At 55.0% G+C, this 115,343-nt stretch carries 103 protein-coding genes, 2 tRNA genes and 2 pseudogenes (1 of these 107 only partly in view); 42 read left to right on the top strand and 65 right to left on the bottom strand.

The window, feature by feature from the left end; genetic code table 11:
- Positions 1-49 precede the first annotated feature (49 nt).
- On the bottom strand, positions 50-1,117 hold the full coding sequence (zapE, locus tag TA5113_RS01400) for a cell division protein ZapE (protein ID WP_058313717.1): 1,068 nt from the start codon (positions 1,115-1,117) through the stop codon (positions 50-52).
- Between the two features lie 117 nt (positions 1,118-1,234).
- On the opposite strand from zapE, the gene TA5113_RS01405 reads away from it, so the two are divergent.
- Positions 1,235-1,861 (top strand): glutathione S-transferase family protein, encoded by a 627-nt coding sequence (locus TA5113_RS01405; RefSeq protein WP_058313718.1) that lies wholly within the window; start codon positions 1,235-1,237, stop codon positions 1,859-1,861.
- Between the two features lie 123 nt (positions 1,862-1,984).
- Positions 1,985-3,226 carry an MFS transporter gene (locus TA5113_RS01410; protein WP_058313719.1) on the top strand — a complete coding sequence of 414 codons (1,242 nt, stop codon included), beginning with the start codon at positions 1,985-1,987 and terminating at the stop codon, positions 3,224-3,226.
- Here TA5113_RS01410 and TA5113_RS01415 read toward each other — a convergent pair.
- The 5 genes from TA5113_RS01415 to TA5113_RS01435 form a co-directional block, all read right to left on the bottom strand.
- A complete protein-coding gene (locus tag TA5113_RS01415; protein WP_058313720.1) occupies positions 3,223-4,137 on the bottom strand; it encodes an ornithine cyclodeaminase family protein in 915 nt (304 codons plus the stop codon). The two genes, TA5113_RS01410 and TA5113_RS01415, sit on opposite strands and share 4 nt — an antisense overlap.
- Positions 4,134-4,754 carry an HAD family hydrolase gene (locus tag TA5113_RS01420; RefSeq protein WP_058313721.1) on the bottom strand — a complete coding sequence of 207 codons (621 nt, stop codon included), beginning with the start codon at positions 4,752-4,754 and terminating at the stop codon, positions 4,134-4,136. The genes TA5113_RS01415 and TA5113_RS01420 overlap by 4 nt, the downstream gene beginning before the upstream one ends.
- A 14-nt stretch (positions 4,755-4,768) precedes the next feature.
- Positions 4,769-5,221, bottom strand: coding sequence for a YaiI/YqxD family protein (locus TA5113_RS01425; protein WP_058313722.1), 453 nt, complete (start codon positions 5,219-5,221; stop codon positions 4,769-4,771).
- The gene (sthA, locus tag TA5113_RS01430; RefSeq protein WP_058313723.1) at positions 5,218-6,690 is read right to left on the bottom strand and encodes a Si-specific NAD(P)(+) transhydrogenase; all 1,473 of its coding nucleotides are present in this window, start codon (positions 6,688-6,690) and stop codon (positions 5,218-5,220) included. The genes TA5113_RS01425 and sthA overlap by 4 nt, the downstream gene beginning before the upstream one ends.
- A 137-nt stretch (positions 6,691-6,827) precedes the next feature.
- Positions 6,828-7,757, bottom strand: a complete 930-nt coding sequence (locus TA5113_RS01435) for an AEC family transporter (protein ID WP_058313724.1) — start codon at positions 7,755-7,757, stop codon at positions 6,828-6,830.
- Between the two features lie 186 nt (positions 7,758-7,943).
- Here TA5113_RS01435 and TA5113_RS01440 point away from each other — a divergent pair, with 186 nt between their 5' ends.
- Positions 7,944-8,570: a TetR/AcrR family transcriptional regulator gene (locus tag TA5113_RS01440; protein WP_058313725.1), complete on the top strand. Its 627-nt coding sequence runs from the start codon at positions 7,944-7,946 to the stop codon at positions 8,568-8,570.
- A gap of 62 nt (positions 8,571-8,632) precedes the next feature.
- On the opposite strand, the gene TA5113_RS01445 is transcribed toward TA5113_RS01440, so the two are convergent.
- A complete protein-coding gene (locus TA5113_RS01445; RefSeq protein WP_058313726.1) occupies positions 8,633-9,763 on the bottom strand; it encodes an S-(hydroxymethyl)glutathione dehydrogenase/class III alcohol dehydrogenase in 1,131 nt (376 codons plus the stop codon).
- Between the two features lie 120 nt (positions 9,764-9,883).
- Here TA5113_RS01445 and TA5113_RS01450 point away from each other — a divergent pair, with 120 nt between their 5' ends.
- Positions 9,884-10,120, top strand: coding sequence for a hypothetical protein (locus TA5113_RS01450; protein WP_058313727.1), 237 nt, complete (start codon positions 9,884-9,886; stop codon positions 10,118-10,120).
- Between the two features lie 226 nt (positions 10,121-10,346).
- On the top strand, positions 10,347-10,694 hold the full coding sequence (locus tag TA5113_RS01455) for a DUF2794 domain-containing protein (RefSeq protein WP_106387443.1): 348 nt from the start codon (positions 10,347-10,349) through the stop codon (positions 10,692-10,694).
- Here the strand turns inward: TA5113_RS01455 and TA5113_RS01460 are convergent.
- From TA5113_RS01460 to TA5113_RS01470, 3 genes are all read right to left on the bottom strand, one after another.
- Positions 10,686-11,534 (bottom strand): C40 family peptidase, encoded by an 849-nt coding sequence (locus tag TA5113_RS01460; protein ID WP_058313729.1) that lies wholly within the window; start codon positions 11,532-11,534, stop codon positions 10,686-10,688. The genes TA5113_RS01455 and TA5113_RS01460 overlap by 9 nt on opposite strands.
- Positions 11,531-12,922 carry a leucyl aminopeptidase family protein gene (locus TA5113_RS01465; protein ID WP_058313730.1) on the bottom strand — a complete coding sequence of 464 codons (1,392 nt, stop codon included), beginning with the start codon at positions 12,920-12,922 and terminating at the stop codon, positions 11,531-11,533. The genes TA5113_RS01460 and TA5113_RS01465 overlap by 4 nt, the downstream gene beginning before the upstream one ends.
- A gap of 66 nt (positions 12,923-12,988) precedes the next feature.
- A complete protein-coding gene (locus TA5113_RS01470; RefSeq protein WP_131726392.1) occupies positions 12,989-13,525 on the bottom strand; it encodes a hypothetical protein in 537 nt (178 codons plus the stop codon).
- A 26-nt stretch (positions 13,526-13,551) separates the two neighbouring features.
- Between TA5113_RS01470 and TA5113_RS01475 the strand changes: the two genes are divergently transcribed.
- On the top strand, positions 13,552-14,697 hold the full coding sequence (locus TA5113_RS01475) for an amidohydrolase (RefSeq protein ID WP_058313732.1): 1,146 nt from the start codon (positions 13,552-13,554) through the stop codon (positions 14,695-14,697).
- 52 nt (positions 14,698-14,749) lie between these two features.
- Here TA5113_RS01475 and TA5113_RS01480 read toward each other — a convergent pair whose 3' ends face one another.
- From TA5113_RS01480 to TA5113_RS01495, 3 genes are all read right to left on the bottom strand, one after another.
- The gene (locus TA5113_RS01480) at positions 14,750-15,772 is read right to left on the bottom strand and encodes an aspartate-semialdehyde dehydrogenase (RefSeq protein WP_058313733.1); all 1,023 of its coding nucleotides are present in this window, start codon (positions 15,770-15,772) and stop codon (positions 14,750-14,752) included.
- 252 nt (positions 15,773-16,024) lie between these two features.
- On the bottom strand, positions 16,025-16,834 hold the full coding sequence (locus tag TA5113_RS01490) for a division plane positioning ATPase MipZ (protein WP_058313735.1): 810 nt from the start codon (positions 16,832-16,834) through the stop codon (positions 16,025-16,027).
- Between the two features lie 124 nt (positions 16,835-16,958).
- Positions 16,959-17,516: a pseudouridine synthase gene (locus TA5113_RS01495; protein ID WP_058313736.1), complete on the bottom strand. Its 558-nt coding sequence runs from the start codon at positions 17,514-17,516 to the stop codon at positions 16,959-16,961.
- A gap of 81 nt (positions 17,517-17,597) precedes the next feature.
- Here TA5113_RS01495 and TA5113_RS01500 point away from each other — a divergent pair, with 81 nt between their 5' ends.
- On the top strand, positions 17,598-18,737 hold the full coding sequence (locus tag TA5113_RS01500; protein WP_058313737.1) for a trans-sulfuration enzyme family protein: 1,140 nt from the start codon (positions 17,598-17,600) through the stop codon (positions 18,735-18,737).
- A gap of 12 nt (positions 18,738-18,749) precedes the next feature.
- On the opposite strand, the gene TA5113_RS01505 is transcribed toward TA5113_RS01500, so the two are convergent.
- Both TA5113_RS01505 and TA5113_RS01510 read right to left on the bottom strand, forming a co-directional pair.
- The gene (locus tag TA5113_RS01505; RefSeq protein ID WP_245627100.1) at positions 18,750-19,409 is read right to left on the bottom strand and encodes an SGNH/GDSL hydrolase family protein; all 660 of its coding nucleotides are present in this window, start codon (positions 19,407-19,409) and stop codon (positions 18,750-18,752) included.
- 63 nt (positions 19,410-19,472) lie between these two features.
- On the bottom strand, positions 19,473-19,985 hold the full coding sequence (locus TA5113_RS01510) for a helix-turn-helix domain-containing protein (protein WP_245627101.1): 513 nt from the start codon (positions 19,983-19,985) through the stop codon (positions 19,473-19,475).
- Between the two features lie 77 nt (positions 19,986-20,062).
- Between TA5113_RS01510 and TA5113_RS01515 the strand changes: the two genes are divergently transcribed.
- A complete protein-coding gene (locus TA5113_RS01515) occupies positions 20,063-21,223 on the top strand; it encodes a benzoate/H(+) symporter BenE family transporter (RefSeq protein ID WP_082625775.1) in 1,161 nt (386 codons plus the stop codon).
- A gap of 509 nt (positions 21,224-21,732) precedes the next feature.
- Here TA5113_RS01515 and TA5113_RS01525 read toward each other — a convergent pair.
- From TA5113_RS01525 to TA5113_RS01590, 14 genes are all read right to left on the bottom strand, one after another.
- On the bottom strand, positions 21,733-22,143 hold the full coding sequence (locus TA5113_RS01525; RefSeq protein ID WP_058313742.1) for a universal stress protein: 411 nt from the start codon (positions 22,141-22,143) through the stop codon (positions 21,733-21,735).
- Positions 22,144-22,191: 48 nt separating this feature from the next.
- A complete protein-coding gene (locus TA5113_RS01530) occupies positions 22,192-23,973 on the bottom strand; it encodes a thiamine pyrophosphate-binding protein (protein ID WP_058313743.1) in 1,782 nt (593 codons plus the stop codon).
- Positions 23,973-25,382 (bottom strand): aldehyde dehydrogenase family protein, encoded by a 1,410-nt coding sequence (locus tag TA5113_RS01535; protein ID WP_058316583.1) that lies wholly within the window; start codon positions 25,380-25,382, stop codon positions 23,973-23,975. Before TA5113_RS01535 ends, TA5113_RS01530 begins: the two co-directional genes overlap by 1 nt.
- On the bottom strand, positions 25,363-26,277 hold the full coding sequence (locus TA5113_RS01540; RefSeq protein WP_058313744.1) for a sugar phosphate isomerase/epimerase family protein: 915 nt from the start codon (positions 26,275-26,277) through the stop codon (positions 25,363-25,365). Before TA5113_RS01540 ends, TA5113_RS01535 begins: the two co-directional genes overlap by 20 nt.
- 98 nt (positions 26,278-26,375) lie before the next feature.
- Positions 26,376-27,566, bottom strand: a complete 1,191-nt coding sequence (locus tag TA5113_RS01545) for a Gfo/Idh/MocA family protein (RefSeq protein WP_058313745.1) — start codon at positions 27,564-27,566, stop codon at positions 26,376-26,378.
- Entirely contained in the window at positions 27,559-28,233 is a 675-nt protein-coding gene (locus tag TA5113_RS01550) for a hypothetical protein (protein WP_058313746.1), read from the bottom strand. Before TA5113_RS01550 ends, TA5113_RS01545 begins: the two co-directional genes overlap by 8 nt.
- A complete protein-coding gene (locus TA5113_RS01555; protein WP_058313747.1) occupies positions 28,223-29,419 on the bottom strand; it encodes a Gfo/Idh/MocA family protein in 1,197 nt (398 codons plus the stop codon). Before TA5113_RS01555 ends, TA5113_RS01550 begins: the two co-directional genes overlap by 11 nt.
- Positions 29,409-30,233, bottom strand: coding sequence for a citryl-CoA lyase (locus TA5113_RS01560; RefSeq protein WP_058313748.1), 825 nt, complete (start codon positions 30,231-30,233; stop codon positions 29,409-29,411). Before TA5113_RS01560 ends, TA5113_RS01555 begins: the two co-directional genes overlap by 11 nt.
- The gene (locus tag TA5113_RS01565) at positions 30,230-31,087 is read right to left on the bottom strand and encodes a shikimate dehydrogenase (protein WP_058313749.1); all 858 of its coding nucleotides are present in this window, start codon (positions 31,085-31,087) and stop codon (positions 30,230-30,232) included. Before TA5113_RS01565 ends, TA5113_RS01560 begins: the two co-directional genes overlap by 4 nt.
- The gene (locus TA5113_RS01570; protein WP_058313750.1) at positions 31,084-32,967 is read right to left on the bottom strand and encodes a bifunctional sugar phosphate isomerase/epimerase/4-hydroxyphenylpyruvate dioxygenase family protein; all 1,884 of its coding nucleotides are present in this window, start codon (positions 32,965-32,967) and stop codon (positions 31,084-31,086) included. Before TA5113_RS01570 ends, TA5113_RS01565 begins: the two co-directional genes overlap by 4 nt.
- 5 nt (positions 32,968-32,972) lie before the next feature.
- Positions 32,973-34,268: a TRAP transporter large permease gene (locus TA5113_RS01575; RefSeq protein WP_058313751.1), complete on the bottom strand. Its 1,296-nt coding sequence runs from the start codon at positions 34,266-34,268 to the stop codon at positions 32,973-32,975.
- Positions 34,265-34,828, bottom strand: coding sequence for a TRAP transporter small permease (locus TA5113_RS01580; RefSeq protein ID WP_058313752.1), 564 nt, complete (start codon positions 34,826-34,828; stop codon positions 34,265-34,267). The genes TA5113_RS01575 and TA5113_RS01580 overlap by 4 nt, the downstream gene beginning before the upstream one ends.
- Positions 34,829-34,856: 28 nt before the next feature.
- The gene (dctP, locus tag TA5113_RS01585) at positions 34,857-35,864 is read right to left on the bottom strand and encodes a TRAP transporter substrate-binding protein DctP (protein WP_058313753.1); all 1,008 of its coding nucleotides are present in this window, start codon (positions 35,862-35,864) and stop codon (positions 34,857-34,859) included.
- Positions 35,865-35,959: 95 nt separating this feature from the next.
- Positions 35,960-37,048, bottom strand: coding sequence for a Gfo/Idh/MocA family protein (locus tag TA5113_RS01590; RefSeq protein WP_058313754.1), 1,089 nt, complete (start codon positions 37,046-37,048; stop codon positions 35,960-35,962).
- A 207-nt stretch (positions 37,049-37,255) separates the two neighbouring features.
- Between TA5113_RS01590 and TA5113_RS01595 the strand changes: the two genes are divergently transcribed.
- On the top strand, positions 37,256-37,909 hold the full coding sequence (locus tag TA5113_RS01595) for a GntR family transcriptional regulator (RefSeq protein ID WP_058313798.1): 654 nt from the start codon (positions 37,256-37,258) through the stop codon (positions 37,907-37,909).
- Positions 37,910-38,243: 334 nt separating this feature from the next.
- Here the strand turns inward: TA5113_RS01595 and TA5113_RS01600 are convergent, their stop codons facing one another.
- Positions 38,244-39,278 carry an IS110 family RNA-guided transposase gene (locus TA5113_RS01600; RefSeq protein ID WP_058313755.1) on the bottom strand — a complete coding sequence of 345 codons (1,035 nt, stop codon included), beginning with the start codon at positions 39,276-39,278 and terminating at the stop codon, positions 38,244-38,246.
- Positions 39,279-39,576: 298 nt separating this feature from the next.
- On the opposite strand from TA5113_RS01600, the gene TA5113_RS01605 reads away from it, so the two are divergent.
- Entirely contained in the window at positions 39,577-41,460 is a 1,884-nt protein-coding gene (locus TA5113_RS01605; RefSeq protein ID WP_220387186.1) for a DUF2075 domain-containing protein, read from the top strand.
- On the opposite strand, the gene TA5113_RS01610 is transcribed toward TA5113_RS01605, so the two are convergent.
- From TA5113_RS01610 to TA5113_RS01630, 5 genes are all read right to left on the bottom strand, one after another.
- The gene (locus TA5113_RS01610; RefSeq protein ID WP_058313485.1) at positions 41,438-41,740 is read right to left on the bottom strand and encodes a hypothetical protein; all 303 of its coding nucleotides are present in this window, start codon (positions 41,738-41,740) and stop codon (positions 41,438-41,440) included. The two genes, TA5113_RS01605 and TA5113_RS01610, sit on opposite strands and share 23 nt — an antisense overlap.
- Positions 41,741-41,769: 29 nt before the next feature.
- A complete protein-coding gene (locus TA5113_RS01615) occupies positions 41,770-43,326 on the bottom strand; it encodes a relaxase family protein (RefSeq protein WP_058313486.1) in 1,557 nt (518 codons plus the stop codon).
- Entirely contained in the window at positions 43,323-43,796 is a 474-nt protein-coding gene (locus TA5113_RS17120) for a plasmid mobilization protein (RefSeq protein WP_245627097.1), read from the bottom strand. Before TA5113_RS17120 ends, TA5113_RS01615 begins: the two co-directional genes overlap by 4 nt.
- Positions 43,793-44,650, bottom strand: a complete 858-nt coding sequence (locus tag TA5113_RS01625) for a hypothetical protein (protein WP_058313487.1) — start codon at positions 44,648-44,650, stop codon at positions 43,793-43,795. Before TA5113_RS01625 ends, TA5113_RS17120 begins: the two co-directional genes overlap by 4 nt.
- Positions 44,651-44,805: 155 nt before the next feature.
- Positions 44,806-44,882: transfer RNA gene (locus TA5113_RS01630), tRNA-Arg, on the bottom strand.
- A 220-nt stretch (positions 44,883-45,102) separates the two neighbouring features.
- On the opposite strand from TA5113_RS01630, the gene TA5113_RS01635 reads away from it, so the two are divergent.
- The 3 genes from TA5113_RS01635 to TA5113_RS01645 all read left to right on the top strand — a co-directional run bounded on the left by TA5113_RS01635 (position 45,103) and on the right by TA5113_RS01645 (position 47,229).
- Complete coding sequence (locus TA5113_RS01635) at positions 45,103-45,342, top strand: hypothetical protein (protein ID WP_058316584.1); 240 nt, start codon at positions 45,103-45,105, stop codon at positions 45,340-45,342.
- A gap of 118 nt (positions 45,343-45,460) precedes the next feature.
- On the top strand, positions 45,461-46,564 hold the full coding sequence (aroC, locus tag TA5113_RS01640; protein WP_058313489.1) for a chorismate synthase: 1,104 nt from the start codon (positions 45,461-45,463) through the stop codon (positions 46,562-46,564).
- Positions 46,564-47,229, top strand: coding sequence for an HD domain-containing protein (locus tag TA5113_RS01645; RefSeq protein ID WP_058313490.1), 666 nt, complete (start codon positions 46,564-46,566; stop codon positions 47,227-47,229). The genes aroC and TA5113_RS01645 overlap by 1 nt, the downstream gene beginning before the upstream one ends.
- Positions 47,230-47,232: 3 nt before the next feature.
- Here TA5113_RS01645 and TA5113_RS01650 read toward each other — a convergent pair whose 3' ends face one another.
- Complete coding sequence (locus TA5113_RS01650) at positions 47,233-48,735, bottom strand: malonate--CoA ligase (protein ID WP_058313491.1); 1,503 nt, start codon at positions 48,733-48,735, stop codon at positions 47,233-47,235.
- Positions 48,736-48,848: 113 nt separating this feature from the next.
- Between TA5113_RS01650 and TA5113_RS01655 the strand changes: the two genes are divergently transcribed.
- Positions 48,849-49,772 (top strand): DMT family transporter, encoded by a 924-nt coding sequence (locus TA5113_RS01655; protein WP_058313492.1) that lies wholly within the window; start codon positions 48,849-48,851, stop codon positions 49,770-49,772.
- A gap of 59 nt (positions 49,773-49,831) precedes the next feature.
- Here TA5113_RS01655 and TA5113_RS01660 read toward each other — a convergent pair whose 3' ends face one another.
- Positions 49,832-50,701, bottom strand: coding sequence for a branched-chain amino acid aminotransferase (locus TA5113_RS01660; protein ID WP_058313493.1), 870 nt, complete (start codon positions 50,699-50,701; stop codon positions 49,832-49,834).
- A 167-nt stretch (positions 50,702-50,868) separates the two neighbouring features.
- On the opposite strand from TA5113_RS01660, the gene TA5113_RS01665 reads away from it, so the two are divergent.
- Genes TA5113_RS01665 through dxs form a run of 6 tightly spaced genes read left to right on the top strand, consistent with a single transcriptional unit; the run spans position 50,869 to position 56,059 of the window.
- Complete coding sequence (locus TA5113_RS01665; RefSeq protein WP_058313494.1) at positions 50,869-51,363, top strand: MarR family winged helix-turn-helix transcriptional regulator; 495 nt, start codon at positions 50,869-50,871, stop codon at positions 51,361-51,363.
- Positions 51,360-52,061: a response regulator gene (locus tag TA5113_RS01670; RefSeq protein ID WP_058313495.1), complete on the top strand. Its 702-nt coding sequence runs from the start codon at positions 51,360-51,362 to the stop codon at positions 52,059-52,061. Before TA5113_RS01665 ends, TA5113_RS01670 begins: the two co-directional genes overlap by 4 nt.
- Before the next feature lie 13 nt (positions 52,062-52,074).
- A complete protein-coding gene (locus tag TA5113_RS01675) occupies positions 52,075-53,004 on the top strand; it encodes a histone deacetylase family protein (protein WP_058313496.1) in 930 nt (309 codons plus the stop codon).
- Positions 53,001-53,243 carry an exodeoxyribonuclease VII small subunit gene (locus tag TA5113_RS01680; protein ID WP_058313497.1) on the top strand — a complete coding sequence of 81 codons (243 nt, stop codon included), beginning with the start codon at positions 53,001-53,003 and terminating at the stop codon, positions 53,241-53,243. Before TA5113_RS01675 ends, TA5113_RS01680 begins: the two co-directional genes overlap by 4 nt.
- 4 nt (positions 53,244-53,247) lie before the next feature.
- Complete coding sequence (locus TA5113_RS01685) at positions 53,248-54,117, top strand: polyprenyl synthetase family protein (protein WP_058313498.1); 870 nt, start codon at positions 53,248-53,250, stop codon at positions 54,115-54,117.
- Positions 54,118-54,130: 13 nt separating this feature from the next.
- A complete protein-coding gene (dxs, locus tag TA5113_RS01690) occupies positions 54,131-56,059 on the top strand; it encodes a 1-deoxy-D-xylulose-5-phosphate synthase (protein ID WP_058313499.1) in 1,929 nt (642 codons plus the stop codon).
- A 1-nt stretch (position 56,060) separates the two neighbouring features.
- On the opposite strand, the gene TA5113_RS01695 is transcribed toward dxs, so the two are convergent.
- Genes TA5113_RS01695 through TA5113_RS01710 form a run of 4 tightly spaced genes read right to left on the bottom strand, consistent with a single transcriptional unit; the run spans position 56,061 to position 58,324 of the window.
- Entirely contained in the window at positions 56,061-56,915 is an 855-nt protein-coding gene (locus TA5113_RS01695; protein ID WP_058313500.1) for an SDR family oxidoreductase, read from the bottom strand.
- Between the two features lie 45 nt (positions 56,916-56,960).
- A complete protein-coding gene (locus TA5113_RS01700) occupies positions 56,961-57,392 on the bottom strand; it encodes a DUF1810 domain-containing protein (protein WP_058313501.1) in 432 nt (143 codons plus the stop codon).
- A 21-nt stretch (positions 57,393-57,413) separates the two neighbouring features.
- Entirely contained in the window at positions 57,414-57,701 is a 288-nt protein-coding gene (locus tag TA5113_RS01705; protein ID WP_058313502.1) for an Rdx family protein, read from the bottom strand.
- 2 nt (positions 57,702-57,703) lie between these two features.
- A complete protein-coding gene (locus tag TA5113_RS01710) occupies positions 57,704-58,324 on the bottom strand; it encodes a LysE family translocator (protein ID WP_058313503.1) in 621 nt (206 codons plus the stop codon).
- 202 nt (positions 58,325-58,526) lie between these two features.
- On the opposite strand from TA5113_RS01710, the gene ade reads away from it, so the two are divergent.
- The 8 genes from ade to msrA all read left to right on the top strand — a co-directional run bounded on the left by ade (position 58,527) and on the right by msrA (position 65,377).
- On the top strand, positions 58,527-60,335 hold the full coding sequence (ade, locus tag TA5113_RS01720; protein ID WP_058313504.1) for an adenine deaminase: 1,809 nt from the start codon (positions 58,527-58,529) through the stop codon (positions 60,333-60,335).
- Positions 60,332-61,810 carry an AMP nucleosidase gene (locus TA5113_RS01725; RefSeq protein WP_058313505.1) on the top strand — a complete coding sequence of 493 codons (1,479 nt, stop codon included), beginning with the start codon at positions 60,332-60,334 and terminating at the stop codon, positions 61,808-61,810. The genes ade and TA5113_RS01725 overlap by 4 nt, the downstream gene beginning before the upstream one ends.
- A gap of 142 nt (positions 61,811-61,952) precedes the next feature.
- Positions 61,953-62,240: an HU family DNA-binding protein gene (locus tag TA5113_RS01730; RefSeq protein WP_058313506.1), complete on the top strand. Its 288-nt coding sequence runs from the start codon at positions 61,953-61,955 to the stop codon at positions 62,238-62,240.
- A gap of 156 nt (positions 62,241-62,396) precedes the next feature.
- Entirely contained in the window at positions 62,397-63,110 is a 714-nt protein-coding gene (locus TA5113_RS01735) for a cytochrome c biogenesis CcdA family protein (protein ID WP_058313507.1), read from the top strand.
- Positions 63,111-63,121: 11 nt separating this feature from the next.
- Positions 63,122-63,535, top strand: coding sequence for a thioredoxin family protein (locus TA5113_RS01740; RefSeq protein ID WP_058313508.1), 414 nt, complete (start codon positions 63,122-63,124; stop codon positions 63,533-63,535).
- A 61-nt stretch (positions 63,536-63,596) separates the two neighbouring features.
- The gene (locus tag TA5113_RS01745) at positions 63,597-64,349 is read left to right on the top strand and encodes an SDR family NAD(P)-dependent oxidoreductase (protein WP_058313509.1); all 753 of its coding nucleotides are present in this window, start codon (positions 63,597-63,599) and stop codon (positions 64,347-64,349) included.
- Between the two features lie 84 nt (positions 64,350-64,433).
- A complete protein-coding gene (gene msrB / locus TA5113_RS01750) occupies positions 64,434-64,877 on the top strand; it encodes a peptide-methionine (R)-S-oxide reductase MsrB (protein ID WP_058313776.1) in 444 nt (147 codons plus the stop codon).
- A complete protein-coding gene (gene msrA, locus TA5113_RS01755) occupies positions 64,874-65,377 on the top strand; it encodes a peptide-methionine (S)-S-oxide reductase MsrA (RefSeq protein WP_058313510.1) in 504 nt (167 codons plus the stop codon). The genes msrB and msrA overlap by 4 nt, the downstream gene beginning before the upstream one ends.
- Before the next feature lie 66 nt (positions 65,378-65,443).
- Here msrA and queG read toward each other — a convergent pair whose 3' ends face one another.
- From queG to TA5113_RS01785, 6 genes are all read right to left on the bottom strand, one after another.
- Entirely contained in the window at positions 65,444-66,562 is a 1,119-nt protein-coding gene (gene queG / locus TA5113_RS01760; protein WP_082625765.1) for a tRNA epoxyqueuosine(34) reductase QueG, read from the bottom strand.
- Complete coding sequence (gene fzlA, locus TA5113_RS01765) at positions 66,563-67,228, bottom strand: FtsZ-binding protein FzlA (RefSeq protein WP_058313511.1); 666 nt, start codon at positions 67,226-67,228, stop codon at positions 66,563-66,565.
- 90 nt (positions 67,229-67,318) lie between these two features.
- On the bottom strand, positions 67,319-68,056 hold the full coding sequence (gene mtgA, locus TA5113_RS01770; protein ID WP_058313512.1) for a monofunctional biosynthetic peptidoglycan transglycosylase: 738 nt from the start codon (positions 68,054-68,056) through the stop codon (positions 67,319-67,321).
- A 75-nt stretch (positions 68,057-68,131) separates the two neighbouring features.
- A complete protein-coding gene (locus tag TA5113_RS01775) occupies positions 68,132-68,503 on the bottom strand; it encodes a DUF4189 domain-containing protein (RefSeq protein ID WP_058313513.1) in 372 nt (123 codons plus the stop codon).
- 121 nt (positions 68,504-68,624) lie between these two features.
- Complete coding sequence (gene gltB / locus TA5113_RS01780) at positions 68,625-73,163, bottom strand: glutamate synthase large subunit (RefSeq protein ID WP_058313514.1); 4,539 nt, start codon at positions 73,161-73,163, stop codon at positions 68,625-68,627.
- Positions 73,164-73,247: 84 nt separating this feature from the next.
- A complete protein-coding gene (locus TA5113_RS01785) occupies positions 73,248-74,681 on the bottom strand; it encodes an NAD(P)-dependent oxidoreductase (RefSeq protein WP_058313515.1) in 1,434 nt (477 codons plus the stop codon).
- A 218-nt stretch (positions 74,682-74,899) separates the two neighbouring features.
- Here TA5113_RS01785 and TA5113_RS01790 point away from each other — a divergent pair, with 218 nt between their 5' ends.
- The gene (locus tag TA5113_RS01790) at positions 74,900-75,703 is read left to right on the top strand and encodes an undecaprenyl-diphosphate phosphatase (protein WP_058313516.1); all 804 of its coding nucleotides are present in this window, start codon (positions 74,900-74,902) and stop codon (positions 75,701-75,703) included.
- On the opposite strand, the gene TA5113_RS01795 is transcribed toward TA5113_RS01790, so the two are convergent.
- Positions 75,700-76,680, bottom strand: coding sequence for a complex I NDUFA9 subunit family protein (locus TA5113_RS01795; protein WP_058313517.1), 981 nt, complete (start codon positions 76,678-76,680; stop codon positions 75,700-75,702). The two genes, TA5113_RS01790 and TA5113_RS01795, sit on opposite strands and share 4 nt — an antisense overlap.
- A gap of 195 nt (positions 76,681-76,875) precedes the next feature.
- On the opposite strand from TA5113_RS01795, the gene TA5113_RS01800 reads away from it, so the two are divergent.
- Positions 76,876-76,962 (top strand) — tRNA-Leu (locus TA5113_RS01800).
- Between the two features lie 100 nt (positions 76,963-77,062).
- Entirely contained in the window at positions 77,063-78,001 is a 939-nt protein-coding gene (locus TA5113_RS01805; protein ID WP_058316586.1) for an asparaginase, read from the top strand.
- Here the strand turns inward: TA5113_RS01805 and TA5113_RS01810 are convergent.
- The 3 genes from TA5113_RS01810 to TA5113_RS01820 form a co-directional block, all read right to left on the bottom strand.
- On the bottom strand, positions 77,998-79,512 hold the full coding sequence (locus TA5113_RS01810; protein WP_058316587.1) for a tripartite tricarboxylate transporter permease: 1,515 nt from the start codon (positions 79,510-79,512) through the stop codon (positions 77,998-78,000). The two genes, TA5113_RS01805 and TA5113_RS01810, sit on opposite strands and share 4 nt — an antisense overlap.
- A gap of 1 nt (position 79,513) precedes the next feature.
- On the bottom strand, positions 79,514-79,996 hold the full coding sequence (locus TA5113_RS01815; RefSeq protein WP_058313520.1) for a tripartite tricarboxylate transporter TctB family protein: 483 nt from the start codon (positions 79,994-79,996) through the stop codon (positions 79,514-79,516).
- Positions 79,997-80,061: 65 nt separating this feature from the next.
- On the bottom strand, positions 80,062-81,045 hold the full coding sequence (locus TA5113_RS01820) for a Bug family tripartite tricarboxylate transporter substrate binding protein (RefSeq protein WP_058313521.1): 984 nt from the start codon (positions 81,043-81,045) through the stop codon (positions 80,062-80,064).
- A 106-nt stretch (positions 81,046-81,151) separates the two neighbouring features.
- On the opposite strand from TA5113_RS01820, the gene TA5113_RS01825 reads away from it, so the two are divergent.
- Genes TA5113_RS01825 through TA5113_RS01835 form a run of 3 tightly spaced genes read left to right on the top strand, consistent with a single transcriptional unit; the run spans position 81,152 to position 84,166 of the window.
- A complete protein-coding gene (locus TA5113_RS01825) occupies positions 81,152-81,817 on the top strand; it encodes a response regulator transcription factor (protein ID WP_058313522.1) in 666 nt (221 codons plus the stop codon).
- Positions 81,810-83,177, top strand: coding sequence for a sensor histidine kinase (locus TA5113_RS01830; protein ID WP_058313523.1), 1,368 nt, complete (start codon positions 81,810-81,812; stop codon positions 83,175-83,177). The genes TA5113_RS01825 and TA5113_RS01830 overlap by 8 nt, the downstream gene beginning before the upstream one ends.
- Positions 83,156-84,166 (top strand): ABC transporter substrate-binding protein, encoded by a 1,011-nt coding sequence (locus TA5113_RS01835; protein WP_058313524.1) that lies wholly within the window; start codon positions 83,156-83,158, stop codon positions 84,164-84,166. Before TA5113_RS01830 ends, TA5113_RS01835 begins: the two co-directional genes overlap by 22 nt.
- 23 nt (positions 84,167-84,189) lie before the next feature.
- On the opposite strand, the gene TA5113_RS01840 is transcribed toward TA5113_RS01835, so the two are convergent.
- The 8 genes and pseudogenes from TA5113_RS01840 to TA5113_RS01875 all read right to left on the bottom strand — a co-directional run bounded on the left by TA5113_RS01840 (position 84,190) and on the right by TA5113_RS01875 (position 94,958).
- Positions 84,190-86,805 (bottom strand): nitrate reductase, encoded by a 2,616-nt coding sequence (locus tag TA5113_RS01840; RefSeq protein ID WP_058313525.1) that lies wholly within the window; start codon positions 86,803-86,805, stop codon positions 84,190-84,192.
- Between the two features lie 102 nt (positions 86,806-86,907).
- Positions 86,908-88,137: pseudogene (locus TA5113_RS01845) on the bottom strand (NAD(P)/FAD-dependent oxidoreductase); the annotation flags it as partial.
- Positions 88,138-88,235: 98 nt separating this feature from the next.
- Positions 88,236-88,652, bottom strand: coding sequence for a globin family protein (locus tag TA5113_RS01850; RefSeq protein ID WP_058313526.1), 417 nt, complete (start codon positions 88,650-88,652; stop codon positions 88,236-88,238).
- 5 nt (positions 88,653-88,657) lie between these two features.
- Positions 88,658-90,337 (bottom strand): ABC transporter ATP-binding protein, encoded by a 1,680-nt coding sequence (locus TA5113_RS01855; RefSeq protein ID WP_058313527.1) that lies wholly within the window; start codon positions 90,335-90,337, stop codon positions 88,658-88,660.
- Positions 90,338-90,345: 8 nt separating this feature from the next.
- Complete coding sequence (locus TA5113_RS01860) at positions 90,346-91,428, bottom strand: ABC transporter permease (RefSeq protein WP_058313528.1); 1,083 nt, start codon at positions 91,426-91,428, stop codon at positions 90,346-90,348.
- Between the two features lie 149 nt (positions 91,429-91,577).
- A complete protein-coding gene (locus TA5113_RS01865; protein ID WP_058313529.1) occupies positions 91,578-92,942 on the bottom strand; it encodes a CmpA/NrtA family ABC transporter substrate-binding protein in 1,365 nt (454 codons plus the stop codon).
- Between the two features lie 265 nt (positions 92,943-93,207).
- Entirely contained in the window at positions 93,208-94,377 is a 1,170-nt protein-coding gene (locus tag TA5113_RS01870; RefSeq protein ID WP_058316588.1) for an ABC transporter substrate-binding protein, read from the bottom strand.
- The gene (locus TA5113_RS01875) at positions 94,374-94,958 is read right to left on the bottom strand and encodes an ANTAR domain-containing response regulator (protein WP_058313531.1); all 585 of its coding nucleotides are present in this window, start codon (positions 94,956-94,958) and stop codon (positions 94,374-94,376) included. Before TA5113_RS01875 ends, TA5113_RS01870 begins: the two co-directional genes overlap by 4 nt.
- A gap of 389 nt (positions 94,959-95,347) precedes the next feature.
- Here TA5113_RS01875 and TA5113_RS01880 point away from each other — a divergent pair, with 389 nt between their 5' ends.
- The 3 genes from TA5113_RS01880 to TA5113_RS01890 all read left to right on the top strand — a co-directional run bounded on the left by TA5113_RS01880 (position 95,348) and on the right by TA5113_RS01890 (position 100,455).
- Positions 95,348-97,591, top strand: a complete 2,244-nt coding sequence (locus tag TA5113_RS01880) for a M10 family metallopeptidase C-terminal domain-containing protein (RefSeq protein WP_058313532.1) — start codon at positions 95,348-95,350, stop codon at positions 97,589-97,591.
- A gap of 109 nt (positions 97,592-97,700) precedes the next feature.
- On the top strand, positions 97,701-100,016 hold the full coding sequence (locus TA5113_RS01885; protein WP_058316589.1) for a calcium-binding protein: 2,316 nt from the start codon (positions 97,701-97,703) through the stop codon (positions 100,014-100,016).
- Positions 99,994-100,455 carry a calcium-binding protein gene (locus tag TA5113_RS01890; RefSeq protein WP_058316590.1) on the top strand — a complete coding sequence of 154 codons (462 nt, stop codon included), beginning with the start codon at positions 99,994-99,996 and terminating at the stop codon, positions 100,453-100,455. The genes TA5113_RS01885 and TA5113_RS01890 overlap by 23 nt, the downstream gene beginning before the upstream one ends.
- Positions 100,456-100,535: 80 nt before the next feature.
- Here TA5113_RS01890 and TA5113_RS01895 read toward each other — a convergent pair whose 3' ends face one another.
- Entirely contained in the window at positions 100,536-101,273 is a 738-nt protein-coding gene (locus TA5113_RS01895) for a hypothetical protein (protein WP_058313534.1), read from the bottom strand.
- A 142-nt stretch (positions 101,274-101,415) separates the two neighbouring features.
- On the opposite strand from TA5113_RS01895, the gene TA5113_RS01900 reads away from it, so the two are divergent.
- Positions 101,416-106,971: a glycosyltransferase gene (locus TA5113_RS01900; protein WP_058313535.1), complete on the top strand. Its 5,556-nt coding sequence runs from the start codon at positions 101,416-101,418 to the stop codon at positions 106,969-106,971.
- On the opposite strand, the gene TA5113_RS01905 is transcribed toward TA5113_RS01900, so the two are convergent.
- The 5 genes from TA5113_RS01905 to TA5113_RS01925 all read right to left on the bottom strand — a co-directional run bounded on the left by TA5113_RS01905 (position 106,953) and on the right by TA5113_RS01925 (position 112,925).
- On the bottom strand, positions 106,953-108,446 hold the full coding sequence (locus TA5113_RS01905; protein WP_058313536.1) for a glycosyltransferase: 1,494 nt from the start codon (positions 108,444-108,446) through the stop codon (positions 106,953-106,955). The genes TA5113_RS01900 and TA5113_RS01905 overlap by 19 nt on opposite strands.
- The gene (locus TA5113_RS01910) at positions 108,440-109,225 is read right to left on the bottom strand and encodes a sulfotransferase family protein (RefSeq protein ID WP_058313537.1); all 786 of its coding nucleotides are present in this window, start codon (positions 109,223-109,225) and stop codon (positions 108,440-108,442) included. The genes TA5113_RS01905 and TA5113_RS01910 overlap by 7 nt, the downstream gene beginning before the upstream one ends.
- A 127-nt stretch (positions 109,226-109,352) precedes the next feature.
- The gene (locus tag TA5113_RS01915) at positions 109,353-110,825 is read right to left on the bottom strand and encodes a heme biosynthesis protein HemY (RefSeq protein ID WP_058313538.1); all 1,473 of its coding nucleotides are present in this window, start codon (positions 110,823-110,825) and stop codon (positions 109,353-109,355) included.
- A 10-nt stretch (positions 110,826-110,835) separates the two neighbouring features.
- Positions 110,836-112,158, bottom strand: a complete 1,323-nt coding sequence (locus tag TA5113_RS01920) for a hypothetical protein (RefSeq protein ID WP_131726390.1) — start codon at positions 112,156-112,158, stop codon at positions 110,836-110,838.
- A 71-nt stretch (positions 112,159-112,229) separates the two neighbouring features.
- Positions 112,230-112,925: a uroporphyrinogen-III synthase gene (locus TA5113_RS01925; protein ID WP_165589371.1), complete on the bottom strand. Its 696-nt coding sequence runs from the start codon at positions 112,923-112,925 to the stop codon at positions 112,230-112,232.
- Between the two features lie 68 nt (positions 112,926-112,993).
- Here TA5113_RS01925 and tsaD point away from each other — a divergent pair, with 68 nt between their 5' ends.
- From tsaD to TA5113_RS01945, 4 genes and pseudogenes are all read left to right on the top strand, one after another.
- Positions 112,994-114,106: a tRNA (adenosine(37)-N6)-threonylcarbamoyltransferase complex transferase subunit TsaD gene (tsaD, locus tag TA5113_RS01930; protein ID WP_058313778.1), complete on the top strand. Its 1,113-nt coding sequence runs from the start codon at positions 112,994-112,996 to the stop codon at positions 114,104-114,106.
- Positions 114,103-115,062: pseudogene (locus TA5113_RS01935) on the top strand (NAD(P)H-dependent glycerol-3-phosphate dehydrogenase). Before tsaD ends, TA5113_RS01935 begins: the two are co-directional and overlap by 4 nt.
- A 2-nt stretch (positions 115,063-115,064) precedes the next feature.
- Positions 115,065-115,337 carry a YciI family protein gene (locus TA5113_RS01940; RefSeq protein ID WP_058313542.1) on the top strand — a complete coding sequence of 91 codons (273 nt, stop codon included), beginning with the start codon at positions 115,065-115,067 and terminating at the stop codon, positions 115,335-115,337.
- A protein-coding gene (locus TA5113_RS01945; RefSeq protein WP_058313543.1) for an EVE domain-containing protein crosses the window boundary here: on the top strand, positions 115,337-115,343 show its 5' end (the start). 413 nt of this gene lie beyond the right edge of the window; 7 of the gene's 420 nt are visible here — the first part of the coding sequence; the start codon lies at positions 115,337-115,339; the stop codon falls past the right edge of the window. Before TA5113_RS01940 ends, TA5113_RS01945 begins: the two co-directional genes overlap by 1 nt.

The following is a 115,343-nucleotide window of genomic DNA, read 5'->3' on the forward strand; positions in this document are numbered from 1 at the left end:
GGGATGCCAACGGGCGTCCCCTGATTCGTTTGGAAATCCGTGATTTGACTTAGGAGTCCTTGCCCCAATCCGCATCCTGCATTTCGCGAAGACGGCTTGCAGTACGTTCGAACTCAAAAATGCCTTCGCCTTCAAGATAAAGCATCTCTGGCTCGGCCGCCGCCGAGCAGATCAGGCGCACTTTTGCTTCATACAGCGCATCGATCAGGGTTACGAAACGTTTGGCTTCGTTAAAGTTATTCCGGCTGAGCGTCGGGATGTCTTCGAGGACCAGCACTTTCAATGCATCAGAAATAGCAAGGTAGTCGCCAGCGCCGAGAAGCTTGCCGCAAAGGTCGAAGAACGTCGCGCGACCGACGCCGTTGCGAAACGCGGGGATTTCTACTTCGCGGCCCTTAACTGTGAGGAATAACGGACTAGCACCACCGCCACTGAGGTCATCAAAAATAGCGCGCATCTGAGCGCGCGCTTCGCTGCCCGCTTGAACAAAATAGACTTGGCTGCCGGACAATCGATTTTGGCGATAGTCGGTCTCTGATGCCATCTCATACACAACCATCTGCTCTTTGAGCACATCGATGAAGGGCAGGAAAAGCTGGCGGTTTAGTCCGTTTTTATAAAGATCATCGGGGACGCGGTTTGACGTGGTTACGACAGTCACACCAGCATCAAAAAGCATCTCGAATAGACGCCCAACAATCATCGCATCCGTAATGTCGGTGATCTGCATTTCGTCGAAGGCCAGCATCCGCACGTCGTCTGCGACTTTTGCAGCAACCGGGGCGAGCGCGTCCTCTACGCCTTCTTTGCGCGCCTCGTGCATGCCTGCGTGGATTTCCTGCATAAATGCGTGAAAGTGGACGCGTCGCGCGGGGACATCAGCCGCTTCTACAAACAAGTCCATCAACATAGACTTGCCGCGGCCCACGCCACCCCAAAGATAAAGGCCCTTTACAGGTTCGGGTTTGGCCTTTTTGAACCAACCTTTTTTCTCGGGTGGTTTCGCAAGCCCGGCGCGCACGCGTTCGAATTCTGGCAACACGGCCTCTTGCGCCGGGTCTGGGGTCAATTCGCCTGCCGCGACGCGGGCAGCATAGATATCTTGGATTGTCGTCATGAAATCTGCATAGCGGTTGGCGCAGGGTGTGAAAAGGGAGCGCGGGTGCTTGACCGAAAAAAGCAGAAGCCAAGCCGCTTGGATACTGGCATTGTGTGCGCGGAACGGAGGGGCGACATGATCACGCTTTACACTTGGGATACGCCGAACGGTCGCAAGATTTCGATTGCGCTTGAAGAGATGGGCTTGGCTTACCAGGTGAAGCCAATTGATATCGGCGCCAATGCGCAGTTTGCACCTGACTTTCTTGCGCTGAATCCAAATCATAAAATCCCGGTATTGGTTGATGATGGGACGGTGGTGAATGAGAGCGGAGCAATCTTGCTCTATCTTGCTGAAAAAACCGGCCAGTTTGCGCCAGATCGCTCTGATCCTGACTATTGGGAGATGATGCGGTGGCTGATGTGGCAGATGGGCGGGCAGGGACCGATGCTGGGCCAAGCCCATCACTTTCTGAAATTCAACCCCGGCAAGGCCCCTTATGCGGAAGAGCGATTTGGGAAAGAAGCGCAGCGGCTCTATGGAGTATTGGATCAACACCTAACCGGTCGAGAATTCATTTTGAACGATCTATCGATTTGTGAATTCGCCATTTGGCCCTGGGTGTCGCGGTTTGAGTTCCAGCAGATCGACTTGTTCGATTATCCTGCGGTGCGGGATTGGTATGAACGGCTCGCGGATCGCCCTGCTTTCCAAAGAGGCTACAGTGTGCCGTCAGATGTTGGCGCAATACCCCGTTCGTGACAGAATTCTTGTTAGGGCAGAGAAGTTGACGTATCACAGATTGTGATAGACTTCTCACAATTGCTGAATTGACCTGAAGAGTTTCAAAGACCAATCTTTGCGACTTGAGATAAGGAGACAAAAATGCAGGAACGTACCCCCCTGATGACACCGGTTTTGATCGCTGGCTGCATAATCATTTTGGTCTCTTTCTCGATCCGCGCAAGTTTCGGCGTTTTCCAAATCCCCATTGCAGAAGAGTTTGGTTGGCTTCGGTCTGAGTTCTCTCTCGCAATTGCGATCCAAAACCTCGCTTGGGGCATCGGGCAGCCGATTTTTGGCGCGATTGCAGAGCGTATTGGAGATCGCAAAGCGATCTTTATGGGCGCATTGGTTTACGCAGCGGGTTTGGTTCTGTCGTCCTTCGCAGTCTCTCCACAAGCGCACCAGATGTATGAGGTGCTGGTTGGCTTCGGCGTTGCTGGGACTGGCTTTGGTGTCATCCTTGCGGTTGTGGGTCGGGCGAGCTCTGACGAAAATCGCTCCATGTCATTGGCGATTGCAACGGCTGCAGGCAGTGCGGGACAGGTGTTTGGTGCACCGGTCGCTGAATGGATGCTGGGTTTCATGACTTGGCAGACCACGTTCCTCATTTTTGCGGTCGCCATTCTCGGGGTTCTGTTGACCTTGCCGATGATGCGCGCCCCGGCAGCGACCAAGGCTGAGCTCGAAGAAAGCATGGGCACTATCTTGACCCGGGCCTTCAAGGACCCGTCCTATACGCTCATTTTCCTCGGGTTCTTCAGCTGCGGTTATCAGCTTGCCTTCGTGACCGCCCACTTCCCGGCCTTTATCACAGAGGTTTGTGCCGCCATTGATCCAAGCGGCATGCTTGCTGCGGTGGGCATAAGCACAACGTCACAGCTTGGCGCATGGGCGATTGCGTTGATCGGCGCGGCCAATATCGCGGGTACGCTCTATGCGGGTTACCTCGGCAAGCGCTATTCCAAGAAGTACCTGCTGGCAGGGATCTATGCCGGTCGTACAATTGCCGCGGCAGCATTCATCTTGTTGCCAATGACCCCGACCACCGTGATTATTTTCTCCATCGTCATGGGCTCTTTGTGGCTTGCTACGGTTCCGCTCACGTCAGGCCTTGTCGCGCACCTTTATGGTCTGCGCTATATGGGCACGCTTTACGGCATCGTCTTCTTCAGTCACCAATTGGGAAGCTTCTTGGGAGTCTGGCTGGGCGGCCGTATGTATGACGCCTATGGCAGCTATGACGCGGTCTGGTGGATCGGTGTGGGTGTTGGCGCATTCAGTGCCATCGTGCACTTGCCGATTAAAGAGAACCGCCCACCAGCCTCTGCGATGGCCGCTTAGTTTGCGGCCTTCCACCGGTCTAGAATGTATCGGCTGGTCATGAGATCCAAATGCGCGCCGCCACCATTTTTGAACAAGGTGATCTCGTCCAGAGATGCCCTCTTGAACCGATCCAGATGGTAATAATCCGCTGCAATGTCGTCGCGGCTTAACGCGCCACTCTCGAGTGGCGCGATCAGTTCGCCAATGTGTTCAGCGGTCGTGTCAAAGCTATCAACAAAGACAGTGGCGCGCCGCATCGCTTCGTCGTCCACCTCTCGCATATCAGGGCGGTATGCACCTATGAGGTCGATGTGTATGCCGGGTTGGAGCCACTCACCGCGGATCACAGGCGCGGTGCTCATCGTTGCGCTTGTGACGATATCGGCGGACCGAACTGCCATCTCTAAGTCATTGGCGGCTGACGTATTTGGAAACTCAGCAGCCAGTTCCTCGGCCTTCCGCGCCGTACGGTTCCAAATTTTGAACTCCGCAGTCGGAAAAGCAGCGCCGTAGGCCTCTCGGAGGCTGCGCGCAACCGCACCAGCACCAACGATTAAGATGGAATTGCTGTCAGGGCGCGCGAGACGTCTTGCTGCAAGAAGGCTATCGGCGGCGGTTTTCATTTTGGTGACGAGATGGAAATCAACCAGGGCCTCGAGTTCACCGGTCTGGTCATCAAACAGGGTCACCGCACCATTCACCACAGGCGCGTTTCGCGTTGTGTTCCCCGGAAAAATAGTCGCGGATTTTACCGCAATCCCCAGTCCATCGATCCAAGCTTGGCGCTGCAACAGTGTGTCTGCACCGCGATAAAGAAAGCTGTCTGAAATCTGCGCTTTCGCGAGACGATGGCCTTCAGCCAATGCATCGGTCAGCTCAAGCCAATCGAGATGCTTCGCGCCTTCCTCAAATCCGATGTGCAGCGTCATGCAGCCTCTTCTTTGGTTAATAGCCCCTCTGCGACCAGCCGATCAGCCCAGCCTTGAGGACCTTCAAACAAGTGGGTCTTCCAACCGCGCGCTTGAGCAGTGACAAGGTTTTCTTCCCGGTCATCTGTGAAAATAAGGCGGTCAGGTTCGATCTGGCAATCTTCTTCCACCATCTCATAGATCCGGTTGAAGGGTTTCACATGCCCCATGCGGCCAGACACATACTCTCGGTCAAACTCCCCCAAAACAGGGTAGACTTTGACCGCTGGCGGCCAGTTCTCAACACCGAAATTGGATAGCGCAAAGACTGGAACGCCTTTGGTGCGAAGGGCGCGCAGCAACCGCCATGAATGATCAATCGCCGGACTTGCCATATCAAACCAATTGTCATGCCACATACGGATTTCATCGCCCCATTCTGGGTGCTCTTCGGCGAAATCATAGATGCGGTCTTTGAACGGCGCGCCAAGATCGATGTCATTGTTCATGTCATGCAGATCAAGTGCTGCAAACATCGCTTTGCGACGTTCTTCTCCGATCAATCTGTCATAGGCACGCTCAGGCTGCCATTCGATCAGTACGTTGCCGACGTCAAAAATAACGGCTTCAATGGGCATGTGAAATCCTGTTGTTAAAGAGATTTTGCAGCGCGAAGATCACGTTCGAGCGCATCTAAAAAGCGGCTGCGGTCAGCCTTAGAGAATGCTTTGCCACCGCCTTGCCGAAACGGATCCGCAGAACGCAGGTCGCTCATCAGATCTCGCACGGCCAGGGCTTGGCCGATATTACGCTCGTTGAGCGTTTCGCCGTTGTGTTTGAGCACCTTTGCCCCAGCTTCCACGCATTTCGCAGCAAGTGGGATGTCACCGGTAATCACCACATCACCGGTCTTTGCCCGGTCGGCGATCCACATGTCAGCCACGTCGGGGCCTTCCGGGACAATCACGTTTTCAATGAGCGGATTTTGCGAAGGGCGTAGCCCCCCATTGCTAACCACGTAGACTTTGATCTTGTGACGCGTCGCCACCCGCTCGACTTCTGCCTTCACCGGGCAAGCGTCCGCGTCTACATAGATCTCTGTCACGACTTGCCTTCAGCTTTCAGGCGTTTTTGGGTCGCTTTCTTTTCCTTGGCGCGTTCTTCTTTTTTGACTTTGAACTCGTCAGGGATCGGCATGCGGTTGAAGGCGTCGAGCCCCGCAACACGGTAAGCTTCTGCCAAGGTCGGATAGTTGAAGGTATTCTCAACGAAATAGTCGACGGTGCCTTTTAGGTTCATCACCGCCTGGGCAATGTGAATCAGTTCGGTAGCGCCTTCGCCAACAATCTGCACGCCAAGCAAGCGGCGTGTTTTGAGCGAAAGCAGCATTTTCAGCATGCCGTGCTCGAGCCCCATGATATGTCCGCGAGAGGTTTCCCTGAACCGCGCAACACCGACTTCATAAGCGATCCCGCGTTCCTGCAACTCTTCCTCGGACATGCCACAGGTGGAGATTTCAGGCACCGAATAGATCCCGTATGGGAACCAAGGGCTTTCAGGCAGCGTCGGGGTTTCCAGCGCGTGACATGCGGCGACTCGGCCCTGTTGCACAGAGGTGGACGCAAGGCTGGGGTGCCCAATGACGTCGCCTGCTGCGTAGATGTGGGGCACATCAGTCTGATAGCTCTTACGGTCCACCGCGACGCGTCCACGGTGATCTGTCTCCAAACCGACCGCCTTCAAGTTCAGGCGCTCGGTCGCACCCATGCGTCCCGCTGCAAACAGCAACATTTCAGCCCGAACGTGGCGACCGTTCTCCAAAGTGACTTCAACCATGTCGTCATGCTCTTCGATCTTCTCGATTGCAGATCCCAAACGCAGATCAACCCCGTTTTCGCGGATCTGGTGGGTGAAGTCTTCGATCAGACGTTTGTCGATGAAGTCGAGGAAGCTGTCGCGTGGTTCGATGAGCGTGACTTGAATGTCCAGAGCGGAGAACATGGTGGCATATTCCACCCCGATGACGCCGGCACCCACCACAACAAGTGAGCGTGGGATCTTCGCCATGTCCAAGAATTCATCACTGTCCAGGATATTGGTGCCATTGAACGGTACGTTGTCGGGGCGATAGGTCTTTGTACCGGTGGCGATCAAGAAGTTGTCTGCTGTCAACACGGTGGTTTCACCGGCTTCGGTTGCGACTTCGACCTCTTTGGGGCCGATGAACTTCGCGAACCCATTCAGCGTTTCAACGTGGTTGCGGTTGAACTGATGTTCCAGCACGTCAACTTCGTGGTCCAAAGTCATATGCAAGCGCGCCTTGAGGTCGTCTGCTTTGATTTCGTCTTTCACGCGGTAGGATCGGCCATAGAAGCTACGCTCGCGCCATCCAGAAAGGTTGAGAACAGTTTCCCGCAAAGTTTTGGACGGGATCGTGCCTGTGTGCACCGATACACCGCCCAAACGATCCCGGCGATCAATCACCAGAACTTTGCGTTTCAACTTGCCCGCTTGAATGGCTGCAGCGCGACCGGCGGGTCCGGACCCGATCACGATCAAATCATAGTGGCTCATGGTTCACTCCGCATGACAGGATGCCGCGTTTTTGTCGGTCTATCCGTATGATGTTGCTGCATGGCTATAGCATCAACATGCTGAACGGCAAGCGATGCGCGGCAGGAGTTAACCAATTTACGGCTAAGATCCCAGATTTACAGCAAAGCCACCCAACCAACGGTCGCTGAAAAGGTTACAATCGAGATGGCTGTGGAGATCAGGATCGAAGCAGACACACGCTGTGGTGCGACCCCATAATGTTGCGCGAGCATGAAAACATTGCCTGCGACAGGAAGTGCGGAACAGGCGATGATGACACCCGCTTCAAAGGTCGCAACGTTAAAGAGCAGCAAAGCGAACCCAGCGACGGCCAAGGGATGCAAAACCAACTTACAGAAACTCAGCCATCCGGCGACGGACATTCGTTCGGCGGATTTGCTTGCGAGGGAAGCGCCTATCGCAAAAAGCGCACCGGGAGTAGCGGCCGCGCCGAGGGTGACGAGGAAGCTGTTCAGAACTTCCGGCATTGGCCAATCCAAAGATGACCAAATAAGACCGAGCGAAATTGAAACGATCATCGGGTTTTTGATCAGTCCAACGCCAACAGTTTTAAAGATCGCAAATGACATGCGCCCATCGCGCGCACCGTTGATCAAAATCACAATGAGTGAAGAGAAGACGATCAGGTCGACGGCAAGGATGAGCATGACTGGACCGATGGATTCTGGTCCCATCAAAACCGCCATCATTGGAATGCCGAGAAACCCGGTATTGCCAATCACAGCACATTGCGCTTCGACGGCAGCGACCTCCACACTTTGTTTGCGCAGGAACGACACAAAGGTTGCAACGATATAAATTGCCGTGGTGCCTGCGAGGTAAGCATAGATGATGTTCCAGTCTAAAACCTCGCCCAATGAAAGGTTCGCCGCAAAGCGGAACAACATTGCAGACAGTGCGAAGAAAAAGACAAACTTGGTCAAATAAGCGGTGGCCGCTTCTGGAAAAAAACCAGAGCGACCGGCCAAATATCCAATCCCGATGATTGCAAAGAACGGGAGCGTTTGCAGAAATACGTCGATCATGCGCAATTGGTAACATGGGCTGACCAAATCGCAAGGCGGATCGTCGTGTCCCGTGGTTTTACGGGCAAGCGTTCATGACATTGGGGCAGCCAACTCAGTGCGTTCAAAGTCGTACTCTTTTGGTTAGGTTGGCATAACTGAACTAATCAGTTTATATTTGAGCCTTTAGGTATTTACAGGACAAACATGAACCCTCAGGTCTCCGTTCTTCGAAAAGGTCGTAAATTGGATCAGGTTCTCGCCGGCGCGCGAGAGATTTTCCTTAGGGACGGCTTTGAAGGGGCAAGCGTTGACGATATCGCCCGAGCGGCCGGAGTGTCTAAGGCGACTCTGTACAGCTATTTTTCTGACAAGCGGCAGCTGTTTCAAGAGGTTGTGCAGGCGGAATGTCAGCGCATGTCGACCGAGATCGTTTCAAAGATTGATGACACGATGCCGATCCGCGAAGCTTTGTCCGCAGCGGCGTACGGACTTACCAAGTTCCTTGTCTCTGATTTCTCCCAACGCATTTTTAGAATCTGCGTTGCGGAACGTGACCGGTTTCCAGAGCTGGGGCAGGCCTATTATGCTGCGGGTCCGGGCAATGGGCATCAGCAGCTGGTTGAACACTTAGCGGCAAGTGTTGCATGCGGAGAGCTTGAGATCGCGGATGTTGATATGGCCGCGTACCAGTTTTCAGAGCTGTGTAAGGCGCGCAATTTCAGCTTGGCGTGTTTTGGCGTGAAAACCGAATTTGGTGAAAGTGAAATTCAGGACGTCGCCGAAGCCGCTGTTGATATGTTCATGAAGAGCTACGCGCCCAAGCAAGCCTAAACAACGAAAAGCCCCGCCAAATGCGGGGCTTTTGTGTGCATCTTAACCTTTGGGTTGACCCTTTAGGTGAACTCCACGACGGCGCGGATGGATTTGCCTTGATGCATCAGCTCAAAGCCCTCATTGATCTCATCTAGTGACAGCTTGTGGGTGATCATTGGATCAATCTCGATTTTGCCGTCCATGTACCAGTCGACAAATTTTGGCACATCGGTGCGCCCCTTAGCGCCGCCAAAGGCGGTGCCTTTCCAGACCCGACCGGTCACCAATTGGAAGGGACGCGTGGAGATTTCCGCTCCCGCAGGCGCAACACCGATGATCACGGATACACCCCAGCCACGATGGCTGCATTCCAATGCGTCACGCATCACCTGAACGTTGCCCGTGGCGTCAAATGAATAGTCGACGCCCCCGAACTGGTCTTGATCGGTCTTCGTGATTTCAATGATTGCTTCAGTGACATTGTCGACTTTGCTTGGGTTGACGAAATGAGTCATGCCGAACTCACGTGCCATTTCAGCTTTGTCATCGTTGAGGTCGACGCCAATGATCGTGTCAGCACCCGCCATGCGCAGGCCTTGGATGACGTTTAGCCCGATCCCACCCAAGCCAAACACGGCCGCAGATGACCCGATTTCAACACCAGCTGTGTTGATCACGGCACCGATCCCCGTCGTCACGCCGCAACCGATATAGCAAATTTTATCGAAAGGCGCGTCCTCGCGTACTTTCGCCAAGGCGATTTCCGGCAGCACGGTGTGGTTCGCGAAGGTCGAACACCCCATGTAGTGATAGATCGGAGTCCCATCGAGCATGGAGAACCGCGTTGTGCCATCAGGCATCAGGCCTTGGCCCTGAGTGCCCCGGATCGATGTGCACAGATTGGTTTTTCCAGATAGGCAAGAGTGACACTCGCGGCACTCGGGTGTGTAGAGCGGGATCACATGATCGCCGGGTTTCAAGGTTGTCACCCCTTCGCCCACCTCCAGAACAACGCCCGCGCCCTCATGGCCCAAAATGGAAGGGAACAACCCTTCTGGGTCCGCCCCTGAACGCGTGAACTCATCTGTGTGGCATATGCCTGTCGCCTTGATTTCTATAAGAACCTCGCCGGCTTTGGGGCCATCCAAGTTCACTTCCATAATTTCCAAGGGTTTGCCTGCCTCAAGGGCGACGGCGGCACGGGTGCGCATTAGGGTTCCTCCGGGTTGGCTTCTTAGCTGACGAAGATCATAAGCTGACGAATGGCAAATCTCCAAATCCGACCTATATGGGGATTTGTGCGCCAAGGGCTTGATCAACGGGAAAAAACAATGTTGCAAGACAAAACTGCAGATCTCATCTCTCAGAAACAGAAAAAGCTGCTGGAGCGTTTGGTGGGAGAGCTCAGTAAAACCAGCCCAGACCTTTACTACCAATCCACAAGCCAAATCGCCCGACAGATTCGGCAATACATCGTTAATGGTGCGGGGCTCAATCAGGATGAACGTGAGCTGATGACATCGCTAGAACAGCGTGACATCGAAGTTTTGCTAAGCCTGCATAGCTAGGCAATCATAGCAAATGAATGTTGAAAAAGAGCCCCCGACGACACAACTGGGTGGGGGCAAGAAAAGAGTGCGTCGCCGGGGTAGCGGTATGTTCGCTATGATGTCTTTATCGCCTGCTCATTAGGCGGATTCGCGGAGGGTAAAGGGCGATTTGCTGATGAATCTTGGGCAAAATAGAGGCAGGGTTGATTTCCATTAAAATCAAGGCGAACCTGTTTTTATGAATATGTCTCCTATGACGCCCTTTCCAGGGAACCCTTCCGCGCCGCAACAGGTGGCCTTTCATCGTACCGAATTGAACGTCATCTTGTCGCTTTATGGGCGCATGGTCGCCGCTGGCGAGTGGCGAGACTACGGTATCTCCCATTTGAAAGATGTGGCCGTGTTTTCGATCTTTCGCCGCACAGCGGAGCATCCCATCTATCGTATTGAGAAATGCCCGAAGCTGCGCAATCGGCAAGGCCTGTATTCAGTGATCGGGATGGATGGACAGATCCTTAAGCGCGGACATGACTTGAAGACAGTGCTGCGCGTTTTGGAACGCAAGTTAATCCGGGCTGTCGACTTAGATTAACTGCGCGTTTGGCAGTAGGACCCGTTTGCGGGACGTTACCGGACCGTCCCCCTGACGCTCGATCCGTGCGATGGCGTCGTTCGTGTTTTCAAAACTAACTGCCATGTGATGGGCGTTTGCGTGGATGAGGCGGGTCTCGTCCACAATCATTGCCACGTGACCTTTCCAGAACAGCAAGTCATTGCGCTTGAGCTCCGCGTCTGCGGGCAATTCATAGCCGAGCATGTCTTCCTGCAGATCACTATCCCCAGCGCAGGCGACGCCGCATTCCGTGAATGCCGCTTGCACGAGCCCAGAGCAATCTATCCCAAACCGGCTGTTCCCGCCCCACAGGTAAGGGGTGTCTAGGAATGTCTTGGCGACGGAGACCGGGTCAGAAGGATGTTCCCCCACCGGCGAGCAATGCACCATCGGTACATAGCCTTCCGCAATTTTCAGGAACCCGTTTTCGTTTTCCATGCCATGCAAAAGACAACCATGGCTCAGGCGCATCCGGTCACGTGACTTGAAGTCGGCTTGCTCGTAAACGTGGGTGGCCGCCGCGGAGATCCGGTGCGTCGCCTCTGGGCTATGAGCAAGAGAGGATTTGGGCACATAGCCCACGTAACCATCTTTGTCCGACCGCACAAAGGCCCAGCCTTCATGGGTTTCATAGAGCCCAACGGTTTCGCCAAAAAGGAGCTGACGATCTCGGTGCCCTTCCGGGGCATTCATCAAATCGACCAGCGGCCAATTCACGGCATAGGGTTCAGGATCCACATAAGAGACCCCAGGCCATTCCGACTCGAGCGACGGATCGGCGACGCGTTTGTTTGCGGGGGTCAGTCTGCGATCTTTCATAGGTCGAGTATCTCAGGCAAAGCTTCTAGGATTGCACGGGCTCCCATGCCGACGCCGCCTTTGGGCCGTGCGGGTTTTGCAGAAGGGTTCCAGCCGTAAATATCAAAATGGGTGTACCTGCCTTCGGTCGCAAAACGACGCAGGAAAAGTGCGGCAGTGATGGACCCCGCAAACCCTCCGGCGGGTGCATTGTCTAGGTCCGCAATACCGGGTTCGACCATAGGCTCATAAGGGTCCCAGAAGGGCATACGCCAAAGAGGGTCGGCGACTTTGCTGCCCGCTTGGAACAGGGCCTCTGCGATATTGTCATCCTCTGCGTAGTAGGGGGAAAGGTCCGGGCCAACGGCAATACGCGCCGCACCCGTCAGCGTTGCCATTGAGATGATTTGATCCGGGTCGTCTTCGCTGGCGAGCGCAAGGGCGTCGGCCAAAACGAGGCGGCCTTCGGCGTCGGTGTTATTGATCTCGACCGTTAGGCCCTTGCGAGAGGTGAGAATGTCCCCCGGGCGGAATGCGTTAGCACTGACTGCGTTTTCAACCGCTGGAATAAGGACGCGAAGCTGCAGGGGAAGCTTCAAGGCCATGATCATATGAGCGAGCCCCAACACCGTTGCCGCGCCGCCCATGTCTTTTTTCATAAGGCCCATTGAGCTGCCGGGTTTAAGGTTTAAGCCTCCGGTGTCAAAGCACACGCCTTTGCCGACCAAAGTCAGTTTTGGGCCGGTACCTCCCCAACGCATATCCAGCAATCGCGGAGCGCGATCTGAGGCGCGACCAACAGTGTGAATAAGCGGGAAGTTCTCTTTCAGTAGGTCGTCGCCTCGTATCACCGAAAGTTGGGCTGAATGGGCGTCGGCAAGTTTTGACGTCGCCGCTTCCAATTCGTCCGGCCCCATATCATTGGCCGGGATGTTAATCAGATCCCGCGTCAATGCTTCGCCCGCGGCAATCGCCTCGATCTTTTCCGCATCGATACCATCGGGGCAAACCAGTTTGGCCTCATGCCCAGCGCCGGACTTATAGCGATCAAAGCGATAGGCAGACAGTAACCAGCCAAGGGCCTCCACTTCTGCGTCAAATCCATCAGGATTTTGGGCAATGGTGTAAGTGCCCTCGGACAATTTTGGGGCCGCAGCCGCCAAGGCAAAACGTCCGCGTTTACGGTCTTTTTCCGAGCCGAAACCAACGACCGCTGCTGTTTTCGATCCCTTGTCACCGGGGATGATCGATACTGCTCCGAGGCCCGGTTTGAAGCCAGTCGCTTTCAACCAGTTCTGTGTGGTCTCACTTTGTTCAACCAACCATGCGTCGAAACCGTCTGTGTCGACGATAAAAAGCGGTAGGTTGTCTGGGTCGTCTGAGGCGACTTTGGCAAAGGTTAGGGCCATGTTGCTCTTCTTTTGGTTGTGCGTCTTTCCCTCAGCCTATCCACAATGATTGACGCTGCAACCCTTTTATCCAGACACGTTCTGTAGATCCCAATAATCTGACAGTGACCGGTCCCCGATGCGCGTTAGCCGGCAAAAGGTTGCTGCGGTTGCCGGAACATTCTTTGTGTCGATGGTTTCAACCACCATCCTACAAACCCGCGTCAGGGTAGCCATGCCAATTTGATCGCCAATCGCGCCCATAGATCTCACGGTTTTTCGCAAGTCCTTCCATTCCTGCGCGCCAAACTGCTTTTCACCAGCAGATAGACGAATGGCCACTTCCTCCATTGCCTTTGCGATGACCTTTTCTGCGTCCTTAGATCCCAAAAGCTTTTCCAGCTCGGAAATTTTATCATGGTCCAAAAACACGGGTTCGTCCGTGTGTAAAATGCTCACTTGCTTCATGCCTGCCACCAAAGTTCCTAGCGTCCCCACGCATGGCGACGCTATGTGCTCAGTCCTTGGGAAAGTGTTGACGGCGAAGGGCGATTTACTTCGAAACTTAGGAAAAAGCTGTGAATATTCAGGCGGGCGCTTTTTCTTTTTGATGCCGCGTGCCATGGTTTTGTGCCACGAGGAGGTGTTGCGTGCTCACAGAAACCGATCTCAAAGATCTCACGAAATTTCGCCGTTCTTTGCACCGAAACCCCGAAGTCTCCGGTCAAGAATCGCGAACTGCATGGACCGTGAAAACTGCGCTTGATGAATTGTCACCGGCGACTGTGCTTACAGGTCTGGGCGGGCACGGCGTTGCGGCGGTGTTTGACAGTGGCCAGCCCGGAGAAACGGTGATGTTCCGGGCCGAACTCGATGCTTTGCCAATCGAGGAGATATCCAATGTTCCTTGGTCCTCAGAAGTCCCAGGAAAAGGACACCTCTGCGGTCACGATGGCCATATGACAATGTTGTTTGGGCTTGGCCGCTTGCTCTCGCGCAAGCCGCCCGCAAAAGGTCGCGTGGTCTTGCTATTTCAACCGGCCGAGGAAGATGGCAGCGGAGCGCGCGCTGTCACCGCTGATCCGAGATTTAAACAAATTGCCCCTGATTGGGCATTCGCGATCCATAACCTGCCGGGGCTTCCATTGGGTTTTGTCGGGACCCAAGCCGGGCTGATCAATTGTGCGTCCAAAGGGCTTTCGATCAATCTCGCAGGAAAAACGGCCCATGCGGCGGAGCCCTCCAAAGGGCGCTCACCGGCTATCGCGGTGGCGGAACTCATTCCTGTCCTAACGGCGCTGGGCAAAGATGGCCCTCTCAATGATGAATTCGGACTCCTCACCATCACACACGCGTCTATCGGAGAGCCAACATTTGGCATCGCGCCGGGAGAGGCGACGATCTATGCGACGCTCCGAACGACCCGTGATGACGCGATGGAAGATCTTGATCGAGATGTTCGGGCTGCGGTGATGAGCAGCGCCGAGAGACACGGCTTGTCAGTCAGTTTCCAAGAGCGCGACGTTTTTGCTGCGTCCATCAACGATGTTGATGCGGTCAAAGTCGCTGGGGCGGCAATGGACAGCTTGGGTATTCCCCACGGGACGCGCGGTGTGCCAATGCGCGCGTCCGAGGACTTTGGAGTGTTCGGTTGGAATTCTAAAGCAGCGATGCTGTGTCTGGGTTCGGGAGAAAGCCATCCAGCGCTTCACAATCCCGATTACGATTTTCCAGATGAGTTGATCCCGATAGGGGTATCGATTTTTGAGCGTATTGCTCGGGACCTTCTCGGCTAACAAAAAAGCCCCACCAATTGGCGGGGCTTTCCAGAAATCAATTGGCTAAAGCTTAGCCCTTTTTCAGAACCTCACGGCCCAACAGTTCCGCAATTTGAACCGCGTTCAACGCAGCACCCTTGCGCAGGTTGTCAGAAACGCACCACAGGTTGATGCCGTTATCGATGGTGCTGTCTTGGCGCACGCGGCTGATAAAGGTTGCGAAGTCGCCAACGCATTCTTTCGGGGTCACGTAGCCGCCGTCTTCGCGCTTGTCGATCACCATGATGCCTGGGCTTTCACGCAGGATGTCACGGGCTTCGTCTTCGTCCAAAAAGTCTTCGAACTCGATGTTGATGGATTCAGAGTGGCCTACAAAAACAGGCACACGCACACAAGTCGCGGTGACTTTGATCGCCGGATCAACGATCTTCTTGGTTTCCGCAACCATCTTCCACTCTTCTTTGGTGGAGCCGTCTTCCATGAAGACGTCGATATGCGGGATCACGTTGAACGCGATCTCTTTGGTGTAGACCTTGGCAGGTACGTCCACAGTCGGGTTGTAAACCGCTTTGGTCTGTTCCCACAGCTCTTCCATCGCGTCTTTGCCGGAGCCAGAAACGGATTGATAAGTGGACACCACCACGCGTTTGATTTTTGCACGGTCATGCAGCGGCTTCAGAGCCACAACCATCTGCGCAGTTGAGCAGTTTGGGTTGGCAATGATGTTCTTCTGAGAATAGCCGTGAACCGCCTCTGGGTTACACTCGGGCACGATCAGAGGGACCTCTGGATCGTAGCGATAGAGCGAGCTATTGTCGATCACGACACAGCCGGCCGCAGCCGCTTTTGGGGCGTATTCTTTCGTTGCAGTGGAACCCACCGCAAACAGGGCCATATCCCAACCGGTGAAGTCGAAGGTGTCCAGGTCTTCGGTCTTCAGGGTTTTATCGCCAAAAGAAACTTCGGTTCCCAAGGAACGACGGCTCGCCAGAACCGCAATCTCATCAATAGGGAACTGGCGTTCAGCCAGGATGTTTAGCATTTCGCGGCCCACATTACCTGTGGCGCCTACGACAACGACGCGATAGCCCATTGTATTTCTCCATTTTTCGGACGGGTCCTATTAGCGCTGTTTCGTCTTGGGAAAAAGGCCAAGTGCGACGCTTTCTTGTGATTTGGTGCATTCAGAAAGGCGATTTGTGGCCTTTGAGAAGCGATTTGTGCACCCTAACGGATGGTTTTCCGCGATAACCGAAATATCCAAAGAAAAAAGGCCCGCGAGTGTTTCGCGGGCTTTTTTCGTCAATTACGGAAAGCTGGTGATTCTTGGTGGCGTCTGCCGCCCCTAGAAGTCGACCTTTACATCCGGAAGATCCAGCGCTTTGATCAGATCACGCAGCTCTTGGCGCGCCGCGACGTTGGAGATGTTGAGTTGCTTCACGCCAATGTCTTTCAGGTCCAAAAGTGTCAGGCCGCGCGGGAACAGTTCCCGGAAAATCACCCGCTCGTTAAAACCCGGCGCGGTCCGGAAGCCGATGCGTTTGGCCAACCGGTCCAGCGCTTTTCCCATCTTCTCTTTGTTGACCATGTTCTGCGCGCCCAAACGGTTGCGTACCACGATCCAATCAATGGGTTTCAGGCCGGCTTGCGCGCGCAATTGGCGCGCGTTCCAAACCATCTCAGAATAGACCGACGGGCCAAGGATTTTCTCTCCATTGTCATCCACGTGCGCCAACAGATCGAAGTCGACAAAGCTGTCGTTGAGTGGTGTGATCAATGTATCTGCTAGAGAATGGGCAACTTGGCTCAAACGTGTATGACTGCCGGGGCAGTCGATCAGGATAAAGTCCGTTTGCGGCTCCAACTCAGCGACCGCTGCAGACAGGCGAAGGTCGTAGATATTCTCACCTTCCTGTACCGTGGCGGGATCGATATCCGGGAGCGGATGATAGAAAGGGCTCGGCAGTTCAAGGCCTGCTTTTTCGCAGAAGGATTTCCGTTTTTCGACGTAGCTACCAAAAGTGCGTTGCCGCAAGTCGAGGTCCAAGCCGCCGACGCGATATCCCATCCGGGCCAACGCAGTTGCCACATGCATGGATACCGTCGATTTTCCGGCGCCGCCTTTTTCGTTCCCCACGACAATAATATGTGCCATGTGCCCGTCCCCATTCGCTTTGTATCTATGGTCGCAGCACTGATCAGCGACCCGCATTGCGTATACTATATGTTGTGTCGCCCTTTAGGGGAAGCGCGATGGGTGTGGTTATCCACAGGTTTTGTTAGCGCTGTGTCGTTTCGATCCAACTGCCATTCTCGATACCGTCAATGGTCCAGGCGCCGATGCGGTAGCGGATCAGGCGCAACGTCGGATGGCCTACCGCAGCTGTCATACGGCGCACCTGACGGTTGCGACCCTCGGTAATGGTCAGCTTGATCCAACTATCGGCGACGTTTTTGCGGTATCGGATGGGAGGCGTGCGTGGCCAAAGTATCAATGGCTCGTCCATCCGTTCGGCTTTGGCGGGACGGGTCATCCCGTCTTTGAGTTTCACCCCATTGCGAAGTTGTTCAAGTGCCTCGTCAGATGGAACGCCTTCCACCTGTGCCCAATAGCATTTGGACATCTTGTTCTTTGGATTGGCGATGCGGTTTTGCAATTTGCCGTCATCGGTGAGCAGCAACAACCCTTCGCTGTCGCGATCCAAACGCCCAGCCGCGTAGACCCCCGGCACGTCGATGAACTCTGACAACGTGCGGCGCGTGCTACCTTCCGTGCCTTTGTCGGTGAATTGCGACAGCACATCGAACGGCTTGTTAAATAAGATGACCCGAGACATGCGAGCGCTTTACACGCTCAACCGACGTTTGGCTATTGCGGCCACGGAAATTCCCATTCAACGTGGCGCAGGAAGGAGCGCATGATGAAAAAAGATGTGAAGCCCGCCACATTGCTGGCCCATGCCGGTGGCGCGAATGACCCTCAAACCGGCGGGATTGTTCCGCCCATCATGCCTGCCACCACGTTTTCGCGTGGAGAGGATTATGCACTTCATAACCCCGACAATACCTATCAACGGCCCCATAGCGAGACGGTGCGCCTTGCAGAGAATGTGATCCGTGAACTGGAAGGTGCGGCAGACACGCTTCTTTTTCCCTCTGGGATGGCGGCGACAGCGGCGGCGTTTCGGTGGTTGCCAAATGGAGCGCATGTGGTCCTGCAAGACGGCATTTATTGGGGGAGCACCAAGTGGATCAAAGAGTTCTGTGCGCGTCGCGGAATGCGCTTGAGCTTGGTGGACCCAACCGATTTGCATGCGTTGGAAACGGTATGCGCAGATGGTGCAGATCTGGTGTTTGTGGAAACTCCCTCTAATCCGCTTCTGAAAGTCGTCGATATTGCGAGCGTGGCTCGGATTGCAACTGCGGCGGGCGCTGTTTCCGTGATCGATGGCACGGCGGCCTCTCCAGCCTTATCGCAGCCGCTGAAACTTGGTGCCGACATCGTCATGCATTCGGCGACCAAATCTCTCAACGGGCACTCAGATGTCTTAGGTGGCGTGTTGTCCTGCCGAGAAGAGACCGAAGTTTGGGACGTAATTCGCACCGACCGCGCCGATGCAGGGGCGATCATGGGGCCCTTTGAGGCGTGGCTTTTGTTGCGCGGGATGCGAACGCTTGCGTTGCGGGCGGAGCGTATGAGCGACAACGCCTTGGCTTTGGCGACTTACTTAAAAGATCATCCGGCCGTTGAAGGCGTCCTTTATCCCGGTCTTGACGATCATCCGGGTCACGATCTGGCCGCAGCGCAGATGTCCGGCGGATATGGCAGTTTGCTTTCGGTGCTGATCAAGGGGGACATGGATCGCGCTCTAGAAGTGGCAGGGCGGTTGCAAGTCTTTATCCGCGCGACCTCTCTTGGAGGCGTGGAAAGCTTGGTAGAGCACCGCTACTCTCTTGAGCCCCACACCGGGCTGCCGAAGAATCTGCTGCGGATCTCTGCAGGGATCGAAGATGTGGGGGACTTGATCGAGGACTTTGCACAAGCCCTCGGCCAATAGGCTTCCCAAAAATTAGCGGATTGGATCCACTTTGCGGATGTAATTTGTCACCCTCTTTCCAATCTCGGCACTGCCTTTTAGCGAAGGGTGGATCATATCCAAGCCATGGAAAGAGCGGTCACCGTGCGGCACAAGATCGGCAATCGAAACAAAATGCACCCCATAGGTCGATTTTGCCATCTGTGACAGGCGTTTTTCTAGCTCGTCGCCTTCGTCCTTGCAGCTCTCGATAGGGGAGCCAACGCCAGGGCTGCGCAAATAGCCAACCCAAAGCACTTGCGCGCCGGTGCCGCGCAGGCGGGACACGAGGCTTGGGATTTTACCAACCTTGCCGTCGTCAGAGATCAGCTTTTCCATCTTGTTATCACAGCCGTGACAACCACAGCCAAGCCACAGATCATTGCCGCCGCCATTGACGACAACCCAATCCCACGCGCCTCCGCGGAACTGCTTAGCAATGTTAAGCCCCATTGCGCCGGTAATTGGCAGTGCATAGGACATGCTGGCACCAAGCATGGAATGGTCTTGAATGGGTTCGTTCAAGGAACGCGCCACATAGTTGGACACGGCGCGACCGGATACCTTATGGGCGGCCATCATGGAATCGCCCATGGCCAGAATGCGCGGCCCTTGCGTAACCTCGGGGGAGCCTGCGGGGGCAACGCAGCTCATCAATATTGCGCCCGATAACAGGGGCACTAGGAACTTCTTACTCATAATTGTCTCAGCTTTTAGTCAGCCTGGGTAGTGAATTGTGTTGTGGATATGCACTGGAAATACGCCGAGATTGCGGTAGGCGTGGGGCTGGTCCGCGTCAAATCTAAGGGAATTTCCTTGCGAAACCGGATGCCAAGACCCGTCAAAATACATCTCAAAATCACCATCTACTGCGAAGACATCTTCGACAACACCTGTCCGGTGCGCCGCAGATTCATGGGTGAGACCGGGCGCAAGGCCGACGACAAACGTCTCTGATCGCAGCTTTGGATCATAGGGAAACAAGGTCTTAACAGAAATGCTGTCAGCGAAATGGACGCCCTGTTGCGGAGGCTCAGTGATAAGGGCGGACAGAGGCAGTTTTAAACCTTTGGAGAGTTTCCACAGTGTCGCGATGGTGGGGCTACTCTCACCGCGCTCAATCTGACCGAGCATGGCTTTGCTGACGCCTGTTAATTCCTGAACGGCGGATAGGCTAAGACCCGCAGCGGATCGCAGAGCTTTCAGATTAATTTGGATATCTCGGTCCATCATTGCCGCCTTCTGTTTTGTGCGTTATAACGCACGACGGTGATTTCCGCCACTGAATTACGTAAAGGGATCGACCCGTGTTTGGTTTGAAACTCTCGCATATAACCTCCGGGATGCTGCCGGTTTTGGTTGGTTACACCGGTAGTATCGCTGTGATCTTCGCGGCAATTGAGGCCTTGGACGCGACGCAAGCGCAGGCCAATAGTTGGCTTTGGGCGCTGGGCGTGGGTATGGGGCTCAGCGGTCTAGTCCTTGCGCTGATCTACCGGATGCCAATTCTCACCGCCTGGTCCACCCCCGGCGCTGCGCTGATTGCTGTTTCGGGCGAAGGTATTCCGATGGAGCAAGCCATCGGGGCGTTTGTGTTCTGCGGCCTGCTCTTTTTGATCACGGGCGTGACGGGCATCTTTGCAAAGCTCACCCGGTTAATCCCACCCGCTCTTGCAAGCGCGATGTTGGCGGGCATTTTGTTTCGCTTTGGACTGGGCGCTTTCGAGGCGCTGGAACAAGCGCCGGTCCTGGTTCTTCTGATGTTGGCAACATGGCTCGCCGGCCGTTTATGGTTTCCTCAATTGGCGATTGCGGCAGTTCTCTTGGTCGGAGCAGGGTTTTGCGCCCTAACCGGCTTCTACAATGAAGACACGCAATTTGCCTTTGAGATCGCGATGCCAGTTTGGGTGACGCCTGAGTTTGATCCGGCGGTTTTGATCAGCCTCGGTTTGCCGCTTTATATCGTCACGATGTCTTCGCAAAACATGCCTGGCGTGGTTGTTCTGAAATCGGCAGGCTACGAGCCGCCGGTCTCTGCCACAATGAATGTGACCGGTCTGACATCGATGATCCTAGCGCCCTTTGGAGGTTTCGCTTTTAACTTCGCCGCCATCACTGCTGCGCTCACGTCGGGTCCAGAAACGGATATCGATCCATCGCAACGCTATAAAGCCGTCGTTGTGAGCGGTCTATTCAACACGTTGGCAGGGTTCTTCGGCGCGGTGATCATCAGCTTGTTTCTCATGGCGCCCGAGGCATTGGTTTTGGCGATAGCCGGGATCGCATTGCTGGGCACTATCACGGCGAGCCTCACTGCGGCGATGGGTGACGCGCAGGATCGAGATGCAGCTTTGGTGACCTTTATGTTTGTCGTAAGCGGTGTCAGCTTCTTTAACATCGGAGCCCCGGTTTGGGGGCTGTTGATGGGGTTGGCCGTGAAGTTCGTCTTGGATCGGCGACTGAGATAGTAATTAAAAGTTGGAGCAATCTGCAAGATGCCTGTTAAGGCCACGCTGCAAGGTAGCAGACGGCAGCTTGGAGCCCAACTTAACCGAGCGAGCAGTTGCAGCAATTTGCAGCCGCAGCGAAATCGCGCGAGTATGGTCGGCCCATAGGCGACATTCAACAGGGTGGTCGAATGCCACGACCGCAACCCGCATTGCGAACACTCGTTTCGACTGTTTATTTTTGGCAACCAAAATCAGCATCGCAGATGGAGTTGCACTTCTTGGTCGATCATCATCAATCTGATTTGGGATGAGCAGATAGAAGGGATCATCTTTTGCCTTGTCAGAGATTCTCTGAGCCTGACTGTGTGTTTACTCTACCAGCAAAACCGATAGAGATAGCAACCGACCTTCGCCGCGCTTGCCTGCTCAATTGGCCAGTGGAACATCGATGTTAGAATTCTGCTCGCCACTCCAATGCCTCACATCGCCACAATCAAACCATTCAAAACAGAAAGCACGCTTTCCGGTCACCTTACCACAAGCACCGAACATGGCGCCCGTCTTGCCAATCGCGATGCGGTTGAGCCAAGCGCATAGCCCTCGCTTCCGGGGCGGCTTGCGCCTGTGACGATCAGGTCCGCGCCGATTTCATCGGCGTAGGTTGCAATTACCACGCCGGGCTTGCCAGCTAGCGTGACGCGCTCGACGTCTTCTTGGCCGGTCAAGGCCACGTCGAAGGCTCTCCTGATCTCTTGCAACATCTTTGTACGATCTGGCTTCACCATGGCGTATTCGGCGACATAGGTTGGAATGCCTTCGAACACCGAAACCGCGATGATGCGGCCTTCCGGCCCTCGCAACTGCCGAGCCACCTCCAGTTTTCGCGCAATCGTTTCAGTATGATCCAGAGCGACCGGGACGAGGATGGTGTTAAACATGATGATCTCCCGATGAAAGGCCGGGGCGCGTAGCCCCGGCTGTTGGTGTTAGGTTGCAACGTGAGACACGTTTTTGTCCGGCGAGTAGATGTCGAGGATATTCCAGTGCCCGGTTGTGGGCGTTGGGTTGTTGATCATCGGGACATCCAGAACCGTGGGTTTTCCGCTTGCGATTGCGGCCTGAAGCGCAGGCAACAATTCGCCCGCTGACGACAGACGCAGGCCTTCCGCCCCGTATGCTTTAGCGATATCGGCATAACCCGGACCGTTCGCTGGCGCGGCGGCAGAGCCGGGGAAGGTCGTGCCATATGTCAGGCCATAGTGCGCTTTTTGCAGGCCAGCGATTGTGCCGAAAGCGTTGTTGTTCATGACAAGCCAGATGATGCCAAGATCTAGTTCTACTGCCGTGGCCAGCATCGACGGATTCTGGCCGAAGCCACCATCCCCAACAAGGCTGATGACCACACGCTCGGGTGCTGCCAGTTTGGCTCCGATAGCACCGGGAGGGCCAAAGCCCATAGTCGCAAATCCGCCGGGCGTCAGGATCGAGCCGGGTGTCAGAATGTCGAACTGCTGCCCGACGCCGTTCTTGTTCCAGCCAACATCGGTGGTGATGATCGCATCTTCTGGTAGGGCCTTACGGGTGTCCGCCAGAATGCGTTCAGGCATCATCGGGAAGGCAGAGGAGGTCTGCATCTCTTCGTTGGACGCTTTGAACGTCGTCCGGAACTCCGCGATCTCTGCCCGCTTTTCTGTGCGGGGGAAGCCATCGGGATACATTTCTTTTGCGACGCGGGTCAGCACGCGCAGGGCGGCCTTGGCGTCTGCAACCACTCCGATTTCGGTTGGGTAGTTGCGACCGATCTCTTGCGGTTCGATGTCGATGTGGATCACTTTGGAACCGGGGATGTTGAACGTATAGCCCGGATACCAGGACGAACAATCCGCCTCTTTAAACCGGGTGCCAACGGCAAAGATGTAATCTGCATTCAGGCAGGACTGGTTGACCAACTCGGTGCCCCAGAAGCCCGTCATACCCATGACCAGCGGGTGATCATCGCGCAGTGCGCCCTTGCCCATCAGGCTATGGGCCACGGGCAGGCCCATGTGCTCGACGAACTCGCGAAGCTCTTCGCTGGCCTGTGCCAGCAGGATGCCACCGCCGACATAGGCCACCGGCTTTTCTGCATCGGCCAGACGCTTCACAATCTGGCGGGCGGTCTCGTCGTCAATCGACGGTTTAACCAGCGACCGAGTGTTGTCGATGATCCGATCGAAGCTGTCCGAAGGGATCACTTCCGAGAAGATGTCCATAGGCACATTAACCAGCACCGGACCGGGCTGGCCGCTTTCAGCCAGATGGAACGCCTTTTCAAGAATTTCGGCCATCAGGTCGGCACGATCCACGCGCCAGGCGCGTTTCACGAAGGGGCGATAGATCTCATACTGCTGCGCGTCGGCGTGCAGGTTGACCTCTTGATGCGGGTGTTTGCCATAGTAATGCGTCGGAATGTCCCCCGCGATCACCACCATCGGGATACAGTCCAACGCCGCGTTGGCTACTCCGGTGGCACAGTTGGTCAAACCCGGGGAGAGGTGGGACAGCAACACCGAGGCCTTGCCCGTCACACGCGCATAGGCGTCCGCGGCGTGGCTTGCGATTTGCTCGTGGCGCACGGTGACAAAGTCGATAGGGCTTTCGGCCAGCGCCGCCAGAACCGAGATATTCGTGTGCCCGCACAGGCCGAACACATGTTTGACTTCACGCCGTTCCAGAAAGTCGACGATGTGCTCGGCGACGGTTTTACCTTCTACTTGTGTGCCGTCCATCACGCGACCTCCTGTCCAAAGAACTCACCGAACAGCTCCGCTTCCGAAGGGCGATCCTCGGGGATCGGGCGGCTGACCCAGGTGTAGTTCATCATGTGTTTCATGGTGACGTTTTCGTTGGTGATGTTGCCGCCCCAAATGCCGCAGCCCAAAGAGCTGGTCATTGGCATGCCGTTGGTCCAGGCCCCTGCGTTGGCCTTAGATTGCGGTTGACGCACCATCATCCGGCTGACCGGGGCAACGCGGGCCAGCGCATCAATGTGGTCGTTGTTGTGCGAATAGATGCCGCAGGAATGACCCTTGCCGCCGGTCTCGTAAATCTGGCGAACGGTCTCCAGCGCATCGTCAAACGTCTCGAAGTGATACAGCGCCATCAAAGTGGTCAGCTTTTCTTTCGAGAACTTGTGATCTGGCCCAATCTGGCCTTGATTTTCGACCATTAGAAACTTTCGATCCTCGGGGACCGAGAACCCGGCCACATCAGCGGTCTGCTGCGGTTTGCAGGCAATCGTCGGGAAGGTGCGGTTGCCCTTCTCGTCCCACATGGCCTTTTCCAGAAGCGCCTTCTCCTCGGCCGAACACAGATAACCTCCTTCGGCCTGCAGCGCGTTGACCATGTCGTCATAGATCGACTTCTGGATGATGATGTTGCCATCTGCGGAACAGCCCGAGCCAAAGTCCGACGTCTTTGAAATTCGGGTGTTCTGTGCGGCGATGTCGAGATCGGCGGTTTCGTCGATCACGATAGAGGAGTTACCAGCGCCCACCCCATAGGCCGGCCGGCCCGAGCTGTAAGCCGCCTTCACCATCGGTTTGCCACCGGTGGCCAGCGTCAGGTCGCAGATCTCCATCAGGTGCTGGGTCAGCGGGATCGAGGGTCTGCGAATGGATTGGAACAGGTCTTCCGGTGCACCCGCGGCCCGGCAGGCCGCCCGCATCACGTCGACCATCTCAAACGTGGTCTGTGCGGTGCGCGGATGAGGAGAGAAGATCACTGCATTGCGCGCATTGGCCGAGGACACGCCGGTCACCGGCGGGGTCATGGCCGGGTTGGTCATCGGCACCAGAGAGGCAATCACTCCCGCAGGTTTGGCGTATTTGACCAGACCTTTTTCCTCGTCCACCTCGACAATCCCGGTCGAAGGCGTGCGCAGCACATCGCGCAGCACCATGTGGATCTTGAACCGCTTACCCGGCCGCCCATTACGATCCCCGATGCCGCTTTCGTCCACGCCCTGTTCGGCAAGTCGGGTGAAAGTTTTCTCGTTCCCCGCATACCAGGCAATCGCCTGAGACAGGCGATCCAGACGCTCTTGCGACCAGTCTTCAATCTCGGCCATCGCCGCGCGCGCACGCGACAGCATGTCCGCCGCCAACTGGCGGTCTTCTTCAGTGAGCTCTTTGCCCATGTCTTTCCTCGTGAGTTTTCAGGATAGCTGTGTCCGGCATACGGCGCTGAGACCGCGCTTCGCCGAAAGTTCGTTTCGCGTGCTGCAGGCAACGGCGCGCATGTTCTTCATACCCAAGCTCTGCCACACGGCTTTGGTTAGGTAGTTCGATCGAGTAGTCCACCGGCGGCATACGCTCGATGATGCCCGCGAAATCAATCCAACCCTCGCCGGGATAAAGCCGTGCGTCCCGGGCCAGTTGGATCATCCCCTCACGGGTGTCGGCAATACCGGGCAGGCAGTCAGAAATGTGCAGGAAGTGGAACAGCTCGGAGGGCACATGAAGCAGCTCTCCAAGATCGACGCGGGAAAGGTGCAGGTAAAGCGTGTCGACTAGAATTCCGCCATTGGGCCGGTCCGCCGCGCGGACGATATCGAGGGTTTCGTCTAACGTGCGCAGGCGTGAAAAGGAGGGGAATTCAAGGTCCACCGTAATGCCATAAGGCGCGGCCAGATCGCAGGTCTCTCCGTAGACATCAACCAGGAAATTCCGGTCATCTCGCGTCTGGGTCCACGCCGACATGATCATGCGCTTGGCCCCCAACTCTCCGCCAAGCTCCAGCGCGCGCTCAAAACTGCGCGGGTCCACGTCTTCGGTGATGCGCGCAAGCTCTACATCAAGAACCTTCAACCCGGTCGTGGCGAGGGCGGTTTTGGTTGCTTGCACCTGCGCATTGTCCACCGGCTTTTCTTTGAACTCACCGGGCACTTTCATCGGTATGAAACGAGGGCTGACTGCGTCATAGCCCGCCCGCGCTGCGATATAGACCAGCTCGGGCGGCGTTGCGCCAATCAGTGTCAGATGGGCCAATGAATACAGAGGCTCTGTCAGCGTCTCAGGGGCGCTTTTGGGCATTTGATCGGCTCCGGATTACGTCAGCGACTCGCAGGCTTGTCTTACGTATTCCAAAATATCTGATATTTTGAAAAATATCAATTACTGAATTTGAGTGCTTAGATTTTTGTCCAAGCCCCCCCGGAAGCATTCGATCTGACAGAGGCATCGATGAACCGGACGCCAGCGGCCCCCTCGTCTACACGCGGGAACCCGACCCAGCCTTGCGGGGCTGCGATGCCGTCTTTGCGGGCGGCGACCGCCATAGCGAGTTCCATGTAGAGATTGGCCCAAGCCTCTATGATGCCTTCAGGGAAACCGCGCGCGGCCCGCACCAGCCGTTCAGTTCGTGCGCTGACGCCATGGCCGTGGCCCCGGCTGATCATACGGTCAGGCTCACCATAGCGGACGAACTTCAAACGCTCGGAATTCTCGAGATCCCATTCAAGCCCCCCTTCAGAGCCATAGACCCGCAGCCGCAAACCACCACGGTTGCCCGGAGCAAGTCGCGTTGCCATCAGGGTGCCCGGCACGTCGCCGGCGTAACGGGTGAACATGAAAGCCGTGTCTTCCAAAGGTTTCGGTGCGCCACAGACATGGAATTCCGCCCGCAGTTCGGTCATTTCCAGCCCTGACACGAAGCTCGCCAGATGGGCGGCATGGGTGCCGATATCACCGACACAGCTGGTCGGACCAGAGATCTTCGGATCCAAACGCCATTTGACATGGGGCGCGTCCGCGACGTCTTCGGGAGTCATCCAGTCCTGCAGAAACTCGACGTGGATTTGGTTGATCTTGCCAATACCGCCTTCCGCGACGATCTCGCGCGCCTGCCGGATCATGGGAAAACAGGACATGGCGTAGCCGACGCCAAACACCTGACCAGTCTGCGCGGCAAGGTCGACCAAGGCTTCGGCCTCGGCCACCTCATTGGTCAAAGGCTTGTCACAAAGGACGTCGATCCCGGCCTCAAGAAAGACCTTTGCTGCCTCGAAATGGAGGTGGTTGGGCGTCGTGATCATGACCGCGTCCACCCCGTCGGGGCGGGCTGCTTCGGCCTTGGCCATTTCCCCGAACGAGGCGTAGCAACGCTCTGGCGGAAGGAACCACTCGGCCCCGCGTTCACGCGCTCGGTCAGGGTCGGAAGACAAGGCGCCGGCAGTCACTTCCCAACGATCCGTCAAACGGGCCGCAGTTGCTTGGGTCGCCGAAATGCGGCCACCACCTACGACCCCCAGCCGTAGGCGACGGGACAAACGTGGGTAAGGTCCCTCAAATTCAAAGTTTTCCGGCAGCAATTTCTCAGTCATTTTCGCCTCCCACTCCAGGGATCGGCGCCCCGTCAGGTAGAATTTCCAACGCCATAAAGATGCTGGGCGTGGTGGTTTCGTATTGGTGCCAGGGATAGTTGCCCTTGGCGTCATACATCGGGCGATGGGTGATACCGGGCGCCATGGGGTCCTCTAGATACAGTGTCTCCGGATCGCGCGCGCGGCACTGTTGCATTTTACCGTAGCCGACGATCTGCGTGTGCACTTCGCGGAACCCGGAGACGGGGCAGAACGGATGCTCTTTGTGCAGCCCGACATTCAGCGGCACCGAAGCTGAATGATACATCGTCAAGCCAATGTTCCCGACAAACTGCTTGGGCGACATATAGTGCTCTACCCCGCGCAGACGCTCTTCGCCGCGCACTTCGAAGGCAGAGGGCCAGACCTTGCGCACTTCTTCGCACAACGTGGTTTCGTCGGGATGAGCGTCGAAACGGTCAATAACCACGGCTCGATCTACGTCGCGCAAGGTGGTCTTGGCGAAGATTGCAGACTGCAGGGGCAGCAGGGTTTGCTCTTCAATCAGGATTGGCCGATCAGCCACATTCAGAACGATAGCCCGATCTGTGACCGGATACTCGGCCTCGTTGGTAATGTGTCGGATTCCGAAAAACGGCTCTGCGATATTGACTTGCTCACAGGGCATGTTCGGCCTCCACGGGGGCAAAGCCCTCACTTTCAGGGAAATTCTCGGGCAAAAGATCCGGGATGGGGCACGAGCTTTCGATCGTTTGATACAGACCGTGCACCGGGGCCCGGGCGATGGCGTCCATCACCTCGAACACGTGGAAAGAAAGATCGCCACTTGCGCGCACCGGGCGGTCATCGCGCACGGCATAGGCCAAATCCAGCAGACCAAGCCCACGGCTGTTCTGGTTGAAGCCATGACGGTTTTCGACTTCATGCCAATCATCGCGCCCGGCGGGCCGTGGTTGGTGGGACCATCTTGAAGTCTCGCGGGTTCGCAGCCAGACCGGACCATGGAAGTCGTTGGCGCCATGCACCGGGTCGGGATCGGGGATCGAGATCACACCGGTCTCTCCATAAATTTCAAATCGAGGCGTTTCGCTGTCCCAGATATCAAAGCTCATGGTCATCGACCCGATGGCCCCGGCTTCAAACTCAAGCAGGCTAAGCGAATGCGTGTCGACCCCGACGTCGACCCATTCACCATTGCGGGGGCCGTTCTCGATCAGACGGCGATCGAAGGCACGGTTGGCCATGCCCGCAACCCGCGCGACCGGGCCAAGGCAGAAAATCATGGCAGTCAGGTAATACGGGCCAAGATCCAGCAGCGGACCCCCGCCCGGTTTGTAGTAGAAATCCGGGTTCGGGTGATGCCGTTCCGTGCCATGTGTGCCGACATGAGCAAAGACACCCGTCGGCCGCCCAATCGCGCCTTCGTCAATCAGGCGACGCACGGTTTGCCACCGGCCACCCAGAAACGTATCCGGCGCATTGCCTAGCTTCAGACCTTTGGCATTCGCAAGGTCAAGAAGCTCACGGCCCTCTTCCATATCCGTCACGAAAGGCTTCTCGGAATAGACATGCTTGCCCACCACCAAAGCGCGACGCGTTATCTCGGCATGGGCTGCCGGGATGGTCAGGTTCAGTATGCAATCGATGGAGGGGTCAGAGATGACCTCTTCCACCGAACAAGAGCGCGCGATCCTATGCTGTTCAGCCTTGGCGCGGCTTTCTTCGGGATCGAGGCTTGCGCAGGCGACCACGTCGATCTCAGTGAATTTTGCAAGTGTTTTTAAATAGATGTCGCTTATGCGACCACAGCCGATTAGGCCGACCCGGAAGGCTTTCGGTAAGTTACCGGTCATCGTCTTTCGCTTCGTAGAGGGGAAAATATTGGGGGGGCATTGGCCCTTTGTTGCGGCCACCTTGCTGCATTTGTTCCCAGCCGTGGGACAATACGCCCACGGACCGGGACAGACAGAACAAACCGCGTGACAAAGGGGCCGGGAAGCCAAGCTCGCAAAAGATTACGGCTGTAGCTCCGTCGATGTTCATCGCAATGGGACGGCCACCGCGTTGGTGGCCAAGCTCGGCCTGAACGGCCTCGCCGATATCGGCGTAACGGCCCGAAACCGTGCCTTTCGCAGCGGCCTGACGCACCAGAGCCATCAGACGCGGGGCACGCGGATCCACCGGCTTGTGAAACCGGTGCCCGAACCCCGAGACGATCTTACCATGCTCGGCACGCCACGCATCCAAGCCGTCGCGAACGGCGTCCTCCAAGCCTGCGCCGGCATCCATTCGGTCGGCGATGTCGAAATAGAGCTCTGCGCATTGTTCGCCCGCCCCACCATGCACATCGCCCAGCATGTTGACCGCCGTAGCCATCACATTGTTCAATCCCAACCCACAGGTGGCAGCCATACGCGCTGCCGCAATCGAGGGTGCCTGAGGCCCGTGATCAACCCCCGCCACAAGGGCGGTCTCAAACAGCGCCGCCTGATCTGTCGTAGGCATGTCGCCTCGGACCATCAGCCAGATCATTTGCGGGAAGGAAACATTCCCGATCAGCTTTTCAATCGGGTGACCGCGAAAGGCGATTCGACCCGGCTCCATGTCGATGATCGACGTGCGCCACCAATGGCGGACGGCTTCGGCGTCAGAAGGTTGAGTGGTCATGCAGGGACCTCCTCTTGGGGCACAAGCCAGTCGAAACTGTTGAACATGCGTCGTGCCAAGGCGACGCGGCCGGTGATCAGGTGGAAAGCGGCGGCGGCTTGGAAAACAGCCATTCCGGAACCATCCAGCGTTCGCAGACGGCGCGCCTGCGCTGCCTGCAGAAGGGCGGTCTGGCGTGGGAAATAGACGATGTCTGCGACCCAACAGGCAGGGTTAAGCATTGCAGGGTCCACCGCCATACCGGGTTGGCTGGCCATGCCCATCGGGGTGGCATTCACGACGCCATTCATGCCGACCAGTTCGCTTTGCGAGAGCGCTTCGATGCGCCGGACCATCGCCCTTGGCCGCGCGCACCTGATCCGTTCAGCAAGCTCCTGCGCTGCAGAGGGTCTTTGGTCAAATATGAAAAGATTCTCGCAACCTTGATCGATCAGGGCCAGTGCAACCGCACCCCCAGCACCGCCAGCGCCCACCAGTGACACATTTTGGATCAACGTCATCGCCGGGGCCCCGCGCAGCGCAGACCGGAAGCCCACATAATCGGTGTTATGGCCAATACGCTGCCCGTCCTTGAACAACACGGTATTTACCGCCCCAAGTAGGCGCGCCGTGTCTGACAGTTCATCCATTTGCTCTGTCGCCGCCCGCTTGAACGGATAGGTTACATTGACACCTGCAAGACCCCCTGACTGCGCCTTGTCCAGTATCTGTGGAAGGGTCATGCTGTTGAACTCGGCCGTGGCGGTATCAAAGCGCTGGTAGTCGTAGACGAAACCCTGCGCCTGGGCCTCTGCCAGATGCATTTCTGGGGTCAGGGATTTGGCGATGCCATATCCGATCAAAGCAGCTTTCATATCCGCGGCATCCCGGCTGGTCGTTGGTGTTTCATCTGCGCTGCAAGCCGGGCCGAGGCATTCCGCGCGCCATAGCCCGCGTAGCCGCCACGCCGTTCAACGATCTCAAAAAAGAAACCGTTGAAGATAGGCTGGCTGTAAATCTGGAAGTATTCGGACGTCCCATGTCGGTCGTAAAGGATATTGTCGTCCCGCAACCGGCCTGTCGTTTCGTCGTCCAAACCGAATTGCGCCTGTAGATCGTCATAGTAGTTGGGCGAGATTTCCAGACGCGGGAACCCATTTTGTGCCAGCAGCTCAGACGTTTCGAAAATGTCATCGCTCAGCATCGCAATGTGCTGAACGCCTGCCCCGAACCGATCCTCAAGGAAGGACGCGGCAAAGGTTCGACGCCCCTCGGCCCCGTTCAGGTTCAGGCGCACCTCGCCTTCGGGGCTTTCAATCGCTTGGCTATGAACAACCCCTGATGGGTCGGCGACATCCACGATCGGGGTCTTGGCCATCTCGAAGGTCGAGATGTAATAAAGCAGCCAGCTTTGCATTTCTTCATAGCGCATGGTTTGTGCGACGTGGTCGATGCGGCGCAGGCCGGCGGGTTGGGTTGCGCTGGTCTTGGCGACGGGTTCAAACTCGATATCCCAGACGCGATGCAGATCGGACTTTTCATCGATAAAGTGGACGACATTCCCCCCCACTCCGCGAATGGCGGGAATATCCAGTTCACCCGACCCAACTGGCTGAGAGAAGCGCGGTGTTCCAAGGAGAGTCGCGCGTTCCACTGTCTGTTCTGCATCTTTTACGCGCAGGCCCATATCGCAGACGGACGGTCCGTGGCTAAGAAATGCGGAATGTGCGAACCCCTCTTTCGAGATATTCACGACGATATTGATCGCACCCTGCCGCCAAAGCTGGACGGGTTTGGAAACATGTTGCCGCTCCATCCGGAAGCACAGGGCGGAAAGCAGGTCCGTCAGCACCTTGCCGCTGGTCTCGTCAGCCGTGAATTCAATGAACTCAAACCCAGAGGTATAAACGCGCGACGGCAGGGTTGGGATATCGAAGGTCAGGTCCGGATCGCTGCGTGACACGTCATCCAGCAAATTGACCAGCGCGCGAAATCCATCCTGCGCCAAGGTGCGGCCACCCGGTCTGGGGCTGTGCTCGTTCACGCGGGCGACTGACCAAGAGCCAGCATAACCGCTTCTGGCCAGCACCTTGACGAAACCTGCCAAGTTCAGGGCACCCTGCCCAGGCAGCAGCCCGAAATGGCGTTTCAACCCACGTATGTTGCCCTGCGTTCGCGGTGCATCAGACAGCTGAACGTGGAACACACGATCCCCGGGGATGTGGCGTAGTTGAGCCGGTTTGGTTCCATCTGCCAGTGAGAAATAGCTGTTCAAGGCAAGTCCAAGGCTTGGACTGTTGATCTCCTCGACCAGTTTAAGCGCGACTTCGTCAGTCTGGACATCCCCGGCCCAAGGCAATGCCAGATAGCCCAACCGAACCCCATGCTTGGCCGCCCGTTCAGCAGCCTCGGTCAGATCCGCCAGAGTAGTTTCGCGATCGGCCTCCAAACTGGATGCGCCCACTAGCATCAGATCTGTGCCAAGCACTTGCATCAGGTCAAACTTGCGTTCCAACCGATCGAATGCCCGAACTCTGTCTTTGCCTGTCCACCCTTCAAGATCATTGAAAGGCTTCAACAAGTTGATCCGCAGGCCGAGGTCAGTCACCCGGTCGGCAAGTTCTGCCGCGCTGCCGTGGTATCCGGTGAAATCCGGCTCGTGCAGCTCAATTCCATCGAAACCCGCCTCGGCAATAGCCGCAAGTTTCTCTCGCAAATCACCGGGGATAGACGTGGTCGAAATTGAAAGTGACATGGGTCCTAGCCTTGGTAACCCAACAGTCGCGGTAGCCAGAGGATCATGTCAGGCAGCAGCATCATTGCGACCAACGCGATGATAAGAACCGCAAGGAAACCCCAAATTTCGGAGATGATCTCTCGCAATGGGATGTCTGTTACTGCGTTGATGACGAACAACAGGATACCGTAAGGCGGGGTGATCAGACCGATCATCGAGTTCACGACAACCAGAACCCCAAAGTGGACAAGATCAATCCCAAGCGCCTCGCAAGTCGGGATGAACAGCGGCACGATCACCAGAATAATTGTGGTGGCATCCAACACACATCCCAACACAAGGATCAGGATGTTGACGAGGATCAGGAACATGATCGGGTGAATTTCCGCCCCGCCCAGCATCGCCGAAATGGCCTGTGGAATCTGCTCCTGAATCACGATGAAGTTCAGAATGAAGGCACCGCCGATCACGATCCCGACCGAGGCCGAAGACCGGGCGCTGTCAACGAAGACTTGATAGAGCTTCCCGAGAGAGATGGCCCGATAGAACATGAACGCTAGCATCAGCGCATAGAAAGCGGCGACCGCTGCAGCCTCTGTCGGCGTGGTGACTCCGCCATAGATGCCATAAAGCAGGATCACAGGCATCAAAAGTGCGGGGAATGCATTAGCGGTCTTCTTGGGCAGTTCGCGCAGCGGAACCGGTTCTTCAAGCGCAAAGTTGCGTTTGCGCGCTAGGTATCCGTTCATGACCATCAGGACGGCGCCCATGATCAGGCCCGGCAGAATACCTGCAAGGAACAGCGAACCGATCGACGCTTTGGAAACCAGCGCATACAAGACCATTGGAATGGACGGTGGGATGATCGGGCCAATGGTGGCTGTTGCCGCCGTGATCGCCGCCGCATAGCCGCGCGGATAGCGGTCGCCTTTGGTCATCATCTCGATGATGATCTTGCCGATGCCAGCCGCATCAGCCACAGCCGACCCCGACATGCCCGAGAAGATCAGCGAGGCCACAACATTCACATGCCCCAAACCGCCTTTGAAGCGACCAACAGCCGCAACACAGAAGTTCAGCAAACGGTCAGTGATCGACCCCGCATTCATAATGTTGGCGGCCACAATGAACAGCGGAACGGCCAATAGGATGGTGCTGCGATAGAAACCCTGCAGGATCTTTTCACCTGCCAGGGCGATGTCCAAACCTGCGACGCCCAGATAGACGACCGAGGCCAATAGGATCGAATACCCGATCGGCGTACCAATCCCCGCTAGGAAGAACAGGGTGACAAGAAGGGAAATCAGCTCAAAGCTCATTTGTCGGTTTCCTCTTCGAAATTCTCTTCTTCAGCCTCATGAATGGCTTCGACCGCCAATTCGAGTTCGGTTTTCGGGGGGGCATTGCGCCAGATGTCGACGAACATCCACGCGTAGCGCGCGGCGACCGCGACGATGAAGACCGCGTAGATCGAAAAGACATCGCGCAGCGGAATCTTCGCCCCGGTGAACGGGTTCCGCACCGTCGCTGTCTTCCGGATTTTCATCCAGTCGATGTAATCCCATGTGGGCAGCAGCGTATAAAGCATGCCAACCACCAAGGCCGCCGCCGAAATCATCGCAAAGACCTTCCGGGTTCGTTTGCTAACCGACAGATATACGATGTCGAATTTGACCTGATCCTGCTCTCGCACGACGAATGCGCAGGCAAAGAAAATCACCCAGACCCATAGGATACCGATCAGTTCCAGCGTCCATCCGGCGGGCGTGAAAAGGTATCGAAGCGCGATCTGTAGCAGAAAGATAACAAAGATTGCCGCCAGCAAGCCGCCGGCAATCATTTCAGCAAGTCGGGAGAACCATCTAAAGGCTTTCTCCATAGTCGTCCTCCCCCTTGTTCAGGTCAGATCAGTTGCCCAGGGCGTTGACCTGTTCCAACACACCTTCGGGCCAAGATTCAGCAAATTCGCTTTCAAGATACATCGACTGTACCTGATTGCGGAATGCTGCCAGATCGGGCTCGTAAATGGTCATTCCTTGCTCTTCGAGGAAGGCAACAAGGTCGGCCTCTTTCTGAAGCTGCTTCTGACGACCGCTTTCGGCAGCGGCATCGGCCGCAGCTTGAACTTTGGCTTGCTGGTCAGCGCTCATGTCATCCCAGACCGCTTTGGAAATCGCGATGTAGTTCAGGTCAACAAGGTGCGACGTCAGGATGATCTGCTTGGTCACCTCGTAGAACTTCGCGTCCACAACGGTCGGCAGAGGGTTGTCCTGACCGTCAACCGCACCGGTCGACAGCGCGGTGTAAACTTCCGAGAAAGCCATAGGTGTCGGAGCTGCACCAAGGGCCTTACCCAGGAACTGCCACGCGTCGGTGCCTGGCATCCGCAGGTTCACACCAGCAAGATCTGCAGGCGTCTTGACCATCAACTCGTCCGGAGACTGACGCAGGTTCACCTGGCGGCGACCCAGATACATGACCGATAGAAGCTTTACGCCCAGATCGTCTTCGGCAGTTTTCTTGAACGGATCCATCAGCGGATCGTTGAAGACAGCAACCTGATGCGCGGCGTCCTGATGGACATAGCCCGCAGTGAAGATCGAGAACTCGGGGAAGAACTGCGCCAGTTCCTGTGCCGAGGTGATCGACATTTCAAGGTTGCCTCGAGAGATCGCGTCAAGCTCGGTGCCCTGCGCGAAGATTGTTCCGTTATAGCTGGGCTGATAGTCAACGAAGTCTGCAACCATTGGCGCAAACACTTCGGCCATGGCGACCGAACGTTGGTCTGTTTCAGAGCCCGACGTCGCCATGCGTAGTTGGATTTTGTCTGCTGCCAGGCCAGCCCCTGCGCTGACTACCATGCCGGCGGCCATTAGGGCGGACATCGCTGTCCGGCGGGTGAGTTTCGTGATCATGAGTTTCCTCCCAAAGTTTCCATGTTCATAAGCTCGACGGTAAGATTGCCTGATTTTAGTTTATTTGCAATATTTTTTGCAAAATATCAGATATTTTAACCCGTAACCGTTACTTCCTCTTTAGTTTCAACAGTTTGCCTGGATAAAACCTTAACCGTTTCTCTGGATTTGCAGGCTTCTTGTATCGCCTCCAGCACCTTTAAGGTGCGTAGACCTTCCCGACCGGACACCAAGGGTGACGCCGTATGGGTAATAACCTCTGCGAAATGACGCATCTGATTGACCAGTGGGTCCGACCCTCCCCTGACAACAGTGGTCGCGGCGATCGGAGACCACCAATCTCGAGCACCATTCTGATGCGTCCAAAGGCGAAGGTCAGGCACCGACAGCGACCCGTGCGATCCACCAAGTAAATAGCAACTTTCAGGTGTTGGTGGGTAAATCGGATATTCGTTTGACGTCAGCTCCCAGCTCCACGGCGAAACAATGCTGTCAGATACGGTGATCGTGCCAATGGCCCCGCCCCGAAATCGCAGAACTGCGGCTGCAACATCTTCATTCTCGAATCCACGTTTCGACGGGGCGGATTGTGCTTGAACGCTTTCGACCTCACCGCACAAGTGGCGGATCAGATCCACATCATGAGCCAGATTCACCGAGATGGGTCCGGCCCCTGTCTTTTTGCGCCACGGTGCTTCGTCGAAATAGTGGTCCGGTTTGTAAAACCAACAATTCACATGAACGGCGCGCACTTCCCCTATGCCGCCAGACGAAACAATGTCATGCGCCTTACGGATCAGTGGGTTGTGGCGGCGGTGGTGCCCCACCAATACCGGAACACCGGCTTGCTCTGCTTCCTCCACCAATGTCTGCGCTTCACTCGCAGAAGTCGCTAGTGGCTTTTCAACAAGAACAGGGCAACCCCGTCTGACGCACTCCAAACCCTGCTCTACATGCAAAAGCGTAGGGGTTGCCAGCACAACCCCGTCGGGGGATTGAGCAGCAAAAAGGTCTTCCAAAGTCTCAAAGCAAGGCACATCCCGCTCTTCGGCGAACGCGCGTCCTGCCTCGCTTGGGTCCACGACCCCAGAGAGGTTCACGTTTTTTAATTGGTTGATGGCATCTGCGTGGCGTCGGCCAACAAGCCCAACCCCTGCAATCGCTACCTGAACTGTCTGAGACACTCCGAAACTCCCGGTTCGTGCCTTTGAATGCACGCTATTCGACAAGGGGTCGGAATCGCTCTCCCCCATTTCGGTTCACCCTAGGGGGTATCAATGGGATTTACAAGAATTTCTGATATTTTTAGATTTACCAGATTTATTGTGATATTGTGAGACTGTCTTGGAGGTGATATTTACATGGTAAATCAGAAAAAACCGGACAAAATGATGAACAAGCAATTCGCTACTGTCGGATCAAGCACCTATCAGCGTATCAAGCACGACATCATCTTTGGAGATTTGAAACCGGGCGCAAAACTGAAGCTTGAAGGGCTGAAACAACGCTATTCCACAAGTTCATCCACCTTGCGCGAAACTCTGAACCGGCTGGCCAGTGAGGGATTCGTTGAAGCGCCAGAACAGCGGGGCTTCTTCGTTACACCTGTTTCCCGTGAAGACCTTATCGAGATTACGGAACTGCGTGTCCTATTGGAATGTCACGCATTGGAACAATCGATCGAGAACGGCGACACGGATTGGGAAGGCAATCTGGTTGCGGCCCATCATAAGCTGCACTTGATGGAACAGCGACTTCTGTCCGGCGATGAATCTGAGAAAGAGTTGTGGAAACGCTATGATTGGGAGTTCCACCTGGCAATGATCGAGGCCTGCAACTCCAAAAACCTCTTGTCATTGCACTCTACGCTTTATGACAAGTACCTGCGGTATCAGATGCTTGTGCTAACCTATCGCGGAGACGTTGCAGTCCAAGAACACAAGGCCATGTTCGATGCAGCGCTTGCAAGGGACGCGAGCAAAGCCAAGCAGCTTCTTGAAGAGCACATTCGCAACGGCTTGGAGCATACATTGGCAGCTATGTGAGCGCGATAGCTTCCGTGTCACTTTGTTAACGTCCGCGAACCGTAAAAAGATTCAGTGCTGAACTCGTGCAGCGAATGTCCGCTTCTCTAATTGGGTGTCTGGGTCAAGCTCATATTCCTTTTTCTGAGTGTTTGGGTATCGTCTATCCGGGTCACGCTTCTCTTCGCAGTCTGGTTTGGCGCTCGAAGGGCGCCGCTGCATGCATGTGTCGGATTGGAAGTGGAGAGCCCCGCTTTCCGGCGCGCTTCAAGTTGCGCAGCAGACATTTTCGGCTTCATCCACGAACCTCGTCCGGATTGGACGATCCCGTCAGGTTAGGTGGTAGGCTAATTGTTCATGCTGTGCCTCCAACTTTTTCCTGACGGAATTCTGTTCCGTCGGTCCACATACGATGCAAAAGAACGGCAAGTTTGCGAGCGACCGCGACAACCGCTCTGCGACGCCCTTTAGTCCGCATCAACCGCATGCCCCAAGTCTTGATCTGTGACCCCGCCATCGTTCGCATCAACAAAGCATTGGCCGCAGCATAAAGAGTTGCCCGAACGTCTCGATCTCCAGCTTTCGATATGCGGCCCGGGTTGTCGTGTTCGCCTGACTGATATCGTCGCGGTGTGAGTCCGAAGTGTGCGGCCACAGTCCGGGATCGCTTAAATCGTTTTGGGTCATCCACAGCCGCCTTGAATGTAAGGGCCGCTATCGGACCCACACCAGGAACAGTCATCATGCGCATACAGACTTCGTCCTGAGAGGCAGCTCGCTTAACGCGTCGATCAAGTTCAAGATAGTTCTGGAAGAGGACAACCCGGGCATCAAGCAGAGGGATGATTGCGTGCGCGAGAACGTCATCCATCTCGATCATGGGCCGCACGAGGCCATCGAAAGAGCCGTGTTTCACTGTTCTGGGCAGCCGAACCCCAAAGATCTTCAATAGACCTCGTACTTCATTGGCCAGATCCATCGTCTTCTTAAGCAATGCCTTGCGTGTGCTCAGAAGCGCTCGTAGTCCATGGGCTTCGCGGCTCTTCATATGAACCGGGCTGAACCAGCCGGTCCGTAGAATCTGAGCTATGCCCTTCGCATCGGTCCTATCGGTTTTGTTCCGCATCGCAGACAAAGCCGCGCTGACCTGCCGCGCTTCCATGCAGACTATGTCGAAGCCTTTCGCTTGCAAGCCAAAGTAAAGGTGCTGACTAAGCGCGCCCGCTTCAAAGCCGATCCGCTCGATTGGATGGGGGAATGCCTCCAAGCAACCTGCAATATCACTAACTTCGCATGGCAACTCTCGCTCCAAGCAAACTTTGCCACGACCATCAACGACGCAAAGCGCACATGATCGAAGTGAAACATCTAATCCAACGAAGTATTTCATTCTCTGTCTCCCTTTCTCACAGCATTGCTGTGATCCTATCGGGAGCTCGACCTCAGAACAGGGTCAGCCCAATTACGCATGCTTCCCGCCCCCACTCAGCACTCCAACGGTGGCGTTTGCCTGTAACTTGGGTGGACCTTCAGTGACAGGAGGCCCAAGGTCACCAACAGGGTTTCGACAAGGTTAAGAGAAATTGAGCAAAGCGTATTATCAAGCACCAGTAGGCGACTTCTGCGTTGAAGACGGATCTTCCATTTTGGGAAAACTCACAACCCATCACCGGCATGAATTGGAACATTTGCAGCGCAATGCATGGATAGACCAAATTCGATACCTTCAACTTTCACTGGCATCTATTTTTTCAGGGACGCTCTTTTTTGAGTTCAACATACCTCGCATGGGCAAGCGCGCCGATTGCATTCTCGTTACAGAAGGGATCGTCTTTGTCATTGAATTCAAAGTCGGTTCGTTGGCCTTCGATCGACATGCCATCGAACAAGTTTACGACTACGCGCTAGATCTCAAAAACTTTCACGAAGGAAGCCACTCCGCCACAATTGTTCCTGTGTTGATTGCCACGAACGCTGCTAAGGTAGATTTCGTGCTGGAGCTCGGGGCGGATGGGGTAGCAACTCCGATCTGCATAGGACGGTCTGGCCTCGACGACCTTCTTGCTCAAGCTGCAGGGATACCACGTGAACAACCTGTTTCCTCACCCGATTGGGAGGCATCCGGATACAAACCGACACCGACCATAATCGAGGCCGCACAGGCTCTCTACAAATCGCACGATGTCACCGAAATTTCCCGTTCAGATGCGAGCGCTAAGAACCTGAAGGCGACCTCTGACCGCATCGCGGAAATCATCGAAACTTCCAAACGAGAACACAAGAAATCAATTTGCTTCGTAACTGGTGTACCGGGCGCCGGCAAAACGCTCGCAGGGCTAAACATTGCGGCAAGTCGTGCTGAAAGGCATGAGAACGAAAACGCAGTTTTCCTATCTGGCAACGGTCCCTTGGTCACCGTTTTGCGAGAAGCTTTGGCTCGGGACAAGGTGGAGCAAGGAAAGTTTAGCGGTGAAAAAATCTCAAAGAAGGATGCTGAGCGGGAAGTAAGCCTCTTTGTTCAGAATATTCACCACTTCAGAGACCACTATCTGAGCGATCCGAATGAGCCTTTTGAGCATGTGGTCGTTTTTGATGAAGCCCAACGCGCATGGACAACAGATCAAACCTCCAAATTCATGCAAGCAAAGCGGGGGCTGGCCGACTTCGATCAATCTGAGCCAGAATTCTTGATTGGAGTCATGGATCGCCACTCCGAATGGTGCACGATCGTTTGCCTTATCGGTGGTGGCCAGGAGATCAATACTGGCGAAGCAGGCCTTGGAGAATGGTTGAGAGCGGTCGAGAACCGCTTCTCAGATTGGGAAGTGCATGCGTCAACTCTTCTGGAAGATCCGCACTATACGGTTTCTCAGGACGCCGTAGAGCTACTGCACTCGCCCAAGATCACAAAGCACGAAGATCTACATCTATCTGTTTCAATGAGATCCTTTCGCGCTGAAAGACTCTCTTCTTTTGTGTCATCTGTATTGGATGGCGATGTATCGTCGGCCTCTGAGGCTCTGGCTAGCTTGGGCGACAGATACCCGATACTTCTTACGCGTGACCTCGTCTCTGCCAAGAATTGGTTGAACAGCAGGGCGCGTGGAAGTGAGCGGACAGGCCTGGTGGCATCTTCAGGCGCCCATCGTTTGCGCCCCGAAGGCATACATATCAAATCCGCGATTGATCCCAAAAGCTGGTTTCTGAACGACAGCCAAGACGTGAGGTCCTCTTACTATCTGGAAGATGTCGCAACAGAATTTGACATCCAAGGCCTCGAGCTGGATTGGGCAGGCATGTGCTGGGATGCAGATCTCAGAATGGTGGATGGCTCCTGGCAGTTCAATGCATTCAAAGGAAGCAAGTGGCAGTCTGTGAAGACTTCAACACGGCAGGTGTATCTGCTCAATGCTTACCGGGTTCTTCTGACAAGAGCCCGTCAAGGCATGATCATTTTCGTCCCAAATGGCGACCCTAAGGATCCAACTCGGCCACCGGCTTTTTATGATCAAACCTTTCATTTCTTGCGTGGGTGTGGGATTCCTGAACTCAAGCAGAACGACAGTCTTTAAGCACGACAAGCACCTGTCCGACCTGCAACTCCTTTGCGTTCAAATCTAGCTCACGGATCACGTACTGGCCGACACGGCCTGTAATGTGGCGGCGATAGGTTTGACCATCCTGATCAATGAACAGACAGCGAATGTCGCTGTGGTTGCCCCAAACGCCAGCGATGGCCATTAGAGGGATACCTTCGGGCAAGCGCTCGACTTTTTCATAGTCGCGATAGTCGATACCGTATTCTAGCGCTTGCCGGAAGCCGAGGGTGAATTGGGTGTGGTCGAATTGCATGTGGTGCTTTCTTGCGGTTTGGAAGTTCATCAAAGCGAGTGCCCCGCGCAGCGGTGGCTAGCCCGTGAATCTAGTTCTCGTTCAGCCGCTTCTCGGCGTCTTTCGCTAGTTTCCAGCTGGTCTCTAACCCCGCCTGCAGCGTCGCGTAATTCTGCTCCTCGCGCAGCAAGTCGGCCAATGTGGTGACGGACGTGAGATGTGATTTCATCAATAGCGCCACGCAATGCGCCAAGCCATTCACCTTGCTTTCGATCCTGCTGGTCGAGCGCTTCTCCAAAGCGTGCAATTCCTTGGCTGAGCTCTCGCAAGCTGTCACCAACCGTTCGACGGATGCGAGCAATTCGCGTTCCAATGCTGTCAGGGTATGTGTCATCTAGGGTTCCTTGATCTCGATACAGATGATTGACGTTTGCGCCATCGTGCAGGTCTTCAGTTCGGTCCGGTTCGGGTCCAGCGTCACCCATGTCTGCCCAGCCTGTTCGATCCGTGTCAGGCCAAGCCTCGTCATCTCCGAGCGCGTGATCAAACCGGTCCAGAACCAACTCGACATCAGAACCGTTGCGATCCAGGCTGAGACCATCCCCACGATCACCCAAGGCGAGATCGTTAACCAGCGCCTGATCGTCTCGCTCCGCCTCTCCAACTCGCTCCTGCTGTCGCTCAGAAAGAACCTGATATCGGTCTCGATTGTATGCAGCGCGCTGGTCGCAATGCCGCTGAAATCGCTCCTGAAGCTCTCCAGCTGAGATGCCATCAAGGCGGCGTGGTCGCTCCGGATCGTCTCCAGGTCCGCGTTCAATTTCTCGGCGAGGCGGTTCGGCTTGCCAGTCGTCATGGAAAATCTCTCCTTTCAAACGCCAGCGCTCGCCGGTGTCGGGGTCTTGGGCGGTGATGTAGTTCTTGCTGGCACGGGGGATCTCGAAGCCCACATCAGCCAAAGCATCGATCATGCTGGCGCGGTCGGTGATAGTTCCGACACTGATCTGATCGAGGATCCAGTCATGGAGCGCTTCGCGACCTTGCGCGCGTTTCGGCGCTTCAATAATCGCCCTCACTTCGCGGGCGCGATCTGGCTCCAAAGGGTCTGCCCAACCGTGGGTCTTGTTCATCAAATCGCGCAGGCTGGAAAAGGCGTTCTCATGGCCTGGCGGAGCGATGTTCAGCGCCTTGCCGGTGCTCAGCTCAAGGCGTGGCGTGCAGAAGTGCAGCTCGACGTTACCTTCATGCGAGTGGCGCACCCAGAGACAATCGTATTGATCCCTGTCCAGCCCAGCAAAGGCCAGAGCCTCAAATAGCTCAATGGCCTCTTGCTGGACGGCGGGACTGGGATCGTCGCTGTCGGCAAAGCTGATCACACCTGCCGTGAAGCTCCATTTGTTGGGGCTCGCATCGATCAGGTCGCGGGTCTGATCGGGAGTGCCGTGCAGTACCTCGGGCAGCGGGTCGCGGATCTTGGTTTGCGGCTGGCCGGTGTCGTCGCGGATGAGGTTGCGGTTCTCATCATAGGCCAGAACTTCGCGAGCTGTCAGGTAATCCACGGGAGCTGCACCGCCACCTGTGCCGGTGGAGAAGAACGAGATGATCATTCGCAGTTCTCGCCTGTATGCGCCGCCACGATCAGCGCCATCTGCCGTTCGATGACCACCAGTTGAGCCGTGACCTTGAACGCCTCGATCTGGCTCTCGCGGCCAGATTTGACTGCGCCGTTGATCCAGCGGGAGAGCTGATTGAGGTTGCCGCCGACGCGGGCAATCGCAAAGGTCAGTTTCGGGTCAACTCGGGGGACGGGCTTGCGCCGACGTGCCTCGGTCAGCCCCAAGGCCTCGCGCATCAACGTGGCATTGGGTAGGCCAGCGGCGTGCGCCTTGGCCACAAGCGCTGCCTTTTCCGACGGTGTGCATCGAAAGATCACGCTCTCGGAAAGGCCCTCTTTGACGCCGCTTGCGCGCGTTTGGTTGGGGTTTGAAGGGGAGGCTTGCCGCCCCTCACAAGTCCCGCCGATGTAATCGGTGGGTAACCTTGCTCTCTGCTCATTGTAGGGATCAGTTGCACTCATGCTCTGAGCCCCGCCGCCTCGATTTCAGCAGGGCAGACCAGGTTTGCAGCCAGCAAGGCAGTCACTTGGCCGGGTGTGATGTGGCGGCACAGTGGATGTTTGTCTGTGACCCAGTCGGCCAAACCTTTCAGCAATTCGGCCTCTTTGGCTTTGCCCGCTTCTCGTGCCACCTCAACGTCGTGAAGGTATTTCAACCAACGGCCAGACGTGAACCAATTGTCGGAGAAACACACCTTGGAGCGGGTGAAACCTTCGCTCTCGGTGGCGTAAGCACGCACGGCTTCCCCAAGGTCTTTGGCGTCCACGCCGTCGGTCAGCGCTTGGCGGATTTGCGAGAGGCAAACCGCTTTCCCGCGAACGCGATCCTCGGGATAGGCTGACAAAATCTTTTCAGAAACTTCATCCTCCACCGCCGGATTCGCATGCGAAGGATTTGGTTTTTGATATGGTTTATATCTGTTCTTATAGGATTTGCCCTCTGGGGCAGATGGCTTGCCCTCAGGGGCAAATGCATCATTTTCCCTTTCGGTCGGATCGATTTGCCCATTTGGGCAAATGGAGTTGCCCAGGGCATACCAACAGGTCCGGTCATAGCGATCATCGCTGAAATTGCCTTTTATGATCAGCTCTGCGCTGACCAGCTTTTCGAGCGCTGTTCGGATCTGCTTCTCGCTCAGATAGGGGAACAACTCGCCAAAGGCCGAGATCGAGTTGTAGGTCCAACAACGCCCGTCTCGCAAGTTGCGGCGGTTGGCTTGGTTCTTCTCGATCCAGAAGGTGATGTTCTGGAAGATCACCGCCGCGTTCAGGCCAACACGTCTCGCGATTTCGGGATCAAAGCTATGGCGGCTCATGATTGACCCTCGAAATACGCACAAACGTGCGAATTTTGTACAGGTTTTGTACGAAAAATCGGCCGTTTCAGCCGATTTCGCCACGAAAGATGACGGGACTTTCTGCACGCTTCCGCACAACGTCCTGTAAATAAGCCATATTTTTCAGGTGTTTTTGGCGACCCCGGCAGGATTCGAACCTGCAACCTGCCCCTTAGGAGGGGGCTGCTCTATCCAGTTGAGCCACGGGGCCATCAAAGCACCTTATTCGTTCTGGGTAGACCATTCCCAAAACAAGTTCAAAGCTGTTTTTCAGACCCATTGCGCGCACCAAACATGCATCAAGGGTCACAAAAACGCTCACCCCGTTTCTCGAAATCGTGACCCGATTTCAACGTCCCTAGCCTAGAAAGTGGCGGCCACGAAACCCATGTAATGGGCAGTGAAGGACACTTCTGCAGAAAGGAATTGTCATGACACAAACTCTCAGTGCCCTCATGGTGATCTTCGCCATTTCAGCAACCCTCTCGCTCACATGGGTGAGCGCTGGTTACGCCCATACGGCAAACCAGCGGTATGAAACCATGGAAATGCTGATGGGATACTCTGTTGAGCGACCACAACCGGCGACGCTTGTTCATGCAGTAAATGACCAGGCTGACTTACCCGTACCTGCTGTGGCTTCGGTAAATTGGATCAAACCAGTCCAATAACTGATAGACCGCTCGAACCAAGGGCCGCTTTTTCACCTCCAAAGCGGCCCTTTTTTGTGAAAGACTTCCCCCTCTCTCGCTTTGTCGCTAAACGGGTCTCTGAAATAGGAGACCACCCATGTCCGTGAATTCATTTGGCCATCTTTTCCGTGTGACAACCTGGGGCGAAAGCCACGGGCCCGCTTTGGGTGCAACCGTTGATGGATGCCCACCAAATGTACCGGTGGAGCCAGAAATGCTCCAAGTCTGGCTGGATAAACGTCGGCCGGGTCAGAACAAGAATACCACTCAGCGAAATGAGCCAGACGCGGTTAAAATCTTGTCAGGAGTATTTGACGGCAAAACCACCGGCACGCCGATTCAACTGATGATCGAAAATACCGATCAGCGCAGCCGCGATTATGGCGAAATCTCTCAGACATTCCGCCCAGGTCATGCGGACATCACCTATCACCTGAAATACGGCAACCGCGATTATCGCGGTGGCGGGCGCAGCTCTGCCCGCGAAACAGCAGCACGGGTTGCTGCCGGTGGTCTAGCACGTGAAGCGCTCAAGGCTCTGGCGCCGGGGATTGAGATCCAAGGCTACATGACCCGCATGGGTGAGATGACAATTGATCGCGATGCTTTTGATTGGGATGCGATTGAAACCAATGACTTCTGGATTCCAAACGGCCCAGAAAAAGCGGCGGAATGGGAAAAATACCTGCAAGCCCTTCGTAAAGACCACAACTCGGTGGGGGCGATGATCGAAGTCGTCGCGCGCGGAGTACCCGCGGGCATCGGCGCACCCGTATACGGCAAACTCGACACCGACCTTGCAGCGGCGATGATGTCTATCAACGCTGTCAAAGGCGTGGAAATTGGCGAAGGCATGGAAGCGGCAAAGCTAAAGGGCTCAGAAAACGCAGACGAGATTTTCATGGGTCCGAACGGTCCTGAATATAGCTCGAACCACGCTGGCGGTATTTTGGGTGGGATTTCCACCGGCCAGGATGTGGTTGTTCGGTTTGCGGTGAAACCGACCTCGTCGATTCTGACGCCACGCAAATCCATCCGCATTGACGGGTCGCCAACGGAAGTGATCACCAAAGGGCGTCACGATCCCTGTGTCGGCATTCGTGCCGTGCCAGTCGCTGAAGCGATGATGGCATGTGTCATTCTTGACCACATCCTGCTTCATCGCGGCCAAATCGGCGAGAACCAGGGCACAATCGGCTGATGGAGGAACTCCGCGCCCAATTGCGGGCCGTAATTCGCACGGAAATGGCACAAGACCCAGCCCATGATGTGCTGCATCTAGATCGGGTTTGGGCAAACGCACATCGTATCGCGCTGGATGAAGGCGGAGTGGACCTAAAGGTTCTGCTCGGTGCCGCTTACCTGCATGACTTGGTGAATCTGCCGAAGGACCATCCAGACCGGAAAAAGGCCTCTTCTTTGTCGGCGGACAAAGCCAAACCGATTTTGGAAGGTATCGGTTACTCTTCCGGCGAAATCAAAGCAGCTCAACACGCCATTCGTGCACACAGCTATTCGGCGGGTATTGAACCGAATTCGGCTGAGGCCTTCATCCTTCGCGATGCAGATCGCCTTGATGCGCTTGGCGCGGTGGGAATCGCTCGGACCTTCATGGTGGCCGGTCAAATGGATCGCCCTTTAGCAGACCCTCGTGACCCTTTTGCCGCAGATCGCCCGCTAGACGACCAGCTTTGGTCAATTGACCATTGGCACCTCAAGCTCTTGCAACTTCCCCATGAAATGGCGACCGCCAAAGGCAAAAAGATCGCCCAGAAGCGCGCCCATTTGATGCTTGCTTATCTCAAGCAATTGGCCAAGGAAATGGACACAGACCTGCCGAAACACTGGTCTGATTTGCTCACTTGAACTCTAGCTGAACAGATCGTTGAAGGTCTGCCGCATTAGGTTTTTTTGAACTTTGCCCATCGTATTTCGGGGAAGCTTATCCACCAAGCGCACCGCTTTTGGCTGTTTGAACTTCGCCAGATCGGTTTCAATCGCGCTAGAGACCGCCTCTCCGGTCAAATCGGCGTCTTGTGCAACAACAACTGCAACCACTGCCTCTCCGAAGTCAGGATGCGGGACACCAATGACCGCGCTTTCTAGCACACCGTCGACCTCATCAATCAGGCTTTCAATCTCTTTGGGATAGACGTTAAATCCACCTGTAATGACCAGATCCTTCTCGCGCCCCACGATGGTCACGTAGCCATCGCTATCTATCCGCGCTAAGTCGCCAGTGATAAACCAGCCATCGTCCATAAGCTCTTCGGCGGTCTTCTCGGGCATCTGCCAATAGCCTTGAAAAACATTGTCTCCACGCACCCAAAGCACACCCGCTTCACCTTTTGGCACTTCCGTCCCATCCAGCATCACCTTCGCTTCGACACCCGGCAGAGGGAAGCCGACGGTCCCAGCGCGACGATCACCTTCGTAGGGGTTTGAGGTGCTCATATTGGTTTCGGTCATGCCATAACGCTCAAGGATACGGTGACCTGTGCGTGCTTCCCATTGCTGGTGCGTATCCACCAACAGCGGCGCAGAGCCTGAAATGAACAGACGCATGGTTTTGGCGCGTTGCCGGTCCAACCGCGGATCTGCGAGAAGTCGTGTGTAGAACGTGGGAACACCCATCAATGCCGTCGCCATTGGCATCGCATCAAGGATTACATCGGCATCAAATTTTGGAAGAAACACGACAGAAGCACCTGAGAGAAGCGCGACATTGGTCGCCACAAATAACCCATGTGTGTGAAAGATCGGCAAGGCGTGGATCAAGACATCGTCTTTGGTGAAACGCCAAAAGTCACACAGCATTTCCGAATTGGAAGAAAGGTTCTTATGACTCAACATCGCGCCTTTGGAACGACCCGTCGTCCCTGACGTGTACAGGATCGCAGCCAAGTCATCGGCATTTCGCGCGACGGGGGCAGCAGGTGCGCTTTCTTGGACGAGGTCGGTCAAACTCCCTCGACCATTGCAATCCAGCGTCAGAACGGTCGCGCTTCCCGCGATCCTTCCTATTTTCTCAAAACGATCCGGATCGCAGACGACAATGGTCGGTGTCGCGTCACCTAGGAAATACTCTAGCTCCGGCACCGTGTATGCCGTGTTGAGCGGTAGAAAAATCCCACCAGCCATGACCGTTCCCAGATAGATTTGGATCGCCTCGATGGTCTTCTCAACCTGAACCGCCACGCGACCACCCGGCTTTAGGCCATTTGCTTGCAGAACCGCCGCCGTGCGCGCAGCACCTTCAAAAAGCGCCCCAAATGACACTTCACTTCCATCTTGTAGATGGGCAAAAGTTTCCGCTTCTCGGCCAATGCTCGCTGCACGTAAACGGGACAAGAGATGATTGATCTCAGACATCTGATCGCTCCAAAAGGGTTGACTTAATCTGCCAATCAGAGCGACAGGTGCAAGGTGGAATTCACTGCTGTGCTGCCAAATCTGACATCTGCAGTTGATTTAAGAGACCGATTATGAACCCAACCAAAGGCATTCTTTTCAAGGTTTGCGCCTTGTTTTTATTCGCAATAATGGCGTCTTTGATCAAGGCAGCATCTGAAAATGTGCCGCCATGGCAAGCAGTGTTCTTCCGAGCTTTTTTCGCGATGCCAATTATCTTGCTCTGGCTTGCCCAGCGTGGAGACTTGCGAACCGGTCTGAGGGTTACCAATGCTTGGGGACATTTTTGGCGCGGTGTAATCGGCACTACAGCGATGGCATTTGGCTTTGCGGGACTAGGGCTTCTACCCTTTCCCGAAGTCACTGCAATCGGCTTCGCCAGTCCATTTTTCACGCTGATCTTTGCGGCGATACTACTAGGAGAGCGTTTTCGTGTTTTCCGTATCGGGGCAGTTGTCGTCGGCTTGATTGGCGTCGCGATCATTCTTTATCCGCGCATCACGGTTTTTGGCGATGGGGGTGCGGCGTCGCTCGCGCTTCTCGGTGCGATCTTTACGCTCACTTCTGCAGCGTTTCGCTCGCTAGCACAAATCCACATCCGCCGCTTGGTTCAAACAGATCAAACCGCGGCAATCGTGTTTTACTTCTCTCTAACCTCAACGGTACTTGCGCTACTGACAATACCCTTAGGCTGGGTGATGCCCACACGGACCGAGTTCATGTCCCTCATCGGTGCAGGACTTGTTGGCGGCGTAGCACAGATCCTTCTCACCACCGGATACCGGTATTCCGAAGCCTCAACTCTTGCCCCCTTTGACTACACGTCGATGATTTTTGCGGTTCTGATTGGCTACTTTGTCTTCTCAGAGATCCCGACTTCAAACACAATTTGGGGATCTGCGATTATCATCGCAGCGGGTATCACAATCATCTGGCGCGAGCGTCAGCTGGGGTTGAAGCGCGGGAAGGCTCGGCCTTCTGTTACGCCACAAGGGTAATCAGAAAAGCAAAAGGCCGGGAGAACCCCGGCCTTTATTATTCGAATGCGAATTTGCAGTTAAGCGCGCACCAGCGCTTCGTAGCTTTCCGCGACATCACGGGTGATGTCACCCACTTCGAAAGTATGCTCACCGATTTGACCAACCGGCGTGATCTCGGCTGCGGTACCCGTCAACCAGCATTGCTCAAAGCTCGCCAGTTCTTCTGGCATGATATGACGTTCATTCACCGTAATGCCTTTGTCTTTCAGCATCTGGATAACCGTCTGGCGCGTGATACCGTTCAAGATAGCATCAGGAATTGGCGTGTGGACTTCACCGTCTTTCACAAAGAAAACGTTTGCACCGGTCGCCTCAGCGACATAGCCGCGATAGTCGTAAAACAATGCGTCAGAGCAGCCTTTCGCTTCCGCCGCATGCTTGGACATCGTGCAGATCATATAAAGACCAGCCGCTTTTGCTGCTGTCGGGATGGTTTCTGGGCTTGGACGTTTCCATTTCGCAACATCCAGCTTCGCACCTTGGAATTTTGCATCGCCATAATAGGCGCCCCATTCCCAGCACGCGACGGCCATGCGAACAGGGTTGCGCGCTGACGCGACACCCATGTCTTCGCCTTCACCGCGCCATGCGATCACACGGACGTAAGCGTCTTTCAGACCGTTGGCTTCCAGCGCTTGGTATTTTGCTTTTTCGATCTCTTCCACAGTGTAAGGGATCGGCATGTCCAGCAAATCACCGGATTTCAACAGGCGTTCAGAATGTTCCACGCTTTTGAAGATCTTGCCGTTATAGGCACGCTCGCCTTCAAAGACTGAGCTTGCGTAATGCAATGCGTGAGTAAGGATGTGGACTTTGGCAGAACGCCATTCAACCAGTTTACCATCCAACCAGATTTTGCCGTCACGATCGTCGTAAGAGCCCGCCATGATGAACCTTCTTCATGTCAAAAATTTCGATTGTTGCGCAAAATACGACCGATACGGACATAAAATTACGCAGAAACTGCGATTCGGTACCAATTCGCTCTTGGAATGTCAACAAGGCTGACATATTGTGATTTCCAAAGTTCAAACCAGCGGACGAGTGAACGAGCATGGGTGAACCAACAGGCAATGAACGTTTGTTTCTGACGGATGAGCAAATCCGTCAAGGTATCGAGGCGATGTATTTTGCGTATCGAGGCCTGACAAACGAACCTGACCGTATTCTTGCAACGATGGCTTATGGGCGTGCCCATCACAGGGCCATCCATTTTATCAATCGTGCGCCGGGCACCACCGTGACTAATCTTCTAGAGATCCTAGGGGTGACAAAGCAGTCATTGAATCGCGTGCTGCGCACATTGATTGAAGACGGGCTGGTCGAAAGCCGCGTCGGCAAGGTAGACAAGCGAGAGCGCAACCTGTTTCTTACGGAAGCTGGCACAGCGCTTGAAGCCCGCCTGTCTGACGCTCAGCGCACACGCATGCGCGCCACCTATCGCGACGCAGGACCAGAAGCCGTAGCAGGTTTTCGTAAAGTTCTGGAAGCGATGATGGATGCGGAAATGCGGCGCAAGTATACGACCTTACGAGAGACAAACTCATGATGGAACTGCAGCCACACCTGTTGATCGTCGATGACGATGAGCGCATCCGTGGATTGTTGCAAAAGTTCCTGATCCGAAATGGGTTCCTCGTGTCTGCGGCGCGCGACGCTGCGCATGCGCGGCGTATTCTTGAGGGGCTGGATTTCGATATGATCGTATTGGACGTCATGATGCCAGGCGAAGACGGTGTCAGCCTTACAAAGGCAATTCGTGAAACCTCCTCAACTCCGATCATGTTGCTGACAGCAAAAGGTGAGACAGAGGACCGGATTGCCGGACTTGAAGCAGGCGCGGATGACTACCTTTCTAAGCCGTTTGAACCAAAAGAGCTTCTTTTGCGGATTAATGCGATTCTTCGTCGTGTGCCGGATGCGGGCGATGTGGATACCACGCCAAAGTTCCTCAACCTAGGACCGATCCGCTATGACATCGAACGGGGTGAGATGTGGCAAGGGGACGATCTGGTGCGTTTGACCGCAACCGAAAGTCAGCTGATGAAGATCTTCTCAGCCACACCCGGCGAGCCGATCAGCCGCGCCAAACTGGTTGAAGATTTGGGTCGCGATCGCGGTCAGGCACAGGAACGCGCAGTGGACGTGCAAATCACGCGCTTGCGGCGCAAAATCGAGACAGACCCGAAACAACCGCGTTACCTGCAAACCGTACGCGGCGCAGGATACATGCTGGCACCGGACTAAGGCGATAAGAGCCATGACCACCGCGCTTTATACTCACGCAGATTGTTTGAACCATGTGACTCCAGCGGGTCACCCAGAACAAGTCGCGCGCCTAGAACACATCAATGGTGCGCTTGCTGGTTTTCCGCAACTTGATCGACGTGACGCGCCAGAATGTACTGATGCTGATATTCTGTTGTGCCACCCACAATCTCATCTGGATGCGATCACCGCCGCAGCGCCCGCGAATGGATGGAGATCATTGGATGCCGACACCCATATCTCCCCGGGCAGCCTGATCGCGGCCCGCCGCGCGGTCGGCGCAAATATTGCCGCCGTTGATGCCGTTTTGAGTGGTGATGTCAAAAACGCCTTTATCGCGACGCGCCCTCCTGGCCATCACGCGGAACAATCCACCCCGATGGGTTTCTGCCTGTTTGGCAACGTCGCCATTGCCGCCAAACACGCTATGGAACGACACGGGCTAGAGTGCGTCACAATCGTCGACTTTGATGTCCATCATGGAAATGGCACGCAAGCGCTGCTTTGGAACGAGCCGCGGGTGCAGTTTTTCTCAAGCCACCAAAGCCCCCTTTGGCCTGGATCTGGCTCTGAAAACGAAACCGGCGGTCACAACAATATATGGAATTTCCCTCTCGCCCCCCATTCCACAGGGCAAGAGATGCGACAGACCTACGAGGCCGAAATCTTCCCGGCGATTGACCGCTATCAGCCGCAATTGATCCTGATTTCGGCGGGTTTTGATGCACATATGGCAGACCCATTGGCTAACCTAAACTGGCAGACCGAGGATTTCGCTTGGCTCACCCGCCAGATTTGCGATTTGGCAGACACCCATTGTCAGGGCCGCGTTGTCTCGACTCTGGAAGGCGGATATGATCTGACGGCTTTGGCAGCCTCTGTGGCTGCGCATGTACAAGTTTTGATGGAGAAAAGCGCATGAGCGAGACGCCCGTTGCGGAGATGAGCTTTGAAGCGGCGATGGCCGAGCTAGAGCAGGTCGTGAACCAATTGGAACGCGGCGATGTGGCGCTTGAGGATTCTATTAAGCTGTATGAACGCGGTGCTGAATTGAAAGCGCGCTGCGAAGCCAAGCTGAAGGAAGCAGAAGAGAAAGTCGCGGCCATCACGTTGGACGCCAATGGCGAGCCAAATGGGCTGAAGCCGGTCGAAGGTCTCTAAAAACATGTTCAAATCCCGTCTGATGGACTGTGCGGCGCAGGTGCAGCTGCATCTGGATTCCGTGATGGAGCCGATGGGCGACCTGCCGGTTGTCCAAGCCATGCGCTATGCGAGCCACGGTGGCAAACGCCTGCGCGCGTTCCTCGTCATGGAAAGCGCGCGCCTGCATGGAATCGCGCCCGATCAGTCAGTTTGGCCAGCGGCGGCCATCGAAGCCATGCACGCCTACTCTTTGGTGCATGACGACCTGCCCTGCATGGACAATGACGATATGCGCCGCGGGCAGCCGACCGTGCATATCAAATGGGATTACGAAACCGCTGTACTGGCGGGTGACGCCCTGCAAGCGCTGGCATTTGAGCTGGCAGCAAACGAAGCAGTCTCTCCCAAAGCCGAAGTCCGCGCAACACTCGCGCTCGAACTCGCGCGCGCGGCTGGGGCGCAAGGCATGGTGCTCGGTCAGGCATTGGACATGGCCGCAGACAAATCTGATACCCCATTCGATCTGAGCCAAATCACCGCCTTGCAAGAAGGCAAAACTGGCGCGCTCTTTGGTTGGTCGGCACAAGCCGGGGCCCGCATGGCTGAAGCTGACACTTCGCCATGGGAAACCTACGCCAAAGGGATCGGTCTCGCGTTTCAAATATGGGATGACGTACTCGATATCGAAGGCGACGCGGCCATCGTTGGCAAAGCTGTCGGCAAAGACCAAGACGCCGGCAAAGCCACCTTCGTCTCCCTTCTCGGAATGGACACGGCCAAGGCCCGCGCCCATGAGCTGGTCGAGCAAAGCTGTGCTGCCCTTGATCCTTTTGGTGCAGAGGCAGATACTCTCAGGGACGTCGCGCGCTATATGATCTCGCGAGACAAGTGATCTAAAGGGCCCCATGACCACAAGACCCGACACACCTCTGCTGGACCGGGTCCACAAACCCGAAGACCTCAAGCAGCTTTCAGATGCCCAGCTTTCGCGGCTGGCGCATGAATTGCGGCTTGAGACCATTTCGGCTGTGTCAGAGACGGGTGGGCACCTTGGAGCGGGCCTTGGTGTCGTCGAATTGACGGTTGCCTTGCATGCGGTCTTCAACGCGCCTCGGGATAAGCTGATCTGGGATGTGGGTCACCAAGCTTACCCACACAAAATCCTGACGGGACGCCGCGACCGTATTCGCACCTTGCGCCAGAAAGACGGGCTAAGCGGGTTCACCAAACGCTCTGAGTCGGTTTTCGATCCATTTGGCACTGCGCATAGCTCGACATCGATTTCAGCGGCCCTTGGCTTTGCCGTTGCCCGCGATTTGGGTGGACAATGCGAAGGCGGGCTTGGGGACGCGGTTGCGGTCATCGGCGACGGAGCCATGAGCGCAGGTATGGCCTACGAGGCCATGAACAACGCGGGCGCATTGAACCGCCGTTTGATCGTCATTCTAAACGATAATGACATGTCCATTGCGCCACCGGTCGGAGCTATGTCGACATATCTTTCCCAACTCTATGCAGGGGAGTCGTTCCAAGAGCTTCGTTCCGCAGCGCTTGGTGCATTCTCTTTGCTGCCAAAACCGGTGCAGCTCGGCGCTGAACGCGCCCGCGAAATTTTCAAATCGGTCACTGTAGGCGGCACCCTCTTCGAGCAATTGGGCTTCAACTATATCGGTCCTATCGATGGCCATGACATGGACCAACTGCTCCCGGTTCTACGCATGGTTCAAGAACGTGCCACTGGCCCCGTCCTGATCCATGCGGTCACCAAAAAGGGCAAAGGCTTTGCCCCGGCGGAGAACTCGAAAGACAAATGGCACGCCACTGCCAAATTCGACGTGGCGACGGGCAAACAGCGCAAAGCAGTCTCTAATGCACCCACTTATACGTCGGTATTTGGACAGACTTTGGTGGAACTTGCAGCCGAGGACGACAGGATCGTTGCGGTGACTGCTGCGATGCCCGAGGGCACTGGTCTTTCGCTGTTTGAAACCCGTTACCCAAGCCGCTGCTTTGACGTCGCCATCGCCGAACAGCATGCAGTGACATTTTCCGCAGCGCTTGCCGCCGGCGGCATGAAGCCTTTCTGCGCACTCTATTCGACGTTCTTGCAACGCGGTTACGATCAAATCGTGCACGACGTCGCCATCCAAGGCCTCCCCGTGCGTTTTCCAATCGACCGCGCAGGTTTGGTAGGCGCCGACGGAGCAACGCACGCAGGCGCGTTTGACATTGCGTTCATGACAAACCTGCCGGGGATGGTGGTGATGGCCGCTGCAGATGAAGCCGAGCTAAAACATATGACGGTCACCGCCGCAGCCTATGACGACGGCCCCATTGCCTTCCGATACCCGCGCGGCGAGGGCGTTGGCGTTGATCTGCCAGAAAGCAGCGAAGTTCTAGAAATCGGCAAGGGCCGCATGATCCAAGAAGGCGCTCGCGTCGCGCTGCTTTCTTTCGGCACACGGCTGGAAGAAGTTCAGAAAGCATCCGAAGCTCTCAGCGCAAAAGGCATCACGCCAACCATTGCGGATGCACGTTTTGCGAAGCCATTGGATAAAGAGCTGATCCTGACCTTGGCGCAGAATCATGAGGTTCTGATCACCATCGAGGAAGGCGCAGTGGGTGGTTTTGGGTCCCATGTCGCGCAATTGCTCGCTGAGGAAGCCATTTTTGATACCGGGTTGAAATTCCGCTCTATGGTCTTGCCGGATACCTTCATCAACCAATCAACCCCGGCGGATATGTATGCGCAGGCGGAACTGAATGCAGAACACATCGAAGCTAAGGTGTTGGATGTGCTTGGGGTCGCGCAAATAGGCTCTAAGTCAGCCTAAATCAGCTCTTTTCCTCATCCAGCATCGCATGCAGCGCGGATTTGAAATCTGGATATTTTAGATCGACACCCAGCTCGTCTTTGATGCGATCATTGCGCACGCGCTTGCTGTCTGAATAAAAGCTACGCGCCATGGGGCTCATCACCGCCTCTTCAAATGGCACGGCCGGAGGCGGCTCCATTCCCAAGAGTTTCGCGGCATATTCGATGACCACTTCCGGTGGCTGCGGGTCGTTGTCACAGACGTTATAAACGCGCCCAGGATTGGGCTTGTTGATCGAGGCAAGCAACACCTGCGCAATGTCATCCACATGGATGCGCGAGAATATCTGGTTTTTTTTGATCACACGCTGCGCCACACCGCGACGCAGTTTCGCAAATGGGCCGCGACCAGGTCCATATATTCCTGCCAGCCGGAAAACATGCACCGGCAGCCCTTCGATATCGAGCCATTCCCGTTCCGCTTTCACACGCCGCTTGCCCCGTTCCGTTGCCGGATCTAGCGCAGAGTCTTCATCAACCCATCCGCCATCATGATCTCCGTAAACACCAGTGGTAGACAGGTACCCGACCCATTCCAAATGCGGCGCCGCGGCAACAATCGCCGAACGCGCTTCGCGCATAATTGGATCGCCCGCTTCGTCTGGCCCTGCCGAGGTCAGCACATGGGTCGCCTGCTCGAGATAGGGTCGCAAATCACAAGGCCAGAGCAGCGGCTCAACACCTTCTACTTCCAATTTCTCTGCCTTTTCAGGTTTGCGGGTGGTGCCTATGACACGCCACCCCTGCTTCAGAAGGTGCGGAGAAAGCGCCCGAGCAGAGAAACCGTGGCCGATGGAAAGAAGCGTTTTGGTCATGGGGCCAATCTGCGCTTGCAAAACCCAAGGTGCAAGAGCGCATGCCTACTCTTTTGTCGCAATCAGCGTCAAAGTCTTTGGGCATTCAACACCTGCATAAAAGGCCTTCAAGATATCCCGGAACACCGCAGGTGCGCCCGGCACCTGTGCGAAGAGTGTCGCGCAACTGCGCAGCTTCATCGCATCGACCGGGCCAAGGATCGCCTCGGGCCCTTTGCCTTGATGCATCATCATCGCCATCGACAGCTCCACCAATCGCGTGCCCATAACTGGGTGCGCAAGGTACTCTGTGGCTTCATCAAGATCCTTAAGTCCGTAATCCGTGGCGCGTTTGGACGTTCCCAGCGCGCGCAGCTGCGGGAACTCCCACCAGATCCAGTGACTGAGCTTCAGCCCAGCGCGCACCTCTGAAAGGGCTTTGGCGTGGGTCATCTCTTGGGGCATGAGATACCGCTCTAAATCATGGATCGTCGCCATTGAGGTCCTTCCAACGCGGTCTTATGCGCGGTCTAAATGGCCCAAGTCTTTGTCAGGCTCGATTATATCCCGTAGGCGTTTCTTCAGGGTCTTGGCGTCCGGAAAACCGCCATCAGCCTTGCGTTCCCAGATCACAGTATCATCGACGCGGATTTCAAAAGTACCGCCCAGATCATCGGGGATCAAAGTCACCCCTGCAAGGTCATTGCCAAAGGTGGACAAAAGCTCTTGCGCCAGCCAACCCGCGCGCAATAGCCAATTACAGCCAATGCAATAGGCGATGGTGACCTTTGGTTTTTCTGTGTTCATCTCTACTGCTCACTCGTTGCGATCTTTGCGGCCAAGCCAATAAAGACCAATCCCGCCACGCGGTTCATCCAAAGCTGTACTGTCGGCGTTCTCGCAATGCGTTCTGATAATCCACCGGCCACCAACGCAATCCCACCTAAAACGACAAAGGTCATGACAACAAAGATCACTCCCAATGTCGCAATCTGACCGATCATTGCCCCATTGGCAGGATCAGTGAATTGCGGGAAAAACGCCAAGAAGAAGATCGCGACCTTTGGGTTCGTAATGTTCATAATCAACCCCCGCCGATACAGCATGAAAGCGGACCGCTTAGGCGTCGCCTCGCCGATCTTTTGAACCGGTGCGTGAAAGGCTTGGTAGGCGAGATAGATCAGATAAGCCGCCCCAGCGAACTTGATGAGCGTAAATGCCATCGCGCTGGTTTGCAAAAGCGCCGCCAAGCCCAGCGCCACGGCTGCGGAATGAACGAACAGACCCGAACACAGGCCCAAGACGACCCAAATCCCAGATTTAGCACCGTTTAGGGCTGATTGCGTCAGGACAAACAAATTGTCCGGCCCCGGTGCAAGTGCCAGCAAAGTAACGGCAACCGAAAAGGTGACGAGAATGTCGATGGGCAAGGGCGACTCCTTCGTTAAGTCGAAAGCAATAAAACCCTAAGCGTTACCATGGCGCAAGAAGGGCGTTGCACAAAACCCAGTCCGACACGCATTGGAAAACCATGGTTTTTTGCACATTTAACCGCTCTAATTGAAACTGCTTTCGCAAAAGCTTCACGCCGCGCCCGCTTGAACCTTCGTCAGACCCATGTCACCTTGGGCCATGGAGCATCAATCAATAAAATCATGGCCTGAAACGGCCCCGACTCTCATCGCTGTGGCAGCAGGGCGCGCCGCGGCGGACATGGTTATTCGCAATGGTCAGTGGGTGAATGTCCACACCCGTGAGATCCTACCCAATCACGACATTGCCATCGCAGAAGGTCGCATCGCCTTTGTGGGTCCCGATGCCAGCCATTGCATCGACGAGACCACTGAGATCATCGAGGCTGAGGGCCGTTTCATGATCCCCGGGCTTTGTGATGGCCATATGCATATTGAAAGCGGCATGCTCACCCCGGCAGAGTTTGCCCGTGCTGTGATCCCCCACGGCACAACCACCATGTTCACCGATCCCCACGAGATTGCGAATGTGCTGGGTCTTGAAGGCGTAAAAATGATGCATGACGAGGCACTGATGCAGCCCGTCAATATCTTCACCCAAATGCCCAGCTGCGCACCGTCTGCGCCCGGCCTTGAAACCACGGGTTATGAGATCTCGCCTGAAGACGTTGCAGAAGCCATGACGTGGCCCGGCATTATCGGCCTTGGCGAAATGATGAACTTCCCGGGTGTGATCAACGCGGACCCGAAAATGCTCGCTGAAATCGCGGCAACGCAGGTGGCGGGTAAAACCGTTGGGGGGCACTACGCGTCCCCTGACCTCGGCCCGGCATTCCATGCCTACGTCGCAGGCGGTCCTGCCGACGATCATGAAGGCACATGTGAAGCAGATGCGATTGCTCGGGTGCGCCAAGGCATGCGCTCTATGATGCGACTGGGGTCGGCTTGGTATGACGTTGAAACTCAAATTACTGCTGTCACGGAAAAGGGTCTCGACTCGCGCAACTTCATCCTGTGCACCGATGACTGCCACTCTGGCACCTTGGTCAATGACGGTCACATGAACCGCGTTGTACGCCACGCGATTGATTGCGGCTGCGATCCTGTTGTTGCGCTCCAAATGGCGACGATCAACACCGCGACGCATTTTGGTCTGGAGCGTGAACTAGGCTCCATCACACCCGGCAGGCGCGCCGATGTGATCTTGACGAGCGATCTGAAAACGCTCCCCATCGAGCAGGTCATTGCGCGTGGCAAATCCATTGCAAAAGACGGCAAAGGCCTTGTGGATTGCCCCCATTACGATTGGCCAGAGCATGCGCGTCAAACGGTCAACATGGGCGCCGACCGCACTGCGGACGATTTCATCGTTCCGGCCCCAGAGGGCGCAAACCGTGTCACAGTGAACGTGATCGGGGTCGTGGAAAACCAAGCGCCCACGAAAGCGCTCAAAGCGGATCTCAACGTCAGCGACGGTCGTGTCGAGATGGACATCGAGAACGACGTTTGTCAGATTGCGTTGGTCGAACGTCACCGCGCGCTGGGGACCACCACCAATGCATTCGTGAGCGGTTTTGGCTATCAAGGCAACATGGCCATGGCCTCCACCGTGGCCCATGACAGCCACCACATGATCGTCGTAGGAACCAGCCGAGAAGACATGGCACTTGCCGCCAATCGCCTAAGCGAAGTGGGCGGTGGTGTAACCATCTTCAAAGACGGCAAAGAGCTGGCATTGGTTGAGTTGCCCATCGCGGGACTTATGTCCGACCAACCCGCAACCGAGGTTGCTACAAAAGCCCAAGCCATGGTCGACGCGATGGAGGCTTGCGGTTGCACGCTTAATAACGCTTACATGCAGCATTCACTACTGGCCCTCGTGGTAATCCCGGAACTTAGAATTTCCGACCTTGGGCTGGTGGACGTAACTACTTTTGAAATGACAGACGTAATACAGGCGCATTCATGACACCCATTCACACCTCCATAAAATCACCATCGGTGAAAACGCCTGAGACTTTCACGGATGCCAAGGCAGCGGTGGACAGGTTGTGCGAGCTTTACAACACAGCGTCTGAATTCCTTTGTGCTGAGTTCGCAAACGCGCTCGCAAACGGCGCGCCAAACAGTCGTGTGCGCGCCTTTTATCCAGAGATCCGCATCACGACGACCAGTTTTGCGCAAGTAGACAGCCGCCTGAGTTTCGGCCACGTCGCAGAACCGGGGACATATGCAACGACGATCACGCGGCCGGACCTTTTTCGTCATTACTTGGAGCAGCAAATCGATCTGTTGATCGAAAATCACGGCGTCCCTGTTGTCATAAGCGCGTCAGACACGCCGATCCCTGTGCATTTTGCAGTCGCAAACGACGCTTCAATATCGGTGCCACAAGACGGTGCCGCAGCATTCCCGCTGCGCGACATTTTTGATGTACCCGATCTGTCCACGACCAATGACGACATCGTCAATGGTGTCTTTGCCAACCAAAGCAGCTCCATAGAACCGCTCGCACCATTCACCGCACAGCGCGTGGACTATTCTTTAGCACGCCTTGCGCATTACACCGCGACGGATCCCGAACATTTCCAGAACCACGTGCTGTTCACCAACTATCAGTTTTATGTTGCTGAGTTCGAGGCCTATGCGCGCCAGATGCTCGCTGACCCCAAGAGCGGTTACACCAGTTTTGTATCAACCGGGAATGTTGAAATCACCGACGCGGAAACAGAGATCCCGCCGGTCGACAAACAGCCGCAGATGCCGACCTATCACCTAAAGCGTGCGAACGGATCCGGTATCACCTTGGTCAATATCGGCGTTGGCCCGTCAAACGCCAAAACGGCAACCGACCACATCGCAGTTCTGCGCCCGCATGCTTGGCTGATGGTCGGTCACTGCGCCGGTCTTCGCAATTCTCAAAGCCTCGGTGATTTCGTACTCGCCCACGCCTATCTGCGCGAAGATCACGTGCTTGATGACGACTTGCCAAACTGGGTGCCAATCCCGGCGCTTGCTGAGGTACAGATCGCACTCGAAGAAGCCGTGGCCGAAGTAACTGAGTTGCAGGACTATGAACTCAAACGCGTCATGCGGACTGGCACGGTCGCCACCATCGACAACCGGAACTGGGAACTGCGCGAACACACCGGACCCGTGCAACGCCTAAGCCAGTCTCGCGCCATCGCACTTGATATGGAAAGCGCGACAATTGCCGCGAATGGCTATCGGTTCCGCGTACCATACGGTACCCTCTTGTGCGTCTCAGACAAGCCACTGCATGGCGAGCTGAAGCTGCCCGGAATGGCCTCTGATTTCTATAAAACACAGGTCGCAAGGCACTTGATGATTGGAATTCGTACCATGGAATTCTTGCGCGAAATGCCGCTTGAACGGCTCCATTCTCGGAAATTGAGGTCATTTGACGAAACCGCGTTCCTCTAAACCGCGATTAACCTGTGGATAAGTGCGAAAAATGCATGTTTTTATGGCTTTTCGTGCAGCATTTCGTTGTCATCGAGAAACTTATTCCTTTAAATGCCCGCTATGAGGCCCTGAGACGGGCGGACATAAGGAGAAAACAAAAATGGCAAAGCCAATGACCAAGACCCAACTCGTAGCTGCACTGGCCGAGGAAATGGGCGCTGACAAGAAATCCGCGGGTGCTGCACTGGAAGCAGTTTGCGCACTGATCACTCGCGAAGTTTCCGGCGGCGGCGCGGTCACTCTGCCAGGCGTTGGCAAAATCTACTGCCGTGAACGTCCTGAGCGTATGGTTCGCAACCCTGCGACTGGCGAACAGATCAAGAAAGAAGCGGACAAGGTTGTTAAAATGACAATCGCGAAAGCTCTGAAAGACAGCGTAAACGGCTGATCGAAAGCTTGATCTCTTAGAGATTACAAAGGGTCGCCTGGGGGGCGGCCCTTTTGCTTTTCAGGTCACGCTGATGACATTTTCCACACGGATTTTTGAAGAAACACATTCACAGTTTCGAATGACACAGATCAATGTTTTCGCCATGGTCCGCCCATGGAATTGGTCTTTGCATACCTTGCCGGTCTACTGACCCTCATTAACCCCTGTGTTCTGCCGGTGTTGCCAATCGTTTTGGCCACTGCTTTGCAGGCCAGCCGCCACGGGCCGCTGGCAATTGCCGCGGGCCTCAGCCTGTCCTTCGTTGTCCTCGGAATGCTTGTGACCACCTTCGGCCACTCGATCGGTCTGGACGCAGATACGCTCGCCCAAGCTGGTGCGGTTCTTATGATCGGCTTTGGGCTTGTCCTGTTGATCCCCCGTTTCTCCGCCGCATTCTCCACCGCCACTGCAGGGGTAGCCGCAAAGGCAGACACACAGCTTGATAACGTCGACCGTTCGACCCTGCGCGGACAGTTCATCGGCGGTCTGCTGCTTGGCGCAGTTTGGAGCCCTTGCGTTGGCCCGACCCTTGGGGGCGCTATTGCATTGGCCAGCCAAGGCGAGAACCTCGGCTTTGCCACCGCGATCATGGTGTCTTTTGCCTTTGGGGTCTCAACGATCATTCTCGCGCTCGGCTATGGCGCGCGCGGCGCGCTGCAACGCAACCAAGCCTTGATGCGCAAGATCGCCACCGCGGCCCGTCCGTTGATGGGCATTGTTTTTCTCTTGGTCGGTCTCGCCCTCCTCTTCCGCTTGCATCACATGGCGGAAGCTTGGCTGCTTGACCACCTACCAATCTGGCTCGTCGATTTTTCAGTATCCCTCTAAAGGAGAGTACCATGCACCGTCGTACGTTTATCACTCTAACTGCAGCTGCAGCCGCCCTGCCCAGCCTAGGTTTCGCCGCAAGCGACTACACACCTGGCCTTGTGCAAAAACATCTGGCTCAAGGGGATACGGTATTTCTGGATTTCAAAGCCGAGTGGTGCTCCACATGCCGCGCGCAAGAGCGTGTGATCAACGCCCTGCGCAAAGACAACCCTGCCTACAACGCCAATATCGTGTTCATCAATGTGGATTGGGATGAGTACGGGAAGTCTGATCTCGCAAAGTCTCTAAATATCCCTCGGCGGTCGACCTTGGTTGTGCTGAAAGGCGATGCGGAAATCGGCCGTATCGTAGCGCAGACAGGCTCGTCGACCATCAAAAAACTGATGGATGACGCACTTAGCGCCGCAACCTCAAACTCCTAAGCCATTGTCCAACTGAGATTCATGTGTCACCCCTTTGTTGAACAGACATGGGGTGGCACACATGACCAAGAAAATCGCACTTGTAACCGGCGCCGCACGCGGCATTGGTTTGGCGACGACCAAGCTCTTTCTGGAAGACGGTTGGTCGGTTGCAATGGTCGATTGGGACCATGACGAGCTTCAGCGAGCAAGCGACGGTCTTGAGCATGTCATTGCGATCAGCAAAGACGTTTCAAAACCCGAACAGGTCGACGCCATAATTGCTGAAACCTTGGAACAGTTTGGGAAGATCGATGCTTTGGTGAACAATGCGGGTGTTGCCGACTTCGGACCGATTGAAGACACCGATTTCGGCCGCTGGCGCCGGGTGATGGAAACCAATCTCGACGGCGTCTTTCTTATGACCCAAGCGGCGATCCCAGCGCTCAAAGAAACCAGCGGAAGCATTGTGAATATCGCGTCCATCTCTGGCCTGCGCGCGTCTACCCTGCGAGTGGCTTATGGCACGTCAAAAGCAGCCGTGATCCAACTGACCAAGCAGCAGGCAGCAGAGTTGGGCGAATACGGCATCCGAGCCAATTGTATCTGCCCGGGCCCAGTAAGGACCAAACTTGCCATGGCAGTGCATTCGCAAGACATCATCGATGCCTACCACGACGCGATCCCCCTCAACCGCTATGGCAGCGAGATTGAAATCGCCAACGCCATCCATTTCTTAGCGTCAAACAAGGCAAGCTATGTAACCGGCCAGGTTTTAGCGGTCGATGGAGGGTTTGACTCTACCGGCGTCGGCTTGCCTGCTTTGCGAAGCTAGAGCGATCACGGGAGCGTCACTGCCCCTTTCATTTCCCACAAAATGCGCCATCTATGGCAGAATGGAACAGAACAGGAGACCGATATGACCACGTATTTCAAAGACCCCGATGCGATCGCGAACCTGTCCGATGAAGAATTCTGGGTGACCCAAGAAAGCGGCACGGAACGACCGGGCACAGGGAAGCTTTTGAAAAACAAAGAGCCCGGTATCTATGTGGATATAGTTTCTGGCGAACCGCTGTTTGCAAGCTCTGACAAATATGAAAGCGGCTGCGGCTGGCCAAGCTTCACCAAGCCAATCGACAATGTCACCGAGCATCATGATGCGACCCATGGAATGGTGCGGGTTGAAGTACGCTCCAAACACGGCGACAGCCATTTGGGGCATGTGTTCACAGATGGGCCCCGGGACCGCGGAGGATTGCGCTATTGCATCAACTCTGCATCTTTGCGCTTCGTGCATCGCGATGACATGGAAGCCGAAGGTTATGGCAAATATCTGGATCAAGTGGAGGACGTGGCATGAGTGAACGCGCTGTACTCGCAGGTGGCTGTTTCTGGGGTATGGAAGATTTGATCCGGCGCCAGAAAGGGGTCCTTGCAACAAAAGTAGGCTATACCGGCGGCGATGTGCCAAACGCGACCTATCGCAACCACGGCACCCATGCGGAAGGGATCGAGATCCTGTTTGATCCTTCGCAGACGTCCTACCGCGAGATCCTAGAGTTTTTCTTCCAGATCCACGACCCGACCACAAAAAACCGCCAAGGCAATGATCTTGGCACGTCTTATCGCTCGGCGATTTACTACGTGGATGAGGCGCAAAAAGCGGTTGCCGAAGACACTATTGCGGATGTGAATGCCTCTGGCCTTTGGCCGGGACCGGTGGTCACGGAACTAGAGCCGGTTAGCGATTTCTGGGATGCGGAAGAGTATCATCAGGATTACCTGGAAAAAAACAGGGGCGGCTATACCTGTCACTTCCCCCGCGCGGACTGGGTCTTGCCAAAGCGGGCGTCCAAGTAGGGGCGCTGCCCCTCGGCCTTCGGCCTCACCCCGGGATATTTTTGCCAAAAAGAAAACAGAGCGTCTCTATTTGAGGCGCTCTTTTGCCCAGCGCGCTGCGTCTGCGACCGTTTCGTCTGGATCTTGGATGAGGTCTTCAATTTGCAGCAGGTAGTCTTGAATCCCTGAATTGCCCATGGCGTAGAGCACATTGCGCACAAAGCGATTGCGGCCGATGCGTTTGATCGGACTGCCAGAGAATTTTGCTCGAAACTCGGTGTCATCTAGCGCGGCCAGCTCTGCCAAAGACGGCGCGCGTAGGTCGTCGCGGGCGTGATAGCGAATTTCGCGGGCTTCAACGGCGAATTTGTTCCAGGGGCAGGCGGCAAGGCAGTCATCGCAGCCATAGATGCGGTTGCCCATCAGCGGGCGCAGATCTTCGTCGACGGGACCGTGGTGCTCGATTGTGAGGTATGAAATGCAGCGCCGTGCGTCGATCTTGTGTGGTTCCGGGAAAGCGTCGGTCGGGCATGCGGTTAAGCAGGCCGTACAGGATCCACAATTGTTGACTTCTGGCGCATCAACTTCAAGCTCAACCGTTGTGAAGATCGACCCGATGAAGAACCAACTGCCTAGGTCGCGGCTTAGCAGGTTCGTGTGCTTGCCTTGCCAGCCAAGACCAGCGGCTTGACCCAACGGTTTCTCGGGCACTGGCGCTGTGTCGACAAACACCTTCACTTGTGTCTCGTCGCCCACTTCGGCAATCAACCACCGTGCCAATCGCTTCAGGCGTTTTTTGACCAGATCATGGTAGTCTTTGTTGCGCGCATAGACCGAAATCGCACCGCAGTCGGGCATGCCATGCACGATGCGTGGATCTTCATCGGGCGAATAGCTTTGCGCCAGCATAATGACTGACTTCGCCTCTGGCCAAAGCTCTGCTGGATTTTCCCGCCAATGCACCCGTTCCGCGAGCCAATTCATTTGACCTTCGTAGTTCTTGGCAAGAAACCCGCGCAGGCCCTCTGGCACCTGCGGAACGGCATCAGGCCGGCAGATGCGGCATAGATCAAAACCGATCTCATGCGCTTCGTTGATGAGTCGCGTCTTTAGCAGAGCTGCCTGTTCCTTCCCCAGAGTTGGGTCACTCTGGTTTGATCTTATATCAGAACGATTTGGAGTGCCAAAAGAGCGGCGCTGCCCCATCTAGAAATCCAGATCGGCGTAATGGGCTGGCGGCGGGAAGCCAGGGATTTGGTCCGCCAAAAGCGAACGGAACGCCGGGCGTGATTTGATTTTCGCGTACCAATCTTTCACCGCTTCAGAGCGGTTCCAATCCACATCGCTGATGTAATCCAAAGACGACAGATGCGCGGCCGCGGCGAAATCCGCCAAGGTCATATGATCGCCCGCAAGCCAACGCCGGTGATCCAAGAGCCACGCCATATAGTCGAGGTGATATTTGATCGCTTTGGAGCCTGCCTTCACATTCGAACTATCCGGATAGCCCGTGCCTTGTAGCTTTCGATAAACCCGCTCATTCAAAAGCTTGCTTGTGACTTCGCTGTGAAACTTATCGTCAAACCATCCGACAAGACGGCGGACTTCGTGGCGCGCCTCAGGCGATTTGGGCATCAATGATGGCTCAGGGTGCAGCTCTTCAAGATATTCGCATATCGCTGCGCTTTCCGTGAGGATCTTTCCGTCGATTTTCAAGATCGGCACTTTTCCTGCCGGATTGCGACGCATGAAATCTGGATCCTGTTCCCAATACCGCTCTTCCACCAGCTCACATTCAATCTTTTTCTCCGCGAGACTTAGGCGGACCTTGCGGCAGAATGGAGAGAGCGGTGCGTGAAACAAACGGGCCATTGGAGAACCAAATTGAAATGAAACTTATCTCTAATTGCCCAAATCTTGGGTCGGTTTCAACTCGCTAATCTCTTCAAAGGTGAAAGATCGCTATTGAAAGCAGTCCGCGCGACCGTCTTTGTTGATGGTGGCCGCGCCATCAATGATGGAAGACGCGCGCTTGATTTGGGCAGATGTTGGTCGAGACGCAGAGCGGCCCCTTGGGTTTGGCAGCACCATTGCCAAACGCGCGGCCTGGCTGGCGCTCAATGCTTCCGGTCCTACGCCAAAATAGTGGCGCGCCGCCGCTTCTACTCCAAAGACCCCTTCGTCAAATTCAGCGATGTTGAGGTAGACTTCAACAATCCGGCGTTTGCTCCAGGCCATCTCGACGAAAGGTGTAATGGCTGTTTCTAAGGCCTTGCGCACCCAACTACGCCCTTGCCAGAGGTAGACATTCTTGACGACTTGCTGACTGATCGTCGATGCGCCGCGGCTGCCGCCCTCTTCGATCGCAGCGCGAATGGCGTTCACGTCAAAACCCCAATGGTCGCAGAAATTGGCGTCTTCCGCAGCCACAACCGAGCGCGCCATGACCGGCGCAATTTCTTCAATTGGCACCCATTGATGGTCCAACCGCCCAAGCCGAGCCTTCTCGCTCTGCATGGTCCACGTGGTGGGGGGGTTGAACAAAGTGAATGCTAATATTGCGAAGATAAAGAGCGAAAAAGACCAAATAGCAGCTCGAAACAGAATGCGTCGTAGCCGCTTGGCCTGGCGTTTGCGCCAAGTCTCTTTTGCTGGTGCTTTCTTTTTGGTTTTCTTCTTTGTGCTTGACGTTTTAGCCATGATTCAACCGCTGCTCTTCCCATTTGGCATAGTCAAAGCGAAGCGGTGAAGCAAGATGCTGCGCTGGCTTCTCGTTTACCGAGAGCAGGCAGACACCAGCGTTTTGCAAGCGTGGGATTGGTTTGAGCAAAGGCGATGCGCAATCTGTTCCGCATCCTTGCGGTCGCGCCCTTTCGCCCAAGTCCAGCTCCCATTTTTTCCCTGTGCGATAGAGGCACAGGCGTTTTTGAAGGTACGCATCTCGGCACAATTCCAACCGCAGTTTTCCTGCGCTGCTTTAAAGGCGCGCGCCTCGGACCAATGGGATATTGAAACGACCGTATCGCCAGTCCGACTCAGACCAATCGCGCCCCAACACTCTTTATAGCCACACTGCCCGGAATAGGCCGGCGTGGCTGCAAAGAACGCGAATGCGATCAGGGATATGATGGCCGAATTCAAACGCATGAATCATCGTTAACATAATATCATGCAAAAATTGTGGCGATACTCGCATAGGGAGAGTCTCGCCGAACGCAAGGCACAAAAAAGCCCCGCAAATTGCGAGGCTTTTTCATTATATTTTAGATTACTCAGCTGGGATCGCTGTTGCTTCCTCGCTCAAAGGATGAGCAATTTTGTTCAGCATTTCTTTCGGACAGACCTGAACGAAATGCGCTTTCTCGCTCTCCCAGTGCTGCAAGATATCTGCAGCTTTGCGAGACCCAGTTTCAGCCAGATGCCGCTCAACAAGACCCTTAAGTTGATCTTCCCAATGCGCGACTGTGACTGGGCAAGTCACAAGCGTTTCTTTGTTCATCAACGCTTCTGCTTCGCCTTCAGGATCATACAAGTAGGCCATACCACCGGTCATGCCTGCGCCGAAGTTTGCGCCGATCGTGCCAAGGATCACGGCAATACCGCCGGTCATGTATTCACAACCACACGCGCCACAGCCCTCGATCACCACTTTCGCACCAGAGTTACGGACCGCAAACCTTTCACCGGCACGGCCAGCCGCAAAGAGATGACCGTCGGTCGCGCCATAAAGCACAGTGTTGCCGATGATTGTATTGTCGGCTGCAGTCAACGGAGAGTGCATCGGCGGACGTACAACAACCGTACCACCGGACAAGCCCTTGCCGACGTAGTCGTTGGCATCACCAGAGACTTCGATCTTCAGACCCGGCGCCGCAAAGGCACCCAAGGATTGACCGGCAGAACCCGTCAGTTTCACCGTCAGGTGGTCTTCTTGCAGGTTATTCCGCATGCCGAAGTTCTGAACGATGTGGCTCGATGTGCGTGTCCCGACAGTCCGGTGCGTGTTCTGGACCGCATAGGACAGTTGCATCTTCTCACCATCTTGCAAGAAGCGCGCCGCATCACGAACGATTTCGGCATCCAGAGTATCTGGAACCGCGTTACGGTCTTTGTCGCGGTTGTAAACGATCTCAGATGCACCATCGACGGTGATCAACAGCGGGTTCAGGTCCAAGTCATCCAGATGAGCGGAGCCACGAGACACCTGTGCCAGCAGATCCGCACGACCGATCACGTCATCCAAAGAACGCGCGCCGATGGACGCGAGGATCTCGCGCACTTCTTGTGCGTAGAATGTGATCAGGTTCACAACCTTGTCCGCATTTCCGGTGAACTTATCGCGCAGCGCTTCGTCCTGAGTACAAACGCCAACTGGGCAGGTGTTCGACTGACACTGGCGGACCATAATACAGCCCATCGCAATCAATGCAGCCGTACCGATACCGTATTCTTCGGCGCCCAGCATCGCCGCCATGACGATGTCACGACCGGTGCGAAGGCCACCATCGGTCCGCAAAGTGACCCGCTCACGCAGGTTGTTCATGGACAGCACTTGGTGCGCTTCGGTCAGACCCATTTCCCATGGCAGACCCGCGTATTTGATCGAGGTCGCTGGGGACGCGCCTGTACCACCGTTGTGGCCAGAGATCAGGATAACGTCGGCTTTCGCCTTCGCCACACCTGCCGCAATGGTGCCAACGCCAGAAGACGCCACCAGCTTCACAGTCACCTTCACAGTCGGGTTGATCTGTTTCAGGTCGTAGATCAGCTGCGCCAAGTCTTCGATGGAATAGATATCGTGGTGCGGCGGAGGCGAAATCAGGGTCACGCCTTTGGTGGAGTGACGCAGGCGCGCAATCAGGTCGGTGACCTTCATACCCGGCAGCTGGCCGCCCTCACCCGGCTTCGCACCTTGAGCAACCTTGATTTCCAGCTCTTCACACTGGTTCAGATACTCGGCTGTCACACCAAAACGACCAGACGCAACCTGCTTGATCTTCGCAGAAGGGTTGTCACCATTCGGCTCTGGCACAAAGTGCGCTGGATCTTCACCGCCTTCACCGGAGTCAGACTTCGCACCGATGCGGTTCATGGCCACGTTCAGGGTCTTGTGCGCCTCTGGAGACAGAGCGCCCAAAGACATGCCCGGCGTCACAAAACGCTTACGGATCGAAGTGATCGATTCCACTTCTTCAATTGGAACTGGTTTGCCGATGGCTTTGATATCGAGCAGGTCGCGCAAATGGATCGGCGGCATCGCCTGCATCTTTGCGGAATACTGTTTCCAAAGCTCGAAAGACGCACGGTTACAAGCTGCCTGCATCATGTGCATTGTCTGAGCTTCCCACGCGTGGGTCTCACCAGATTTCCGTGCTTTGTAGAAACCACCGATTGGCAGAATGTTCTGCTCGGACAAGAAGCCCTTCGCATGTACTTCCTCGACCTTGGTCTGAATACCGGACACACCGATACCGGAAATGCGCGAAGTCATACCCGGGAAGAACTCAGCGACCATAGCGCGGGACAGGCCCACCGCCTCAAAGTTCAGGCCACCGCGATAGGAGGAAATGACAGAGATACCCATCTTCGCCATGATCTTCAAAAGACCGGCATCAATCGCCTCGCGGTAACGAGACACTGCTGTTGTCAGGTCCACTTCAAGCAGGCCACGCTGGATGCGATCCGCAAGGGAATCCTCTGCCAAATACGCGTTCACAACAGTCGCACCGGAGCCGATCAGAACGGCAAAGTAATGCGGGTCGATACATTCTGCGGAGCGCACGTTCAGCGAGCAGAAAGTCCGCAGGCCCTTGCGGGTCAGGTGGCTGTGCACCGCAGATGTGGCAAGGATCATCGGCATCGCCACTTTGTCTTCGCCCTGATCTTCGTCAGTCAGAACGATATGGCCAGCGCCTGCGCGAACCGCATCTTCTGCTTCTTCCCGAATGCGTTCCAGATGCTCACGCAACGCGCCCTGTTCACCGCCTTGCGGGAAAGTACAGTCGATCCGAACGACGTTGTCATCAAAAGCCTTGAGCAACGCTTCAAACTGGGCGTTCCCGATGAATGGGCTGTCCAGCATGATGATTTCTGTTTGGCTTCCGTCCTCGTCCAATACGTTCTTCAGGTTGCCGAACCGTGTTTTCAAAGACATCACGCGGTATTCGCGCAAAGAGTCGATTGGCGGGTTTGTTACCTGAGAGAAGTTCTGACGGAAGAAGTGGCTCAGTGGACGGTACTTATTTGAAAGTACAGCGCTTGGCGTGTCGTCGCCCATAGAAGCCAAAGCTTCCTTTGCATCCTCTGCCATAGGCGCAAGGATTTGTTCAAGCTCTTCGACCGTGTAGCCAGCTGCGATCTGGCGCGACCGCAATGCGTCACCGGTAAACAGAGGTTTCTCTGTCACCTTGCTCAACTCGGTATCCAAATCACGGATTTTACCGACCCAATCGCCATAAGGGCGCGCGTTGGCCAGTTTGTTTTTGATTTCGGTATCGCTGTAGAGCTTGCCCTCGGCCATATCTACGGCGATCATTTGTCCCGGACCCAAAGCGCCTTTTTCAACGACAGTGGCTTCATCGATCGGCACCATGCCTGCTTCCGAGCCTGAGATCAGCAGCCCATCGCCAGTCACCACATAACGCATTGGACGCAGACCATTCCGATCAAGGCCCGCGCAAACCCAACGGCCATCGGTCATCGCCAAGGCTGCAGGGCCATCCCATGGTTCCATCACAGAGTTGCAGTAGGAGTACATGTCGATCCAAGACTTCGGCAGTTCCACCGCCTGTTTGGACCAGCTTTCAGGAACCAACATGGTCTTCGCCATCGGCGCGGAACGGCCAGCGCGTACGAAGACTTCGAAAACACCGTCCAAGGCCGCGGAGTCAGATGCTCCACCCGGCACGATTGGTTTGATGTCGTCAGCGAGTTCACCGAAGTAGTCAGACGCCATGCGAATCTCATGGCTCTTCATCCAGTTCAGGTTGCCCTTCAGCGTGTTGATCTCGCCGTTATGCGCCAACATGCGGAATGGCTGCGCAAGCCACCATTGCGGGAAGGTGTTGGTCGAGTAACGTTGGTGGTAAATCGCGAATGCGGACTCAAAGCGCTCATCTTCCAAGTCAGGATAGAAGACAGCCACCTGCTCCGCCAGCATCATGCCTTTGTAGATGATGGAACGGCAGGACAGCGATGCGATATAGAGCTCACCCACACCACGGCTTGCAGCCGCTTTTTCAATACGGCGGCGGATCACATAAAGCTCACGCTCGAATGTATCCTCATCAACGCCTTTAGAGTTGGAGATCAGGATCTGCTCAATTTCAGGACGTGTGGCGTTCGCCTTCTCACCCAAGCATGTGATGTCCACGGGCACGTGACGCCAGCCATAGATCCGATAACCCATGCGCAGAACCTCAGATTCCACAATGGTTCGGCAGGTCTCTTGCGCGCCAAAATCGGTGCGTGGTAGGAACACCTGACCCACAGCGATCATCTCGTCCATTGCTGGCTCGTGGCCGGTGCGGCGAATTTGGTCATAGAAGAATGGCACCGGGATCTGGACGTGGATACCCGCGCCGTCACCGGTTTTTCCGTCAGCGTCGACGGCACCGCGGTGCCAGATGGCTTTCAGCGCATCAATGCCTGCTTCGACGACTTTACGGCTTTTCTTACCGTCCACGGCGACAACCAAGCCAACACCGCAAGAGGAGTGTTCTTCGGTTTCATTGTAAAGGCCATTCTCGGCCATATATGCCCGCTTTGCTTCCTCAGCGCGGACCCAATTTTCATCATATTTTGTCATGTCTGTACCTGCCTTCTCGGAGGGTCACATCAGCTGCGAGAGCGCGGCCCGTGCCACGGTTCCTCTCGCAACAATTCAATTGAATTACTCAGCGGCGATCGCTTTGGCGTTTTCAAATCGTTTCAGGATCGCTTCGGCGCAATCACGGCCGTCACGGATCGCCCAAACAACAAGCGAAGCACCACGCACGATGTCGCCAACGGCGTAAACGCCATCCATGTCGGTCGCGCCGGTCGTAAAGGCAGCTTTCACGGTACCCCACCGGGTCACTTCCAGCTCAGGCTGGTTCCAAAGCGTTGGTAGGTCTTCTGGCTCAAAGCCCAGCGCTTTGATCACCAGATCCGCCTCTTCCACATAGTCGGCACCCTCGATGACTTCTGGGCTTTGACGCCCAGACGCATCGGGCTGACCCAAGCGCATCCGCTGCACCTTCACACCGTTCACAGGATCGCCGGTGAAGCCATTCGGCGCTGCGAGCCATTCGAACACGACGCCTTCTTCTTCTGCGTTCTGTGTTTCGCGCTGCGAACCCGGCATATTTGCGCGGTCGCGACGGTATAGACACTTCACGCTTTCAGCGCCCTGGCGGATTGCTGTGCGCACACAGTCCATCGCCGTATCACCACCGCCGATCACCACAACCTTTTTGCCTTCTGCATTCAGCTCGCCGCTGTCGATTTCAGGTACGGTGTCGCCAAAGCTCAGACGGTTGGACGCGGTGAGATAATCGATTGCTTTGACAATACCCTGAGCGCCAGAACCCGGTCCTTGCAGATCACGGGACTTATAGACACCAGTCGCAATGATCACCGCGTCATGTGCGTTGCGGATTTCTTCAAACGAAATGTCTTTGCCGATTTCACAGTTCATCTTGAACTTAACGCCGCCTGCTTCCAGCTGTTCATTGCGGCGCATGACGACATCTTTTTCAAGTTTAAAGCCCGGGATACCGTAGGTCAGCAATCCACCTGCGCGGTCATAACGGTCATAGACCGTAACCTGCACACCTTCGCGTCGCAGCATGTCTGCAGCAGCCAAACCACCAGGTCCGGCACCAATGATACCAACGGACTCGGGGCGCTCTGTTTGTGGCGTAACAGGCTTGACCCAACCTTCTTCCCAAGCGGTGTCAGTGATGTATTTCTCTACCGCACCGATAGTGACAGTTCCGTGGCCGGACTGTTCAATCACACAGTTGCCTTCACACAGGCGGTCTTGCGGACAGATACGACCGCAGATTTCCGGGAAGGTGTTGGTGGCTTGCGATACCGCATAAGCTTCTTCCAAACGACCAGTCGCAGTCAAACGCAACCAATCCGGAATGTTGTTGTGCAGAGGGCAATGGGACTGGCAATATGGCACGCCACATTGCGAACAGCGACTCGCTTGTTCTTCAGCCTTGGCTTCCGCGTAGGCCGCATAAATCTCATTGAAGTCTTTATTGCGCTGGTCCGCGTCCCGCTTTGTCGGCATATCCCGATCTACGGTTACGAATTTCAGCATAGGTTGCTCCGCCACGGTAACTGCCTCCTGCGATTCATGGTGCTTGCGCTGTGTAAAGTAACCGTCAGAATTATAAAAGTCAAAAATACTGACCTTTATTTCGGAATTTCCAACTTTTTCGCCCTCGACCCGCGAAACAACCGCAAATTTTTGGTCCGAGTCGGACTTAAATCCGCTCTTTTTTAATTTTTGCGCTCGTTTATACGATGTAGTTGATAGATTTGGAAAATTCGATGGCCCTATATCACCTGATTCTTCTTGCGGTCGTGCAAGGCATTACAGAGTTCCTTCCGATCTCCTCTTCAGGGCACCTCATCCTGCTCCCGAACGCTTTGGGCACCGAAGATCAAGGACAATTCCTCGATGTTGCAGTCCATGTTGGCACGCTCGGCGCGGTGGTGCTCTATTTCTGGAAGGATGTCAGACTCGCGCTCCTAGGCATTCCAAAACTCGCAAGAGGAGAGCGCGAGGATGCCGGTGCAAAGCTCTCGCTACTCCTCATCATTGCAACAATTCCAGTCATCATTTTCGGCGTATTCCTAGCGGTGACCGGATTGAACGACGCATTGCGTTCCATGGCAGTCATCGGCTGGACCATGCTTGGCTTTGGTATTCTGCTTTGGTGGATGGACCAGCGCGGTCAAGAAGTCAAAACCGCAGAGAAATGGTCCATGCGAGATGCCATCATTATGGGACTCTGGCAGGCGATAGCTTTGATCCCTGGCACGTCCCGCTCGGGCATCACGATCACTGGCGCGCGAGCGCTCGGCTACGATCGCGAAAGCAGCGCCCGTCTTGCAATGCTGATGAGCATCCCGGCCATTATTGCCAGCGGTGGCTACCTATTGATGGACACGGGCTTAGAACTTTCCGGCCCAGAGATTCGTGATGCATTGATTGCAACAGCCTTCGCATTCCTGTCGGCGCTTCTCGCGTTGAAACTCATGATGCGATTGCTGCAATCAGTGAGTTTTACACCATACGTCATCTACCGGGTAATCTTGGGGCTGATCCTGCTGTTCGTCGCCTACACCTAAGGCTGCAAATTCTTGGCAGATGCTTTTATTGCATCATATTGCCCAGTTGGCCGGAATCTCCACAGATAGTCCTCCACCACTGCAGATGCAGGAGTCGGGGATATACCGAGATCGGCAAATGTTTTCGCACCTTCGGAAACCACGTTGTCTTGGCGCAGGAGCTTTACCTGATCGCGCGTCAAAACCCCATTGTGCCAGATCCCGAATGTGAGTTTTTGCAGAACATCAAACCCAAGCCCCATGAGACGGCCAATAAAGAACGGCAAGTTTAGAACAAGTTTGCGACGCTGGATCACGCCTAGCATGTCGGCAATCCAAGCCCTTAGTGGTTTCGCTTCAGGCCCACCAAGCTCATAGATCCCGCTCGCCTCACCAAGAATTCCTTTCACTGCAGCCTGCGCCACATCATCAACATAGACGGGCTGGAACTTGGTGTTTCCTCCGACAAGCGGCAGGATCGGTGAAAGTTTGGTCATCGCGGCGAAGCGATTAAAGAAGCCGTCTTCAGCGCCAAAAATCACAGAAGGCCGCAGGATCATTGCATTAGGCTGATGCTTAAGCACGCCCTCTTCGCCGAGCCCTTTAGAACGCGCATAATCGCTATCTGAACCTGCATCAGACCCAATTGCCGACAACTGAACCATCGTCGTAATCCCGTTATCTGCAGCCAAACGCGCGATCCGTTCTGCGCCTTCGTGTTGCACAGTCGAAAACCGGTTCTTGCGATCCTCAGCAAGGATACCAACACAATTCACAACGGCATCCGCGCCATCCATAGCCGCCAGAACCGAAGCATCATCACGAATATTGCAAAGCACGGGCTCTACCTGCCCCACGTCACCGTAAGGCTTTACGAATATCGCCTCATTCGGCCGGCGCACCGCGACACGCACCCGCCAACCCAATTGAGCCATGTGGCGTGCGATATACCGCCCAACAAACCCCGATCCGCCGTAGATGGTAACAAGCTTTGACATTGTGGGTCTCCGATGAACTGTGCCTAAATTAAAACTATAGCTCGATTTTTGTCCGAACAAGTTTCTATTCGGATCTGCGCGCGCTTCTTACCTTTTGGGTGGCAATTTGGCCCTCTACATAAATTTTGCAAAAACTTCACTATCCGCGTTGACTCCCCTGACGCGTATCTCTAAATCCCCCCACACGACATCTAAGCCCAGATGGCGGAATTGGTAGACGCGCTAGCTTCAGGTGCTAGTGTCCGTATGGACGTGGAGGTTCGAGTCCTCTTCTGGGCACCAAAATCCCGAAAAATCAAAGCAATTCATATCGCTAAATGGTTATTGGCGGTTTGCTTGAAATCGGGCTGGATTGCGACCGGTAGCTGTCGTAGGCAATATCATGGCTGTATTACTCGTTCACACTGGCGGCACCATTGGAATGGTGGCCTCTGACAAAGGGGTCGTCCCGCAAAATGGGGTTGTTGAAACGCAGGTCGCCAAGTTGAACGCGATCGGTGAAGTTTCATCCGTCATTGATATCTACCCACTTGAACCACTCATCGACAGCGCAAACGCTTCGCCAACGGACTGGGGCCGGATTGCCGAAGTCATTGCAAATCGACACGACGACTACGACGGCTTCGTTGTGACCCACGGCACAGACACTCTCGCGTACACTGGCTCAGCGTTGGCCTTTGCGCTGGAAGGGCTGACCAAACCAATCGTTGTGACCGGTTCCATGCTTCCACTAAGTGTCGAAGGCAACGACGGCGCTGCAAACCTGGGAGATGCTCTAAACGCGTCTAGCTCTGCACCAAAAGGTGTGTGGGTCCAATTTGCTGGCCAGCTTATGCACGGTGCGCGAACACGCAAATCGCATTCAACTCAATTTGATGCTTTCCGCGTGAATGAAGGGGGCGGTCCGCCAGTGCAACCCGGCACGCATCTCACTAACCACATCTATGGCGATCATAACGTCGCGATTCTGGCAATGGCTCCCGGTATGCCGACAGAGTTGTTTCAATACGCAGCGGAACATAGCGACGCGTTACTGTTGCGGGCATATGGATCGGGCACCGCGCCGGAAAGCGACGGTCTCGTCAAAGCGCTTCAGACAGCTCAGAGCCGAGGCATCCCAGTGGTTGCGGTCAGCCAATGTCCAGAAGGTGGCATGGCGCTTGGGACTTATGCGGCCGGTGCGATTCTGCGGGAAAATGGCGTCATTGATGGGCGCGACATGACCGTCGAAGCTGCCTACGCCAAGTTACATCACGCCCTATCGACAACAGGCGACCCAATGGATCGCCTGTCGAGATGTCTTTGCGGAGAGTTCACTTAGTCCCCTTCGGCCACCCCTTGCGCACGCGCCTTAGCGCGGCGTGCGCGGAAGCTTGGCAGCAGCACCAACAACACTGCGACGACCAACAGGGCCAGCGTCATTGGGCGCTCCCATATGAACGCAACGCCATCATAGAGCTGCATAGACCGTGAGAAGTTATCCTCCAGCATGCCACCCAGAATGAACCCAATCAGCAGCGGCGCGAGCGGGTAATCCGCAAACTTGAGCGCCGTCGCAAACACCCCAAAGCCAACCAGCATCAAAAGCTCCGTGGCGTTATTCTGCCCGATATAGGCCCCCATAAGGGTGAAGAACAAAATAAACGGGATCAGATAGTTGCGCGGCACCATCAGCACTTTGGCGATGTATGGGATCAGCGGCAGGTTCAACACCAACAGCACCAAGTTCCCGATGAACATCGACATGATCACGGCCCAAAACACCTGTGGCTCATCCACCATCAGACGCGGGCCCGGGGTCACGTTCAGAGCGATCAAAGCACCCAACAGGATTGCCGTTGTACCAGAACCCGGAATACCCAATGTCAGCAAGGGTACAAAGGAACCGGTACACGCCGCGTTGTTTGCAGTCTCCGGCGCAGCAAGGCCCTTGATGGAACCTTTGCCAAACTCATCCTGCTCTTCTTTCGTGGCGATGTTACGTTCAACGGCATAGCCCAAGAAGCTCGCGATTGTCGCGCCGGCGCCGGGCAAAACACCAATGAAGAAGCCCTGAATAGACTGCCGTCCGACAACCGGCGCAATCGACTTTGCCTCTGACCGCGTGATGCGCAGATCCTTGATTTCACCGTCATCGCCCTCAGCCATAACTTTTGGCTTAAGCACAAGGAACAATGCCTCAGGCAATGCAAACATCGCCATTGCAAGGGTAATGAATCCAAATCCTGACTGCAGATCCATGATACCCATCGTGAAGCGCGGGAGGTTGAACAATGCACCTTCGCCCACAGTCGCCATGATCAGGCCAAGCAGCGTCATCAGCATCGCTTTAGCCACCTGACCAGTGCCCGCAAAGGCTGCGATAGCCGACAGGCCAACGACCATCAGCGCGAAGTATTCAGCAGAGTGAAACAGCAGCGCGACCGATGACAAAGCCGGCGCAAACACCATCAAGAGCACTGCGCCAATCGTGCCGCCTGCAAAACTCGCAATCGCCGCGACGGTCAAAGCCTTCCCGGCCTTGCCTTGTTTCGCCATGGGGTAGCCGTCAAAACTCGACGCAACAGTTCCGGCGACACCGGGCGCATTCAGCAGGATGGACGATGTCGAGCCGCCAAAAATCGCGCCGTAGTAAACGCCAGCCAATAAGATCAATGCTGCTGACGGGTCGCCCATCGAGATCGCGACCGGAATCATAATGGCAATGATCGACATGGGGCCCAGACCGGGCAGCATTCCGATAAGGGGGCCGATCAAACACCCGCCGATCACCATAAGCAAATTCTGCAGGGATAGAGCCGTTTGCAGGCCAATCAGAAGTCCTTCAAGCATCTCAACCTCCGATGAAACCGGGCAGTGGTCGCATGTAAATGCCCAGCACCTCTTGCACCAAATACCAAACGACGCCGGTGGCGATGATGGACACCAACGCCATGATGACCCATTTGCGTTCGCCCAAAATGGCCGAACCGATCATCAAGAAACCAACGGTCGAAAACAGAAAGCCCAGCGGACGAAGGCAAAGGGCATAGACCACCATCAAAACCAATAACAAAACCGCTTGCCCCAGATGGTATTCACCCAAGCGCCGATAATCGATATCTGCCTCTTTGGGCTCAGATTTCTCTAGTCCCAGCAAGATGATCAAACAGGCAACTATGGCCAAAACGGACAGAACCTTTGGAAATGTGCTCGGCCAAATCGGCGCGCGGCGCATGAATGGCGCAAGCCCGGCATCCATCGTGAACCAGGCTGTATAGCCATAGGCTAGGCATATCCCCAGCAAAATTAGTGCAATCCAGCGATCGAGTGCCACTGTCGTATCCCCCCTTTAAAAAAGGCAGAGCGGTCCCCCGCTCTGCCTAAAGTGTTTTCGATGACTTACAGGAAGCCGAGCTTCTTCATCAGATCACCGATGACCTGCTCTTGGCCTTCCAAGAAGGATTTGAAGTCGTCGCCTGGATTGTGGATGTTGACCCAACCATTACGGCCGCGCACTTCTTCCCACTCTGGTGTCTCGTACATTTTCGCAATCGCGTCCTGATACATGGTCAGCTTGTCTTCAGGCAGACCAGGGGCCGCGAAGAAACCGCGCCAGTTCACGAAGGTTGTATCGATACCCTGCTCTTTCATGGTCATCGCGTCAGGTGCCGCAGAAACGCGGTCGTCAGACGTGACGCCGATGATTTTGACTTCGCCTGCATTGGACAGATCCACGGCTTCAGAGAACCCGGTGGACAGCGCTGCGATTTCACCAGACAGCAGAGCGGCCATAGCTTTACCGCCCGCGTCATACGGAATGTACTTTACGCCAAGCGCGTCTTTACCAGCGGCTTCCATCACCATTGCTGCAACGAGGTGATCCATGCCGCCCGGAACAGAGCCACCGCCAATTGCAGTTTTCGCAGGATCAGAGTCGTAGGCTGCGATCAAATCCGCCATAGAATTGATCGGGCTGTCCTTGCCAACAACAATCGCGGCGTAGTCACCGATTGTGCCGGACACGAGGGTCAGATCACGGAAGTTGTGCGGGAATACGCCTGTCAGGGAACGGATTACGATGGGTGTGGAATTCACCATCAATGTTCCGTGGTTGCTGTCTGCGTTTTCGATCAAGTAGCCAATGGCCTTACCGCCACCGCCACCGGACATGTTTTCGTAAGACGCGTTGCCGACGAGGCCAGCCTTCGTAAGGGCTTCACCCGTGCCACGCGCGGTCCCATCCCAGCCGCCACCGGCGCCACCTGGAATGAGGAAGTGAATGCTGTCCACAACTTGATGCCCACCAGCAATTGCGGATGAGCCAAAAGTCATGGCGGCGACGGCCGACGCCAATACGGCGCGGCGAGCGAATTTAAGTGTCATGAATGTCCTCCCATTTGACAACTGACCGGTTCGCGGTTCAGTTGAGAAAGACAAACAGACCAACCTGACACAAACCTGTCACGGCGAAAAAAGGCATTCTCCGGCGATGAAATTCCTGCTTGTGGAAGACAATGTAGAGCTCGCAAACGCGATTTGTTCGCGGATGCAACTGGATGGCCATGTCATTGATCATGCAGAAAATTTAGAGGATGCGGCGGCGTTTTCCGAAGTTGGGGAATACGACCTGATTTTGCTGGATATCATGTTGCCCGATGGGGATGGCCGAACATTCCTTCAACGCCATCGCACAGGGAAATTGGACACACCTGTCATCGTCCTGACGGCGCGCAGCCAGGTGTCTGATAGAATCAGTATGCTTGATTTGGGGGCGGATGATTACGTCACAAAACCCTTCGATCATGCAGAGCTGAAGGCGCGTTGTCGCGCGGTTCTGCGACGCAAATCCGGCAACGCAAAAACCATCGTTCAACTCGGCGACGTGGCGCTTGACCCGGTCGCGGGCAACCTGTCGATCCGAGATCAGGTGATCTCGTTGCGCAACCGCGAACTACGTCTTTTGGAACTGCTCATGAACGCACCGGGGCAGATTTTCCCGAAAACCAAACTGGTGGACCGGTTGTTTTCCTACGACGACGATGTGTCGGAAAACGCAGTAGAGGTCTATATCGGCCGCCTTCGCAAACATCTTGAAAATACGCGCGTGAAAATCACCACACTACGCGGACTTGGCTACCGGCTGGATCATGAATAACCGCGTCGGCATCATCCGATCTCTCAGGGATCGATTGGCGATCACTTTGATCGGCGGCGCGGCGGTCTTGGCAATCTTGCTCTACCTGGTCGTGCGAAGCTATGCCGCGCAAATCGCGCAGCAGGGGCAGGACAGCATTCTCGCCGCCTCTGTGACATCCATTTTGGACGCAGCCATTCTGCGCGACGGCGAAGTAGAGGTCGATTTCCCTTACGCATCCTTCTCAATGCTCAGCACGGACTCAGACGACCGAGTCTTCTACGCCATCTATCAAGATGATGAGTTGATCTCTGGCTACGACACCCTTTTTCACAGCGACCCAATACCCGATGCGGATCATCGTTTCGGAACCGCGACGCTTCAAAACGCCGAAGTGCGCGTCGCAAGTGCCGCGCGCACGCTGATCGGCGCGCAAGTCACAACCGTGATTTCAGTCTCTGTCGCGCAAACCCAAGACGCCCTAGAGGTGACCCTCAATCGCATTTCACGCAACGCTGCAGGGTTTGGGGCCGGGTTCTTCTTACTTGCCACCGCTTTGTCTTTTTGGGCGACTTCGACGACCATCGGCCCGCTCAAGCGCCTCACATCGTCGGTGACTCGACGCGGGCCTCAAGACCTGCGCCCCTTCGAGCAACCCGTTCCAACTGAGATGGAGCCGTTGGTTGCGTCACTGAACAACCTTATGGGTCGCTTGGATCAATCTCTTAGCCAGTCCGAGGACTTCATCGCAGAAGCCGCTCACCGCGTTCGCACGCCGTTGGCCACGGTCCGCAGCTACGCAGAGGCAACTTTGCAACGTGTGGGAAAACCCGAAAACCGTCATGCGTTACGGTCCATGGTCAAAGCCATCGACGAAAGCTCCCGCGCTGCTGGACAATTGCTGGATCACGCAATGATCACCTTCAGAGCGGACCATTTAGACAAACAGGACCTAGACCTGGGTGAATTGGTAGGGGAACTCGTCCGCAGCCTCACACCGATCGCCGAAATGAAAGACGTCAGACTTCAAATTCGCTGTCCAGAAACAGTTAATGTGCAAGGAGACGCAATTCTTCTGCAAAACGCGATCCGCAATGTGATCGACAACGCATTGAAATATTCTCCAGCAGAAAGCGACATCACAATATCAGTTTCTAATTCGGCAGAAGATCGCATTGCGATCCGAGATGAAGGCCCTGGTTTCCCGGAAAACAACATGGCAATGCTGGCAGACCGCTTTACGCGCGGCTCTAACTCAGAAGGCATTACGGGTTCAGGCCTGGGTCTTACAATCGCTCAGGATGTCGTGATCGCTCATGGTGGACATCTGGTTCTCGCCAACCACGCGGAGGGCGGCGCATGCGTTACTTTATCCTTCTAATCTTAACGCTCATCCCAGCGTTCGCCTTGGGTCAAGAATGGGAGGAAGAAGCGCGCTTTGGCAATGAAGGCGCGCAATCAACTTTGCGCGTCATCTCCAGCACGGACACGTCTTTTTTTGCACCCGTCATCGAGACCTTCGTCGCAAAATCGCCGTCTGTTGCAATCTCCTATTTTGTGACCAGCACCGCCGAATTGAACAGGATCGTGCGTGAGAACCCGTCGGGCTATGACGTGGTCATTTCCAGCGCCATGGATCTGCAGCTCAAACTCGCCAACGATGGGTTTGCAAAAGAGCTTACAGTCGATGGGCTGCCGGACTGGGCCAAATGGCGATCAAGCCTATTTGCCTTCACCACCGAACCCGCCGCGATCGTGATGAACAAAAAAGCGTTTCCGGATGGCCGCATTCCCCAGACACGGCAAGAGCTGATCCAAGCCATGCGAGACCGCCCAGAAGAGTTTTCGGGCCGAATTGGAACCTATGATGTCAGGGAATCTGGCCTTGGCTACCTTTTCGCCACCCAAGACGCGCGCGCCTCTGAGACCTATTGGCGCCTCACCGAAGTTATGGGAAGCCTAAAGGCACGGCTCTATTGCTGCTCCAGTGCGATGATTGACGACTTGGTTACAGGCGAATTAGCGGTGGCTTATAATGTGCTGGGCAGCTACGCAAAGGCTCGCCAAGACACATCTGACCAGCTTCAGATTGTTCTGCCATCAGACTTTCCAACCACCATGATGCGAACAGCCTTAGTCAGTGCCCAAAGCTCTCAACCGCAAATTGCTGAGGACTTCGTACAGCACTTGATCTCGCTGCAAACCGGAAGCACCGACAACAACATGCCCTTGCCTCCTTTAGACGTCGAGAATGCGGTTACAGGTCGATCCAACATAGCGCTCGAACCCGCTTTGATGACTTATCTGGATCGACTTAAAAGACGTAACTTCCTGAAAGAATGGGAAAGCGCCATCATACAAGGACAATAGCGCTTTGCTTTAGATTTGTGGCTCTATTCCGCTGCCATCCGGGGACTGTGCTGCGCGATCAACTGCGCGACTTCAGCGCGGCAAGAGCCGCAATTGGTTCCAGCACCCGTTAGCTCACCGATCAAATCAACGGTCGCACCACCTTCAACAGGGATAGCATCTAGGATTTGGTTGCGGCCCACATTCATGCAGGAACAAACCGTCGGGCCGGGGTCTTTCACGTCTTGCCCTGGGCGAGCGGCCAATACATTGATCGCGTCCGATCCCAACAAACCAATCACGTATTCCCGTGCGACAGCCACAGGTTCAGGGCTGACAAACAAAGCTGCTGACAGTTTTCCGTCCTCAAAGAAGGCCAATCGATGAAGGCCCGTTGACTGGTCCACCATGACCATCGGTTCTTTTAAAGTTCCGAACAGCTCTTGGCTGTAGGCTTGCCAATCAAGCTCGCCAGATCCTGCCATTTCAGCACGCCAGCCCCCTTCTGCCGGGACCTTTGCCCAGTAGTCGGACGTTGTCTCAAACGCGTTGGCGGAAATCGCGAAGGCGTACCAATCAGCTGTGAACTTGGTGATGTTGACCGCGGCGGATTTGCTTTCTGGCTGACCGGAGAAAGGGTCTACAATAGCCGGAATGATCTTTGATACCGTTGAGGCCGCCGCGGTTTGGCAGGTCCAGTGGATCGGTACAAATGGGCTTCCCTTGGCAACATCCTCGGTAATCCAGACCCGGAAAATCGCTTCGCCCGCGCGCCCTTTGACAACAGCAAGATCGGCATCTTTCAAACCGCACGCCAGAGCGTCTTCTGGATTGATTTGCAGGAACGGCTCCGCAAGGTGCTTGGAAAGCTTCGAGGACCGCCCAGTCCGAGTCATGGTGTGCCACTGGTCCCTTTGGCGACCGGTGTTCAAACGCAATGGGTATTCTTCATCCAACTCCGCTTGCGGTGCGCGTGCGTTGACCGCCAACATGTTCGCTTTTCCCGTTGGCGTGAAGAACTTCCCATCTGCAAAGAACCGTCCGCCTTCGCGTGCGGCCGTGATCGGCCATTTCTGCGGTTCAAAACCATCAAAGTCTTCATCGGAAATGTCTGACAGCGCAGAGATGTCGAAGTCCTTGCCGAAATCGCCAGCGACTTTGGACAGCGCCGCATGTTCGCGGAAGATCTGGGCCTCATTGCGGTAGTCAAACGCCTCTTCCCACCCCATGCGGCGTCCCACTTCGGAGAAGATCTCCCAATCTGGGCGCGCTTCACCTGGGTGTGCCAGCGCCATACGTTGGCGGCTGATCGTACGGTCAGAATTGGTAACTGTGCCGCTTTTCTCGCCCCAACCTAAGGCAGGCAAGACCACGTCAGCCAAGCGCGCCGTATCGGTTTGATCGCTCAGATCACTGACCACAGTGAACGGACAGTTCTTGATCGCCTCTTCCACGAGATTGGCGTTGGGCAATGAGATTACAGGGTTCGTGCATGCCACCCACAGCGCCTTGATCTTGCCCGCTGCGAGGGCGTCAAACATATCGACCGCTTTGAGACCAGCAGCCTCGGGCATTTCAGGCGCGTTCCAGAAGGATTTGACTGCATCACGGTGTTGGGCGTTCTCAAGATCCAAATGCGCGGCAAGCATATTTGCCAGCCCGCCAGTCTCGCGCCCGCCCATAGCATTCGGCTGGCCCGTCACGCTAAACGGCCCACTTCCCGGCAAGCCGATGCGTCCTGTGGCCAGATGGCAATTTATGATCGAATTGACTTTTTCCGTGCCAGAAGAGGATTGGTTAATGCCCTGACTGAACACGGTGACCGTCTTTTTGGTCTTCGTGAACATATCATAAAAGGTTGCGAGATCTGCTTCAGTCAGTCCGGTCAGGCTCAAGTCTTCAGCGCGAGCCGTCTCAAGCGCTGCATCAAATCCGTTCACATGCTGGGAGACAAATTCAGCGTCTATTTCACCCTGATCGGCCAAATGTGCCAGCAACCCATTGAATAGCGCCGCATCGCCACCTGGAGCGAGTTTTAGGTGCAAGTCGGCAATATCGCAGGTAGATGTACGGCGCGGATCAACGACGACAACTTTGGTGCCGCGTTTCGCCCTTGCAGCCGCAAGACGTTGGTAAAGCACCGGGTGGCACCAAGCGAGGTTTGATCCCACCAACACCACCAAGTCTGCAAGCTCTAGATCTTCGTATGTCCCGGGTACAGTATCGGTCCCGAAAGCGCGCTTATGGCCTGCGACTGTTGATGCCATGCAAAGGCGTGAATTGGTGTCGATATTTGCCGAGCCGATGAACCCTTTCATCAGCTTGTTGGCGACGTAGTAATCCTCGGTCAGCAATTGACCAGACACGTAAAAGGCAACGCTGTCAGGGCCATGCTCTGCGATAGTGTCTTTGAACTTGTCTGCAACCAATTGCAGAGCGTCGTCCCATTTTGCGGTTTTGCCGTCGACTTTCGGCGCCAGCAGACGACCATCAAGAGATACCGTATCCCCCAAAGCAAGCCCTTTGGAGCACAGCCGACCATAGTTGGCCGGATGCTCTGGGTCACCCTCAACCTTCAATGCACCATTGCCTTGTGGGGTCAGCAGAACCCCACAGCCAACGCCGCAGTAAGGACAAGTGGAACGGATCGTATCGGTCATTGGGCTGCCTGCTTCATCAATCGGTTTCGCTATTAAGCGCCCGCGGCGATGCCTTTAGGTTTGCTGTTTTTGTCTGTGGCGCGGCCATTTTCTTCACCCGGCCAGACTGCAATGGCCGCCAAGCGCCTCAAGCGGTGCTCCGCCTTGGAAATTTGGACCAAAGATTAGAGTGTCGCGCATGTCGGAGATGTTTGTTCGGTCTTTTATAAGCCCGTGAAACCACGGCCCATCGCCAGTGTCGCCATACATAACGGCACCAACCAAACGGTTTCCTTCAATGACGAGCCGTTTGTAGCTGCATGTTGCTGGGTCGCGGAAAACGATCTCTTCGCGGTTTTCATTGTCCGCAAAATCTCCAGCACTGAAAAGATCACAGCCCGTGACTTTGAGCTTTGTCGCCGTCTCTTTGTTCACAAACTGGGCTTCTTTTCCGAGAAGCGTTTGCGCGGCGACTTTTGCTTGCTCATAGAGCGGTGCAACAAGGCCAAAGATCGCCCCATCGTGTTCGACACACTCGCCGATGGACAGCACGTCTGGATCCGAGGTGACCATCTGGCCATCCACCTTGATCCCGCGCCCCACATCCAGCCCGCACTCTGCCCCCAGAGCGGTGGATGGACGGATACCAACGGCCATACAAAGAAGATCACATGGCAGCTCTGTGCCATCATCCAGCTTCAGCGCTTTGACTTTGCCATTCTCACCTAGGATCTCTTTGGAGTTTGTAGAACAAAGCACTGTTATCCCACGATCGGTTAGCTCTTTGCGCAGCAGAAAGCCTGCGGCTGGATCGAGCTGGCGCTCCATCAAGTGCCCCATGAGGTGCACAACAGTGACGTCGACGCCGCGCATTTGCATGCCTGCCGCCGCTTCTAGGCCAAGCAGACCGCCACCAATGACGATGGCTTTTTTGCCCGAAGCCAAATTCATCATCGCTTCGGTGTCTTCCAAATCGCGGTAAGGAAGCACGCCTTCCAGATCGTGACCGGGCATCGGAATGATAAACGGCGTAGAGCCCGTGGCGATCACCAGCTTATCGTAAGGCACGTCGCCATTCTCGCCGGTGACAATCTTGGCGCTGCGATCAATTGCGACGACACGCTCGCCAAACCGGCAGGCGATTTCGTGCTTTTTGTAGAAATCGTCGTCATGGGTAACGATGTCACCAAAGGTCTTTTCGCCCGACAAGACCGGGGACAGCATAAGTCTGTTGTATGTACCGCGCGGTTCTGCGTTGAAGAGGGTGATATTCCACTGCCCCTCCTCAAGCAGATGATCAATCAGCCGTCCTGCCGCCATACCTGCACCGATAATGACGATATTCTGCACGATCTTGCTCCGTTAGTTTGTGCGGTACGCTGCAGGCTCGTGATGCGAACCCGGCATTTCCGAAAATGTAACTCTGTTCACAGGCCTGCGTGGCCTGGCGATTATTCAACCGGGTATGCCGCCGCCTTCATCACACCGGCGAGCGTCGTATAGGCACCCGTCCAAGCGTCTTTCACACTCGGCGTAAACTCCTCACCCAGCCCTTTTTCCAAAGTGCGCAGCAAGGATGCGCCGACCGCATCGTAGTCTTCGGGCTTTACCCCGTAGTCGACATGACGGACCGCCATTTGCTCGGCAACTGGGACGATCTTATCCAAATCACGCAGTCCGCTTACGACAGTCGCAAGACTCGCCATCAGCTTACTTCCTTGTTCCTTCATGTCTGAATTCACAAAATAGGGCTTCACCCGAGGCGCCGTTTCAAACAAGTCAGCATAGAAAATCTCTGCCGCTGCATCTTTGATCGGAACCACTTTGGAAAAGCTATCTTGCACAAGCTGGATGGCGTTCTCGTCCATATTTTTTACTCCGCTGCTAAGGCTGGTTTTGGCTTCGGCTTAGGTTTTGCCCCGTGTTCGTACTCTTCCAAGAAGTCGAGAACTTCCTGACGGTATGTGTAATAATCTGGATGCTCGAGCAGTGCTTTGCGGGTCCGTGGGCGCGGCAGATCTACTTCGGTGATCTTACCGATTGTCGCCTGTGGACCATTGGTCATCATGACCACGCGGTCAGCCAGCAGGATCGCTTCGTCCACATCATGGGTCACACAGATCGCAGTCACTTTGGTGCGAGACCAAACTTCCATGAGAACCTCTTGCAGTTCCCAACGGGTCAGAGAGTCCAGCATCCCGAACGGTTCATCCAAAAGAAGCAATTTTGGAGACAGAGCGAAGGCACGTGCGATGCCCACACGTTGCTTCATACCGTTGGACATATCAGACGCGGACTTATCCATTGCGTCGGCCAAACCGACCCGCTCAAGATAATATTCCACCACGTCCTGCCGTTCGGCCTGAGACGCCTTTGGATAGACTTTATTCACACCGATCGCGCAGTTCTCACGCGCCGTGAGCCATGGGAAAAGGTTCGGAGATTGGAACACCACCGCACGTTCTGGGTCTGCGCCCTCTACATGACGACCATCCAGTTTGATGGCACCTTTGGAGATCTCGTTCAGACCTGCAGCCATGGTCAAAACCGTGGACTTACCGCAGCCAGAGTGACCGATCAGCGAGATGAACTCACCCTTGTTGATTTTCAGGTCAAAGTCTTCAACCACGGTCAATGGACCTTTAGGCGTTGGGTAAACTTTGTGAAGTTGCGAGAAGTCCAAGAAGCGGTTTTCGATCAGACCTTCTTGAGCTTGTGCAACTGCCGCTGGAACACCATGGATCGGTGTCACGTTTGGCAGCTCTTTGGTGCCTTCAACCTTCGCTTCAATGCCTACATCCATCAGGTAGTTGGTCACTTCCATGCGGAGCTTTTTGAAGGTTTCGTCATTGTTCATCGCGGTGCGATCACGCGGACGCTCTAGTGGCACTTTGAACTCTTGGCCCAGGGTCCCATCGGGGTTCAGCGCAATAATGCGATCCGCCATGACAATGGCTTCGTCCACATCGTTGGTGATCAGCACACAGGTCTGTTTTTCAGCTGCCCAGATCGAAACGATCTCATCCGCTAGGTTGCCCCGTGTCAAAGCATCCAGCGCTGACAACGGTTCATCCAGCAAAAGCATTTCTGGCTTCATCGCCAAGGCGCGCGCGACGTTCACACGCTGACGCATACCACCGGACAGTTCCGCCGGACGGCGGGATGCCGCGTGGCTGAGGCCAACCATTTTGACGTAATGGGCGACTTTCTCTTCTTTTTCTGCGTTGGACAGTTTCGGGAAAACGCTGTCGACCGCCAGGCGCACGTTTCCAGAAACAGACAACCAAGGCATCAAAGAATAGCTTTGGAAAATCACACCGCGCTCAGGGCCCGGGCCTTTGATCTCTTTGCCTTTGTAAGTCAGAGCCCCTTCAGTGGGCATCTCCAGACCTGCCAGAAGGTTGATCAGCGTGGTTTTACCCGTGCCTGAGAAGCCGAGGAGAACGAGGAACTCGCCCTCCTCTACTTTCAGATTGATGTTCTTCAAAACGTCGGTCTTGGCAGTGCCTTCACCGAAGCTTTTAGAAACGTTATCGAGTTTCAGAATGGCCATGGGTCAGATTACCGGTTGTTTGTGAAGGTGAAGGCGGCTTGGATCGCATACATCAGACGGTCCAGCAGGAAGCCGATGATGCCGATGGTGAAGACTGCCACCATGATTTTCGCCAAGGACTGAGAGGAACCGTTCTGGAATTCGTCCCATACGAATTTGCCGAGACCTGGGTTTTGCGCCAGCATTTCAGCCGCAATCAGAACCATCCAGCCCACACCGAGGGACAGACGCAGACCGGTAAAGATCAGCGGCAACGCAGAAGGCAGAACCAGCTTCGTGATCTTGGTCCATGTGTTCATTTTCAGAACTTTGGATACGGATACGAGGTCTTTGTCGATGCTGCTCACACCCAGTGCGGTGTTGATCAAAGTCGGCCACAGGGAACAAAGCGTCACAGTAATCGCAGAGTTCAGGAAGGACTTCGCGAACCAGCCGTCACCGTCAACCGCATAGGTCGCGGAAACGATCATGGTCACGATGGGCAGCCATGCCAGCGGAGAGACCGGTTTGAAGATCTGTACCAGAGGGTTGATGGCTGCGTTTGCGTAAGGAGAAAGACCTGCAAGGATGCCCAGCGGGATCGCCACTGCAGAGGCAATCAAGAAGCCGAAGAAAACGGTTTTGATCGATGTCCAGATCTGCGCGTAGTAGCTTGGTGCACCGGTAAATGCGCGCTCTTTAGGCTCTTTACCTTGTGCGATCAGGCGCTCGTTCAGCTGCGCAACTTTTTCTTCAAATTGCGCTTTTTTCGCTGCTTTGGCCTGCGCATCTTCGTGCAAGTTAACCGCTTGTTCCCAAACCTGAGATGGGCCAGGAACCGCGCCCAAAGAGGTTTGAACCGTTGGTGCCAAAGTGCCCCAGAGAAACAAGAAGCCCGCAATCGCCAAAACTGGGACACCCGCTAGTTTCCAGATTTCTTTGTACTGGGCCTGAGGGTTGTCGCCGGCAATCGCACGGAAAATCGGTGTTAGCCAACCGAGGCCCAAAACTGTGAACCATGTATCGGCTTTGTTGATCCATGTGAAAATCTTGGCTTTCCGCGCTTCGCGGGCGGCCTGGTCATCCAACTGCTGTGGATCGATGGCGGTCATTGTTTTGCTCCTTGGGTGGGCCGGGGGGGCTTTTTTGGCTCCGGACCTTGGTTTTTGCGATCAGAGCTGCACCCGGAGAGAAGGGCGCAGGTCAAAGCGCGAAATGTTTGGGTGAGGCGCCCCATTGCGGGACGCCCCAGAGGGTGAAGTTAACCCTGTACTTCTGTGCCTACGACGATCTGTTCGCCTTTCAGGCCGATTGGCAGGCTTTCCAGGTAAGCGTTAGGTGCTTTGCCGTCGTAAGGGATGCCGTCGATGATGTCGGCTGCAGGTGTCGCGGCCTTGAAGCCATCGCTGTCCCAAGGGAAGTCAGCCGCGTCTGCGTAACCTTCTTCAACAACCAGTTTAGCTGCTTCCAGATAGATGTCTGGACGGTAAACAGACTTCGCGGTTTCAAAGTACCATTCGTCGGACTTTGCTTCTGCAATCTGACCCCAGCGACGCATCTGTGTCAGATACCAGATCGCATCAGAGTAGAATGGGTAAGTCGCGTTGTAGCGGAAGAACACGTTGAAGTCAGGAACGTCACGCTTGTCGCCTTTTTCGTACTCAAAAGTACCAGTCATGGACGCCGCGATTACATCATAGTCCGCACCCACATATTCTGGGCGGCTGAGGATTTCTACAGCAGCAGGACGGTTGGCGTTGTCGTTTTCGTCCAACCAGATCGCTGCACGGATCAGAGCCTTAACAACCGCTTTTGTGGTGTTTGGATACATTTCAGAGAATTCTTTGGTGATACCAAAAACTTTCTCTGGGTTGTTTTTCCAAAGTTCGTAGTCAGTGATGACAGGAACACCAATACCTTTGAACACAGCCTGCTGGTTCCAAGGCTCACCCACACAGTAACCATAGATCGTGCCCGCTTCCAAAGTCGCTGGCATCTGTGGAGGAGGCGTCACAGACAGAAGAACGTCCGCACCGATCTGACCGGTGATGTTTTCAGGGGAGTAGTAGCCTGGTTCCAGACCACCCGCCGCCAGCCAGTAGCGCAGTTCGTAGTTGTGTGTGGAAACCGGGAAAACCATACCCATGTTGAACGGCTTGCCTTCGGCAGTGTACTTCTCAACAACAGGTTTCAGAGCCGCCGCGCTGATTGGGTGCTGAGGGCGGCCATCTTCCATCAATGGAATATTTGGCTTCATTTCTTCCCAGATCTCGTTGGAAACGGTGATGCCGTTACCGTTGAGGTCCATTGAGAATGGGGTGATGATGTGCGCTTCGGTACCAAAACCGATGGTCGCCGCCAAAGGCTGACCCGCAAGCATGTGCGCGCCGTCTAGCTGACCGTCGATCACACCGTCCAGCAGAACTTTCCAGTTCGCCTGCGCTTCCAGCGTTACAAATAGGCCCTCGTCCAGAAAGTAACCCTGTTCATATGCAACCGCCAATGGCGCCATGTCAGTCAGCTTAATAAAGCCGAATGTGAGTTCGTCTTTTTCCAGGTCCAACTGCGCAAGTGCCGGGGAGGCCATTGCAACGGTTGTCGCTAGAATTGAAGCAATGCGTTTCATTCATACCGTCCTTGTTCAGGCCCATCCAAAAAGAAGTGGGCAATAAAAAAGCCGCCGACAGTTGGGCCCAGGGAGGAGGAGGAACCCAGTGTCGAGCGGCTTTGCTCAGTCATTCCGCACGTGCGAAATAAATCTATGTTTCAGAGCGCCTTTGCTCTGAAGTTGCTCTCAATATGCCGCCAGCGGCGTAGAAACTCGAGTCGCGCGGCAAGCAAAGAAGCCTGAAAAGCCCAATTTTTCTGCAGTGCACAAAAAATGGGCAGGATTACTGACCTGGATCATAAATTTTGTCATTAAAAAAGCGATTGCGGCCCAGAATCATGGTTCCTGAAACTGTTGGAACTTCCGTGGGAACGGCGAGAGAGCCCTCCACTTTAGACGATGCAAGCGGCAATTCCGCACCAACGGGCAAAAGATTCTCACGATAGAGATCGCTGCGGAACACCCGTTCTGCATCCTTAGCACTATAGGCATCTGAAATTCCGAAGCGTTCGATCAGACGCTCTGCGATCCAACGCCCCTGAGAGCGCCAGGGGAAACAGATGCCGTCCCCTTCGAACATCAAGAAGTCGTTGTGGCGGCGAATATCACCTGCGCTGTTGATCATGAAGCGGCCAGCCAGAGCTCGGTCGGCGATTTCAGAGCTCAAACCCAGATATTTGTCAGGCGAAAGCATCTCTGCAGTCATGGTCAAGTTGCCCGGATCTGACAACCAAACGCAGGCGCGCAAAACAGCGCGCATCAAGCTTCCCGCCACTGCGGGATTGCCGGAAATCCAATCTTCCCGCGCCGCCAAGACTTTTTCCGGCGCACAGGACCAAATGGCTGCCATCGGTAAAACCAATGAGCCCGCTGCACGCTCAACCGTCATAGAACCCCATGGTTCGCCGACGCAAAACGCATCCAATTCGTTATTCTCAATCGCCGCGGCCATCAATGGAGGTGGCACCGCTTGAATAAGAAAGTCCTTGCCCGCGACCATGCCAAAACTGGAAAGCCACAAAGACACAAGCTCTGCATGCATCGACAATACAAAAGGCATCCCAATACGCAGAGGACGCGGTAAAGCCGCAACCGCCTCACCCGCCGCAATGGCATCTTTGAAGTCAAATGCGAACCCTTGGTCCTCGAGTCGCTTCGTCATAGCTCCCGAAAGTCCAAACACATTGCCGTTGGCTGAGGTGACCATCATCGCGTTTAGACGAGGCAGCCCGGCCAACAAGCCCAGCGCCGATGCCACTGGAACCGGAGACAACATATGTGCCGCGTGTATCTGTCCAAAAGCCAGCAAGTCCCGCAATGTCGACCAGCTGGGCGCAGCTTGTAACTCAAGCTGCAAACCTTCTTCTTCCGCAAACCCGAGTTCATGAGCGACAATCAAAGGAGCCGCATCGATAAGGGGCATGTAGCCAGCTTTGACGATCTTCAAACTCATGACAGCAATTCCGCTGCAGTGACCAATGCCTCGGCGACATCAGCCACCTTTTTACCTTGATCCATCGCTGACTTTCGAAGCAGCGCATAAGCTTCATCTTCAGAGATGCCACGCACTTTCATCAGCATCCCCTTCGCCCGATCAATCAACTTACGTTCTTCAAGAGCGCGTTTGGTGGTTTCCAGCTCGGTGCGCATTCGGTGAAACAGCTGGAACCGCGCGATCGCTGCGTCCAGAACCGGCTTGATCCGATCCATCTGAAGCCCATCGACCACATAGGCCGAAACTCCCGCCTCAATCGCGGTTTTCGTCATCTGCGCATCGCTGCGATCTACAAAGAATGCCACAGGGCGATCCATAGGCGAGGATGCCGTGGTCAGCTGCTCAATCGTGTCCCGCGAAGGGTTGGTCACATCAATCAAAACCACATCCGGATTGAGCTGCGCAACGGAACGAGACAACCCGCTCTCTTCGGCGAGCACGTGGATTTTGTGGTCACCGGTCTCATGAAGGCTGTCCACTATTCCAAGAGCACGCTCTTTGTCTTGTTCTACGATGACGATGGTAAGGGCATTTGCCACGGCTGAGTTCTCTGGCTATTCGGCTTCAGTGACGGTTTACGGTGTCACCCACTTGGATTCGAGCGATCACGCCGCGGTGCAGAAAGGGGCATTGGGCGGCGCACAAAAAACAGGCGCAATCCACTGACACTTGATTACATTTAAGGCGAAAATGGTGCGGTTGAGTCGTTATTGAAATAACTAAGACTCAAAATGAGAAAAGATCAGCGGTTCAAATCAATCATTCCTACACCGCACCCTAAGACACTGCCCAGAAATCAAGCAGAAGGATCTCGGGCATGTGCAAAATCTGCGCGGCAACGGCTACATTTGTTCCCGAACGGCATCCCGGGCTAGGACCTATTTCTGAGACGACAGGAAGCATAGAGAATGCACCCCTAGCCGGCGTCATGTCGCGACCCGTCTCGGGGTCTTCAAAACCGCAAGATTTCGCAACCATCATTGAGGTAGACGACGCAGTTTGGAGTCTCAGTACAGAGTACACTCTTGAAGCGGGCGACAGCTTCTTAGGGACCCTGTCGTCAGGGTCAGATCGCGATCTTGTTCGTGTAAACCTAGAAGCGGGGGTGACCTACACGATCAGCGTAGATGGCCTGAGCCTGGATGATCCGCAGCTTTATGTTTACGACGCTTCAGGTGCCCCTTTAGCTTTCAATGACGATGGCGGTGCTGGAAATGACGCTGTGATTTATCTCACCGCTCTGGAAAGCGGCGACCACTATTTGGCGGCCATCAGCCAAGATGGCTCTGCAAGCGGAACCTACGAGATGTCTATTTTCGTTGGAGACCATCCCACCCCGCCACCCGAAGCCTCTTTGGCGCAAATGGCCGGCTATTTAACGCATGGATATTGGGAAGACACCGGCCGATCTCAACGCAGTTTTGAAACGTCAGCAAACAACGAAATAACCGTCGATCTTTCTGGCCTCCAGACTGATGCCCAGCAACTTGTGCGCTGGGCCTTGGAGGCTTGGACCCAAGTGGCAGATCTACACTTTCGAGAAGTGAGCAACGGTGCACAAATCACGTTCGACGACAATGAAAGCGGCGCATTCGCCTCGACCCGGATCTCGGGCAACAGCATTATCTCAGCACATGTCAACGTGTCACAAAGCTATGTGTCAAACTATGGCGCGACCATCGATAGTTACGCGCAGCAAGTCTATGTCCACGAAATTGGGCATGCTTTGGGCTTAGGTCATTTAGGCAGTTATCGTAGCACCGGCAGTTTCGGCACCGACGAGATATATTACAACGACAGCTGGTCTGTCTCGGTCATGTCCTATTTCAGTCAGCTCGAGAACTACAGCACGGGTGCGAGTTACGGGTTGCTTCATGGCCCGATGATGGCGGACATTTTTGCAATTCAAAACCTTTATGGCGCACCAACGAATGGCCCAACTGCAGGCAATACGACTTGGGGGTCAAACACCACTTTGACAGGGGCGTCAGCCATCATTCAGGCCGCATATTTTGACGGTGAAGCCTCTCCAGATGTGGCAGGTAACCCGATCGCATTTACGATTTACGATGAGGGCGGAACCGACTTGCTCGACCTATCAAACAGTGCATTCGACAACTTCATCAGCCTTGAAAGCGGAACTTTTTCTGATGTCAACGGATACAGAAAAAACATCGCAATCTCAAATAACACGGTCCTCGAAAATCTGACTTCCGGAACAGGTAACGACACGCTGCACGGCAATACGTCAGACAACGATGTATTTGCCGGTAGCGGTCACGATCACGTCTATGGGCATAATGGTGATGACACTCTGGAAGGCGGCCTCGGCGGCGATCAGATTTGGGGAGGCAGCGGTCACGATCAGGTTTATGGCAACGAAGGCAACGACACGCTCGGAGGTCGAGACGGCGATGACGCACTATTTGGTGGCGAAGGTCGTGATCAGATTTGGGCCAATGAAGGTGATGACATCCTATGGGGTGGCGGTGACGCAGATACCCTCGGCGGCAGTGCGGGAAATGACACGCTCTATGGACAAGAAGGCGCAGATGACCTTCGAGGAAGCAACGGACAAGACAGTCTATTCGGCGGAACAGGCGATGACACACTTGACGGCAGCAGTGGTGAAGATCGTGCGTTTGGGGGTGAGGGGAACGACCTCATATTTGGCGGCTTTGGCGATGATCACGTGGCAGGCGACGAAGGCGACGACCTGCTTTGGGGCGGGCTTAACCGTGACACAGTCTTAGGAGGTTCTGGTAACGATACAATCGGAGGGGGAGATAATGACGACATGCTGTATGGAGACGCTGGCAACGACCGGATCTGGGCCAATCAGGGCCATGACACGATCCACGGCGGCAGCGGAAATGACACCATTGGCGCAGGATGGGGTGATGATGAAATCTGGGCAGGTGCAGGCGATGACCTCGTCACCGGCGGAGCAGGCTCGGACTGCTTTCATTTCTACGGAAATGACGGAACCAATGAAATTACAGACTTCGAAGATCAAGATACGATTTACATCTACAATAGCGACCTCTCATACGCTCAGCTGGACATAACACAGTCTGGTGCCAATCTAGCCATCTACTTTGAAAACACCGAGATCACGCTGACTGACACAGACTTGAGTTCTATTGAAGCGGACCAATTCGTTTTCGTCTGAGCCTTTCCGTTGGCTCAAAAGACATCAGTCGCCTCTCCGCCAAGTTTCTTCACTACGTGCGCCACGCGAAAAGCCAAGAATCAACATCATCCAACCACAGGCATCGAATATGCAACTCAATCACACACATTTCATCAGCAGTCGTGATGAGCGGCTGGACAACAACATCTCCGGACTGGAAATTGTCGATCTCCCAAGCGGCAAATATGTCGTCACGACGAGCGGCGCCGGCGGCGGCATAAGGTCTTACCGGATCGATCCATCCGATGGTCGCTTGTACGATGTCGATCAGGAATATTTCGCATCGGCGCTGAGCTTAACCGATATTTCGGGCCTCTCGGTCATGGAGGTCGATGGACAAACCTATGCTATTGCCGGGTCGTCCGATGGCTCCTTAGTCGCCTATTCGCTAGCGCCCGATGGAACGCTATCCGACGCGACCCCAATTTCAGGCATTGAAAGTGAAACGACAGACCTTTCAGCCCTTGCTTCATTCGACCTGAATGGGTCAACCGCTCTCTACATCGCGGACGCAGGCACGAGCCAGTTGAACGCATACATTTCTGAGAGCGGGACGCCTTTCGCGGTGGTGAACGCGGGCATACCAATCGTCGGTGACGCCCAGTTGCAAACTGTCGAGGTAAATGGCCAACCGTATGTTTTGCTGCTCGACCAAAGCAGCCGAGGGATACAGAGCCTTCGCATCGATACGAACTCTGGCGCACTGACACCAGTCGATAGTCTTGGCAGCGCACAGGGGGTCGGCATTCAATCGCCAAAAGCGCTACAGACGACCGCAGCCTTTGGAGAAACATGGGTCTTCGCAGGAGGCGCGGACAGCAGCTCTATAACAGTCATGCGCTTGACAGAAAGCGGAGTCCTGGAGCCTTCAGATCACATTGTTGATACTCTTCAAACCCGTTTCGGCACTTTACAGGACATTGCAGTCGCACAGTCAGGAGACCGGGTTTTCATCGTCGCAGGAGGGGGCGATGACGGGCTTTCGCTGTTTACATTGTTGCCGAACGGCCAACTCTTGCATCTCCAGAGCATCGCCCAAGAAGAGGGGCTTGGCCTGACCGATCTGCGAGAAATCAATGCGACGTTGAATGATGACCAGATTGATGTGTTCGCAACTGGTGAAGACGGTGGCATTACGCAGTTTACTTTAGAGCTTGCAGACATTGGCGCGCAATTGGTCGCAAGCGAATTCGCGGCAGATACGCTCACCGGAGGCACCGGTAACGATGTCCTGATCTCCCAAGGGGCAGACACGCGCATGACCGGCGGCGCTGGGCAGGATTGGTTTGTGGTCGGTTATGGAGCACAAGACACAATTATTACCGACTTCGACCCAGCAAGCGATTACCTCGACCTTTCTGATTTTCCAATGTTGCGATCGCCCACTCAGCTTTCTGTTGAAACCATTGGTGGCGGTATTCGGCTCACCTACCGCGACGCGACCATCACAGTTTTTTCGCATAATGGAGCGGGGCTGACGTTAGATGATCTCTTTGGCCCCAGCTTCTGGTGGCCTGACCGTTTTGCGATCACCTTGCCTGATGGACTTTATCTCGAAGGCAGCAATGAAGGCGACTCGATGATCGGCGCGTCCCGAGCCGACACACTGCACGGCGCAGACGGAAATGATACACTTTCAGGACTTCAAGGCGCTGACCATATCCGCGGTGAAGCAGATAGTGACCTCATCTTTGGTAACAACGGCAATGACCACCTAGATGGCGGCGGCGGTGACGACACCGCTTGGGGCGGTGAAGGCGACGACACTGTCATTGGCGGTGACGGCAACGATACGCTGGGCGGCTCTTTTGGCAACGACGTGCTTATGGGAGATGCCGGCGCCGACGAAATGTGGGCCGACCAGGGACAAGACAGTCTTCATGGTGGCGCGGGAAATGACACCGTTGGGGGCGGATCCGAGGACGATGTTCTCAATGGCGACGCCGGTAACGACCAAGCCTGGGGCGGAGGCGGGGACGATATTGTCCACGGTGGGTTGGGGAATGACACACTTGGCGGGCGTGAAGGCAATGACACGCTCAGCGGCGGGGCGGGCAATGATGAGATGTGGGCCAACGCCGGGGACGACTTACTGTGGGGCGGGACCGGTGGCGACGTCCTAGGGGGCAGCGACGGTGACGATACGCTTCATGGCGAAGCAGGGGACGATGATCTGCGTGCCGGAAACGATAATGACAGCCTTCTGGGAGGTGATGGCAATGACACCATGGATGGTAGCAGCGGCAACGATCGAGCCTTTGGCGGCGACGATAACGACCTAATCTACGGCGGATTTGGCGACGACTATTTAGAAGGCAACGACGGTAACGACCAGGTTTGGGGTGGCACTGGCAATGACCGAGTCTTTGGCGGCGAAGGGGATGATACGCTCGGGGGGGCATGAGGGAGATGATACGCTGGAAGGCGAAGGCGGACATGACCAGATCTGGGCGAATGCAGGAGACGACATCGTCCGCGGTGGCAACGGCAACGATTTGATCGGCGGCAGCCAAGGCAATGACAGCCTCTACGGAGAAGCGGGTAATGACACATTGCTTGGCTCCAACGGCCAAGACCAGATTTGGGCTGGTACAGGCTCTGATCAGATCACCGGTGGCGCGAATGCCGACACCTTTCATTTCTACGTAGACGAAGACAGCGCACGTATCACAGACTTTGAAGACTATGACCGCATTCATATCCATGAAACCGGCCTTTCCTACGCGCAGATTGACATCTCTCAATCCGGCGACGACGTATTCATCGCCTTCCAGGGCACAGAAATAACTTTAGAGAATATGTCCTTATCCGATATCGGCGCGGAACACTTTGTTTTTGGTTGAACCTGATCAACCAGGCATCGACCACCAAAGCACCATTTTTGAAATAACTGAATGCTGAGCCAGCACTTCGGTGACCAATGCTACAACGCTTGAAGCGCCCGCCGCGCGGCGTCAATATTTGGAACCAAAGGCAAAATTCGCGCCGAGTTCTGCCCAGTTTGCGCGCGCATTTGCGCGACCTTCTCGACCCAGCCGTCTTTCACATGGGGATCGAATTCCAGAAACTCAAAAACCGCTTCAAGCGTCGATGGCCCTTTGGAACCGCCTAAAAAGACTTGAGCAAATGACAATTCGAGAAAACTTCGCGGGTCACGCCTCGTCACATCACGCAACCAATCGCTTCTTTCTCGGCAAAGCCGAAGATGCCTTTCCGCCTCGGAAATATTGATATCACCAAGACGCCGCTCGCCAGAAACGAACGCTTCATAAGCAGTCTGGGCATCGTCCTTGCCCCAAGCGCCGGTCATCTTGGCCAGTTGCAACGACAACACCCTATCCATTTCGCACTCACGGACTAAGACGATACACCGATAATCCAGCAATCGCGCGACCGTAATAAGAGCGGAATTTATTGCGCCGGGAACAAGTTCATAGCAGTGCTTTATAGCAGGACGATTCCTAAGCGCATCCATGAGGTCGCGCTCCAATTCCGCACCATCAAACCGTTCGGACCAAGCCTGTGTTATCGCCCCAAACCTGCGTTCCGCATTAAATGGCTCATGCTGAATCGTTGGATGATCTGAAAACTCCGCCAGTAGATCGGCAAGCGCAGTGCCACCTGAGCGTTGCATTGTCCAAATGATGTAAGGGTAACTCATCGACGGCGGCCTTTAACGGCAATTTGCAAGGACCCACACACCATTCATTCAAATTCCTAACAAATCGTGCAGGTCCTCAAAGTGGTTAACCGATGATTCACCTTGGCACCGGATGTTTTGAGGCAACGGGCCCGTTGCGGCCATGAAGCGTTGGAAACCCATGACCCCTGCGATCTCGGTGATCATTCCTGTCTATAACGTCGCGGCCTATGTCGGCGATTGCATTACAAGCCTGCGGCGACAGACCTTTAGCGATTTTGAAGCGATTGTCGTGGATGATGAATCAGCTGACGCCAGCGTTCAGGCCGCGCTGGATGCGATTGGTGAAGATCGGCGCTTTCGCCTCATCGAACAAAACCATGGAGGACTTTCAGTAGCCCGCAACAAGGGGCTGAATTTAGCGCGCGGGCAACACATCTCATTCATCGACTCAGACGATATGGTCGCACCTGATTTCTTAGAAAAGCTGAAATCATCGTTAGATGTCAGCAATGCTGATTGGGTTGCATGCGCGATCCAATTCAAATTCCCAGACGGAACCGGTCGCGCGCACTCCGCGATCCACGGGGATGCGGAGCTCTTTAACCACAAAGTGCCACGCCGATATCAGTTTCGATCCAGTACTGATGTCATTCGCCACTTTCCGTCAGCCTGGAATAAGCTCTATCGCCGGACATTCATCGGTGACCTTCGGTTTGAAGAGGGCAAGCAGTTTGAAGATCATCTGTTCTTCCATCAACTGGCAGCGCGTACCGACCATATCATGCACCTGCCCGAACCTCTTTATGTGCAAACCAAAGGCCGCAGCGGGCAAATCACCGGACAAGACGACGACCGTGTGTTTGAGCAGTTAGAGGTTTTGGAATCGTTGCGCCTGGTTCTAGAAGAAAGCCCTCACGGCGATGGAAAACTTGCCTTTGAGCGCCTTGCGAGCCGTCTGGTTTTTGAACGTAGCACCGCTATCAAGAACACAACGCGACGTTTTAACTTTGCCAAAGCAAGTGCCGCATTTTTTGACGATAACAATTTAATCTTTAGCCCCGATTGGGACCCAGACATCGCCCGAAGTTGGGGCATGGAAATGGCAGGCGAATTGCCAGTCAGCATCGTTATCCCATGGAATGGTCGCGATCTTGCAGCGATGCGTTCAACCTTGCGTTCGATTGCACAGCTCCAAGGCCCACAACGAGAGGTTTTGGTTGTTTGTAAGGACGACCAAGCTGTTCGAAGATGTCGGCAAGAATTCAGTGGCATTGTAATTTTGCAAGATCGGGCAAGGCGAAAGAGCGCCGCGCGCGCATTGGGGCTGAAGAAAGCACAAGGGCAGTACGTCGTGTTTTTGAACGCCGGGGATAGCTTGGATCCGGTTACGCTGTTGCATTGGAGCGAAACAATGCTTCGCGATGATGCGGACATGGGCGTGGCCGGACACCGGAGAACAAATGACCATTCGGCGTTCAAATCGCGACGAAAACCTCCGTTCGAACCATTGGCCAAGGGTGTTGCGACGGCACTCGGCCTTGATCCATGCTTGTCTTCAAAAATCTTTCGCCGCAATGCGCTGTTGAAATGGCTCGGACCGGGGCTTCAAACATTTCCAGACGAAATCCCCATCATTTTAAACGCTGCCATCGCGCTTTCGAGTACCCATATCGAAGGGTCGCACGTGACCGTTGCGCCGTTGAAGCCACCCTCGCCAAGACACCTGTTAAGACTGTTTTTCTTTTCACGCGCAATCACCTCCAAAGTTGATAAAGGTCTGCACGCTGAACTGCCCGCGGGATGGCAGAGGCGACTCTTTGCGCGTCTTTTGAGGATCGAGATCGATCGTATTAAAGCGCGGTCAATGCCAACACGGATCGCGTGGCTCACCTTACTGGCGATAACAACATTCTTGAAAGGGTTCGCCGGCCCAATACCGAATCCCGCAGGATTTGATGTAGATTTCAGCCCTAGAAAGATGATGGTCTTTGATCCCGTCGGTGCCCTTCGCCACTTGCTAGGTCGGCCGCGGCCATTTCCCTTTGCTCAACGCCAAGCACAGCTCGACACCAAAATCCAGCAGGGTTCCCAAAACTGTCAAAATAGACGCAGCATGTACTTCCCGCTTAGCGCTCAGGCGCTGTTTCGCTGCCGGATCTCATTTGAGGCCCATGAGTACGCCAACATCAACTTTGCATCCAAAGAACAGCTGAGCATCCCCTTTCACCTGTCTTTCCGCTTCAAAGAGCAAACCTTAGTATTCAATCGCCGAAACAAGGCAGGTGTCTGGTCCCGAGAGAAACCAATCAACCTGCCACTCAAAAAATCCGGTTGCGACGTCGAGATACGCTTCAATGGAAAACATGTCTCGTGTCTGGTCGACAAAGAGAAGGTCCTGCGACGCCGTTGGTGCGCCAACAAAGCGGCGGTCTCACAAGTCGACCTACAAGGCGGTATCCGCCCGATCGCGCTTTACCCGGATTTGCAGAGCAGGACGCTTGCGCTTGATCAGAGGCTGCACCTTATTGCGGACGAGGTGCCGGCATGCAGCACAATCCAAATTAGACACTTTGTGGACCGGTTGCCTTTAGAGGTCTGCGATCCACAGGATATCGACGGGAAAAACGCTGCACATTTACCGGGGCGCCTTTGGCGAGGGCTTCGCACCAAAGAGCCGCTTCACCTGCAGGTTCTAGATGCATCTGGGCGACCTGTCGGCGCACCCCTGCTTATTTCTCGCGATGAGATGCAGCAGCGACTAGAAATGATTTTGACGGTCCCTGTCTCGGCGAGTGATTGCACTCTGGCGATTTGTATCCTTGAACACCTCTGGCATGGAGAGTTTTTCAATAAGCTGTCGCCCGCAGCTCAAACCCAAGCATTGCGTATCGCAAAGTGTTACGACCTCACTTCATTGCTGCCATTTGCAATGGAAAACATTGGGCCGCAAAGGCTGGCGAGCCCTCCGAATTCTGAACAAACCGCGATCGCAACGGCGCTCGCCCGCATCGCTGCTGCGCCCAGCGCCGTCGACCCAATCGAAGTATTAGCTCAGCTCCCGATAGCCAAATCGGCAACTGCGCATCTCTACCTCAGTCTGGTCGAGTTTTTCTGTAGCAAGGATCGGGACTTTGAGCGTTTCTTCGAATTCACCGTACAAAAAGGGATAGCCCCAGCTGTCGACCCTACGACAGCGGACAACCTTTGGGAGCTCTCGGCAAGTCTGCCATTTTATTACTTGGACCGGCGCTATGAAGACCTCTCAACGGCGCTTGGCCGGATTGCGTCAGACACTAAACATGACTGGATTGTTACCACCGCGCTCGCTTGGATCATCCGGAAGCTCATCGACGATAAAACCCTGAAATCAGAATTCCGCTTCGAATTATTGCACGGCATCCTCGGGGTTCTGGACGCAAGGCGCTTGGATTATTTTTCCCGTATTCATTGTGTCGAGCTCACCAATGCTTGCGCCACATTGATTCAAAACATCTCGCGGATCTCGCCGACACAGCGACCTGAAGTTATTCAGACTTGCTTACGAAGCTATGGCTTGTCTCGGCAGTTCTGGGCGCACGTTGACCTTCAAAACCAAAATCTGCCCGACGCAGTAAGGCATGCAGGGCAGGACTTTCGCGACATGGAACGGGCACTGACCGATCCAGCTTCCGAGAGCACTGCAGACTCAGAGTTCGCTCTAAATGCTTTTGATACCATTGGATGCGCAGATGCCAATCGGTTCCGAAGGGACCTCTTTGGGCCGACCGAGTCAGGGCTCATCTCTAAAGTGGGTACTACAGAAAACGCGGTTCTTGCGTGTCACCCAAATTCAGCACAAGCCGCACTTCGAGCCTTGGCGCATCCGCTGGGCCCTGCTGTCACAGGCGCTTTTTCTAATTTCGCCAAAGAAGGTTTTGATCAAATCACAACCAACTCGGGGGAATTGCCCGAAACCTTAGAAGGGGTTTCAGACGACGCGCACTCCTCTTTGGATGGGATTGTCGTCATATTTTCCTGTCAGAAAAACCTTAACTCACACCTTCCAGCGCTTAGAGAGAGCTGGGTCAAAGACCTAGATCGATATGGCATTCCATACATTGTCATTGTGGGTGACGGCAACGGAACCCGCGAAGGCGACACGGTTTTTCTAGACGCCCCCGACGACTATGATGGCCTGCCTGCCAAAATGCTCGCCGCCATTCGTTGGGTGCGTGACACCACAGAACACAGGTTTCTCTACAAGATCGACGACGATTGTTTTTTGAATGTCGAGCAGTTCATTAAAACATTCCGAGGCCGGGACTTTGACTACGTGGGTCGCCCGTTGCGGCGAGAACCCGGCGACACCGACCGTGCTTGGCACCAAATAAAATCTTCCTCTGATCGTGGCCGATTTGAATTTGATAAATCGGTTGAGCCTTCCGTCTATGCCGATGGTGGTTCCGGCTATGCCCTCAGCCGCCGCGCCATGACCGCCGCCCTCGACGTGGCGGACAGCCCCGATGGGCTAAAATTGCTCCAAATCTCGTTTATGGAGGACAAACTCTTGGGAGATTTGCTTGCATTGCAGGGGATCGAGCTGCAATCGAGCGGCTATCACTCAGCCATCTATCGGCGCATGACCGCTCAGGGCAAACCTGTCGCCCATTGGCACAATAACTTTACACCCAGCAAGACTGCGCCTGTGCTACAGGTCCATTTGGACAGCCATGAGCCCCTCCCACAACTGATGGTTCAAAAGGAAAAGCACGGGCTTAGGCCGAAAAAAATCTGGCCAAGCTACCAAAACGCGCAGCTTGGTTATCAAAGCAATGCGCTAGAGATGGTCTCGTCAAAAAACAGTGCCAAGCGCGCGCGGGATTCCGAAGTCGCGGTCGTGTCCTGCATGCGAAACGAGATGTTTATGTTGCCGCATTTTATGCGGCATTACCGCGGCCTCGGCGTAGACAGTTTTCTGATTGCGGACAACAATTCCGACGATGGCACGTTGGAATACTTGCTTGAGCAAGACGATGTGACAGCATTCACCGTGGACACCGACTACAACCATTCTCACTACGGGGTGGCCTGGCAGCAAGCCATGATATCTGCCTTCCGGGTTGGGAAATGGTCACTGGTGGCGGATACGGATGAGTTATTTTTTTGGCAGAAAGAACGCGACCAATGCTTGCCAGGTTTACTTAAGACAAGCGCATTCGCCGAGGCCGAAGCCATGCGCATTTTCATGTTAGACATGTACCCCAAATACGCCCTGTCAGAGACGCATTTTGCTTCCGGCAGCCCCTTTGACGAAGCCCGCTATTGCGACGCCCACCCGTTCTTAACCAATTGGCCAGGCCGGGGTGTATTTTCTGATCAGACCACTTGGACCAGCGCGGTAAGGCACCGCCTGATTCCGAATACGAGACCCGACTTGTTCGTAGCACAGAAGATTGCATTGCTGCGCTACCAACCTTGGATGCGGCTTTCAGCAGGGTTGCACTTTGTTGGCGACGCAAAGCTCGCGACCACCGAGGCTTTTTTCGGCCATTTCAAATACCATGCAGATTTTCGACGCAAAGCCGCAGCCGAGGCAGCACGCAAACAACATTTCAACTCTGCTGAAGAATACGAAAATTACCGTGCGCTCATCTCGGAAGGACGGGACCAGGTTTACGAGCCGGACCTGTCGGTTCACTGGACGGACTGCCGATTTGTTCAGGAGCGTTTGACATAAGCTGTGCCTCTGACCGCGTGAGAGTCCGAAGTGTAATATCTCAGGAGCTCCGCTATATGAACGCCCATCGTCGGAGACTGCATCACGCTGTCCCGATAAGACTTAAGTCCAACTTCGCCCCGCACTATTGCGGTTAAACGTTCCGCAAAACCGTCATGGCAGCCCGCTTCAAAAACCAACTCGGGGCGGCGACACAATTCTTTTGCGCCGCCTAAATGCGATGTCAGTAAAGGAATGCCACGCGCGTGCATTTCAATCGCGGTTTGGGGCAAATTATCGCGCCAGAGTACCGGTACAATTCCCAAATGAACGCCCTGCAAAATACTGTCTAATTGGCCATGACGGTAGCCATCCCAATGCTTTAGGCTCGCCAGGTCGCACTGCAACATTTTCAGTCGCTTCGCTGTCGTTTGATCCGAAATGCGCGCTGCAATCACCACGCGCAGGCGGGCCTTTAAGGCTTTAGGCAACCGCTCCAGAGCGTCCATGAGAAAAAAGAAACCTTTGTCCCGACGCATATAGCCTAAATAAGCGATGGTCAGCGTCCCATCGGCATCCGAAGGCTTGCGGGCGAATCCGGGTGTCTCAATTCCGTCAGCCGCCTTGGTGCCAATATAAGACGTCGCCGCAATTTGCGGTGAAATACCAAAACTTACCGCGCGCCGCCGCACAGACTCTGAAACACACAAGACCCAATCGCAGTTCTCATTGATGAAACGCACAATTCGCCCTGCCCGACCGGCAAATTGCGTGGCAGCTCTGTCTCGGCTTTGAAGGGAAGAACGCGCGCGCGCGTTCCATAGCCTCAAACGTCCAAACAACCGTGCAGCCCGAACGGTCCACCGTGCGATACGACCTGTATCAGACAGGTCGATCAAATTCGTTCTCTCATGAATCGCGTATCCCGCCCTTCGCGTGGTCGGGCTCACCACCTTCGAAACACAATCAACACAGCGGCGACCATCACTCGGGCCAGAGCACGTCTCTGCCTCATTGCGCCACAAATTCACCTGAGCGCAAAAAGGGTAATAGTTATGCAGCGAGAAGATGACTTTGGTCTCGGGAAAGTTCTGTTTCAAGCTCAGTACAGATGCTGGCAACCCTTCTAGGTTATTAAAATGCACAACATCATAGGGTCCGGTCTTCTTCAGAAAATCAAAGAAACACTCTCGCGTCTGGTCCTCGTCCACCTGAGCAGGAGCGCCGAAGTCCGCATGAGCCGGAGCCAAAACCCCTGAATTTACAATGCGATATCGACGAACAGAGGTTGGTCCCTGCCACCGATGACACAGTTCCCATCGTGGCGGCTTATTCGGAGTGAGGTCATAAGAGGTCCCCGAACACAGGCTGTGCACTTCCACCTCTTCCCAGTCCTGAAATGCTTTGATCAAGTTCCGCTGATAAACCGTCACCCCGCCGCCTGATCCAGCAGGGTCGAATGCGTCCGCCCAGTTGTAAAGTAGGACTTTCAACATCCCATCAATTCAGGCTTTAGCCAGTCCCCGCGCCCAATTTCGGTAAAGTAGTATTTGATTGGTTTTGGGTCTTCGAAACGGTCTAGGACATCCACCGGTCCTTGCCTGCGCAAAGGACTGGCCATAGGCGCGAATGGATCAACGTTTAAAAAAGCACACAACTGCGCTTGTAGCGCGGGTGAAAACAGGTCCTTGTACTCAAGTGACAGCCGCGCGTGGGGTAAGGTTTTTAACCACTGCGCAAACAGAAAATCTTGGGCGGCATTCTCATGCCACCTCCGACTGATGTCACGGGGTGAAGTCGCGATTTTTGTCACAGCCTTTGGCTTGAACCTAAGACGCGCCCAGTCCTTCGTCTTTTCTGCCAGGATCATAGAAGCCGCTTGTGCCAAGCGGTTATCACGCCAAATATGGATGATCTTTAGATCCGGGTGCGCCGCAGCATATTTTAGTGCCTCTAGATTGTGGCCCAACATCAACTTAAAGCCCTGATGGGTGACCTCAGGTTCCGCGACGTTTTCAAAAAACCTGTCCAAGTACGCGGTGGGCGCCCGATCCCGATTCAGGATGGTTTCATGGCGATCGTCCCGTCCCGATGGGGCCACAACTGCATAAGGGTTGAACTCTTCGCCACTGCAATAAATCTGTGGATGCGAGTGCAAGAAGGTAGACAGATAAGTCGTTCCACTACGGGGCAAACCAATAATGACAAAGCCTTTTGGCAAAGCAGAAAACCCGACGATCTCTTCGGGCTGATTGATTGTCGCTAAGATTTTCAAAGCGGCTGGGTCCCGGTCAAATAAACGAGCCTCAGCCTAAATTCGAAATTGCTAGGATTTAGTTAAATTTTGCAGTTTCATTATCAGCCCACCGCACCAACAAGATCGTGCATGCGAGCAAGGATTACTATTTAGATGCTTCGTCAGTCACCAGATCCTCAGAATTCTCCGCATCTGGTTTCGGTGTCACATCGACCTGTACATCGTCATCTTCGTGGTTTTCCAGCGCGCCAACGATCAGAGGGAGCATCTCGGCACCGGTTGCACTGGTACCCTCCGATGCCGGAGGTGTTTTCCAACTGAGCACATCAAAGCCTTGGCAATTCTCACATACAGGCGCCCATTCCGGAAGGATCACCTGGCATGCATCACAAACCCATTGCGGACCACGAGAGGCGGTGAGCGCTTTGGCCAGCCAACCTTTCACCACCGCATCATCAGCACCTTCACCCCGTTCAATCGCCGCCATGATGGTCAGGTTGCGTGCGGTCGGGTCAGTTTCATAAAGATCGCCCAGCGCACGGCGGGCAGCAGGGAAATCTTCGGCGGCAATATGAAGCTCGGCCAAAGCCATTTTGGATTCTGCATGGCTCGGAGTCGACTTCACCAAAGCACTGAACCGCTTGATCCGAGCTGCGGATGTTTCGTTAGGCTCAATCTCAGCAAATGCTGCCGCCAAATCTGGGTGCGGTTGCGCATCCCATGCTTTTTTGATCACTCTCGTCGCGTATTTCGGCTTGCCGTCCTCGACATAGCTTTTTGCCGCCAAGACCGCAGCAGGGATAAGATCCGGCGACAAGCGGTTGGCTTCAATCGCAGCTTCGCGCATGTCGATGCTTGAGTCTTCATCGACCAAAACCTTCGCTTCAGACAACGCCAGAACCGCATCGCGGCGGCGATGCACATCGCGCGGCAAACCACCGTGTTTCAGCTTGGTTTTCAGAGTCGCGCGTGCGCCGCTCCAGTCCTTTTGTGTGGCTTGCAGTCGCAACAGAGTATCTTGGGTTTCGACATGGCGCGGCTTTAGGGCAAACGCTGTTTCCGCCAGTTTAAGAGCGACATCTGTCTTACCCGCATCAAGCTTTTGTTTCATCAATCCACGAACGCCAACAAACCGCGTGGTGTCATCTTCCAAAAGCCGTTTGTAGACCTCTTCAGCCTTCCGGCGATCACCAGAGACTTCTGCCGCTTGCGCGGTGATCAGATTGGTCAGTTCAGGCTTTTTCAGCAACCGCTCAGCCCGACGCGCCTTGTCCATTGCCACGCGGCCTTCACCAGACGCCAAGGCCATCATGCCTTCGGTCAGCGCTTGATAACCGCGACGTTCGCGGTTGCGGTCAAAGTAACGAGAAATCGCGGTTTCATCGCCATTGAGGAATTTCAAAACCGCCACTGTCAGGGACGCCAACTTCAGCAAAATCCAGAGCCCGACAACCAAAACCACAAGCGCAATGGCAGACATCAATGGGGTCAGCGTGTACTCGACCCCGCCCGTTTCGATGCGAATGCCACCGTCACTTTCCATGAGATAGCCAGCGCCCAAGGTAAGGCCTGCGATGGCAGCGACAAAAACAACGATTTTTGTAAGAGACCAGAGCATATGCAGACCTTTAATTCGATTTCAATTGTTCAGAGAGGGCGTCAGCGGCGGCGAAAGCGGCCTGACGGGATTGCGCGGCGGCAATCCATCCCTCAAACGCAGCTTTGGCACCGTCCGGCAAGGCGTCCAACTCGACGAGTGTTTCGCCGACACGCCCGGCACGAAGCGCATCTTCCGCCCGGCTTAGAATTGCGTCGGCACTGTTGCCTTCCTGCGGCGTAACGGATCGCGCGCCGAGTTGCGCCTTGAAGAAGGACGTCAGCTTATTGCCTTCAATCTCACCGCCTTCGCTTTGGCGCGCAGCGGCCAGAGCAGCACGCGCTGCGGAAGGGAAGTCATCCTGAAGCGTTGCCAGAGAAACAACACCGGTATCCGCAAACGCCTCAAGATCACCAGGTGATCCACCGGTCGCCGCGGCAAGATCGGTCAACGCGACTCGGTAAGGTGTGCCTGCGTCCAGTGCGGATTGCACCCGAGACAGGGCAGCCCGGGCCAGTGCTTGCTGGGCTGTGAGCTGTGCATTCTCTTCCATCGAGGCCGCTTCGGCGCGTTGCGATGCAACGGCTGCTTTCAGTTCTTCCACTTCGCGCTCATAGGCTTCAATGGCTGCAGAGGGCAGGCTTTGGGTGATTGGCTTTTTCTCAATCACCGTGATGCGACCGTCCAATGTCGCCAAAGCGCCCGCTACATCGTCGATACGACCGTTGGCTTCGGTCATGGATTGGCCCAGGCCATCAATTCCCGAATTGGTAGTTGCAATGGCACCTTGCGAGGCTTCTGCCATCGAACGGATCTCGGCCTGCTGCGTCAAAAGCTGTTCAATCTGCTCAGATTGGGTTTGCACAAGGCTTTCCAATTGCATCAAAGCCTCGTCTTTGTCGCCAGACAGAGGACCAACATATTGCGAAAGACCAAATCCAAGGGCCGCGGCAACAACACCACCAAGAGCGACCGGAACGAATCCTGTTTTCTTAACCGGCGCTTGCGCTGCGGTCGGGGTTGGCTCTGTGGCTTCTAGTTTTTCAGCAGCGGGAGTATCTTCAGCGTCCGCTTTGGATTCTTCTTTGACTTCTTCCGTTTCAGCGCTGTCTTTAGTGACGGTCTCTTCAATCACTTCAGCTTCCGAGGTTTCGGAGCTTTCAACCGGCTCTTCTTCGCTGTCGACAACTTCTACAGTCTCTTCCGCGTCAGCAGAAACCTCTTCAATGATTTCAGCGTCGACCACATCTTCCGCAATCTTTGCTTCAACCGTTTTCTGGTCGGTCACGGCGCCCTGAGACTCCGGGGCGTTGCCCTCTGCTTTTGAGGTTTTGGATGTTTTAGCCTTAGCCACTGGTTCCCGCCCTTTCGAATCCATTGGTTCTTAATAACAATCTATGCACCCCGCCCTACAGCTACAATGCGTCACGCTGACGAGACGAGCGAAAGAACGCTCTTGCACATTGCTTCAGCAGTCGGCGCTTTGGCGACATGAATTTCGCCGAGTTCAATACCTTCAAGCTCCGCAGCGACCGCTTCACTCATCGCAACCACGCAAAGCGGCGGTGTAAACGGGCCCTGTAAAGCAATCAAAGCTGCACTTCGCGGTGAGAACAAGGGGACAAGGAGCGGAGAATTCCCTGAAAGAACGCCCTTTGCTGCCTTGGTCAAATCCAAGGCGACTTGCTGATAGACAACGACATCTCGTGCAGGAATGCCTTGATCATTCAACCGATCGACCAATGCACCGCGGCTGTGTTCGCCGCGAAGATGCACGATCTCTGTTTTCGGCGCGGCATCCGCAATGAGCTCAAAAAGCTGATCAACGTCCCCGTTGGCAGAGCGAGCGCGCCATCCCAAGCCATTTGCTTTCTCAGCAGTTTTATCGCCGACACACCAAGCAATTCTTGGTTGAGGCGTAACAAAATCCAGCGCGTTGCGGCTAGTAAAAGCAACCTGCGCATCACGTGAGAGAGCAACTTCCACGCCAGTCGATCGCACATCTATCAACGGAGAGATCACGATCTCCCCATCAAAACCACCTGCTCGCAAAGCTTCCGCAAACTCCTTTGATTGCGCCTCAGGACGCGTCAATAGAATGGTCGGTTTGGGCTTTGGCATGAGCAGACCCATTGTTTACAGCGCCTTACGGTGTTACCTGCCGGGGGGAAGGCGTGCAATGGTTGGCGATGGATAACGTGCCGGAACAGGACAATATCACAATTCTTGGTTTGGAAAGCAGCTGTGACGATACAGCAGCAGCCGTTCTGCGCCAAACTGGCGATGGACCGGCTGAAATTTTGGCGTCGATTGTCAAAGGCCAAAATGATCTGCACGCGGCATTCGGTGGCGTTGTCCCTGAAATCGCCGCCCGCGCCCATGCAGAAAAGCTGGATATTTGCGTCGAGGACGCTCTGAAGGAAAGCGGTATCGCGCTTTCCGACATTGATGCCATCGCCGTTACGGCAGGGCCCGGTCTCATTGGCGGGGTTATGTCTGGGGTGATGTGCGCCAAGGGACTCGCTGCTGGGCTTGGCGTACCTCTTATCGGAGTGAACCACCTCGCCGGACATGCTCTGACGACTCGTCTCACCGATCAAGTTGCTTACCCATATCTGATGCTGTTGGTCAGTGGCGGCCATTGCCAATTCCTGATTGTGCGCGGATCTGATGACTTCACGCGCCTGGGCGGCACGATTGACGACGCCCCTGGCGAGGCGTTCGACAAAACCGCCAGGCTTTTGGGTTTGCCACAACCCGGCGGTCCCTCCGTTGAAAAGGCTGCCAAATCCGGCGACCCCAAACGCTTTACATTCCCACGTCCGCTTATGGACCGGCCGGGGTGCGACCTTAGTTTCTCAGGGCTAAAGACCGCACTTCTTCGAGCGCGAGACGCACTGGTCAGCGAACAAGGTGGCCTGAGCGAGCAGGACCGCAATGATCTTTGCGCCTCATTCCAAGCCGCGGTCGTCGATGTGCTTGGCAAAAAAACCGCGCGCGCCATAGTCTCGTACCTTGAGGAGGCCCCCGCGGTTCCCTTGCTCGCGGTCGCTGGCGGCGTGGCCGCAAATTCTGCCATTCGGGCCAATTTAGAGTCTGTTTGCGCCTCAAACGGTCTCGCCTTCACTGCGCCACCTCTATCGCTTTGCACCGACAATGCGGCCATGATCGCATACGCAGGAATTGAGCGTTACAAAGCGGGTCAACGGGATGATATGCGCCTTGCCGCAAGGCCACGCTGGCCACTGGACAAGACTGCGCCTGCCCTACTCGGAAGCGGCAAAAAGGGAGCCAAAGCATGAGCGTCAGCGTTTTAGGCGCCGGAGCATTCGGCACGTCGCTTGCGATCTCCCTAGGCCTCGGCGGCGTTCCAGTGACTTTGTGGTCACGCGATCCGTCGCAGGCAAAAGCCATGCAAGAAAGCCGCGAAAACGCGCTTCGATTGCCCAGCGCGAAGCTCCCAGATGCGGTTAAAGTCACTTCTGATTTGAATGAACTGCAGGGCGACGTTGTCCTCTTAGCGGTGCCAATGCAAAAACTGCGCGCCGCCTTGGAAGCCGCCCCGATGCTTGACGGCAAAACCCTTGTGGCCTGTTGCAAGGGGATCGAACTCACCTCCGGGCAAGGCCCGATCGAGATCATCCAGTCCGTTGCAGCAAACGCAACGCCAGCGATCCTGACCGGCCCAAGTTTTGCAGCGGACATCGCGAAAGGCCTGCCCACGGCATTGACCTTGGCCTGCGAAGATGAACACGCGCTTCAGTCGCTGCAAGCCCTGCTCATGACCCCAAACCTGCGCATTTATCGCAGCACAGACACGGTTGGCGCTTCCATCGGCGGAGCTTTGAAGAACGTCATGGCCATCGCTTGTGGTGCAGCCATGGGTGCAGGACTTGGCGAAAGTGCACGCGCTTCGCTCATCACACGCGGCTTTGCCGAAATGAACCGCATGGCCACGGCAATGGGTGCACAGGCTGACACATTGGCGGGTCTCTCTGGTTTTGGGGGCCTAATCTTGACCTGCACTTCAGAGCAGTCTCGAAACTATAGCTACGGCCTTTCTCTTTGACGCGCTGAGACTTTTTACGCAAACATCACGGTAGAAGGCGCAGCCACAGCGCGCGCTACTTTGGCCCGGGCTGAAGCTCTTAAAATCGATATGCCCATCACCCAGGCGGTGGTGGCTTTGCTTGACCAGAAACTCAACGTGCGCGAGGCTATGTCGCAATTGCTCGCGCGACCACCAAAAAAGGAATAACCATGCGTTTCGCCCTGATTGCAAAAGACAAACCCAATGCGCTGGACGTACGACTGGCCAACCGCGACGCCCATGTGGCCTATCTAAAGTCCAGCGACGCAGTAGAAATGGCAGGCCCTTTTCTAGACGCCGATGGCAATATGTGCGGCTCACTGATTGTGTTGGAATTTGAAGATATTGCAGAGGCACAGGCTTGGGCCGCAAACGACCCATATAAAAAGGCCGACCTATTCCAATCCGTCGAAATTACCGCATGGAACAAGGTGATCGGCTGATGCGCT

Origin of the sequence: Cognatishimia activa (assembly GCF_001458335.1) — a bacterium.
GTDB classification, from domain to species: domain Bacteria; phylum Pseudomonadota; class Alphaproteobacteria; order Rhodobacterales; family Rhodobacteraceae; genus Cognatishimia; species Cognatishimia activa.

Bases quoted from the DNA above. Each gene is read 5' to 3' on its own strand.
- zapE (WP_058313717.1), bottom strand. From the start codon at position 1,117: ATGACGACAATCCAAGATATCTATGCTGCCCGCGTCGCGGCAGGCGAA.
- TA5113_RS01405 (WP_058313718.1), top strand. From the start codon at position 1,235: ATGATCACGCTTTACACTTGGGATACGCCGAACGGTCGCAAGATTTCG.
- TA5113_RS01410 (WP_058313719.1), top strand. From the start codon at position 1,985: ATGCAGGAACGTACCCCCCTGATGACACCGGTTTTGATCGCTGGCTGC.
- TA5113_RS01415 (WP_058313720.1), bottom strand. From the start codon at position 4,137: ATGACGCTGCACATCGGATTTGAGGAAGGCGCGAAGCATCTCGATTGG.
- TA5113_RS01420 (WP_058313721.1), bottom strand. From the start codon at position 4,754: ATGCCCATTGAAGCCGTTATTTTTGACGTCGGCAACGTACTGATCGAA.
- sthA (WP_058313723.1), bottom strand. From the start codon at position 6,690: ATGAGCCACTATGATTTGATCGTGATCGGGTCCGGACCCGCCGGTCGC.
- TA5113_RS01435 (WP_058313724.1), bottom strand. From the start codon at position 7,757: ATGATCGACGTATTTCTGCAAACGCTCCCGTTCTTTGCAATCATCGGG.
- TA5113_RS01440 (WP_058313725.1), top strand. From the start codon at position 7,944: ATGAACCCTCAGGTCTCCGTTCTTCGAAAAGGTCGTAAATTGGATCAG.
- TA5113_RS01445 (WP_058313726.1), bottom strand. From the start codon at position 9,763: ATGCGCACCCGTGCCGCCGTCGCCCTTGAGGCAGGCAAACCCTTGGAA.
- TA5113_RS01450 (WP_058313727.1), top strand. From the start codon at position 9,884: ATGTTGCAAGACAAAACTGCAGATCTCATCTCTCAGAAACAGAAAAAG.
- TA5113_RS01455 (WP_106387443.1), top strand. From the start codon at position 10,347: ATGTCTCCTATGACGCCCTTTCCAGGGAACCCTTCCGCGCCGCAACAG.
- TA5113_RS01460 (WP_058313729.1), bottom strand. From the start codon at position 11,534: ATGAAAGATCGCAGACTGACCCCCGCAAACAAACGCGTCGCCGATCCG.
- TA5113_RS01465 (WP_058313730.1), bottom strand. From the start codon at position 12,922: ATGGCCCTAACCTTTGCCAAAGTCGCCTCAGACGACCCAGACAACCTA.
- TA5113_RS01470 (WP_131726392.1), bottom strand. From the start codon at position 13,525: ATGGCACGCGGCATCAAAAAGAAAAAGCGCCCGCCTGAATATTCACAG.
- TA5113_RS01480 (WP_058313733.1), bottom strand. From the start codon at position 15,772: ATGGGCTATCGCGTCGTTGTCGTAGGCGCCACAGGTAATGTGGGCCGC.
- TA5113_RS01490 (WP_058313735.1), bottom strand. From the start codon at position 16,834: ATGGCACATATTATTGTCGTGGGGAACGAAAAAGGCGGCGCCGGAAAA.
- TA5113_RS01495 (WP_058313736.1), bottom strand. From the start codon at position 17,516: ATGTCTCGGGTCATCTTATTTAACAAGCCGTTCGATGTGCTGTCGCAA.
- TA5113_RS01500 (WP_058313737.1), top strand. From the start codon at position 17,598: ATGATGAAAAAAGATGTGAAGCCCGCCACATTGCTGGCCCATGCCGGT.
- TA5113_RS01505 (WP_245627100.1), bottom strand. From the start codon at position 19,409: ATGAGCTGCGTTGCCCCCGCAGGCTCCCCCGAGGTTACGCAAGGGCCG.
- TA5113_RS01510 (WP_245627101.1), bottom strand. From the start codon at position 19,985: ATGGACCGAGATATCCAAATTAATCTGAAAGCTCTGCGATCCGCTGCG.
- TA5113_RS01525 (WP_058313742.1), bottom strand. From the start codon at position 22,143: ATGTTTAACACCATCCTCGTCCCGGTCGCTCTGGATCATACTGAAACG.
- TA5113_RS01530 (WP_058313743.1), bottom strand. From the start codon at position 23,973: ATGGACGGCACACAAGTAGAAGGTAAAACCGTCGCCGAGCACATCGTC.
- TA5113_RS01535 (WP_058316583.1), bottom strand. From the start codon at position 25,382: ATGGGCAAAGAGCTCACTGAAGAAGACCGCCAGTTGGCGGCGGACATG.
- TA5113_RS01540 (WP_058313744.1), bottom strand. From the start codon at position 26,277: ATGCCCAAAAGCGCCCCTGAGACGCTGACAGAGCCTCTGTATTCATTG.
- TA5113_RS01545 (WP_058313745.1), bottom strand. From the start codon at position 27,566: ATGACTGAGAAATTGCTGCCGGAAAACTTTGAATTTGAGGGACCTTAC.
- TA5113_RS01550 (WP_058313746.1), bottom strand. From the start codon at position 28,233: ATGCCCTGTGAGCAAGTCAATATCGCAGAGCCGTTTTTCGGAATCCGA.
- TA5113_RS01555 (WP_058313747.1), bottom strand. From the start codon at position 29,419: ATGACCGGTAACTTACCGAAAGCCTTCCGGGTCGGCCTAATCGGCTGT.
- TA5113_RS01560 (WP_058313748.1), bottom strand. From the start codon at position 30,233: ATGACCACTCAACCTTCTGACGCCGAAGCCGTCCGCCATTGGTGGCGC.
- TA5113_RS01565 (WP_058313749.1), bottom strand. From the start codon at position 31,087: ATGAAAGCTGCTTTGATCGGATATGGCATCGCCAAATCCCTGACCCCA.
- TA5113_RS01570 (WP_058313750.1), bottom strand. From the start codon at position 32,967: ATGTCACTTTCAATTTCGACCACGTCTATCCCCGGTGATTTGCGAGAG.
- TA5113_RS01575 (WP_058313751.1), bottom strand. From the start codon at position 34,268: ATGAGCTTTGAGCTGATTTCCCTTCTTGTCACCCTGTTCTTCCTAGCG.
- TA5113_RS01580 (WP_058313752.1), bottom strand. From the start codon at position 34,828: ATGGAGAAAGCCTTTAGATGGTTCTCCCGACTTGCTGAAATGATTGCC.
- dctP (WP_058313753.1), bottom strand. From the start codon at position 35,864: ATGATCACGAAACTCACCCGCCGGACAGCGATGTCCGCCCTAATGGCC.
- TA5113_RS01595 (WP_058313798.1), top strand. From the start codon at position 37,256: ATGAACAAGCAATTCGCTACTGTCGGATCAAGCACCTATCAGCGTATC.
- TA5113_RS01600 (WP_058313755.1), bottom strand. From the start codon at position 39,278: ATGAAATACTTCGTTGGATTAGATGTTTCACTTCGATCATGTGCGCTT.
- TA5113_RS01610 (WP_058313485.1), bottom strand. From the start codon at position 41,740: ATGCAATTCGACCACACCCAATTCACCCTCGGCTTCCGGCAAGCGCTA.
- TA5113_RS01615 (WP_058313486.1), bottom strand. From the start codon at position 43,326: ATGATCATCTCGTTCTTCTCCACCGGCACAGGTGGCGGTGCAGCTCCC.
- TA5113_RS17120 (WP_245627097.1), bottom strand. From the start codon at position 43,796: ATGAGTGCAACTGATCCCTACAATGAGCAGAGAGCAAGGTTACCCACC.
- TA5113_RS01625 (WP_058313487.1), bottom strand. From the start codon at position 44,650: ATGAGCCGCCATAGCTTTGATCCCGAAATCGCGAGACGTGTTGGCCTG.
- TA5113_RS01635 (WP_058316584.1), top strand. From the start codon at position 45,103: ATGACACAAACTCTCAGTGCCCTCATGGTGATCTTCGCCATTTCAGCA.
- aroC (WP_058313489.1), top strand. From the start codon at position 45,461: ATGTCCGTGAATTCATTTGGCCATCTTTTCCGTGTGACAACCTGGGGC.
- TA5113_RS01645 (WP_058313490.1), top strand. From the start codon at position 46,564: ATGGAGGAACTCCGCGCCCAATTGCGGGCCGTAATTCGCACGGAAATG.
- TA5113_RS01650 (WP_058313491.1), bottom strand. From the start codon at position 48,735: ATGTCTGAGATCAATCATCTCTTGTCCCGTTTACGTGCAGCGAGCATT.
- TA5113_RS01655 (WP_058313492.1), top strand. From the start codon at position 48,849: ATGAACCCAACCAAAGGCATTCTTTTCAAGGTTTGCGCCTTGTTTTTA.
- TA5113_RS01660 (WP_058313493.1), bottom strand. From the start codon at position 50,701: ATGGCGGGCTCTTACGACGATCGTGACGGCAAAATCTGGTTGGATGGT.
- TA5113_RS01665 (WP_058313494.1), top strand. From the start codon at position 50,869: ATGGGTGAACCAACAGGCAATGAACGTTTGTTTCTGACGGATGAGCAA.
- TA5113_RS01670 (WP_058313495.1), top strand. From the start codon at position 51,360: ATGATGGAACTGCAGCCACACCTGTTGATCGTCGATGACGATGAGCGC.
- TA5113_RS01675 (WP_058313496.1), top strand. From the start codon at position 52,075: ATGACCACCGCGCTTTATACTCACGCAGATTGTTTGAACCATGTGACT.
- TA5113_RS01680 (WP_058313497.1), top strand. From the start codon at position 53,001: ATGAGCGAGACGCCCGTTGCGGAGATGAGCTTTGAAGCGGCGATGGCC.
- TA5113_RS01685 (WP_058313498.1), top strand. From the start codon at position 53,248: ATGTTCAAATCCCGTCTGATGGACTGTGCGGCGCAGGTGCAGCTGCAT.
- dxs (WP_058313499.1), top strand. From the start codon at position 54,131: ATGACCACAAGACCCGACACACCTCTGCTGGACCGGGTCCACAAACCC.
- TA5113_RS01695 (WP_058313500.1), bottom strand. From the start codon at position 56,915: ATGACCAAAACGCTTCTTTCCATCGGCCACGGTTTCTCTGCTCGGGCG.
- TA5113_RS01700 (WP_058313501.1), bottom strand. From the start codon at position 57,392: ATGGCGACGATCCATGATTTAGAGCGGTATCTCATGCCCCAAGAGATG.
- TA5113_RS01705 (WP_058313502.1), bottom strand. From the start codon at position 57,701: ATGAACACAGAAAAACCAAAGGTCACCATCGCCTATTGCATTGGCTGT.
- ade (WP_058313504.1), top strand. From the start codon at position 58,527: ATGGAGCATCAATCAATAAAATCATGGCCTGAAACGGCCCCGACTCTC.
- TA5113_RS01725 (WP_058313505.1), top strand. From the start codon at position 60,332: ATGACACCCATTCACACCTCCATAAAATCACCATCGGTGAAAACGCCT.
- TA5113_RS01730 (WP_058313506.1), top strand. From the start codon at position 61,953: ATGGCAAAGCCAATGACCAAGACCCAACTCGTAGCTGCACTGGCCGAG.
- TA5113_RS01735 (WP_058313507.1), top strand. From the start codon at position 62,397: ATGGAATTGGTCTTTGCATACCTTGCCGGTCTACTGACCCTCATTAAC.
- TA5113_RS01740 (WP_058313508.1), top strand. From the start codon at position 63,122: ATGCACCGTCGTACGTTTATCACTCTAACTGCAGCTGCAGCCGCCCTG.
- TA5113_RS01745 (WP_058313509.1), top strand. From the start codon at position 63,597: ATGACCAAGAAAATCGCACTTGTAACCGGCGCCGCACGCGGCATTGGT.
- msrB (WP_058313776.1), top strand. From the start codon at position 64,434: ATGACCACGTATTTCAAAGACCCCGATGCGATCGCGAACCTGTCCGAT.
- msrA (WP_058313510.1), top strand. From the start codon at position 64,874: ATGAGTGAACGCGCTGTACTCGCAGGTGGCTGTTTCTGGGGTATGGAA.
- queG (WP_082625765.1), bottom strand. From the start codon at position 66,562: ATGGGGCAGCGCCGCTCTTTTGGCACTCCAAATCGTTCTGATATAAGA.
- fzlA (WP_058313511.1), bottom strand. From the start codon at position 67,228: ATGGCCCGTTTGTTTCACGCACCGCTCTCTCCATTCTGCCGCAAGGTC.
- mtgA (WP_058313512.1), bottom strand. From the start codon at position 68,056: ATGGCTAAAACGTCAAGCACAAAGAAGAAAACCAAAAAGAAAGCACCA.
- TA5113_RS01775 (WP_058313513.1), bottom strand. From the start codon at position 68,503: ATGCGTTTGAATTCGGCCATCATATCCCTGATCGCATTCGCGTTCTTT.
- gltB (WP_058313514.1), bottom strand. From the start codon at position 73,163: ATGACAAAATATGATGAAAATTGGGTCCGCGCTGAGGAAGCAAAGCGG.
- TA5113_RS01790 (WP_058313516.1), top strand. From the start codon at position 74,900: ATGGCCCTATATCACCTGATTCTTCTTGCGGTCGTGCAAGGCATTACA.
- TA5113_RS01795 (WP_058313517.1), bottom strand. From the start codon at position 76,680: ATGTCAAAGCTTGTTACCATCTACGGCGGATCGGGGTTTGTTGGGCGG.
- TA5113_RS01805 (WP_058316586.1), top strand. From the start codon at position 77,063: ATGGCTGTATTACTCGTTCACACTGGCGGCACCATTGGAATGGTGGCC.
- TA5113_RS01810 (WP_058316587.1), bottom strand. From the start codon at position 79,512: ATGCTTGAAGGACTTCTGATTGGCCTGCAAACGGCTCTATCCCTGCAG.
- TA5113_RS01820 (WP_058313521.1), bottom strand. From the start codon at position 81,045: ATGACACTTAAATTCGCTCGCCGCGCCGTATTGGCGTCGGCCGTCGCC.
- TA5113_RS01825 (WP_058313522.1), top strand. From the start codon at position 81,152: ATGAAATTCCTGCTTGTGGAAGACAATGTAGAGCTCGCAAACGCGATT.
- TA5113_RS01830 (WP_058313523.1), top strand. From the start codon at position 81,810: ATGAATAACCGCGTCGGCATCATCCGATCTCTCAGGGATCGATTGGCG.
- TA5113_RS01835 (WP_058313524.1), top strand. From the start codon at position 83,156: ATGCGTTACTTTATCCTTCTAATCTTAACGCTCATCCCAGCGTTCGCC.
- TA5113_RS01840 (WP_058313525.1), bottom strand. From the start codon at position 86,805: ATGACCGATACGATCCGTTCCACTTGTCCTTACTGCGGCGTTGGCTGT.
- TA5113_RS01850 (WP_058313526.1), bottom strand. From the start codon at position 88,652: ATGGACGAGAACGCCATCCAGCTTGTGCAAGATAGCTTTTCCAAAGTG.
- TA5113_RS01855 (WP_058313527.1), bottom strand. From the start codon at position 90,337: ATGGCCATTCTGAAACTCGATAACGTTTCTAAAAGCTTCGGTGAAGGC.
- TA5113_RS01860 (WP_058313528.1), bottom strand. From the start codon at position 91,428: ATGACCGCCATCGATCCACAGCAGTTGGATGACCAGGCCGCCCGCGAA.
- TA5113_RS01865 (WP_058313529.1), bottom strand. From the start codon at position 92,942: ATGAAACGCATTGCTTCAATTCTAGCGACAACCGTTGCAATGGCCTCC.
- TA5113_RS01870 (WP_058316588.1), bottom strand. From the start codon at position 94,377: ATGAGTTTGAAGATCGTCAAAGCTGGCTACATGCCCCTTATCGATGCG.
- TA5113_RS01880 (WP_058313532.1), top strand. From the start codon at position 95,348: ATGTCGCGACCCGTCTCGGGGTCTTCAAAACCGCAAGATTTCGCAACC.
- TA5113_RS01885 (WP_058316589.1), top strand. From the start codon at position 97,701: ATGCAACTCAATCACACACATTTCATCAGCAGTCGTGATGAGCGGCTG.
- TA5113_RS01890 (WP_058316590.1), top strand. From the start codon at position 99,994: ATGATACGCTCGGGGGGGCATGAGGGAGATGATACGCTGGAAGGCGAA.
- TA5113_RS01895 (WP_058313534.1), bottom strand. From the start codon at position 101,273: ATGAGTTACCCTTACATCATTTGGACAATGCAACGCTCAGGTGGCACT.
- TA5113_RS01900 (WP_058313535.1), top strand. From the start codon at position 101,416: ATGAAGCGTTGGAAACCCATGACCCCTGCGATCTCGGTGATCATTCCT.
- TA5113_RS01905 (WP_058313536.1), bottom strand. From the start codon at position 108,446: ATGTTGAAAGTCCTACTTTACAACTGGGCGGACGCATTCGACCCTGCT.
- TA5113_RS01915 (WP_058313538.1), bottom strand. From the start codon at position 110,825: ATGCTCTGGTCTCTTACAAAAATCGTTGTTTTTGTCGCTGCCATCGCA.
- TA5113_RS01925 (WP_165589371.1), bottom strand. From the start codon at position 112,925: ATGCCAAAGCCCAAACCGACCATTCTATTGACGCGTCCTGAGGCGCAA.
- tsaD (WP_058313778.1), top strand. From the start codon at position 112,994: ATGGATAACGTGCCGGAACAGGACAATATCACAATTCTTGGTTTGGAA.
- TA5113_RS01940 (WP_058313542.1), top strand. From the start codon at position 115,065: ATGCGTTTCGCCCTGATTGCAAAAGACAAACCCAATGCGCTGGACGTA.